Origin of the sequence: [Flexibacter] sp. ATCC 35103, from assembly GCF_001975985.1 — a bacterium.
Classification (GTDB): domain Bacteria; phylum Bacteroidota; class Bacteroidia; order Flavobacteriales; family Flavobacteriaceae; genus Flavobacterium.
Genome location: NZ_MTQF01000003.1, coordinates 165,441 through 259,457, shown reverse-complemented (window position 1 = coordinate 259,457; position 94,017 = coordinate 165,441). Strand labels below are relative to the sequence as shown.

88 protein-coding genes (1 of these 88 cut by a window edge) are annotated in these 94,017 nt (G+C 33.2%); 37 read left to right on the top strand and 51 right to left on the bottom strand.

The features are described from left to right. Positions 1 to 109 precede the first annotated feature (109 nt). Entirely contained in the window at positions 110 to 1,162 is a 1,053-nt protein-coding gene (locus tag BXU01_RS05445) for a ferredoxin--NADP reductase (protein WP_083692071.1), read from the bottom strand. A gap of 128 nt (positions 1,163 to 1,290) precedes the next feature. Here BXU01_RS05445 and BXU01_RS05440 point away from each other — a divergent pair, with 128 nt between their 5' ends. The 22 genes from BXU01_RS05440 to BXU01_RS05335 all read left to right on the top strand — a co-directional run bounded on the left by BXU01_RS05440 (position 1,291) and on the right by BXU01_RS05335 (position 23,642). After that, positions 1,291 to 2,751 (top strand): DUF5687 family protein, encoded by a 1,461-nt coding sequence (locus BXU01_RS05440; RefSeq protein ID WP_083692070.1) that lies wholly within the window; start codon positions 1,291 to 1,293, stop codon positions 2,749 to 2,751. Between the two features lie 89 nt (positions 2,752 to 2,840). After that, positions 2,841 to 3,536, top strand: a complete 696-nt coding sequence (locus BXU01_RS05435) for an ABC transporter ATP-binding protein (protein WP_083692069.1) — start codon at positions 2,841 to 2,843, stop codon at positions 3,534 to 3,536. A gap of 88 nt (positions 3,537 to 3,624) precedes the next feature. Next, a complete protein-coding gene (locus tag BXU01_RS05430) occupies positions 3,625 to 6,243 on the top strand; it encodes a tetratricopeptide repeat protein (RefSeq protein WP_083692068.1) in 2,619 nt (872 codons plus the stop codon). Between the two features lie 2 nt (positions 6,244 to 6,245). After that, complete coding sequence (locus BXU01_RS05425; protein ID WP_056243714.1) at positions 6,246 to 6,656, top strand: polymer-forming cytoskeletal protein; 411 nt, start codon at positions 6,246 to 6,248, stop codon at positions 6,654 to 6,656. Further along, entirely contained in the window at positions 6,622 to 6,849 is a 228-nt protein-coding gene (locus tag BXU01_RS05420; RefSeq protein WP_083692067.1) for an AtpZ/AtpI family protein, read from the top strand. The genes BXU01_RS05425 and BXU01_RS05420 overlap by 35 nt, the downstream gene beginning before the upstream one ends. A 56-nt stretch (positions 6,850 to 6,905) precedes the next feature. Then, positions 6,906 to 7,298 carry a hypothetical protein gene (locus BXU01_RS05415; RefSeq protein WP_083692066.1) on the top strand — a complete coding sequence of 131 codons (393 nt, stop codon included), beginning with the start codon at positions 6,906 to 6,908 and terminating at the stop codon, positions 7,296 to 7,298. Between the two features lie 119 nt (positions 7,299 to 7,417). Beyond that, complete coding sequence (atpB, locus tag BXU01_RS05410) at positions 7,418 to 8,587, top strand: F0F1 ATP synthase subunit A (protein WP_055096817.1); 1,170 nt, start codon at positions 7,418 to 7,420, stop codon at positions 8,585 to 8,587. Between the two features lie 33 nt (positions 8,588 to 8,620). After that, complete coding sequence (gene atpE, locus BXU01_RS05405) at positions 8,621 to 8,818, top strand: ATP synthase F0 subunit C (protein ID WP_008465835.1); 198 nt, start codon at positions 8,621 to 8,623, stop codon at positions 8,816 to 8,818. A gap of 89 nt (positions 8,819 to 8,907) precedes the next feature. After that, positions 8,908 to 9,408, top strand: a complete 501-nt coding sequence (locus BXU01_RS05400) for a F0F1 ATP synthase subunit B (RefSeq protein ID WP_083692065.1) — start codon at positions 8,908 to 8,910, stop codon at positions 9,406 to 9,408. A 4-nt stretch (positions 9,409 to 9,412) separates the two neighbouring features. Further along, positions 9,413 to 9,946 (top strand): ATP synthase F1 subunit delta, encoded by a 534-nt coding sequence (atpH, locus tag BXU01_RS05395; protein ID WP_083692064.1) that lies wholly within the window; start codon positions 9,413 to 9,415, stop codon positions 9,944 to 9,946. 38 nt (positions 9,947 to 9,984) lie between these two features. Continuing rightward, positions 9,985 to 11,562: a F0F1 ATP synthase subunit alpha gene (gene atpA, locus BXU01_RS05390; RefSeq protein WP_053472983.1), complete on the top strand. Its 1,578-nt coding sequence runs from the start codon at positions 9,985 to 9,987 to the stop codon at positions 11,560 to 11,562. Positions 11,563 to 11,652: 90 nt separating this feature from the next. Beyond that, the gene (gene atpG / locus BXU01_RS05385; RefSeq protein ID WP_055096825.1) at positions 11,653 to 12,513 is read left to right on the top strand and encodes an ATP synthase F1 subunit gamma; all 861 of its coding nucleotides are present in this window, start codon (positions 11,653 to 11,655) and stop codon (positions 12,511 to 12,513) included. Between the two features lie 586 nt (positions 12,514 to 13,099). After that, positions 13,100 to 13,546, top strand: coding sequence for a GNAT family N-acetyltransferase (locus BXU01_RS05380; RefSeq protein WP_083692063.1), 447 nt, complete (start codon positions 13,100 to 13,102; stop codon positions 13,544 to 13,546). Positions 13,547 to 13,639: 93 nt separating this feature from the next. Next, on the top strand, positions 13,640 to 15,100 hold the full coding sequence (locus BXU01_RS05375) for a lipopolysaccharide biosynthesis protein (protein WP_083692062.1): 1,461 nt from the start codon (positions 13,640 to 13,642) through the stop codon (positions 15,098 to 15,100). Positions 15,101 to 15,149: 49 nt separating this feature from the next. Beyond that, a complete protein-coding gene (gene dut, locus BXU01_RS05370) occupies positions 15,150 to 15,584 on the top strand; it encodes a dUTP diphosphatase (RefSeq protein ID WP_083692061.1) in 435 nt (144 codons plus the stop codon). A gap of 253 nt (positions 15,585 to 15,837) precedes the next feature. Then, positions 15,838 to 16,854, top strand: a complete 1,017-nt coding sequence (locus BXU01_RS05365; RefSeq protein ID WP_083692060.1) for a sugar phosphate nucleotidyltransferase — start codon at positions 15,838 to 15,840, stop codon at positions 16,852 to 16,854. A 48-nt stretch (positions 16,855 to 16,902) separates the two neighbouring features. Then, positions 16,903 to 18,255 carry a lipopolysaccharide assembly protein LapB gene (locus tag BXU01_RS05360; RefSeq protein WP_083692059.1) on the top strand — a complete coding sequence of 451 codons (1,353 nt, stop codon included), beginning with the start codon at positions 16,903 to 16,905 and terminating at the stop codon, positions 18,253 to 18,255. A 14-nt stretch (positions 18,256 to 18,269) separates the two neighbouring features. Further along, complete coding sequence (locus BXU01_RS05355) at positions 18,270 to 19,049, top strand: DUF4292 domain-containing protein (protein WP_083692058.1); 780 nt, start codon at positions 18,270 to 18,272, stop codon at positions 19,047 to 19,049. 23 nt (positions 19,050 to 19,072) lie between these two features. Continuing rightward, a complete protein-coding gene (locus BXU01_RS05350) occupies positions 19,073 to 20,353 on the top strand; it encodes a murein hydrolase activator EnvC (protein ID WP_083692057.1) in 1,281 nt (426 codons plus the stop codon). Positions 20,354 to 20,449: 96 nt separating this feature from the next. Continuing rightward, a complete protein-coding gene (gene rbfA / locus BXU01_RS05345) occupies positions 20,450 to 20,842 on the top strand; it encodes a 30S ribosome-binding factor RbfA (protein ID WP_055097718.1) in 393 nt (130 codons plus the stop codon). 1 nt (position 20,843) lies between these two features. Next, positions 20,844 to 22,043: an FtsX-like permease family protein gene (locus tag BXU01_RS05340; protein ID WP_083692056.1), complete on the top strand. Its 1,200-nt coding sequence runs from the start codon at positions 20,844 to 20,846 to the stop codon at positions 22,041 to 22,043. Positions 22,044 to 22,214: 171 nt separating this feature from the next. After that, positions 22,215 to 23,642: an MATE family efflux transporter gene (locus tag BXU01_RS05335; protein WP_083692055.1), complete on the top strand. Its 1,428-nt coding sequence runs from the start codon at positions 22,215 to 22,217 to the stop codon at positions 23,640 to 23,642. A 69-nt stretch (positions 23,643 to 23,711) separates the two neighbouring features. On the opposite strand, the gene dusB is transcribed toward BXU01_RS05335, so the two are convergent. From dusB to hutH, 34 genes are all read right to left on the bottom strand, one after another. Next, positions 23,712 to 24,704, bottom strand: a complete 993-nt coding sequence (dusB, locus tag BXU01_RS05330; RefSeq protein WP_056243765.1) for a tRNA dihydrouridine synthase DusB — start codon at positions 24,702 to 24,704, stop codon at positions 23,712 to 23,714. 152 nt (positions 24,705 to 24,856) lie between these two features. After that, positions 24,857 to 26,143, bottom strand: a complete 1,287-nt coding sequence (locus tag BXU01_RS05325) for a phenylacetate--CoA ligase family protein (protein ID WP_083692054.1) — start codon at positions 26,141 to 26,143, stop codon at positions 24,857 to 24,859. Further along, positions 26,140 to 27,807 carry a C45 family peptidase gene (locus BXU01_RS05320; protein ID WP_083692053.1) on the bottom strand — a complete coding sequence of 556 codons (1,668 nt, stop codon included), beginning with the start codon at positions 27,805 to 27,807 and terminating at the stop codon, positions 26,140 to 26,142. The genes BXU01_RS05325 and BXU01_RS05320 overlap by 4 nt, the downstream gene beginning before the upstream one ends. A 10-nt stretch (positions 27,808 to 27,817) precedes the next feature. Beyond that, complete coding sequence (locus BXU01_RS05315; protein WP_083692052.1) at positions 27,818 to 29,335, bottom strand: NAD(P)/FAD-dependent oxidoreductase; 1,518 nt, start codon at positions 29,333 to 29,335, stop codon at positions 27,818 to 27,820. Between the two features lies 1 nt (position 29,336). Then, positions 29,337 to 33,017 carry a 1-acyl-sn-glycerol-3-phosphate acyltransferase gene (locus BXU01_RS05310; protein ID WP_083692051.1) on the bottom strand — a complete coding sequence of 1,227 codons (3,681 nt, stop codon included), beginning with the start codon at positions 33,015 to 33,017 and terminating at the stop codon, positions 29,337 to 29,339. 169 nt (positions 33,018 to 33,186) lie between these two features. Further along, on the bottom strand, positions 33,187 to 34,374 hold the full coding sequence (locus BXU01_RS05305) for a DUF2062 domain-containing protein (RefSeq protein WP_083692050.1): 1,188 nt from the start codon (positions 34,372 to 34,374) through the stop codon (positions 33,187 to 33,189). 19 nt (positions 34,375 to 34,393) lie between these two features. After that, the gene (locus tag BXU01_RS05300) at positions 34,394 to 34,879 is read right to left on the bottom strand and encodes a hypothetical protein (RefSeq protein WP_083692049.1); all 486 of its coding nucleotides are present in this window, start codon (positions 34,877 to 34,879) and stop codon (positions 34,394 to 34,396) included. 2 nt (positions 34,880 to 34,881) lie between these two features. Continuing rightward, positions 34,882 to 35,253, bottom strand: a complete 372-nt coding sequence (locus BXU01_RS05295) for a 3-hydroxyacyl-ACP dehydratase (RefSeq protein ID WP_083692048.1) — start codon at positions 35,251 to 35,253, stop codon at positions 34,882 to 34,884. Positions 35,254 to 35,259: 6 nt separating this feature from the next. Beyond that, positions 35,260 to 35,892, bottom strand: coding sequence for a porin family protein (locus tag BXU01_RS05290; protein ID WP_083692047.1), 633 nt, complete (start codon positions 35,890 to 35,892; stop codon positions 35,260 to 35,262). Between the two features lie 36 nt (positions 35,893 to 35,928). After that, positions 35,929 to 36,564 (bottom strand): hypothetical protein, encoded by a 636-nt coding sequence (locus tag BXU01_RS05285; RefSeq protein WP_083692046.1) that lies wholly within the window; start codon positions 36,562 to 36,564, stop codon positions 35,929 to 35,931. Continuing rightward, complete coding sequence (locus tag BXU01_RS05280) at positions 36,530 to 37,156, bottom strand: outer membrane lipoprotein carrier protein LolA (protein WP_083692045.1); 627 nt, start codon at positions 37,154 to 37,156, stop codon at positions 36,530 to 36,532. Before BXU01_RS05280 ends, BXU01_RS05285 begins: the two co-directional genes overlap by 35 nt. Before the next feature lie 78 nt (positions 37,157 to 37,234). After that, positions 37,235 to 38,017 (bottom strand): polysaccharide deacetylase family protein, encoded by a 783-nt coding sequence (locus tag BXU01_RS05275; RefSeq protein WP_083692044.1) that lies wholly within the window; start codon positions 38,015 to 38,017, stop codon positions 37,235 to 37,237. Beyond that, the gene (locus tag BXU01_RS05270) at positions 38,014 to 39,075 is read right to left on the bottom strand and encodes a beta-ketoacyl synthase N-terminal-like domain-containing protein (protein WP_083692043.1); all 1,062 of its coding nucleotides are present in this window, start codon (positions 39,073 to 39,075) and stop codon (positions 38,014 to 38,016) included. Before BXU01_RS05270 ends, BXU01_RS05275 begins: the two co-directional genes overlap by 4 nt. A gap of 1 nt (position 39,076) precedes the next feature. Beyond that, positions 39,077 to 40,273, bottom strand: coding sequence for a beta-ketoacyl-[acyl-carrier-protein] synthase family protein (locus BXU01_RS05265; protein WP_083692042.1), 1,197 nt, complete (start codon positions 40,271 to 40,273; stop codon positions 39,077 to 39,079). Between the two features lie 128 nt (positions 40,274 to 40,401). Then, complete coding sequence (locus BXU01_RS05260; RefSeq protein ID WP_017496902.1) at positions 40,402 to 40,659, bottom strand: phosphopantetheine-binding protein; 258 nt, start codon at positions 40,657 to 40,659, stop codon at positions 40,402 to 40,404. 2 nt (positions 40,660 to 40,661) lie between these two features. Beyond that, positions 40,662 to 41,279, bottom strand: coding sequence for a 3-oxoacyl-ACP synthase (locus BXU01_RS05255; RefSeq protein ID WP_083692041.1), 618 nt, complete (start codon positions 41,277 to 41,279; stop codon positions 40,662 to 40,664). 7 nt (positions 41,280 to 41,286) lie between these two features. Next, positions 41,287 to 41,823 (bottom strand): hypothetical protein, encoded by a 537-nt coding sequence (locus tag BXU01_RS05250; RefSeq protein ID WP_083692040.1) that lies wholly within the window; start codon positions 41,821 to 41,823, stop codon positions 41,287 to 41,289. Beyond that, complete coding sequence (locus BXU01_RS05245) at positions 41,820 to 42,959, bottom strand: beta-ketoacyl synthase (protein ID WP_083692039.1); 1,140 nt, start codon at positions 42,957 to 42,959, stop codon at positions 41,820 to 41,822. The genes BXU01_RS05250 and BXU01_RS05245 overlap by 4 nt, the downstream gene beginning before the upstream one ends. A 114-nt stretch (positions 42,960 to 43,073) precedes the next feature. Beyond that, entirely contained in the window at positions 43,074 to 43,523 is a 450-nt protein-coding gene (locus BXU01_RS05240; RefSeq protein WP_083692038.1) for a thioesterase family protein, read from the bottom strand. Then, entirely contained in the window at positions 43,498 to 44,787 is a 1,290-nt protein-coding gene (locus BXU01_RS05235) for an ABC transporter permease (protein ID WP_083692037.1), read from the bottom strand. The genes BXU01_RS05240 and BXU01_RS05235 overlap by 26 nt, the downstream gene beginning before the upstream one ends. Beyond that, a complete protein-coding gene (locus BXU01_RS05230) occupies positions 44,777 to 45,529 on the bottom strand; it encodes an ABC transporter ATP-binding protein (RefSeq protein WP_083692036.1) in 753 nt (250 codons plus the stop codon). The genes BXU01_RS05235 and BXU01_RS05230 overlap by 11 nt, the downstream gene beginning before the upstream one ends. 4 nt (positions 45,530 to 45,533) lie before the next feature. Continuing rightward, entirely contained in the window at positions 45,534 to 46,532 is a 999-nt protein-coding gene (locus tag BXU01_RS05225; RefSeq protein ID WP_083692035.1) for a BtrH N-terminal domain-containing protein, read from the bottom strand. Next, positions 46,532 to 46,936: a hypothetical protein gene (locus BXU01_RS05220; RefSeq protein ID WP_083692034.1), complete on the bottom strand. Its 405-nt coding sequence runs from the start codon at positions 46,934 to 46,936 to the stop codon at positions 46,532 to 46,534. Before BXU01_RS05220 ends, BXU01_RS05225 begins: the two co-directional genes overlap by 1 nt. Before the next feature lie 24 nt (positions 46,937 to 46,960). Further along, positions 46,961 to 47,425, bottom strand: coding sequence for an ABC transporter permease (locus tag BXU01_RS05215; RefSeq protein WP_083692697.1), 465 nt, complete (start codon positions 47,423 to 47,425; stop codon positions 46,961 to 46,963). Between the two features lie 8 nt (positions 47,426 to 47,433). After that, entirely contained in the window at positions 47,434 to 47,865 is a 432-nt protein-coding gene (locus tag BXU01_RS05210; RefSeq protein WP_083692033.1) for a hypothetical protein, read from the bottom strand. After that, a complete protein-coding gene (locus BXU01_RS05205; protein ID WP_083692032.1) occupies positions 47,865 to 48,998 on the bottom strand; it encodes a beta-ketoacyl-ACP synthase III in 1,134 nt (377 codons plus the stop codon). Before BXU01_RS05205 ends, BXU01_RS05210 begins: the two co-directional genes overlap by 1 nt. A 17-nt stretch (positions 48,999 to 49,015) precedes the next feature. Then, entirely contained in the window at positions 49,016 to 49,918 is a 903-nt protein-coding gene (locus tag BXU01_RS05200) for a hypothetical protein (protein ID WP_083692031.1), read from the bottom strand. Between the two features lie 44 nt (positions 49,919 to 49,962). Next, positions 49,963 to 51,603 (bottom strand): NAD(P)/FAD-dependent oxidoreductase, encoded by a 1,641-nt coding sequence (locus BXU01_RS05195; protein WP_083692030.1) that lies wholly within the window; start codon positions 51,601 to 51,603, stop codon positions 49,963 to 49,965. A gap of 511 nt (positions 51,604 to 52,114) precedes the next feature. Next, a complete protein-coding gene (locus BXU01_RS05190) occupies positions 52,115 to 52,993 on the bottom strand; it encodes a lipid A biosynthesis acyltransferase (RefSeq protein ID WP_083692029.1) in 879 nt (292 codons plus the stop codon). After that, positions 52,993 to 53,247: an acyl carrier protein gene (locus tag BXU01_RS05185; RefSeq protein WP_055097667.1), complete on the bottom strand. Its 255-nt coding sequence runs from the start codon at positions 53,245 to 53,247 to the stop codon at positions 52,993 to 52,995. The genes BXU01_RS05190 and BXU01_RS05185 overlap by 1 nt, the downstream gene beginning before the upstream one ends. Beyond that, on the bottom strand, positions 53,240 to 54,475 hold the full coding sequence (locus tag BXU01_RS05180) for a beta-ketoacyl synthase (protein WP_083692028.1): 1,236 nt from the start codon (positions 54,473 to 54,475) through the stop codon (positions 53,240 to 53,242). The genes BXU01_RS05185 and BXU01_RS05180 overlap by 8 nt, the downstream gene beginning before the upstream one ends. A gap of 102 nt (positions 54,476 to 54,577) precedes the next feature. After that, positions 54,578 to 55,309, bottom strand: coding sequence for a 3-oxoacyl-ACP reductase FabG (gene fabG, locus BXU01_RS05175; protein ID WP_083692027.1), 732 nt, complete (start codon positions 55,307 to 55,309; stop codon positions 54,578 to 54,580). A gap of 32 nt (positions 55,310 to 55,341) precedes the next feature. Further along, positions 55,342 to 56,589 (bottom strand): WG repeat-containing protein, encoded by a 1,248-nt coding sequence (locus BXU01_RS05170; protein WP_083692026.1) that lies wholly within the window; start codon positions 56,587 to 56,589, stop codon positions 55,342 to 55,344. A 36-nt stretch (positions 56,590 to 56,625) separates the two neighbouring features. Next, on the bottom strand, positions 56,626 to 58,146 hold the full coding sequence (hutH, locus tag BXU01_RS05165; protein ID WP_083692025.1) for a histidine ammonia-lyase: 1,521 nt from the start codon (positions 58,144 to 58,146) through the stop codon (positions 56,626 to 56,628). A gap of 101 nt (positions 58,147 to 58,247) precedes the next feature. Here hutH and BXU01_RS05160 point away from each other — a divergent pair, with 101 nt between their 5' ends. The 5 genes from BXU01_RS05160 to BXU01_RS05140 all read left to right on the top strand — a co-directional run bounded on the left by BXU01_RS05160 (position 58,248) and on the right by BXU01_RS05140 (position 63,625). Next, positions 58,248 to 59,501, top strand: a complete 1,254-nt coding sequence (locus BXU01_RS05160) for an NAD(P)/FAD-dependent oxidoreductase (protein ID WP_083692024.1) — start codon at positions 58,248 to 58,250, stop codon at positions 59,499 to 59,501. Between the two features lie 193 nt (positions 59,502 to 59,694). Further along, positions 59,695 to 61,041 (top strand): hypothetical protein, encoded by a 1,347-nt coding sequence (locus BXU01_RS05155; protein WP_083692023.1) that lies wholly within the window; start codon positions 59,695 to 59,697, stop codon positions 61,039 to 61,041. Positions 61,042 to 61,061: 20 nt separating this feature from the next. Further along, positions 61,062 to 62,126, top strand: coding sequence for a hypothetical protein (locus BXU01_RS05150; protein WP_255373710.1), 1,065 nt, complete (start codon positions 61,062 to 61,064; stop codon positions 62,124 to 62,126). 4 nt (positions 62,127 to 62,130) lie between these two features. Continuing rightward, positions 62,131 to 63,117, top strand: a complete 987-nt coding sequence (locus tag BXU01_RS05145; RefSeq protein ID WP_083692021.1) for an RHS repeat domain-containing protein — start codon at positions 62,131 to 62,133, stop codon at positions 63,115 to 63,117. Further along, positions 63,107 to 63,625, top strand: coding sequence for a toxin-antitoxin system YwqK family antitoxin (locus BXU01_RS05140; protein ID WP_083692020.1), 519 nt, complete (start codon positions 63,107 to 63,109; stop codon positions 63,623 to 63,625). Before BXU01_RS05145 ends, BXU01_RS05140 begins: the two co-directional genes overlap by 11 nt. Before the next feature lie 257 nt (positions 63,626 to 63,882). Here the strand turns inward: BXU01_RS05140 and BXU01_RS05135 are convergent, their stop codons facing one another. The 5 genes from BXU01_RS05135 to BXU01_RS05115 all read right to left on the bottom strand — a co-directional run bounded on the left by BXU01_RS05135 (position 63,883) and on the right by BXU01_RS05115 (position 69,720). Continuing rightward, a complete protein-coding gene (locus tag BXU01_RS05135) occupies positions 63,883 to 64,167 on the bottom strand; it encodes a hypothetical protein (RefSeq protein WP_255373709.1) in 285 nt (94 codons plus the stop codon). A gap of 317 nt (positions 64,168 to 64,484) precedes the next feature. Next, entirely contained in the window at positions 64,485 to 66,170 is a 1,686-nt protein-coding gene (locus tag BXU01_RS05130) for a sodium/sugar symporter (RefSeq protein WP_083692019.1), read from the bottom strand. 225 nt (positions 66,171 to 66,395) lie between these two features. Next, the gene (locus BXU01_RS05125) at positions 66,396 to 67,451 is read right to left on the bottom strand and encodes a UDP-glucose--hexose-1-phosphate uridylyltransferase (protein WP_083692018.1); all 1,056 of its coding nucleotides are present in this window, start codon (positions 67,449 to 67,451) and stop codon (positions 66,396 to 66,398) included. Between the two features lie 15 nt (positions 67,452 to 67,466). Continuing rightward, entirely contained in the window at positions 67,467 to 68,627 is a 1,161-nt protein-coding gene (gene galK, locus BXU01_RS05120; RefSeq protein ID WP_083692017.1) for a galactokinase, read from the bottom strand. 37 nt (positions 68,628 to 68,664) lie between these two features. Beyond that, a complete protein-coding gene (locus BXU01_RS05115; RefSeq protein WP_083692016.1) occupies positions 68,665 to 69,720 on the bottom strand; it encodes an aldose epimerase family protein in 1,056 nt (351 codons plus the stop codon). 101 nt (positions 69,721 to 69,821) lie between these two features. Here BXU01_RS05115 and BXU01_RS05110 point away from each other — a divergent pair, with 101 nt between their 5' ends. Further along, positions 69,822 to 70,820: a GntR family transcriptional regulator gene (locus BXU01_RS05110; protein WP_083692015.1), complete on the top strand. Its 999-nt coding sequence runs from the start codon at positions 69,822 to 69,824 to the stop codon at positions 70,818 to 70,820. Positions 70,821 to 71,033: 213 nt separating this feature from the next. On the opposite strand, the gene BXU01_RS05105 is transcribed toward BXU01_RS05110, so the two are convergent. Continuing rightward, complete coding sequence (locus BXU01_RS05105) at positions 71,034 to 71,723, bottom strand: NUDIX domain-containing protein (RefSeq protein WP_083692014.1); 690 nt, start codon at positions 71,721 to 71,723, stop codon at positions 71,034 to 71,036. A gap of 629 nt (positions 71,724 to 72,352) precedes the next feature. On the opposite strand from BXU01_RS05105, the gene BXU01_RS05100 reads away from it, so the two are divergent. From BXU01_RS05100 to BXU01_RS05070, 7 genes are all read left to right on the top strand, one after another. After that, positions 72,353 to 73,900 carry an alpha-N-arabinofuranosidase gene (locus BXU01_RS05100; protein WP_083692013.1) on the top strand — a complete coding sequence of 516 codons (1,548 nt, stop codon included), beginning with the start codon at positions 72,353 to 72,355 and terminating at the stop codon, positions 73,898 to 73,900. 294 nt (positions 73,901 to 74,194) lie between these two features. Beyond that, positions 74,195 to 75,886, top strand: coding sequence for a ribulokinase (locus tag BXU01_RS05095; RefSeq protein ID WP_083692012.1), 1,692 nt, complete (start codon positions 74,195 to 74,197; stop codon positions 75,884 to 75,886). Continuing rightward, a complete protein-coding gene (locus BXU01_RS05090) occupies positions 75,870 to 76,571 on the top strand; it encodes an L-ribulose-5-phosphate 4-epimerase (RefSeq protein ID WP_083692011.1) in 702 nt (233 codons plus the stop codon). The genes BXU01_RS05095 and BXU01_RS05090 overlap by 17 nt, the downstream gene beginning before the upstream one ends. Before the next feature lie 160 nt (positions 76,572 to 76,731). Next, a complete protein-coding gene (gene araA / locus BXU01_RS05085) occupies positions 76,732 to 78,240 on the top strand; it encodes an L-arabinose isomerase (protein WP_083692696.1) in 1,509 nt (502 codons plus the stop codon). A gap of 273 nt (positions 78,241 to 78,513) precedes the next feature. Then, entirely contained in the window at positions 78,514 to 79,698 is a 1,185-nt protein-coding gene (locus BXU01_RS05080) for an aldose epimerase family protein (protein WP_083692010.1), read from the top strand. A 226-nt stretch (positions 79,699 to 79,924) separates the two neighbouring features. After that, positions 79,925 to 80,383 carry an OsmC family protein gene (locus BXU01_RS05075; protein ID WP_083692009.1) on the top strand — a complete coding sequence of 153 codons (459 nt, stop codon included), beginning with the start codon at positions 79,925 to 79,927 and terminating at the stop codon, positions 80,381 to 80,383. A gap of 217 nt (positions 80,384 to 80,600) precedes the next feature. Next, positions 80,601 to 80,987, top strand: coding sequence for a helix-turn-helix domain-containing protein (locus tag BXU01_RS05070; protein WP_083692008.1), 387 nt, complete (start codon positions 80,601 to 80,603; stop codon positions 80,985 to 80,987). Positions 80,988 to 81,129: 142 nt separating this feature from the next. Here the strand turns inward: BXU01_RS05070 and BXU01_RS05065 are convergent, their stop codons facing one another. The 3 genes from BXU01_RS05065 to BXU01_RS05055 form a co-directional block, all read right to left on the bottom strand. After that, positions 81,130 to 82,230 (bottom strand): hypothetical protein, encoded by a 1,101-nt coding sequence (locus BXU01_RS05065; protein ID WP_083692007.1) that lies wholly within the window; start codon positions 82,228 to 82,230, stop codon positions 81,130 to 81,132. Between the two features lie 506 nt (positions 82,231 to 82,736). Beyond that, positions 82,737 to 83,576, bottom strand: a complete 840-nt coding sequence (gene dinD / locus BXU01_RS05060; protein ID WP_083692006.1) for a DNA damage-inducible protein D — start codon at positions 83,574 to 83,576, stop codon at positions 82,737 to 82,739. A gap of 212 nt (positions 83,577 to 83,788) precedes the next feature. Further along, positions 83,789 to 84,985 carry an aminopeptidase C gene (locus BXU01_RS05055; RefSeq protein ID WP_083692005.1) on the bottom strand — a complete coding sequence of 399 codons (1,197 nt, stop codon included), beginning with the start codon at positions 84,983 to 84,985 and terminating at the stop codon, positions 83,789 to 83,791. A gap of 269 nt (positions 84,986 to 85,254) precedes the next feature. On the opposite strand from BXU01_RS05055, the gene BXU01_RS05050 reads away from it, so the two are divergent. Continuing rightward, positions 85,255 to 86,052: an AraC family transcriptional regulator gene (locus BXU01_RS05050; RefSeq protein WP_083692004.1), complete on the top strand. Its 798-nt coding sequence runs from the start codon at positions 85,255 to 85,257 to the stop codon at positions 86,050 to 86,052. Between the two features lie 78 nt (positions 86,053 to 86,130). After that, the gene (locus BXU01_RS05045; RefSeq protein WP_083692003.1) at positions 86,131 to 86,991 is read left to right on the top strand and encodes a CPBP family intramembrane glutamic endopeptidase; all 861 of its coding nucleotides are present in this window, start codon (positions 86,131 to 86,133) and stop codon (positions 86,989 to 86,991) included. Between the two features lie 143 nt (positions 86,992 to 87,134). Here the strand turns inward: BXU01_RS05045 and BXU01_RS05040 are convergent, their stop codons facing one another. The 7 genes from BXU01_RS05040 to BXU01_RS05010 all read right to left on the bottom strand — a co-directional run. Further along, positions 87,135 to 88,319, bottom strand: coding sequence for a BamA/TamA family outer membrane protein (locus tag BXU01_RS05040; RefSeq protein ID WP_083692002.1), 1,185 nt, complete (start codon positions 88,317 to 88,319; stop codon positions 87,135 to 87,137). Between the two features lie 69 nt (positions 88,320 to 88,388). Further along, the gene (locus tag BXU01_RS05035) at positions 88,389 to 89,360 is read right to left on the bottom strand and encodes a transporter (RefSeq protein WP_083692001.1); all 972 of its coding nucleotides are present in this window, start codon (positions 89,358 to 89,360) and stop codon (positions 88,389 to 88,391) included. A 49-nt stretch (positions 89,361 to 89,409) separates the two neighbouring features. Further along, positions 89,410 to 90,597 (bottom strand): AraC family transcriptional regulator, encoded by a 1,188-nt coding sequence (locus BXU01_RS05030; protein WP_083692000.1) that lies wholly within the window; start codon positions 90,595 to 90,597, stop codon positions 89,410 to 89,412. A 150-nt stretch (positions 90,598 to 90,747) separates the two neighbouring features. Then, complete coding sequence (locus tag BXU01_RS05025; protein ID WP_083691999.1) at positions 90,748 to 91,329, bottom strand: DUF4136 domain-containing protein; 582 nt, start codon at positions 91,327 to 91,329, stop codon at positions 90,748 to 90,750. 254 nt (positions 91,330 to 91,583) lie between these two features. After that, a complete protein-coding gene (locus BXU01_RS05020) occupies positions 91,584 to 92,333 on the bottom strand; it encodes a DUF6515 family protein (protein ID WP_255373708.1) in 750 nt (249 codons plus the stop codon). A gap of 20 nt (positions 92,334 to 92,353) precedes the next feature. Continuing rightward, positions 92,354 to 93,094: a DUF2092 domain-containing protein gene (locus BXU01_RS05015; protein ID WP_083691997.1), complete on the bottom strand. Its 741-nt coding sequence runs from the start codon at positions 93,092 to 93,094 to the stop codon at positions 92,354 to 92,356. A gap of 30 nt (positions 93,095 to 93,124) precedes the next feature. Then, positions 93,125 to 94,017, bottom strand: the 3' portion of a protein-coding gene (locus tag BXU01_RS05010; RefSeq protein ID WP_083691996.1) for a DUF2252 domain-containing protein. 508 nt of this gene lie beyond the right edge of the window; only the last 893 of its 1,401 coding nucleotides appear in the window; its start codon lies beyond the right edge, outside the window; the stop codon is at positions 93,125 to 93,127.

Below are 94,017 nucleotides of genomic sequence, written 5' to 3'. Positions count from 1 at the left end.
GTCGCAGTCGCAGTCGCAGTCGCATTTCTCATAACCGTATATAAAAAAAGGGTTTGCATTGCAAACCCTTTTTTTAAAACTGCGACTGTAAACTGCGACTTAAAACTCTCTACACATCATCATAATCTACATAAATAGACTCAGATGTTGGGTGTGCCTGACAAGTTAATATTAAACCTGCAGCGATTTCTTTATCTGTCAAAATTGAGTTTTTAGTCATTTCGGCAGTTCCGGAAGTTACACGAGCAAGACAGCTGCTGCAAATTCCGCCCTGGCAAGAATATGGAGCGTCGATTCCTTGTTTCAGTGCCGCATCTAGTATGGTTTGTTTTTGAGACATTTCGAATGAAACTTCGTCATCATCTACTAAAACTGTGATTTTTGTATGTCCTTCAAGTGAAGTTTTTATTTCGTTTTCCTGAGATGAAGAAGTAAAAAGCTCAAATTTAATTGCTGATTCTTTTACGTTTTTCTCCTTTAAAATCGCAGATACGGTATTGATCATTTCTTCTGGTCCGCACAAGAAAAACTTATCAAATTGTAATTCTTTGTGTTTGTTATTCAAAACAAAATTAACTGCAGATTTCTCGATTCTTCCAAACAAAGCATTTTCGGCTTTAGCCTGACTAAAGACATAATGCACGAAAAAACGACCTACATATTGCAATTGTAAATCATGTAATTCCTGGTAAAAAATAGTTTCTTCAGGAGTTTTATTTCCGTAAACCAATACAAATGAACTTTTTGGTTCACTTTTTAAAACAGATTTTATGATCGAAAGTACAGGAGTAATTCCGCTTCCGGCAACAAAAGCCGCATAATTTTTTTGTTTTTCAGCGTCTGGTTCAAAAGTAAAAATTCCTTCCGGATGACCTACTTCCAGAACATCGCCTGCTTTAAGTCTTGTATTTGCAAATTGAGAAAATAACCCGTTTTTTACTCCTTTTACAGCAATTCTTAATTCGCCGCTTTCAGGTGCAGAACAAATAGAATAAGCACGACGAATCTCTTGATTATCAAGAGTTAATTTTAAGTTTATGTATTGTCCGGCTATAAATTTATAGTCTGGTTTTAGTTCTTCGGGAACATTAAAAAGTACAGAAACGGCATCAGTAGTTTCACGTTTTACCTCTTTAATTATAAGTTTTAAGAATGAAGGCATGATTGTATATTTTATGCAAAAGTAGCAAACGGAGATTAAATGTCAGGCACGAAATTATTATTTTTAACTTTTTTTGTAACGTTTGGTTACATTTGATCTCTTACTACAAAACTGAAAACCAAATAACCATGATTAAAAAGTTTATTTATTTAGAATGGAAGGCTTTTACAAGATCTGCATCGTTTGGTGCAAATGTGGCCATGAAAATTTTAATTGGTTTTTTGATGGTTTATTTCTCGGTACTTTTTATCGGAATGGGAGTTGGAGCATTTTACGTATTAAGAAAAATGAATCTCGAACCTTTATCAACTATCAATCAATTTCTGATTTATTATTTTTTATTTGATCTCGTAGTTCGCTTATTAATGCAGGCAATTCCGGTATTGAACATTAAACCATTGTTGATTTTACCTTTCAGAAAATCAACAATTGTACATTTTTCGTTAGGCAAAACTGCTTTGTCGTTTTTTAATTGGGTTCATGCTCTTTTTTTTATTCCATTTTCTATTGTATTAGTTCTGGAAGGTTATGATATTTTGGGAGTTGTTTTTTGGCTTTTGGCAGCATTCTCCTTAATATATATCAATAATTTTTTGAATATAATTTTAAGTAATATCGACAAATTATTTGTTGTTTTTATTGGGTTAATTCTTGTATTAGCTGCTGCTCAATATTATAAAGTATTTGATATTACGATATTTACGGCGCCTTTTTTTCTTGGATTTTACGAGATAAAAGGAATGTTTTTAATACCGGTTTTGGTATTAGCCGGATTGTATTTATTTAGTTTTAAATATTTCAAAAATAATTTGTTTTTAGATGCCGGACTTTCTAAGAAAGAGGATATTGCTACAACCGAAAATCTTTCCTGGCTAAATCAATTTGGGACTTTAGGGACTTTTCTTAAAAATGATATCAAATTAATCAAAAGAAACAAACGCTCAAAAACCACTATATTCATGAGTATATTCTTTTTGTTTTACGGATTCATTTTTTTCGGGAACACACATCAGCCAGAAGTGATGCATATTTTTGCAGGAATATTTGTTTCCGGAGGCTTTTTATTTGTGTTTGGTCAATTTGTTCCAAGCTGGGATAGTTCATATTACCAATTAATGATGACACAAAATATTCCGTATCGTGGTTATATTACTTCAAAATGGTGGCTTATTGTTATTGCAACAATTGTTTCAACGATTATAGCTTCGTTCTATCTTTTTTTTGGATGGGAAATCTATCTAACCATTGTAGTTGGTGCCATTTATAACATTGGAGTAAACTCACATTTAGTTCTTTTAGGCGGAGCATTTACAAAAACGCCAATCGATTTAAGTACTGCTGGAGGGGCTTTTGGAGATAAAAAAGCCTTTAATGTTAGTGCGATGTTATTGACATTACCAAAAATATTATTGCCATTAGGACTTTATGCCATTGGACTTTATTTAGGAAATAAAACCATTGGATTATCATTAGTTACAGGTGCTGGAGTTTTAGGTTTTGTTTTTAAGGACAAGGTATTTTCATTAATCGAAAAAAGATATAAAATCGAAAAATACAGTACGATAAGTGCTTATAAACAAAAGAATTAATTAGAGAATGTGTCAATTTGATAATAAGATAATTTTTATCAGATTGAAATCAAATTAACGGTTAACCAAATCAATTAAACGAAAAGATAATGATACAAGTAAATCAACTTTCAAAAATATACAACGGAACCACAGTTTTAAATATTAATAATCTTGAAATTCCAAAAGGACAAAGCTTTGGTTTAGTGGGAAATAATGGTGCAGGAAAAACAACTTTTTTCAGTTTGTTATTAGATTTAATTCAGCCTTCGACAGGAAATATTACAAGCAATACGATTCAGGTAAATACAAGTGAGAACTGGAAATCTTTTACCGGATCTTTTCTTGATGAAAGTTTCCTGATTGGGTATTTGACTCCTGAGGAATACTTTTATTTTATTGGAGATTTAAGACATCAGAACAAAGCAGATATTGATGCTTTGTTAGCGCAGCATGAAGAGTTTTTTAATGGTGAAATCCTGAATAATAAAAAATATTTAAGAGACCTATCAAAAGGAAACCAGAAAAAGGTGGGGATTATTGCCACACTCATAGGAAATCCTGAAGTAGTTATTTTAGATGAACCCTTTGCAAATTTAGATCCGACAACCGTGAGCAGATTAAAAAAAATAATAAAAGATCTGGCTGAAAATCCAAATGTTACCGTACTGGTTTCCAGCCATGATTTACAGCATACGGTAGAGGTTTGCGATCGAATTGTGGCACTTAATAAAGGTGAAGTAGTAAAAGATATTCAAACTTCAGAAGAAACCTTACAAGAACTGGAATCGTTTTTTGCAGTATAAATATTCTATATTTCAAAAAGAAGCGTATTTTTACAAGTCAATATACTAAAAGTCCATTTTAGAAGTTAATTGATTTAAACTCTTTCTATTGAAAAACAATACTCTTAAATATAGTTTTTTTCTTGTCTTTTTGTTTCTTTTGATAGCATGTTCTACCAAGAAAAACACTTTTCTGGCTAGAAATTCGCATGCCTTAAGTACAAAATATAACATTTTGTATAATGGCGGAATTGGTCTTGATAAAGGATTAAAATCTATTCAGGCAAACAATCAGGATAATTTCTGGAAGTTGCTGCCTATAGAAAAAATGCAAATCGACGAAAATTTTTCCGGAGAAGAAAAGGCTAAAAATCCTGATTTTGAAAAGGCTGAAACGAAAGCTACAAAAGCCATTCAGAAGCACTCGATGAATATTGGCGGAAGAGAACGCAATTCACAAATTGATGAAGCATATTTAATGCTCGGAAAGGCCAGATACTATGATCAGCGCTTTATTCCTGCGCTTGAGGCGTTTAATTATATTTTGTACAAATACCCAAACAGCAGTAATATTTATACAGCAAAAATCTGGCGTGAGAAAACCAATATGCGTTTAGGAAATGATGCTATTGCCTTAAAAAACATTAAGCTTTTATTAAAAAACACAGATCTTAATAAACAGACTTTTTCAGACGCAAATGCTTTGTTAGCAGAAGCTTTTTTAAATTTAGAAGAAAAAGACAGTGCTATTGCCAAACTTCGGGTTGCGGAACAATTTACAAGAATAAATGAAGACAGAGCCAGATACCGTTTTATTCTGGGACAGATGTATCAGGAAGCAGGCAAAAAAGACAGTGCAAATTATTTTTATGATGGCGTAATTGATATGAATCGAAAAGCTGATCGTAAATATATGATGCATTCGTATGCTAAAAAGGCTGAGATGTTTGATTATGAAAACGATAATAAACAACTGTTCCTTAAGGCTTTTAATAAATTAGTTACAGACCGCGAAAACAGGCCTTATTATGATATCCTTTTTTATCAAATGGGAGTGTTTTATGATAACTACAAGGTAAGAGACAGCGCTTTAATATTTTATAATAAATCATTGTCAAGACAATCAAAAGATCCTTATTTGGTTGCTTCCAGTTATAGAAATATAGGAAATATGTATTTTAAAGATACTGATTATACAATGGCTGCTAAATATTATGACAGTACATTAGTAAAATTAGATCCTAAAACAAGAGAGTTTGCTTTTATTCAAAAAAACAGAAAAAATTTAGATAACGTAATTAAATACGAAGGTATAGCAAAACGAAATGATAGTATCATTAAGGTATACGGTTTACCAGCACCTGATCGAAAGTTATATTTTGAAAGTTATATTGCGGAACTTAAAAAGAAAGACGAAGCAAAAAGTATTTTAGAAGAAAAAGAAAAGGAAAGATTAGCGAATATTGACCGTAATACAAATACAGGTAATTCACCAACGGCCGTAAATCCTAATGCAATAGGAAAAAGTGATCCTGGAGTAGGAGCATTTAATCCTCCCGCAGGAAACGAGACCGCCGCTGCAAGTACTTTTTATTTTTATAATCCAACAACAGTTGCCTACGGAAAATTACAGTTCAAAAAACTGTGGGGTAATAGAACTGTAGGAGGAAATTGGAGAATGGCAGCAGTAAAATCTGCGAATAATGCAGCACTGAATGATACCATAAATAATGATCAAGATTTAGTAAACACGATAAAAGACTCTGTTATTGTTGAAAAATATACAACAGATTTTTATGAAAAACAGCTTCCAAAAACACAGGCTTCTATAGATAGTATTGGAGTAGAACGTAATTTTGCATACTATCAATTAGGACTGATTTATAAAGAGAAATTTAAGGAGTATAATCTGGCCAGTGAAAAATTAGAGCAATTATTAAGAAATAATCCTGAAGAAAAATTGATTCTTCCTTCGATGTATAATTTGTATAAAATATATCAAATTACAAATCCTGCCAAAGCTGAAGCTGTCAAGTTTGATATTACTACAAAATACCCAAATTCCAGATATGCACAGATCCTAAATAATACCAATTCAGAAGATTTAGCATCGCCGGATAAGGAATATAAAAAATGGTATAAATTATATCAGGAAGAGCATTTTGATACTGTTCTTGATAATATTGATAATTTGATCAATCAATATGCCGGAGATGAAATTGTTTCAAAATATGAATTGCTGAAAGCAAATACTTTAGGAAAAGTAAATGGTTTGGCAGCCTACAAAAAAGCATTAGAATCTGTAGCAGATGATTACCCTAATAGTGATGAAGGTAAAAGTGCCAGGGAAATTCTGGAGAAACAAATACCTGCTTTAGAAAAGCTTGATTTTACTGCTGTTGATGGTAAAAGCTGGAAAATTTTATATTTAGTTCCTAATAACGATTCTAAAACACTTAAAAATATTGAAGAAGCAATCAGAGTATTTTTATTAGTTGAAAATTTCGAAAGATTAACAACTTCTCTTGATAAGTATAATAAAACCGAAAGCTTTGTAGTTATTCATGGTATAAAATCAGAGGCATATGCCAGAGACGTTTCAGGAGTTTTAAGAGATGATAAAAAATATAAAATCTCACATCCGTCTATTATTATATCAAGTGATAATTATAAAGTAATTCAAATCAAAAAAAATCTAGAAGCTTATTTAGCTCCTAAAAATCCATAAGCATGTTTGATAAAGTCAAAAAAAACGGAACAGAACTTCTAGGAAAAACGAATAGAATTGTAGAAGGAACTTCGATAGTAGGAGATATTGTATCAAAGGCAGATTTTAGATTAGATGGAGAGTTAATAGGAAACTTTACTTCTCAGGGAAAACTGGTTATAGGAGTATCCGGAATTGTAAAAGGTGAAATTGTTTGCAACAATGCTGATATAGAAGGAGAGTTTCAGGGTAAAATAAAAGTATTAGAAGTCCTTAATATAAAAGCAACAGCGCGTATTCATGGAGAAGTCGCTGTTGGAAAACTGTCTATAGAACCAGGAGCAGATTTTACAGCTACCTGTACTATGCTTACAAATAATAAAGAAGTAACTGTAAAAGATGGAAAAGGAGCCGAACAAAAACAGAAGGAATAAATGGTTACCATTAATTAATATTCCTGTTCAAATGGGAATAATTATTTTTTTATTCTCTTATTTCGGTAGTTGGCTGGATGAAAATCATCCCAGTCCAAAAGTGTATTACAACCCAATTTTTGTAATGCTTGGTGTTGGGCTTGCCTTATATAATGTAATTCGCCAGGTTAACGATATCAATAAAACAAAGTAATTTATGTTTTAAAGCAACTTTAAATAAATGTTGCATCTTTGCAAAAAATATTTCAAATGCTTTTAAAAAATTACAAACCTATTTTCCATTTATTCATTTTTGCTTTGGCAGCATATATTTTGCACAAAGCAGCTTTTTTAGTTTTAGAGTTAAATACTCAAAACTTTTATTATAGTTTAGAATTTTTGTATTTGATTTTCTTCGGACTTTCGGCTTTATTATACCTTATATTATTGATAGTAAAAAAGAAGAATTTTGAAATTGTCGGAATGGCATTTTTATTCGGGACATTTACACAAATGCTATTAGGATATTTAATTTTAAGACCTATTCTGGAAAACAAATCAGGAGAGGTTATGATTGAAAAAGTGAGTTTTTTTATAACATTTATTTTATTTTTGTTATTTGAGACGCTTTTAACTGTCCGATTATTAAATGAAAAGCGTTAAAATAAGGATTCTGTAAAACAAGGTTCAAAAATAATTTTTCATATCCTTTTGAATATTAATAAAAAATGTACCTTTGCACCAAATTTTAGAAACGTAAAAAAATAAGATTTTTAACAGATATGGTGATTTCCAACAAACCGCTCAAATTTATTCTTGCAGCTTTAGTAGCTTGTTCTCCAGTAATGAGTTTTGCAAATTCAGAGAATGACTCAACGCATGTACAGACAGAGGCTGCTCATGAAGAGAAAGTAATTTCACATAATGCTCCTGTAGAAGGTGAGCATGAAGCTCTTGATCCAAAAGCAAAAGTGGATGCTTTTATTGATCATCACTTACAAGATTCTCATGATTTTGTTTTCTTTTCAGACGAAAAGGAAAATAAACATTATGGTTTTTCATTGCCTGTAATCCTTATTGACGGAGGTTTGAAAATTTTCTCATCTTCAAAATTACACCACGGTGAAGAAGTTGCAGAAGTTGATGGAAACTTCTACAAACTTGTTCATGGTAAAATTTACAAAACAGATGCTGCCGGTACCATTACTTTTAATGAGCACGGACATCCTGAAAACGAAAAACCATTAGATTTTTCTATTACAAAAAATGTAGTGTCAATGCTTTTTGTTGCAGTACTATTATTTATAATGTTTACTGGTTTAGCAAAATCATATAAAAAAGGACCAATCCCAACTGGATTTGGAAGAGTATTAGAACCGCTTATTATTTTCATCAGAGATGAAATCGCTGTTCCAAATATTGGTGAGAAAAAATACAGAAAATATATGGGTTACTTATTAACCGTATTTTTCTTTGTGTGGTTGTTAAACTTATTAGGTATGACTCCACTAGGAATTAATGTTACAGGAAATATTGCAATTACAGTTTGTTTAGCAGCATTTACTTTTATCATTACACAATTCAGTGCAAACAAAGATTATTGGGGACACATTTTCTGGATGCCGGGAGTCCCTGTGCCAATGAAAATTATTTTAGCTCCAATTGAAATCTTAGGAACATTAACAAAACCATTTGCATTATTAATTCGTTTGTATGCAAATATTACTGCAGGTCACGTAGTAATTATGAGTTTGATTGCAATGATCTTTGTAGGTAAAAATTTAGCTGCAGATTTGCCAATCTCTATGGGATTAACATTATTTATTTCGGTTATCGAAGTTTTAGTTGCATTTTTACAGGCGTTCATTTTCACAATGTTATCATCATTGTTTATTGGTATGGCTGTTCAGGAGCATGATCATCACCACGCTGATGAGAATGTAATTATCTAATTTAGAAGTTTAATTTTATATATATAAATAGTTATGGGAACAATTCCAACTTTAGTAGGTGCTGGATTAGTAGTAATCGGAGCAGGTTTAGGTTTAGGTAAAATCGGTGGATCTGCTATGGACGCTATTGCTCGTCAGCCAGAAGCTGCTGGTAAAATTCAAACTGCGATGATTATTATCGCGGCTTTATTAGAAGGTTTAGCATTTGCTGCTTTAATCTTAGGAAAATAATAAAGAAAGAAATAACAACATCTTTAACGGTTGGTTAAAGGTGTTGTTACTTTTAAAAAAAGAAATTAAATATTTAATATAGTTATAAAATGGATAAGTTAATTAACGATTTTTCATTCGGTTTATTCTTTTGGCAAGCTTTAATCTTGTTGGTTTTAATTTTACTTTTAGTAAAATTTGCCTGGAAACCAATTATGGAATCTATTACTGCAAGAGAAGAGGGTATTAAAAATGCATTACTTTCTGCTGAAAACGCAAAGAGAGAAATGGAAAATTTACAAGCTGACAATCAAAGAATTTTGAATGAAGCTCGTGCAGAACGTGACGCGATGCTTAAAGAAGCTCGTGAAATGAAAGAGAAAATGATTGCTGATTCTAAAAACGAAGCACAAGAAGCTGGTCAAAAAATGATCGAGCAAGCGAAAGCTGCTATCGAAAGTGAAAAAAATGCTGCTATGGCTGAATTGAAATTACAAGTTTCAACTTTATCATTAAGCATTGCTGAAAAATTGTTGAAAGAAGAATTATCTAACAAAGAATCTCAGACTAAATTAGTAGAGAAAATGTTAGGTGACGTAAAGTTAAACTAAGATTATGGCAAGTACAAGAGCAGCAATTCGTTATGCAAAAGCAATTCTGGACTTAGCAAACTCTAAAGGTGTTGCCGAAGCAGTTAATAACGATATGAAGTCAATTGCAACAGCAATTGAAACAAATCAAGAATTGAGTACCTTTATTCAAAATCCAACTACAAAAGTTGAAATTAAGGAAAGTGCTCTTTTAGAAGTTTTTGCAGATGTAAATGGCGTAACCAAAGGTTTGTTTCATTTATTATTTGAAAACAAAAGATTCGAAATTTTAGAAGCAATTGCTTTAGAATATAAAAAATTATTTGATGAAAGTAATGGTGTTGAAGTAGCAAAAGTTACAACAGCAATTCCTATGGATGATGCATTAGAAGCTAAAGTTTTAGCTAAAGTTGCAACATTATCAGATAAAAAAATAACAATAGAAAATATCGTAGATCCATCAATCATTGGAGGATTTATTTTAAGAATAGGTGATCAACAATACAATGCATCTGTTGCAAACAGATTGCAGGTATTAAAAAGAGAGTTAAGTAATTAGTTTTATTACACATAAAAGTGTCTAAATTATAAATTAAGATGGCGGAAATCAAACCTGCTGAAATTTCAGCAATATTAAGAAAGCAAGTAGAAGGTTTTGAATCTGGTGCTACGCTAGAAGAAGTAGGAACAGTACTTCAAGTTGGAGACGGTATTGCTCGTATTTACGGGCTATCGAATGTACAATATGGTGAGTTAGTTGAATTTGATAACGGACTTGAAGCTATTGTATTGAACCTTGAAGAAGACAATGTTGGTGTGGTACTTTTAGGACCATCAACTGGAATCAAAGAAGGATCAACAGCAAAAAGAACACAACGTATTGCATCTCTTAAAGTAGGTGAGCAAATGGTAGGACGTGTAGTAAACACTCTTGGTTTTCCAATTGATGGAAAAGGACCAATTGGTGGAGACTTATACGAAATGCCTTTAGAAAGAAAAGCACCTGGTGTTATCTTCCGTCAGCCAGTAACTGAGCCATTACAAACAGGAGTAAAAGCAGTAGATGCTATGATCCCGGTTGGTCGTGGACAACGTGAGCTTGTAATTGGTGACCGTCAAACAGGTAAATCAACTGTTTGTATCGATACAATCTTAAACCAAAAAGAATTTTACGATGCAGGAAAACCTGTATTCTGTATATATGTTGCAATTGGGCAAAAAGCTTCAACTGTAGCAGGAATCGCTAAAATGTTAGAAGAAAAAGGTGCAATGGCTTATACAGTTATTGTTGCAGCTAATGCTTCTGATCCAGCTCCAATGCAAGTTTATGCTCCTTTCGCAGGTGCTGCAATTGGAGAATATTTTAGAGATTCAGGTCGTCCTGCACTTATTGTGTATGATGATTTATCTAAACAAGCTGTTGCTTACCGTGAGGTTTCTCTTTTATTAAGAAGACCACCGGGACGTGAGGCATATCCTGGAGACGTTTTCTACTTACACTCTCGTTTATTAGAGCGTGCTTGTAAAGTAATTGCTGATGACGGAATTGCTAAAAACATGAACGATTTACCAGATTCTATCAAGTCTATCGTAAAAGGTGGTGGTTCATTGACTGCTTTACCAATTATCGAAACTCAGGCTGGTGACGTTTCTGCATATATCCCAACAAACGTAATTTCGATTACAGATGGTCAGATTTTCCTTGATGGAGATTTGTTCAACTCTGGAGTTCGTCCTGCTATTAACGTAGGTATCTCTGTATCTCGTGTTGGAGGTAATGCTCAGATTAAATCAATGAAAAAAGTTTCAGGAACTTTAAAATTAGATCAGGCTCAATTCCGTGAATTAGAAGCTTTTGCTAAATTTGGTTCTGACTTAGATTCAGTTACTTTAAACGTAATTGAAAAAGGTAAAAGAAACGTTGAGATCTTAAAACAAGGTTTGAATGATCCTTATACAGTAGAAAATCAAGTAGCTATTATCTACGCTGGTTCTAAAAACTTATTAAGAAACGTTCCTGTAAATAAAGTAAAAGAATTCGAAGCTGATTTCTTAGCTTACTTAAACAGTAAACATAAAGATACGCTTAACGCGTTGAAAGCTGGTAAATTAGATGATAACATTACTGATGTTATCGAAAAAGCAGCAAAAGAAATTTCAGCAAAATATAACTAATAAGATAATTCGTTAATTAGATAATTAGAAAATGTCTCAACATCATTCTAATTATCTAATTTTCAAATTGTCACATTTTCTAATTAATAGATGGCAAATTTAAAGGAAATCCGTAATAGAATTACTTCCGTTTCATCGACGATGCAAATTACATCGGCAATGAAAATGGTTTCTGCTGCAAAGCTTAAGAAAGCACAAGATGCAATCACTGCAATGCGCCCTTATGCCGAGAAATTAACGGAGTTGTTGCAAAATCTTTCAGCTACACTTGATGGTGAAGTAGGAGGAGATTACACAACACAACGTGAAGTAAAAAAAGTATTGCTTGTTGCTATAACTTCAAACAGAGGTTTGTGTGGTGCATTCAATTCTAATGTAATTAAAGAGATTAAGAATCGTACTGAATTTTATGCAGGTAAACAAGTTGACGTTTTTGCTATTGGTAAAAAAGGAAATGACGTTTTAAGCAAAACTCACAAAGTACACGGTCATCATAATGCAATTTTTGATCATTTAACTTTTGAAAATGTTGCCGGAATTGCTGATAATTTAACGGAGAAGTTCTTGTCAGGAGATTATGACAGAATCGAATTAATCTACAATCAGTTTAAAAATGCTGCGACACAAATCGTTCAAACAGAACAATTTTTGCCTTTAGCTCCAATTAAATCTGATGTACCGGTTTCTGGTGGAGATTATATTTTCGAGCCTTCAAAAGAAGAAATCGTGTTGACTTTGATTCCTAAATCATTAAAAACACAATTATACAAAGGTATTCGTGATTCATTTGCTTCAGAACATGGAGCACGTATGACAGCAATGCACAAAGCAACTGACAACGCAACTGAATTAAGAAACCAATTGAAATTGACTTATAATAAAGCACGTCAGGCATCTATTACTAACGAAATCCTTGAGATCGTTGGTGGAGCAGAAGCTTTGAACGGATAATTTATTCAAGACATACAAAAAAGACCCGATAAGTAATTATCGGGTCTTTTTTTATATAGCAGTTTTAGTTTTTTTGATATTAACTTATAAAATGGTGATTCTCAATTCAATCAAAACTGAGAATCAGTTACCATTTTATAAAATTATTGACAGATTTATCACCTCTGTTGTGCTTTGTCTTTTATGGGAACAAACTAGCTTTATCAGTCCCAATGCTCTGTTTTTTTTAAGGGTTACATATCAGCAGAATCAATCCCTGTGTGCTTTGTCTTTTATGGGAACAAACTAGCTTTATTAGTCCCAAGGCTCTGTTTTTTTGAGGGTTACATTTCAGCAGAATCAATCCCTTTGCTTTGTCTTTTATGGGAACAAACAAGCTTTATTAGTCCCAGGGCTTTGCTTTTTTTTGAAGGGTTGTATTTTAGCTTTGCTCATTCCCTTTGATACAAAGTTAGTACAGAAGTACTTGTGAAAATTTATATAATTTTTAAACTTTATTATAGATTTCACACACAGACTTAAGATTGAATTATATAACCGACAATTAAAAAAAATAAGTATTTTTGAAGTCTATTTTTTTATTGCAATGAAACTACAAGTAAAAGAGCTTATCACTATAGAATCAATGTTGGCTCAGATAGCAACTATGCGATTTCTTTACCCTAATTTGTCGGTAGAGAAATATGAAGCATATCTTTCTGAAATGGTGCCGCACAACTATATACAGATTGGTGTTTTTGAAGAAAATGTTTGTCTTGGAATTACAGGCTGTTGGTCAGCAACTAAATTATGGACAGGAAAATATCTTGAAATAGATAATTTTGTAGTAAATCCGGATCATCGTTCTAAAGGAATAGGGAAATTATTGACAGATTATGTCGAAAAAAAGGCTTTAGACCTGAATTGCAGTTCTATAGTTTTAGATGCTTTTACCGGAAATTTTGCTGCACATCGCTTTTACTACAATCAAGGTTACGGACCAAAGGGTTTTCACTTTGTTAAAATTCTTGACGAAAAAAAACTAACACAATAAAATTCACGCAAGTTTTTTTATTGAACCAACAAAATCAATAATAAACCAAAGAATTGGTTATTTTTGTTTTACAAACTTTATTATAAAATTATTTTGGGATTATATAAAAATCTGTTCAAACAAACTGCTATTTACGGACTAGCAACGGTATTGCCAAGAATGCTAAGTTTTTTATTGGTAAGATTGTATACCGGTATTTTACCAACTGCAGAATATGGCGAGGTTTCGATCGTTTTGTCATGGATGGTTTTCTTTAATGTGGTTCTTTCATACGGAATGGAAACGGCATTTTTTAGATTCTATAGTGCCGAGGATGACAAGAAAAATGTAATAGCAACTTCGACAATATCAATATTCTGGTCCTCAATTATTTTCTTATTTGCTGCTTTAATTTTTAGAAACACATTGGCAACTCTTGCCGAAGTTGATGTACAATATATTACCTATTCAGTTTGGATATTAGTTTTAGATGCTTTGGTATTAGTGCCATTTTCTAAACTAAGAGCCAATCAGAGACCAATGGTTTATGCCGCAATTAAGATTGGAAATGTAGTAATCAATATGTTGCTAAACTTTTTCTTTTTAATATACTTACCAAAACTTGCCGCTTCAAACCCTAATTCGGTTTGGGATAATCTATATGTTGAGAATTTCCAGATTGCTTATATTTTCATAGCAAATCTATTGGCGAGTTTAGCTACGTTTATAGTGCTTTCGCCGAATTATCTTTCCCTTGGAAGAAAATTTGATCCCGTACTTTGGAAGAAAATGATGAAATACGGTTTACCAATTTTGGTGGCAGGATTAGCCTTTGCAGTTAACGAACATTTTGATAAAATCCTTTTGGGATATTTATTACCTGAAAATCTTGCAAAATCTGAAGTTGGAGCCTATTCCGCTTGTTATAAATTAGGACTTTTTATGGTTTTGTTTGCAACAGCTTTTAGATTAGGAATTGAACCTTTCTTTTTTAGTCATGCTAAAAATGCAAATGCACCACAAACTTATGCAGTGATCACAAAATACTTTGTAATTTTTGGTTCATTGATTTTATTGGGAGTTATTGTATTTGCAGATGTTCTAAAATATCTTTTGCTTGACAATAAAGAATATTGGGAAGCCATGAAAGTAGTTCCGCTAATTATATTGGCAAACTTCTTTTTAGGAATTTATAACAACTTATCAGTTTGGTATAAACTGACAGATAAAACAAAAATTGGAGCATATATTTCGATTGTTGGAGCAATTGTAACATTGGTTTTAAACTATTTTTTAATTCCAAAATACAGTTACTACGGTTCAGCAATTGCAACTATTTCTGCTTACGGAAGTATGATGTTAATTTCGTATGTTTTAGGAAATAAATATTATCCAATACCATATGACATGAATAAAATTGGAGCTTATTTGGGAATTTCAATTGGGTTTTCGGCGATTTCCTTTTACGGATTTAGAGAGAATTATTTTGTTGGAATTCCGTTATTATTAGCATTCATGTATTTTGTGTATCACAACGAAAAAACAACAATCAAAGGAATTATGAATAGAAAGTAAAATTGAATTTAACCAAATTCGATTTGATTTTTAATCTTTTAAAATAAAAATGAAAATACAAATTATCAACAAATCACAACACGCATTACCAAACTACGAAACAATTGCTTCGGCAGGAATGGACTTACGTGCCAATTTAACCGAATCTATAACATTAAAGCCATTAGAAAGAACCATTGTAAAAACGGGACTTTTTATTGAATTACCAATAGGTTATGAAGCACAAGTTCGACCAAGGAGCGGTTTAGCTGCTAAAAAAGGAGTTACTGTTTTAAATTCTCCAGGAACTGTTGATGCCGATTATAGAGGTGAAATAGGGGTAATTTTAGTAAATTTATCAAATGAAGAATTTGTAATCGAAAACGGAGAAAGAATTGCACAACTAATTATTGCCCAACACGAAAGAGCCGAATGGATCGAAGTTGCAGAACTTTCTGAAACATCAAGAGGCGAAGGTGGTTTTGGGAGTACAGGTGTGAAGTAGTTTTCAGTCGCAGTTTTCAGTTTACTCACTTTGCGGTTAAATAGTTTTTAGTCGCAGTTACAGTAATCAGTTTACACGCTTTGCGACCTTAAAAATGAAATGAAAAACTTAGTGAACTTTGCGAATAATCCTTTGCGAGCTTTGCGGTAAAAATTTAAGTACAAAGAGAAAATAAATTAGCCTTTGAGGTTAAAAATTAAGAACCAAACTCAGGAGATTTTTTTTAATCTTCGAATAAAAATAAAAAGATAAAATGAAAATAATCGTTCCAATGGCGGGTCGGGGATCAAGACTAAGGCCACATACTTTAACTGTTCCAAAACCATTAATTCCTGTTGCAGGAAAATCTATTGTTCATCGTTTAGTCGAAGATATTGCTAAAATATTAAAAGAACCTATCGAAGAAGTGGCTTTTATTTTAGGAGATCCTGCTTTTTTTGGGGATGATCTTGTTACAAGTTTAGAAGAACTTGCTGGAAGTTTAGGAGCAAAAGCTTCAATATATCGTCAGGATTTACCATTAGGTACAGGTCACGCTATTATGTGTGCCAAGGAATCTTTATCAGGTCCTGCAGTTATTGCGTACGCAGATACTTTAATCAGAGCTGATTTTGAATTAGATCCTGCTGCTGATGCCGTAATTTGGGTAAAACAAGTAGAACAGCCGGAAGCATTTGGTGTAGTAAAATTAAATGCCAATAATGAAATTATAGAACTGGTTGAAAAACCAAAAGAATTCGTAAGCGATTTAGCCGTAATCGGAATCTACTATTTTAAAGAAGTTGGTGATTTGAAAAAAGAACTTCAGGGCGTTTTGGATAATAATATCCAGAATGGAGGAGAATATCAAATCAACGATGGTATCAAAGCAATGATGGCAAACGGTAAAGTTTTTAAAACCGGAAGCGTCGATGAATGGATGGATTGCGGAAACAAAGATGTTACTGTTGAAACGAATTCAAGAATGTTGGGTTTTTTACATAATGACGGAGAACATTTAGTTGATTATGATGTGAAATTAGAAAATTCAACCATTATTCCTCCTTGTTATATTGGCGAAAATGTAGTGCTGAAAAACGCAACAGTTGGACCAAATGTTTCAATAGGAAAAGGGTGTCATGTTATTGATAGTTCAATTAAAAATAGTCTGGTTCAAACCTATTCTCAAATAAAAAATGCTAACTTAGACAATGCCATGATAGGAAATCATGTTGTTTACGATGGTAAATTTACAAGTATCAGCATTGGTGATTATTCGGTTTTAGAATAAATTATAAGTTTAATAAATCCGTTTTTGTTTAAAGATTAAATTTTAGAGATGATACAAAAAGGAGTTATAGTGATTTTGTTTTTCGTTTTGCTTTGCAATCCAATTTCGGTTATGTCTCAAACAGAACCCGAAGATATTGCTATGGCAACGGATGAATATCAAGATGCTTTTTATGAATCTTTAAAACAAAAAGGAATTGAAAATTATGATAAAGCTATCACATCATTAGAAAAATGTGTAAGGCTAAAACCTAATGATGCCGTAGCTTATTTTGAATTAGGAAAAAATTATCTGTCGTTAAAAGACTATCGAAATGCACAGGATTCGTTTGAAAAAGCAACCCAATTAGATCAAAAAAATAAATGGTACTGGTTAGGAATTTACGATGTAAGTTACGAAACCAAGAACTATACTTTGGCAATTGAAACCATTCAGAAAATAATTGCTTTTGATGAAGAATACAAAGATGATTTGATTTCATTGTATATGATTACAAATCAATTTGATAAAGCACTTGTGACGATCAATGAAATGAATGATAAATTTGGAAAATCAGAAGATCGTGATCGATACAAATCACAGATTTTATCTCAGGGAAAATATCAAAATGCCGAAGCTGGAAATCTCATCGATCTGATTAAAAAGAATCCAAAAGAAGAATCAAATTATATCAATCTGATTTTTTTATATTCAAAATCTGAAGAAACAGATAAAGCTCTTGAAGTTGCAAAACAATTGGCAAAAGAAATACCTACATCAGAGTGGGCACAAGTAAGTTTGTTTAAAGTTTATATTGACGCAAACCAGGCAGATAAAGCCATTAAGGCGATGAATGTAATTTTGTCAAGTTCTAAAATTGATTCTAAAATTAAGCATCGTACTTTGAATGAGTTTTTGATTTATGTGAATAAAAATCCACAATATGCTTCTGATCTGGAAAAAGCAATTGCCTATTTTGACAACGATAAAGAGATTGATGTTGCAAAAGAAATAGGAAAATTTTATCACAGTAAAGGTCAGTTTGCCAATGCGATTAAGTATTATGAAAAAGATTTAAAATCAAATTCAGATACAGATCGTGAAACCAATTTGTTGTTACTGGAAGCTTATACGCAAGCAAAACAATTTGAACCAATGACAAAAAGAGCGATGAATATGATTGAAGTTTACCCAAGTCAGCCTCAATTTTATTATTATGCAGGACTAGGAAACAATCAGTTACAACAATTTAAAAACGCAAAAACCGTTTTAGAAATGGGACTCGATTATGTAGTCGATGATAAAACGCTTGAAGCAAATTTTAATATTCAGTTAGGAGAGGCATATAATGGTTTGGGAGATGCTAAGAAAAAAGAGGAATACTTTTTGAAGGCAAGTGAATTATTAAAGAAGAAAAAATAAAAGAGTAAACTCAGATGAAAAAATATATAGCAATAGTATTAGTAACAGCTTTTATGGTTTCTTGTAAATCAAAAGCAGTTGCAGTACAAAATAATGACACTAAAGAAGTTGTTGTAAAAGAAGACAAGAAAGCAATTGACAAACATTATGATAATAAGTTAGATTTTTCGACTTTATACATAAAAGCAAGTGCAAAATATGCGGATGAAAAACAAAGTCAGAATGTTACAGCAGAAATTAAAATAGAGAAAGACAAACAAATTTTAGTAAGTGTTCGTTTCTTGGGTATTACAATGGCAAAAGCCTTGATAACACCAACAGCAGTAAGTTACTACGAAAAAATAAACAGTACCTATTATGAAGGTGATTTTACTAGTTTAAGCAAATGGTTAGGTACTGAATTAGATTATAGCAAGGTTCAGAATTTGTTAGTTGGAGAAGCACTTGACGATTTAAGAAAAGGAAAATATACACAGACAATTGTAGAGAACCTTTTTAAGTTAGAAGATCAAAAAGAGGCAAACATAAAGAAATCTTTTTTTCTGGATGCAGATAAATATTTAGTGCAAAAAGAAGAGATTTCACAACCTTCAGAAAACAGATTGTTAGAAATTTTATATTCAGACAGCAAAGTTTTTAATCAGGGAACGCTTCCAACAAGTATTGAAATTAATGCAATTCAGCCAAAAGGAAAAACCAATATTAATCTGAATTATAATAATATTTCATTTAATGAAGAACTTTCTTTTCCTTATAGCGTACCAAGTGGTTATAAAAAAGTTATAATTAAGTAAATTTGCAAAAAGAAAACACAAACATGCCAAAATTTCTCCTAAGCCTAATTTTTATATGTGCCACTACATTTATGTGGGCGCAAGATTCGCAGCAAGAAAAACTTGAACAGCGTAAAGCTCAGATTCAGCAGGAAATTAGAGATAACGAAAAAATGTTACAGTCTGTAAAGAAAAAAGAAAAATCAGCAGTGAATGTTTTTTTGATTCAGGCCAATAAAATCAAACTAAAAGAGAAACTTATTAATACTACCGCAAAACAAGAAAAGCTTTTAAGCAATGATATGTACATTAACCAAGTGAAGGTTAATAAACTAAAAAAAGAACTTGAAGTATTAAAAGCAGATTATGCAAAGATGATTCTGAAATCCTATAAAAGCAGATCAGAGCAAAGCAGGGCTATGTTTATTTTATCTTCAGAGAGCTTTTTGCAAGCTTATAAAAGAGCTCAGTATCTAAAACAATATACTAATTTTAGAAAAAACCAAGGATTAGAAATTCAGTCTAAAACAGCAGAATTAGTAGATTATAATGCAAAGTTAGACGGTCAAAGACAAGTTAAGAAAAAGATTATTGCTGAAAATCAAAAAGAAAAACAAAGTCTGGAAATCGAAAAACAAGAGCAGCAAAAATTAGTTAATTCGATAAAAAAGGATAAAAATAAAATTATTGCAGATACAAGATCTAAACAACAGGAATCGAGAAGGATCGATGCCAAAATTAAGGACCTTATCCGTGAACAAATTAGATTAGCGAATCAAAGAGCCGAAGAAGAAAGACGTAAAAGAATCGCAGAAGGTAAAGCCAGCGAAGCAGAAAAAGCAGAAGCATCAGCACCCAAAAGTTATTCATCAGATAGGATTACTTTAACACCGGAAGGTAAAATTTTAGCTGCCGACTTTAAAGCAAACAGAGGAAAACTGCCTTGGCCAGTAGAAAAAGGATTTATATCGCTTGGTTATGGAGATCAGCCGCATCCATTATATCCAACACTTACCGTTCATAATTCAGGAGTAGAGATTACTACAGAACAAGGGGCAAGCGCACGTGCCGTATTTGAAGGAGTCGTATCAAAAGTTATAGCCTTGTCTCCCGTAAACAGAGCTGTTTTTATTCAGCATGGAGATTACTTTACCGTATATCAAAACCTAAGTCAGGTATCCGTTGATCAAGGTGACAAAGTAAAAGTGAAACAAGTCATTGGAAAAGTAAGAACAAGTGGAGATACCGGAAAAACAATCATTAAATTTTTGATTCTTCAAAATACAACAAACAACAATCCCGAAGGATGGTTACAAAACAGATAATAAAAGGGAGCTAAATAGCTCCCTTTTTTATGTTACAATTGTAATTGTTCAAGTGAAATTGTTAAGATTGAAATTTAAAAATAGTATTTTTGCACTATGGAAACAAATAGACAGAAAAAAATAGGCGGTGTCATCCAGAAAGACCTGGTTGATATTTTGCAAGGTGAAGTGAGAAAAAACGGAATTAGTAATTTGGTAATTTCGGTATCCAAAGTTAGTGTTACTTCAGATTTATCTGTGGCAACCGTATATTTAAGCATTTTTCCTCAGGATAAAGCCAAAGAAACTTTAGAAGGTATAAAATCAAACAGTACTTTAATTAAACACGATTTATCACAACGTGTACGTTTGCAATTGCGTCGTGTACCAAACCTTGTATTCTTTATCGATGACTCTTTAGACTATATCGAAAAAATTGATAATGCGTTATCAAACAGAGAAAACCCAATTGAAAATCGTGATCTTTTAGAAAAAAGAAGAAAATCATAAATTGAATTTCCCCCTTTACATAGCCAAACGTTATATTTTTAGCAAGAGTAAAAACAATGCTATCAATATTATTAATCGTATTGCCAGCATGGGAATTATTGTTGGTACAATGGCTTTGTTTGTGGTATTATCCGTTTTTAGCGGATTAAAAATTTTTAGTCTTTCGTTTACAAACGAAATAGATCCCGATTTAAAAATTACAAGTACATACGGAAAATCATTTTTGATTACACCAGATCAGGAAAATCAGATTAAAAAGATTGATGGTGTTGTTTCGTACACCAAAATTATTGAAGAAAGGGTTCTGTTTTTGTTTAAAGACAAACAGCAGGTAACCTATCTAAAAGGAGTCGACAAAAACTATCCGGTTGTAAACGATATCAAAAAAAAGCTCTTTAATGGCGAATGGTTTAAGCCAGGTACCTATCAGGTAGTTATTGGCTACGGAATTGCTCAGGATTTTTCGATGGGAATTCTTGATTTCGAAAATCCATTACAAATTTTTGCTCCAAAACCCGGAAAAGGAGCAATTGAAAATCCTGATGAAGCATTTAATAAAACAGATGTCCTGCCAGTTGGAATTTATTCGATCAGTGAAGATTTAGATTCAAAATATGTTTTTGCAGACTTGGGTTTAGCACAGGAATTATTGATGTACAAACCCAATCAAATTTCGGGAATAGAATTTAATCTGAAAGATAATGTCAATGAAAATGCTATTAGTGATCAACTAAAAACAATTTTCAATAATAAAATCACATTAAAAAACAGAGCCCAACTTAATGAGTCTTTGTACAAAATGCTGAATACAGAGAATATTGTTGTTTACCTGATTTTTACTTTAGTAATTATTGTAGCACTTTTTAATTTAGTTGGAGCTTTGATTATGATGATTTTAGAAAAGAAAGGAAACTTAAAAACCCTTTTTAATCTGGGAACAGAAATCAATAGCCTGCGAAAAATATTCCTGCTTCAGGGAACTTTACTCAGCGTTTTTGGAGGTATAATTGGCCTTGTCCTGGGTATTATTTTAGTGCTTTTACAGCAACAATATGAACTAATCATGATTACGCCAACCTTGGCATATCCCGTAGTTTTCAATCTCGAAAACGTAGTTATAGTTATGGGAACGATTGTATCACTAGGTTTTGTAGCTTCTTTAATTGCCAGTAGCAGAGTAAGTAAAAAGTTATTGGATTAATATTTCTTCCTAAAAAATATTACTTATATTTATCCTCTTAAAAAACTACAGTTTATGATTGTTTCTGCCTAATCCTATTTTATTTTTTTGAATAATTAGGATACTTACGTTTATTTTTTCGAGTTCAGATTATTGTATCTGAGCTAATACCATTTTTTATCCTAACACATCATGACAGAAACAACAATAAAGAAAAGTTTATTTTCTAAAATTTTCACCACTTTAAAACAAGCAATCAAAGGAGATGAATCTTTTGATTATACCGCAGGAAGCATAAAAAAAGCCGTTATTCTATTGGCCATCCCGATGGTTTTAGAAATGATGATGGAATCTGTTTTTGCTTTAGTCGATTTATATTTCGTAGGACATTTAGAGCATAGCAGTTTTGCCATTCAAACCGTTGGTTTGACAGAATCTGTCCTTACTATTATATATTCAGTCGCAATTGGTATGAGTATGGCTGCAACAGCAGTTGTAGCAAGACGCATAGGCGAAAAAAATCCTGTTGCTGCAGCAAAAGCCGGAATGCAGGCTATTATAGTTGCATTGATAATTAATACTATCATTAGTATTCTGGGAGTTATGTATGCCAAAGAAATTTTGATTTTGATGGGTGCATCTGCAGAAGCCGCAGAACACGGTTATATCTTTACTCAAATTATGATTGGCGGAAGTTTATGTATTATGCTTTTATTCCTGATCAACGGAATATTTCGTGGAGCCGGAAATGCCGCTATTGCCATGAAAAGTCTTTGGTTAGCGAATATTTGCAATATCATTTTATGTCCAGTATTAATTAATGGTCTTGGGCCAATTCCAGCTTTTGGATTAACAGGTGCAGCTATAGCAACAACATTAGGGAGAACCATTGGGGTGTTGTACCAATTATATCATTTGTTTTGGGGTAATGGAGTTTTAAAAATTAAAATCTCCTATTTCATACCGGATTTTCATCAGATAAAAGCATTAGTCAAAATAGCCGCTCCCGGTGTTTTACAATTTGTTATTGCTTCTTGCAGCTGGATATTTCTGGCGCAATTGGTTGCAACAACAGGAGGCGATCATGGATCAGCAGGGTATCAGACGGCGCTTAGAATCATGATGTTTTTTATTCTTCCGGCTTGGGGATTAAGTAATGCCGCAGCCACGCTAGTTGGACAAAACTTAGGTGCAAAACAAATCGATCGTGCCGAAAAATCAGTTTATACCACAGCCAGATACAATGTCATTTTTATGGCAACAATCATGGTAATTACACTATGTTTTGGAAAGTATATTATTTCTTTTTTTACTAATGATGAATTGGTAAAAACAATAGCTGTTGAAGCTTTACAGATTATGAGTATCGGATTCATCTTTTACGGAATCGGAATGGTTTTAATCAACACGTTCAACGGGGCAGGAGATACCTGGACACCAACCGGAATTAATTTTTTTGGTTTTTGGCTGTTCCAAATTCCGTTAGCCTATATTTTGGCGAAACATTTTGATATGGGACCAAAAGGAGTTTTTATTGCAATTCCGGTTGCAGAAACTGCTATAACATTAGCGGGAATATTTTTCTACAAAAGAGGAAAATGGAAACGTATTCAAGTATAGTTTAAACAAAAAAGACCTTCAAATTTTGAAGATCTTTTTTGTATTAGTATCTTTTATAAAGATTATAATTTAAACAAATTCATATCCGGCATAAACTTGTTCTATCTCTTTCATAATTGCAAACAAATTTTCAGGTTCATCAGTAGTTACCAGTTTTTGCTTGTATTCTTTAAACGAATGAATTCCTTTAAAATAATTGGTATAATGACGGCGCATTTCAACAATTCCTAAGCGTTCGCCTTTCCATTCCATTGACCACATAAGGTGATTTCTGGCGGCTTCTACACGATCAGCAACTGTTGGAGCAGCTAAGTGTTCACCCGTTTTAAAATAATGCTTTATTTCATTAAAAATCCACGGATAACCAATTGCAGCACGACCAATCATGATTCCGTCGATGCCGTATTCATTTTTATATTTTAATGCTTTTTCAGGATTGTCGATATCACCGTTTCCAAAAATGGGCATTGTAATTCTCGGGTTGTTTTTTACTCGGGCAATATGCGACCAGTCAGAATGTCCTTTATACATTTGCGCACGAGTTCTCGCATGAATCGTTAAAGCCTGAACACCAATATCCTGAAGTCTTTCTGCAACTTCATCAATGTTGATAGAATTTTCATCCCAGCCTAAACGCGTTTTTACCGTTACAGGCAAATCTGTACTTCTGATAACTGCTTTTGTCAAACGAACCATCAAATCTACATCTTTTAAAACTCCGGCTCCGGCACCTTTACAAACTACTTTTTTTACCGGACATCCAAAATTAATATCCACCAAATCAGGTTTTACCGTAGAAACAATTTTAGACGAAAGCGCCATTGCTTCTTCATCACCACCAAAAATCTGAATTCCAACCGGACGTTCATAATCAAAAATATCCAGCTTCATTCTACTTTTAATAGCATCACGAATCAATCCTTCTGACGAAATAAATTCAGAATACATCATGTCAGCTCCGTGAGTTTTGCATAATCTGCGAAACGGCGGATCACTAACATCTTCCATTGGTGCGAGTAATAAAGGAAATTCGGGTAATTCTATGTTGCCAATCTTGACCATCTTCAATATTTTGTGCAAAATTACAACTTTTTAGTCGAATTGGCACAATTCGAGGTACAAAGGCTCAAAGTAACAAAGGGACAAAGGTTTTTTTATAACGTTGATTAAGAGCCTTTGTCCCTCTGAACCTTTGCAACTTTGCACCTATAAAGTTACCTATAATCAAAAAAACGAATTGGTTTTCGGCTCATTGGGTTAAAAACTAAAGGATTCAAAGTTTCTTTTGGGGCGAATTCGATTTTTGGTGTAACCCTTAATTTGGCTCTAAAGTGATCTTTTATTTCCTGTAAAAATTCAGCAGATTGATTTTTTACCGCAATTTTTATCAGGATTTCATCCGTTCCTAAATCGTTGGTTGAGATCTCGATAATATGATTTTCGATATTATCAAAACCACTTAAAACATCGTTCATCGCTGGCGGATAAAGTGTTGTGCCTTTGTATTTAATCATTTGTTTTTTACGTCCCACAACTGGTCCAACGCGCAGTGTATTTCTGCCGCAAGCACAAGGACTATTGTGTAACTGAACAATATCTCCGGTTTTAAAACGGAGTAAAGGCATCGCTTCAATCCCTAAAGTAGTAAAAGTCAATTCGCCAATTTCGCCCTCTTTTACAGGAATATTATTTTCGTCGAGAACTTCAACAATAATTAATTCCGGATGATGATGACCACCATTTCCGTGTTCACATTCGGTAAAAGCAGTGCTCATTTCTGTAGAAGCGTAAGTCGAAAACAACTTGATATTCCACTTTTCAGTGATTTTATTCGATAAGATATTCATCGAAAAATCCTGATTTCGTAAAGATTCCCCAATGCAAATTGCACCTTTTATGCTTGAATTATTATAATCAATTCCGTGTGCTTCCGCATATTCAATTAACTTCAATAAAAATGAAGGAACCGTAATTAAATAAGAAGGTTTATATTTTAAAATAGAATCCCATTGCAATTCCGGAATTCCGGCTCCAACCCGAATTACGCCAACTTTTAGTTTTCGTAATCCCAGAAAATAAGCCAGACCAGCCATAAATTTTCTGTCAATTGTCGTCATTAATTGTACCACATCGCCTTCGGCAATTCCCGCGCAGGCAAACGAAATAGCTTCATTATAAGCCAATCTGTCTAAGTCAGAATCTGTTAAACCAAAAGTTACAGGATCTCCTAAAGTTCCTGAAGTCGACGCATAATCAATAATTTTATGTTGCGGAACACACAAAAAATCATCATTGTATTCTTGTAAATCTTCTTTTGTTGTTACAGGCAAATATTGTAAATCTTCGAGGGTTTTAATCTTAGAAACATCAATGTTTTGTCCTGCAAAAAGACGTTTATAAAAAGGAGAATTCTCGCTTATATAGTCTAAAAGTTCCGCTAATTTTTGCTCTTGAAAATTTTTAATTTGTTCTAAAGAATCTTTTTCTATTAATGGAATCATTGTAATTTTCTTTTGATTTTTTTTAAATATTTTTCAATTGCTGTTTTATCAGGAACTGTTGTAATTTCTTTGGTTAATGCTTTTTCAAAATTGACCTGAGAAAGGCGGTATTCTTTTTTTTGATAAAAGTACAACCCTGCTTTGTAATACACAACCCAATAATCAGGGTTTAAAGATTGATAATTCGCGATAAATTCAGGACTTATACTTTCTTTGTTTTTTAGATATAAATCTATTTTATCATCTTCAATTCTAAATTTCTGATAGTTTTTATAGGAAACAGTTTCCAAAAAAGGATCTTTTGGAATGTCTAAATTCACTTCTTGAAAAGAAGTGATCGCATTCATTTTTCTCTCTTTGAAAATAGAATCTAAATTATAGCAAACAAATTCTCCTAACTGATACGGATTTGCAGACACCCAAACCAGTTTTTCTTTAGGTTTGAAAATTACGCCATGATGCGCCATCAATTGATTCAATGCTTTTTCGTTTCCATAACCCAGCGCCACATTTTTAAGACCATTTTTATTTCTTAAAATGTCAGAAGCAATTTTGGGATTTATTTTAGGATTCTCTGCAAAAAGTTCCTGCATTCGTTCAAAGCGATATTCAGAATGACTATTGGCAATTTGCAATTGATTTCTCTTTTCATCCTTTAAACCTTCTCCCTGAAAATGATTCGAACATATTAATTGATTACTATTAGGCACTTCGTAAACGTCCATTTTTTTAGGTGAAACCTCAATTAAAACCGCTTTATTATCGTTTGCACTTCCTACCATAATTGATTCAGAAACAAAAACTTCTGTTTTTTTAGCGATAGCAATTGCTTCTTCAATATTTTTTGCATGCTGCAAAATTTCACGTGTCAAGATAGAAATTGGGGTTTTGGCAATTAAAGGGATTTTAGATTTCGAAGCATTTATCGTAACCGTCAAACCTTGTTCATTCATTCCTGAAACAGCGCCAATCATTCCGGGCCAGGTGACCATCATAAATTGATGTCCTTCTTTGGGATTTATGAACGCTACGATTTTATTTTCTGCGAAAGCGTCACTAACATAAAAATCAAAATTACGTCCCAGTATTAAATTGCCATCTTCAGATTTTTCTCCCCAGGCAGCAAAAGAAGAGCAGCCAACCAAAGCCAAATCTTGCAAAGCATGACCAATATCGTGCGCAGCGTGCAAATACAAACTTCGCTGATATTGCGGTGCAATATTCTCAAAATCATTCGAAGTATATTGCGAAACCCCAAAAATTTCGACTTGATATTCATCAGGAACATTCGAATATAATTTTCTGTTGTACCATTTTAGAAAATTTCGAAGAAGCCGCTGTTGAAATTTAGACGGAACGATATCCTTTATTTTAGAGAAAAAAATATGCTCCTGATTTTTTAAAAGAGAATCAGATAAAGCACCGGTGTTGAGACCAATTTCCAGAGGATCGCCTTCAACATATAATTCCCAAAGACCTTGTTTGTTTTTTAAAAGTGAATTTTTTCCAGAGATAAAAACGCTGTCAGATTGTTTTATTACAACTGGTTTTGTAGCATTGTATTGAGAAATTTCAGGCTGATGACGCATAGATTTTGACGTTCCGCAAGAGGCTAACATCAATAAAAAACCAACGAAAAAAAATAAATTAATTCGGCTTTTCATATCCACACGTTTACTCAGATACTTTATTAATTTTAGTTACTAAATATTCCTTTCCAAGAATTTCTGAACAAGTTACAACAGCGCCAATTGTTACACCTAAAACGCCGTGCATATTGATACTTTGACCTGTAAGATACAAATTATCCAGTTTGGTTTTTGACGGAATCAATGTTTTCATAGGATTATTAGAGTCTTTAACATAACCATACATATTGCCATTGTCGCCCCCAATATAATCCCGGTACGAGAGCGGAGTAGAGGTGTGAACAGATTGAATACAGTCTTTAATTCCGGGAAATTTTATTTCAATTTCATTTAAAAATTTAGCAGCTTTTCGCGTTTTAAATTCTTCATAACTTTCTCCACGATCATTCTCATCAACCGTTGTATTAAAAGTTTCGATCCACGGGGCAACATCATCATATTTCATGTACGTGATAAAAGTCATTCCTTCGGCCCATTCTTCTTGTTTTTTCGATGCATTCATAGAAGCCATAAAAGCTTTTGGCCAGGAATTTTCATCGTAATCATGCGCTGTCCAGACTTCGCTGCTTTTCTTGAAATGATAATGATTGTGATTGATGTATTTGAAAGTTTCAGGTTTAAAAACAATGTATAAGCTAAATGCCGAAATAACGCCTTCCAGACTCTGAACCCTGCTGTAAAATGATTTTCTGAAGTTTTCTTCGCCCGCCAGTTTTAGCGTTGTTTTTGGTTCTATGTTCGAAATAAAATAAGAACCCGAAACCTGAGTTCCGTCTTTCATACTTACCGAAGTAACTTTTTTATTTTCGACATTAAATCGGATAACTTCTTTGTATTTATAAAATTCGCCGCCGTGTTTTTTAAGCTGTTTTAAAAGTTGTTTCGTAATCTGACTTCCGCCATTAATACAGCGCCAGGAACTTTGAATGTAGGAGTTTACAGAAAGGGCATGAACATAAAATGGCGATTTATCCGGAATGCCGGCATACAAAAAATTAGAACCTGCCAAAACAGCTTTTAGTTTTTCATTTTGTGTGCATTCCTCAATTGTTTCTTTGGCATTAAGTGCCAGAATTTCGTTATCATATTTTCCTTCCCATTCTAAATTATAAAGCGGAAAACATTCGCAAATTGATTTTATTTTTTTACAATAATCCTCGATGTTGGCTTTTTCATCGGGGAAAAATTTTACTAATTGATTGGCAAAATTATCATAACCCTGCGCATGGGGATATTCGTTTTTATCATCTTCAAAAGAGATAATGTCAAAACCATTTTCATCTAATTTTTTTAAATTAAGATGATCCATGATTCCTAAATACTTGAAATATTTGTATAGATTTTGATCTTCTCCCAAGCCTCCTATGTAATGGATTCCGGTATCAAAAATGGTTTTATCGCGTACAAAAGTTTGCAGATTTCCGCCATATTGATTGTTTTTTTCAAGCACACAAACGCTATAGCCTTCTTTAGCCAGAATAATTGCCGAAACTAATCCGCCTAAACCGCTGCCTGTAATGATGACATCGTATTGCTCTTTCATGCTAATTTTTCTTTAATACGATTATAGAATTTTCTTCTGAGACAGTTTCAAAACCAAAGTTAATTAAAGTGTTTTTTAAACCCGAAACATTGACTAAAATAACACAAGAAGTTGTAGAAATTATTTTTTCAAGATCATATTTATAATTCTCATCAGAAATTAAAACAGCATCATATTTATTTTCTAAAGCTAATTGAATATCGTCCGGATAAGAGATTTTTCTCTTTTTAAGGAAATAATTGGTTTTGGCAACTAGTAATTTTTCTTCATCAGAAATAAAAGAAAATACTTTTCGCTGCGGTTCCTGCAAAGTCAGTAAAACATCTAATTGGCCATAATCATTGGCTAAATGCAATATTTTGGCTTTCGCCGAAAGGTATTTATTGAGATTATAATAAGTTTCTAAGTTATGTTGCAAATCGCTTTTTACACCATCCGTAATTTCAATTTCTTTATAATCATAACTATGAATAAGCATTTTTTTGAAATATTCCGGCCCCTCTAATTCCTGACGGACTTTATGAAATTCTTCTTTAAAATAAGCACTTAACAGTTTTGTTCTTTCAGCATAATTTTTACCAAAAGAAAGATTATCCGGAGAAATTCTTTCTAAAATTGAAAGGGTCAGATGACTATGATGAATAACAAAATCACCTTTTGGAATTGCTTCTGAAGCACCGTGAATTAAAACAGGAACTATATCCAGATTAAATTCCTCGGCAAGATAAAAGGCACCTTTATGAAAACGATTGATCTGATTGCTTTCTGAGCGTGTTCCTTCCGGAAAAATCATTAATGAATATCCTTCGTTTACTTTTTGTCTCAAGTGTTCAACGCCGCCTTCAATTCCTTCTGAAACCGGATAAAAACCTGCTTTTCTAACCGTACCGCCAAAAATAGGAGAATTGTAAACCCAGTCGTTTACCAGAAAAATAATTTTAGGACTCAACATTCCCATTGCCAGAATATCAATAAACGACGAATGATTGGCAATTATGATGGCCGGTTTTTCAAAATTTTCATTAAATTTATTAATCACTTTTTTATGCAAAAACGGATTCGAATATAAAACCGAATTCATAAATTTTGAAATGAAATATCGGAAACCTTTCATTTTTGATTTTTCATTTATCGGGATAATCGGCATTATAGTGATGCTAAAAAGCGACATCAAAATACCACCAAGTCCATAATACGTAAATGAAATAATACCATGAATAAAAGTTCGCAAGACAAAAGGAGGATTTCCTTTTTTAGAACGATTTGATATAAAAAGTTTAAACAGAATTGGGTAGAAAATAAATGTAATAATCAATGCTGCAAAAACCCCAATTAAGGAAACAGAAGAGATCGATCGCAACGCAGGATGACGTGCAAAAATCATTGCTCCAATTCCTAAAATAGTGGTAATAACTGCCAGGATTATAGAAGTTCTGTAAATTGCAATTTCATTTTTTCCGTTGGTATATTCTTTTTGAAGTGCGCTTGTCATGAAAATACTAAAATCGACACCATGACCAAAAATCAACGTACACACAATCATACTGAAAATGTTCATTTGAATACCAAAAATGCCCATAATTCCTGCCGTGACAATTCCGGTTAAAGCGATTGGAATACAGCTTACAATGACCAATTCCAATCTTCTGAAAAAGAAAAATAAAATCAGTATTACAGCAACAAATGAATAATTAACCAATGAATTAAAATCGGTTTTCAAAGTACTGAAAAACGTTTCATTCATTTGCTGACGATCAATTGCAATCAGATTTTTTTTGGCTGAAGCCGATTTTACAAAAGCATCTCGTTGTTCCGGCGTAACTTTTACTAAAGTCGAAATGGTGAAAAATCCATTTTTTTCGGTTACGAATTCCTTCAATTGCAAAGCCTGAACTTTGAGATATTCTTGTGCCGAAACAGGCTTGAAATTATAATCTAAATGATCATAAAAATTAGAATAAGTGGTAGGTTTAAAACCGAGTTTTGAACCTTCGGCAATTAATTCAGATTGTAGAAGTTGTTTTTTATTGTGGTCCCAAAACGAATTCCACTTAGCGATTTTTTCCTGTTGTGCTGCCTGTGAAAGCATAATCCCGCCAACGGAACTAAAATTTAATATTTTATTCGTTTGTTTTTCTTTTGATAAATCGGCAAAAAGCTGGCTGTTGTTTTGCAAAACTTCCTCCATACTTTTTCCGTATGAAGCCACATAAATTGTTTTTGACGTTAAACTGGTACTTTCTTCCAGATCTTTTTCGGCGGCTTTTATTTCTTTAGGAACAAAATTCAATTGCGATAAATCATTATTAAAGCCAACATTATTGTACGTAAAACAACAAACGATTGTAATTAAAACACAAAATCCAATTAGAAATTTATTGTTATGAAAGGAGAAATGAGCGAGTTTATCAATGACATTTTTCTTGTGATCAAAATTATTTTCTTTTGGTTTATACAAATGCGGCACAATCAAAAGCGAGAAAAATGCTGAAGCCATTACGATTACGGCGGCAAAAATCCCTAAGTCATTTAAGGCGTCAGATTTTACAAAAAGCAAACACAAAAATGCAACTGCCGTTGTTGAGCTGCTCATAATTACCGGCATTGTAATGTCTTTGTACAAAGTTTTTACATCGCTGTTATGTTTGTAATGCGTGAGAATATGTATCGAATAATCGATTGTGATTCCTAATAAGATAGATCCAATTCCCAGAGAAATAGCAGAGATTTGTTCTTTTACAAAATATAAAAAAGCTACGGCAAATAAAGCTCCAAAAACCGTTGGAAGAAAAATAATTAGCGGAATTAATACTTTTCGATAAAACAAAATCAGGATCAGCATTAAGGTGATCATCGCGATTGTTGTCGTTAAAATAATATCGCTTTTAATTTGATTTGCATTCGCAACCGCAATCAAAGCCGAACCAAAATAACGAATCGAAGTTTTGCTTTTGAATTTCTGATTTAGATTTTCCTGAATCGATTTTAGTTTGTTTGCAAAAATGGTATTCTTTTCTGTTTCGCTTGATGGAAGGTTTGAGGTTATAAAAAGCAATAATTTCTTTTTGTCTTTCGTCATTACAAAACCATTGTTGAGCGTAAAATCATCACCAATATTTAATTGTTGTAATTTTTTTAAAGCAATAAACGAAATCCCAAGCGGATCCTGCAAAATAAAATCTTTGGTTACAAATCCTGATGGAGAAATAATCGACTTGTAATTTCCCTGAACGGTTGCCGCAATACTGTCTTTTTGAAGTTTATTCTGAATGGCAGCGTAATCTTTGTTTTCCAGAAAAAGAGGCAGGTTATTGTAAACAAAATCTATGGTTTCCTGAATGTTTTCTTCGTCAATTTTTCCCTGAATTCCCGTTACATATGGTTTACAGGATTTAGCAACACTGTCAGAAAATGCAGTTGCCATTTCTTTCAAGTCTTCTTCAGAACCGTTTTTTTCGAGTTTGAAGATAACAGTGATTTTATCAGCAAAGTTGAGTTGTTTCAAGACCTTGGCCGTAACATCAGACTTATCGTTTGTTGGAATAAGCTTTGTAATATCTTCTTCAAATTTAATTTGAGAAGCAAAAAAGCCAAAAGCGAACAGCATCAAAATGGCCAATACAACCGATAACGTTTTTCGTCGGTTTACAAATAAGTGAATGGCGTAGAAATAGTGATGCATAATTATTTATATTGTTTTCTTTTGCCACAGATTAAAAAGATTAAATTGATTTTAATTTCTGTGTCAGTTCGCCACGAATTTCACGAATTTTCGCGAATTAATTTGTGCTAATTTGTGAAATTTGTGGCGAAAAAAATCAGTGTAAATCTTTTTAATCTGTGGCAAACTTTTACGTAATATTCGTTTTATTCTTCGAACTAAAAGCCGTTAAAAGTAAATAACTTATGAGACCAACTGACAGCGCCAAAACGGATGCTAAAATAAGACTTCCCACGATATATTGTGTAGCATTTTTTTGAATATCATCAAGTGTAACTGAACTATCTAAAATTAATGGTATATCATTCGATACAAAGTAGCTTCCCATTTTTAAGGAACCGTATATTACAAAAGGGATAAAAGGCGGAAAACTCACATTCGAAGCCAGATAAGCAATGACTTTATTGAGCCTGAATAAAGCAGCGAATGTAAAAAGTAAAACGGTTTGAAATCCCCAAAAAGGAGAAATTCCGATAAAAATACCCAAAGAAATTGCAGCTGATTTTTTGAAATTAGAGTCGGAACTTTCTAAAATATCTTCAAGAAAGAATTTTTTAAAGCCTTTTTTTTTTGCTCGTCTGAAGAAATCTCTCGGTTTAATGTACAACAATGCGTTGATAACCAAAATCGTATTTAGAATACTAATTCGGGTAAAATCCTTAAAGGGTCGAAAATGAGAAACACGTTCTGCGGGATCATATAAAATCTGGATCGGAATATTTTTAACCACAATACCTTTCCAGGCAGATCGCACAATTACTTCAATCTCGAACTCAAATTTATTGGTATAAAATTGTTTCGGAATCAGGTTTAAAGGATATAATCGAAATCCGGACTGCGTATCTTCCAATACAATTCCGGTTTCGAACTTAAACCAGAAATTTGAAAATTTATTACCAAAACTGCTTTTCTTCGGCACATTTTCCTGTGTCATATTCCGACTTCCAATCAAAAGAGAATTGGGTTCATTTTGAATTTCTTCAATAAAATTAGGAATATCAGAAGCAAAATGCTGACCATCAGAATCGATTGTAATGGCATATTCAAAATTCATTTCGATTGCTTTTCTAAAACCATTTCGAAGCGCTCTTCCTTTTCCTATATTTCGAGGATGGTGAATTTGAGTAAGCTCCGAATATTGTTTTAAAATTTCGTTCGTTGTATCTGTAGAACCATCATTGACGATGATAATATTTGTGGTAAAATCTAAAATAGAATCCAGCACTTTTTTCAACGTTTTGTGATTGTTGTATGTTGGAACAATAACACAAAAATTGGTCGAATTAAGTAATTCCTGCTGAGATAAAGTTGGTCGCATTTGGGATTTTTTTCTTTACCTACTTTACAAATTGCTTCTCTTTTTCAGAGAAACTCTTTGATTGCAAAACAAATTCTTTTAGATAGTCTTTCAAAGCACCACTTTGTTCTGCATAATGTGTAGTGATGAATTTTTTATCTTCTTTAATATTTTTTTTGTAGCCAGTAATTCCGGGAACATCTTCCTGAATACTTAATCGAATCATCCTGATTTCGATATTGTTTGGATCACTTTTCAAAGTCGCTTCAAGAAGTTTTGCACCTTCTTTAAAACGGGAAATTTTACTTCCTACAATATTTTGAAATTTAGAATCTACTAAAATTGAAGCTGCTTTGTAAGCCACTAATATTTTATCATCGTTGTTTGAAATACCGGAAAGTTTTTCGGTAAAATCTTTGGCATTTGCTTCTGATTTTGCAACATCAGGATAAATTTTTCGGATAGATGCCAAATCAGGGTTTCCGGCAAAGTTTATCCATAGAAGTATTGACAATAGTAATTTCATAGTTATAATTTTTTATACGTATTGCTTAATTTTAAAGCAACCGTATCGTTAAAATATGTGGTGTTTTTCACCTTTACCAAATCATCTTCTGTGGTTGTTATATCAAGTTCGAGACGCAATTCCGGATTTGTTTCCGGATTAATTAGTGCCATGAATTTTACATTGGTCAGTGTTTGTATCATCAACGAACTTTTTGTGATTGATTCTGTAAGTTCTTTAATAATCTGAATCATGCAAACGCCCGGCATAATTGGGTTTCCGGGAAAATGACCTTCAAAAACCTCATGATTGGCATTAACTAATATACGAATATTATATTTAGCATCTCCTGTTTTTTCTTCTGAAAGAACTTTATAAAAGTCTTTTAATACCATATTTTTTTATTTTACTTTAAAAGTATAACTAATACCAATCTGGAAAACCTGATTTAAAATCAGATCATTATAGTAATAGCCATCATCATAATCGATTCCGTCGTAACCATAAATGTCAATCAAACCTTGTTTAAATCGTGCTTCAAAAGTCAATCCATTTGGCAGCGTATATCCTAAACCGGCAACAATAGACAAGTCAACTCCTTCAGGACTAGTTCCAAATTTGTCAAAATTATCATCTGTCTTAAAATCGATTGATGGTCCGGCTAATACGTGAAAACCTTTTCCTTTAAAATGAAATTTACCCACAGCTCCAAGTGTCAGATAATTTATTTCAGCCTTAGTATTTCTGGAGTAAAAATTTGGATCTCCCGGATTTTCAAAAGCCAAAGAAGAGAGACGAAAATCAGTACCTTGTCTGGAATAATTTAATTCAGGTTGAAGCGTAAAATATTTATTGAACTTAATAGCCACTAATCCACCAATATAGAAATCAGATTTCGAACTAGTATTTCCCGGCATATTACTTAAATCAGATATGTTTAAACCTCCACGAAGTCCTGGACTAACAGTTACTTGTGCATTTGATGTTATAAGACCAATAAATAAAACAAAAGCAAATACAGTTAATTTTTTCATTTTGGTTTGATTTAAAGTTTATGATTCGTTTCTGTTTTATTCCGATTTAAAATAATTCAACTCAATTTTCAACTTAATATTCTGATGGACAATCTCAATCTTTTCGGCAAAAATATTGTTTTCTGAACTAAATGTCAGTGTAAATTTTTCTTTTGTTTTAGACGAATGAACAACTTTCTCTAATTTCTGATCCTTTTTCGAAATGAAAAGATAATTATCGTATTTTCCATCTTTCGATTTATAAATGTTATCTAAATCATTTTCAAATTGTTCCTGAATCTGATATTCTTTTTTTAGCAATAAACGAAAATCTTCTTTCAGTGTATTAATCAGGATTTTTCGATCTAATTCTGATACAATCGAGTTGACTTTAAAATCGGTATCCGAAATCTCAAAATCCATTAATTTGTTTCCGAATTCAGTTGTAAAAACAATTCGGTGTGTTGTATCGTTTATTTTCTTGGCGATGAAAATTCCGCTGATTTCATTTCCGTAAACTGTTATATTCGTTTTATAAACATAATCTGTTTTTGAATCTGAAAAATAGGGAACTTCATAAGACGTTTTGTCTAATTCTTTTTGAGTATAATTTTTTGTGACCGAGCCACAAGAAACGAATACTAGCGCCAGAAAGCAATTAATTATTAAAAACTGAATCGTCGATTTTTGCATTGATCACTTTATTTTTAAGTACAATTTTGGTATAATCTTCAGATGATTCTAATAGTTTTACCTGAACCACAGTTGCTTCTTCTTTATCGAAAGTCAATTCGATTTGTTTGATGTATTTCTTCAACGTCGCATCTTTCGGAATAAATTTCGCCAGATTTTGACCTTTCAATTTAAAATAAGATATTGTAAATTCCTTATCGTCAAACATATTTCCGCTTACGCTGCCAACGATTAATTTGTTGATTCGGCCAAAGATTTTGCTGTTGCCAATATCAACCGCACTTTTTTTGCCTTCGTCGTTAATCAGGATTTTTCCATTCTTGAAAACAATACTATAATTGTATGGTTTTTTATATTGCCATTGAAGAAGCGCAGGTTCTTTAAAAACCATTTTCCCCGAAGTTTCAATGTCTTTCGATAAAAAATCCAAATGTTTATACTGAACAAAATCAGTACTTAAAGTTTTGATTTTTTTCGACACGACATTTACATCTTGCTTGAAAGCAACAATTTCTGCATCTGTCATTTTTTGTTCCTGAGCGAACAAACTGCCTGATATAAATAGAATTAGGAGAGCTATTTTAGTTTTCATATTTTGTTAAAAGTTGTTTAGCAAGACCTAACAGGTTTTTAAAACCTGTTAGGTCTAACGGTATGAATCTTTGTTTAATCAGCGTTCAATTTGGTAAGCTTTAAGATTCAAAAGTTCTTCAATCGAAATCACTTTATAATTGTTTTGCTGTAAAAATTGCAAAAACTGTTCCAATACCAAAACCGAGTGTGATGCTGTGTCGTGCAAAAGTACGATTCCGCCGGGAGAAATACGTTTTATAATGCGGTTGAAAATTAATTCCTGATTTTTTGTTCCTCCGTCGAGCGATCGAATATTCCAGCCAATTACTTTATGTTTGGTTATTTCTAAAGCTCTCCTGATCGATGGCGTCGTAACTCCGTAAGGCGGACGAAAAAAGTTTATTTTTTTTGAAGTATATTTTTCCAGAAGTTTATCTGTTTTCTGAATTTCTTTTCTAATTTTTTCAGCATTATAAAAATCAAAAAATTTAGAATGACTGTACGAATGATTCCCAACCAAATGACCGTCTGCAATAATTTGTTTTAGGATTTCAGGATGTGCTTCGATGTTTTTTCCAATGCAAAAGAAAGTGGCTTTTGCATCGTATTTTTTCAGAAGTTCTAAAACATCCAAAGTAAAAATGCTTGGTCCGTCATCAAACGTAATGGCGATTTTTTTCTCTGTTTCTAACGGATTATTACAGAAAGCTTTTATATGATAATTCGAAGAAATTCGGGAAGAACCAAAAGCGTTAATTCCTAACCAAATTAAAATTACAACAACAAACCACCATATGTTTATTGCTGCATAAAAATTCAGAAGAAATAATAAGAGCAATAAAAAAACAAAAAATAGTGATATGTTTTTGTGCGTTATCATTTTGTGATTAACGTAAAACTATGGTTTTTTCCGTTTAACTGATTGTATAATAAAATGGTTTTGTAAACTGGTTTTTCAACTGAATTTACTTTTATGATTTCCGGAACTTCCTGTGTTTTTAAAATTTTAGCCGCCATCCAAAAAGCAAAAGCCGAAGCAGTATCATATTCACCGCTCAAATGTTTGTAATATAAAACAGTTGTTTCTGCAAAAGCATTTTCTGCAAGATTTCTGTAATAATTTTCGAAATTTACGTTTCCGTCGAAACCTAAAACTAAAGCATCAATATCAGAAATTTCTAAATTATTAGATTTTAAAAACAATTTAACTTCAGCTTCAATTTCGTTTTCTTCCAGAGTATTTACAATTGCGATATCCAGAACTTCTGCATACGTATGATCTTTTCGTTCATTTTCTAAAACAAAAAAACTGGCACCTTCACCATAAACGGCTCCGCTTGTTGTAGAAGTCAAAACATCATAAGGTGCTTTGTTGTCTTCTTTTATACGACCGGAAAGTTTAAAAAGGGCAGTAGTATAATCTCCATTTTCATCAACTCCGCCAATTAAAACCGATTGCACTTCGTCTTCTTCGATTTGCATTTTAGCATCTAATAAAGCCGACTCAAAAGAAACGGCACCATTTACATATGTAAAATTATACCCTTTACATTGTTGTAACAAAGCGATTTGCGCACCAACAGTATTATGTGTAGATTGAATAAAAGATGTTGGCGTTAAAAATTCTTCGTTATTATCGAGAATACTTTTCAGGAATTTTTCAGAATCTTCGATACAACCTAAACCGGTTCCGGTAATAATTGCATCTACTTTTTCGACATTGGCATCTTTCATTGCCAGAGCCGAAGCAACGATTCCGTTTTTTACACCTTTTGCCATTCTGCGGCTTGCGGCAGGAGAAATGTATTCTTTGTAAGCCGGTGGAATTATTGCCAATACATTTTGATCATGATTTACAATAGCTTCTTCTAAAAAAACAGTATCAAATGTTTTTTGAGTCGAAATACAACCTACTCCATTTATATATGTTTTCTTCATTTTAGCTTTTTGAAAATATAAGGGTAGAACAATTTCCTCCAAAACCAAAAGAGTTGGATAAAACGTGTTCGATATTTTTATTCTTTGCAGTAGTTTGAGGTTGCAAATCAAATTCTTTCATTGGATTTTCGAAATTCAAATTTGGGTAAACCACATTATTCTGAATCGCCAAAACACTGTAAACCGCTTCGATTGCTGCTGCTGCTGCTAAAGTATGTCCGGTAAAAGGTTTAGTCGAACTAAAATCAGGTACTTTTTCGTCCTGATAAATTCTCAACAATGCTCTTCCTTCAGATAAATCGTTGTTTGGAGTTGCCGTTCCGTGTACGTTGATATAGTCGATTTGAGAAGGTTTTAAACCCGAAACTTCAAAAGCTTTTTTCATCGCTAAATAAGCGCCATCACCATTTTCTGAAGAAGCAGTTTGATGAAAAGCGTCGTTTGCATTTCCGTAACCGGAAACTCTTGCCAGCACTTTTTTATTTTGCTTCTCGACAATTTCATCTGATTCTAAAACCAAATATGCAGCTGCTTCGCCAAGGTTTAATCCTTTGCGTTCGTTGTCAAAAGGTTTGTTGAAATCGTCTGATAAAATCATCAAAGTCTTAAAACCGTTAATCGTAAATTTTGCCAAGCCATCAGCTCCGCCAACAATAACGCGATCTAATTTTCCGGTTTTAATTAGTCTGGCGCCCAACATAATCGAGTTTGCTGCAGACGAACAAGCCGTACTAATTGTGGTAACCATTCCTTTTAAACCCAGTTCTTCGGCAATTTTCTCAGCAACATCGCCACCGTCATGGCAGGCAATATATTTTACCAATTCAGGATGTTTAAAATAATCGTAATAATGTCTTTCAGTCATGTCCATTCCGCCTACACTTGTAGCCGAAATAAGCCCGGTTCTAAATTCGTTTATCGATGTAATTCCTGCATTTTCGACAGCTTGTTTTGCCGCCAAAGTCGCGATCATTGCCGTTCTTGAAAAGTTATTATTTTCAGTAAGATTCAATTCATCAACCAATTCTTCGTTGGTTTTTTTGATTTCACCTACTTTAATAACATCTGCATGAACTGTAGAAATATTTGTGATACGAGAAATACCAATTTTATTTTCGATCAACGAAATATAATTTTCCTCGACTGAATTTCCAATCGAAGAGATAATTCCCATTCCTGTTATTGCAACACCTTTCATTTTAGACTTCTTAGATTTTTAGACTTGCTTAGACTTCTTAGATTTTTGACTGGCTTAGATTTTTGATTTCTGGATTTAGACAGTTTTTAGTCTAAGAAGTCTAAAAATCTAAACCAGTCTAAGAAGTCTTACTTCGTTCTGTTAGCGCTAATATAAGCCGCCATAGTTTCGATCGATTGGAAAATGGTTTTTCCTTCTTTCGGATCTACTAATTTAATTCCGTAATCTTTATCTAAAATCACGATCAATTCAAGTGCATCAATTGAGTCTAAACCTAAACCATCTCCAAACAAAGGATCGTTATCAGCAATGTCTTCGATTGCGATATCTTCAAGATTTAAAGTAGTAATGATTTTGTTTTTTAATTCTTCTTTTAATGCTTCCATGATTATTTATTATATAATGTATTGATATTTTCGTTTTTATATTCTTCGTTTTCTTCTTTACTAATAATGCAAAGAAAAGCTTTATAACTGTCATTAAAAAATTCTACCCAACCACAAAGGACTGCATCAGTTTTATTTGTGTTTAACAGAATATCTGAATAGTTAGACAGAAATTCAGTGTTGAAAGCATCAAATATAAAGAAAGAATTTTCACTTTTCAGCTGATGGCGAATACTTATTTCGCCCAAACAAATATTTGGTAACGTGTAAACAAAAACCGCCGGACTCGGAAAATAGTTTTCTTTGTCTGAAATCGATTCCTGATACTTAACATCAGTATCTAAACTCGACGATTTATTGGCCAAAACCAAAGCAATATTGTTTTCTTGTTCAGTTGAAGTTATCGGACTCAAAAGTAATTCAGATCCTAAAAAAGCCAGTTTGCTCAAAGCATCCATTTTGAAAAACTTCGGGTATTGAATATCAAAATTGCGATACGCTTGTTTCGAGAAATCCCCAAAATCCGTTGGTTCAATTTTGAATATAGAAGTTCCATTCAAAACAATTTCGTTGTTTTGAACGGTGATGTAGGATTGTATGTAGGTTTTGTTTTGAGTCATTTTGTTTTTAAGAACATAATTTTTTAATGTCCGCTTTTAAAAGTAACTGTGAAAAAAGAACAGGAAAATTTGTTTTATAACCTTTTTTAATCATTGTTATATAAATGTTATTTTTGTCTAGAATAAATATTCTGCTTGACTTGTATAAACTACTAATTCCGTAATTGTCTGATTTGTTATAAATTATTATTTCTTTTGAATTTGCAGCTCTCTCAAACCCTAATTTCTTACAATATTCAGTAATAATTGTTCTATTTTTTTCAGCGTTATATTTGCTTACAATTTTCGTAAGATGTTTTTCAGTCGCCTTTCGATAAATTGTATAAGCAAAAAAGAGACTCTCCAAAAACAGAAGATAATATTCGGTTCCCGTTTTTGAATGATCTCGATATGGATCGTAATAAAGTAAAAAAGGACAAATAAATCCAAAGCTAAAAAACACAAAAAGAACTATGGTGTCAAATATATCAAACCAGCTTTCAGAATAGACCAGTTTGCTCTTGGCTATACTTTTCTCGATATCTATGTTTTTTAAACGTCTCATTTCATCTTTTCAAAAACCACAGCCGTATTACAACCTCCAAATCCAGAAGCCGTCTTTAAAAAATAATCAATTCTCGCTTCTTTATTTTTCTCAATAATACTAATAGCTTCACTAACACCAATTTCATCAAAACCTTTCGATTCAAAAAGTATGTTTTGGTTTACTGATTCAATCCCAATTACCGTTTCCAATAATCCCGAAGCGCCTAAGGTATGACCGTAAAATCCTTTTAAACTATTGATGGGAACATTTTGTAAACTTAAACGGTTTAGTGCAATGGCTTCCATCTCGTCGTTAAACGGAGTTGCGGTTCCGTGTGCTGAAATATAATCGATTTTGTCAACTTCTATTTGGGCTTCTTTCAACGCATTTTGTATACTTCTAAACAAACCTTCGCCTGTTCTTGACGGACCCGAAATATGATTGGCATCGTTTATAGAACTGTCTCCAATAACTTTTATTTTAGCGTTTTTGGCTTCCGCCGAAATTAAAACAGCAGCGGTTGCTTCGCCTAAACTTACACCGGTTCTGTTTTTAGAATACGGTTTACAAGGTGAATCGCTCATTGCCTGAAAAGAATTAAATCCAGACAAAACAAATTCTGAAACTTCATCTCCTGCAATAACAAAAACATTATCATACAACTCAGACTGAATCATTCTCTTTGCGACCGAAACTGCTAAAATTCCAGAAACACAAGCATTCGAAACTACGATAGGTTGTGTTTTGAATTGAAAGAAATCGGCAACATTTTGAGCTAAAACATCTAAATGCGCATTATTAAAACTCTCTTCAGAGTCATTTTTTAAAGCCGTAACATTTCCTTTTGTGGTAGAAAGTATAAAAGCAGTTTTTGAATTTAATTCTACTTTCGAACTTTTGATAATTGGCTCTAAAGCCAGAATCATCATTTTCTCTAAACGAGAATATTTTGTTTCAGTACTTATTTTTTCAAAAGCAGTGTTTATTTTTTCATCATTAATGATAGAAGCATAAAATGGTATTGGCATTAAAGAAGCATCTTCATGCAATTGAATTCCAGAATCGCCACGAAGAATCGCTTCAATATTCGATTGAACATCAAATCCTAAAGGCGTGATACAATTCGTTTCATTAATATATACTTCTCTGATCATTTTATCTTTATTTCTTGGCTTCTAAATAGCCCACAGATTTCACGGATTAAACAGATTTACACGGATTTATTAATTTTTAATTCGTGAAAATGGGTGTAATTCGTGTTTGAATTTTTATTTTATCAATCCCACTTTTCGTTTCCATTCTTCATAGAAAGGAGGATTTGTCAACATTAGATTTCCGTCGCTGTCTAAAAATACCTGAACGGTTTCGCCAGTGCAGGCAACTTCGCCTTTGGCATCTATAATTTTAAAACGGTAAATCATTTTTGCTGCCGGTGTGTCTACGACCGTTGTTTCGATTGTCACCACATCGCCGTAACGCAAAGACAATTTGTGTTCGCATTTCGATTTTACAATTGGAGTTGTATAACCCGTATTACCAATATCTAAATAGGTAAGTCCGTGTTGGCGTCCAAAGGCTTCACGTCCGTCTTCAAAATAGGTAATGTAATTGCCGTGCCAAACAATTCCAAGCGGATCAGTTTCGTTAAAACGAATTCTGATTTCGTGAGAAACGGTTAGGGCAGTGGCTTCGTTATACTGTTCTTTTCTTTTTGTCATAAAATAAGGCAATGGATGTTGTGATAATAAAGAACAAAAATAACAAACTTATTTTTGGGATGATTTCCAGGAAAGAAACGTTACGTAATAATACATCGTAGAAAGCTTCCAATCCCCAATTCATTGGTGACGATTTTGCGATATATTGCATAATGGTTGGCATTGCAAAAACAGGAACCCAAACACCGCCAACAGCGGCAAGAATTAGTACACTTGTTGCGCCAAACGGTGCAGATTGTTCTTGTGTACTTGCTACGGTTCCTAATAAAATTCCGAAACCTATGGCGGCAAAACCAGAGAATAAAGCAACGACACTCATTAAAAATAAATGTCCTTCGATATTTAAAGACGGTAAGCCAATATGCGGAAATAAAAATACCGCAACAGCAACCATCATATAAAACTGAATCATGCAAATGACCGAATAGGTAATGGTTTTACCTATAATTACCACAAGATTAGAAACCGGATTGGTCAATAATCGAACGAATGTTCCTTGCGATTTTTCTTTTACAATATTAATAGACAAAGGAATCACGATAAAAAATATCGCAAAAAGTGTCCACGCCGGAACGTTGTGTTGTACCGAGTTTGGACGAACTTCTTTGTTGTTGATTTTAGGAATTATTTCTTTGAAAGTAATGAAACTTTTTTGCTCAAATTCAGCTGTTCCTTCTCCTAATTGATTTTGAAAAGTGGTGTAAATTGATTTAGTTTCGATTTGAGAAATCATTTTATCAATCGAACTCATTACGGCATTTTTGAAACTCATTTGAACCGCCGGATCAAAATACAATTTCACTTCTTTTTCTTTAATTACTTTAGGCTTTTCAGTTTGTGCTGTAGTATCTGTTTCTACTAAGCCCATTTTGCTGATGATGTTCTCAACATTCTGATCGATTTTGGTTTGCAAATCAATGCTTAGATTTTTCGGAATTATAATCGCCAACTGAAATTTTCCTTTGTAAACGGCTTCTTTCGCCACTTCTTCGGTGATAGGTTTATTATCAATTTGAGTAACAACGCTAAACAAATTGCTTTTTTCGAGATTGTCAAAAACCGTTTTAGATACAGAACCCTGATCATTATCGACTAATAAAATCGGAATTTTATTGTCGCTAATCGTTTTAAAAGTACTGTCTTGTATTAAAGTTACCGTAATTACTAAAACCAACGGCATGATAAATAAAATAATTAATCCGCCTAAATCTCGTTTGAGCAGGAGGAATTCTTTTACAACCGACATCCAAATTTTATTGACCATCTCTAAAATCTTTACCGGTTAATGAAATAAAAACTTCTTCAAGGTTTTGTGCTTTTTCTGTCGAAGCAATTAAATTTGATGGTGTTCCTTGTACAAAAATTCTGCCTCGGTCGAGAATGGCAATGTTGGTACAGAAATCTTCGGCTTCAGCCAAATGATGGGAAGTGTATATAATAGTAGTTCCGTTTTTATTTAAAACTTTTAAATAATCGATAATCGCATTTTTAGATTGTACATCGACTCCAACTGTTGGTTCATCTAGAAACAACACTTTTGGATTGTGTAAAATTCCGGCAATCAAATTGACTCTTCGTTTCATTCCGCCCGAAAAAGTTTCGATACGTTTATCTGCGAATTTCAATAATCCCAAAAGATCTAAAGTTTCGATTACTTTATCTTTTAAGTAAGCGCCTTTTAAACCGTACATACTCCCAAAATAATGCAGATTTTCTCTGGCTGTAAGCGTTGGATATAAAGCATATTCCTGGGGAACAACTCCTATAATTTTTTTGATTTTTGATGAATGATGCGTATAGTTTAAATCATCAATTGTAAAATGTCCTGAAGTTGGTTTTATCAATCCGCAAAGCATGGAGATTAAAGTGGTTTTTCCGGCACCATTCGGGCCTAATAATCCAAAAATCTGACCTTCATTTATTTCCAGCGAAACATCATTCAAAGAATACTGGTCAGCATCTTTGTACTTTTTCGATAAGGATTCTATTTTTATGATGGGTTTCAATATATTAGCTAATGGCTTTTTTTAATTTTTTGAAAAAGATTTCTTCTCGATTGGCAATGTCCAAAAGTTCATCGGCAATGGCGTTGTAAGCATCTTCTTTGGCACTTCGGTTTTTGTAAATTCGGGAAGCTTCAACGGCAAAATCGCGCCATGAATCTCCAATTAAGGTCATTTCTTTAGAAAGTACTTTTAGTTCTTCATTACCTAAAATAACCGAAGCTTCTTGTAAAAAAGCCGCATATATAAATCGAAATCCTCCGCCGCCGGTTCCTATTTCTTCCTGCATACGAACCATTTGCGCCAAATAGTGATTGGCTTTTTTGGTGCCGTGTTTTATAGGCCATTTCCTAATTTGTTTCGATACGAATTTAATTCCGCGGACACCAATAATTGGCATTGGCGCCAACATATCGCGACATGTATTTTTAATTCCTTTTATAATGGCACTTTTTAAATCAACAGCTGCTGGAATCTGAATTGGGTAATACATTTGTCCTCTTGGAGCAAAAGCACCTTTGGCAAAACGCACTTTGTCTAATTCGTCGTGTGTCAAAGTTGTCACGGTTTCCATCACAGGATCGCTAACTAAATAATCAGTTTCGGTTTTTCCGTAAACGACTAAATTGTGGGCGTTAAAATGAAAGCGATATTCATCCGGAAAATAACTCAAGTGATAAACTCCAACTTGTAAACCTGTTGGAATATTATTTTTTAAATTTTCGTCTAAAGCTTTATTTGCATTTGCCGGAGAAGAAAACTTTTGTCTTTTTATTTTTAGATTTAAACGATTAGCCAGTTTATTAAAAATTTGTCCAGGCAAAGTTCTGTAGCTAATTGCAGGCGCGTGATTTACTTTTATGAAAGGCAAATACACGAAAAAAAGTCCAGAGCCAATACCAAAAACCATCGGTTCGCTGATGTTCAGTCCGTTGTTTTTTAACAAATTCGAAGCTACTCCATTCTCACAATGGGCAGATTGATGATGTGTAAAATTAATTTGCATTAGTCTGTTTTAATATTTTTTAATTCAGCTATTGAAATCTCAAAAGCATCGGCATATTTTTTTAGGATCGAATCACTTAATTGGGCGAAAACGGCAGGTTTAAAATGTCTTTTTACACGCCATTTCCACATGCCAACATAACTAGATAAAATAGTAAGATCCATTTTGTTGACTTCCATATAATAACAAATTGGGCTTACTTCACCAGTTTCTACTAGTTGTTTAGCTTCGGCAATTCGTTCGTTTATTTCTTCAATAGAATTTGAAAGTGCTATTGTTTTAGGTTCCCAGCCAGTACTTAAGGTTGTAGTATAATCTCCGTTTTCATCTGTAGCATACAAAAGTTCTTTAACATTGTTTTTTGTTAAGTTGCTTTTGTCTTGTGGTACTTTTTCTTTTTCCATGACATTTTTTATTTTCAATTGGAATTATTGTGGAATCGAAATTGTCTTTTGAATGAACAAATTAATTTCGCATTCTAAAAGTAATTTATGTCCCCATAAACTTTCGCACTGCATGGTACACAAAGTATAATCTTCGCCTGAGAATTTTGAAACCAAAGTTGCTTTAGTAATAATCGTATCACCAACTTTTGGCAGTAAATGTATTTTAAGGTTTTTTATCGCACTGATAAAACCAAGAACATTTACGTTTTCATTTTCTGTACCGTCTTCGTCAAAAAAATACTTTTTGCCTACAATAGACGAACAGGTTTGTGCTGTATTTTCGATTAAGCCAGCTTCGATAAAAATATTATTATCGATAAAAATATTATCTTTTTTGATCAGGAAGGTGGTCTCTACAAAATTAGCATCTATGTCCAGAATTAAATCCACCATGAGCATTGGCGCTCGGTGCGGTAAATAATTTTGTATATCAACTCCGGTTTTCATTGTTGCTGTCATTTCGCTAAAACAGTTTTCATTTGTCCGTTAGCAATTTCTTCATTATTTAAATACGTTACAATATCTACCAAAGTAATTCCTGCAAATTCTTGCAAAATAGTTATCGTAGATTGAATTGTATCATCGATTTTTGGCAGTTTTTTAATCTCAATTTCCTTAATAGAACCAATATATCCTGTTGGAGCTGTTTCATTTTTCAGAAAAAACTGATACCCTGTGTGCAAAGCCACAGATTGCGCCATATGTTCGATTAGACCTGCTTCCAGAAAAGTATCATTGTCAAAAAATATATTATCGTTTTTAATTTTAAATCCTGAAACTAATGAGGTTTCAGTATACGAATACATTTTATCGACCATCACAAAAGGAAACTTTTGCGGCAGTAAATTTTCGACAGCTTCTTTTTCTAAAAGTAATGTCGTCTCCATTAGCAAACGGTTAAATAAGCATATGCAAACGAGAATCTTCCGCTTTCAGGAACGGATAAAAGAATACGATGTCCTTTTTTTAAATTTCCTGAATTCATCAATTCTTCCAAGGCCAGATAAATAGAGGCAGAACCTACATTTCCTACTCTTGAAAGGTTCATGAACCATTTTTCGTCCGTCATTCCAATTCCTTTTTCGGCTAATCCTTTTTTTAATCCTTCGACAAAAAAGTTAGAAGAAACGTGTGGAATAAAATAATCGACCTGATCTGAACTAATATTATTTTTAGACATGGCATCACTCATACTTTCAGCTCCTTTAGAAAGTATAAATTCATCCAATAATTTTACGTCTTGTTTAATAGCAAAAACAGATTCGTTTAGCCATTGTTCCGGCGGATAATCGCTCCAGGATTTAATTTCGCCATTTTCTAATTTATCACCTCCGGCATACATGCAGGTTTCTAATTCGTATGCATACGAAAAAGCTTCCATCCATTCGATTTTTAGAGAAATTGGTCCTTTTGGTTTATTTTCTAATAAAAAAGCTCCGGCTCCGTCAGATAACATCCAACGTAAAAAATCTTTTTTGAAGGCAATAATTGGCTGCTCTTCAAGGCTTTTTAGATTTGCTGCTTCATGATTGTACATTTGAGCATTTAGCCAGCTCGAAACTTTTTCTGACCCAGTACAAATGGCATTTTTAGAATTTCCTGATCGTATTGAAAGGAAGCCAAATTTTAATGAGTTCATTCCGGCGCAGCAAACCCCGGTTGATGAATTTAATTCTACCGATTTATTTTTTAATAAACCATGAACCATCGCAGCGTGCGAAGGCAGGAAAACATCAGGTGTTGAGGTTCCGCATGAAAGTACTTCAAGATCTTGTGCCGTAAAATTTTCATCGAACAATTGCACAACTGCATTTCGTGTTAACTCAGCATTATTATGGGTACTTTTTCCTGTTTTATCTATGGCGTAATAACGACTTGTAATTTTATTATTGCGCAAAATAATGCGTCTTGCTTTAGAAGCGGCATCATTAATGAGTCCTAAATAATCTTCCATCTCTTCATTAGAGACAGCTTCATTTGGCAAATACTTTGCGGCCTTGGTAATATATACTTCAAACATAATCTAATTTCGTCTTCTTAAACTCCTTGATAATATTGAGTTTCTTTTTTTATGGTTTTTAACTTAAATGGGTAGGTAATAAGGTGCAATATATATACTATTGGTGAGATTAACCATATTGCGAGGAATAAATAAACATTAAATACTTTAAGAAGCTGTTTTCTGTTTTTTTGATGTTTATAAATCAAATTTGACCATTTATTGAAAATTTTATTTGCGGTTTTATCTACAGTTACTAAATATGGACTAATTTTTACAGCGCCAATTGTAAGTAATTTTGGCTGTAAATCTTCAAAATTATCCTGCTTTAGCGCAGAAACAATGACTTCTCCAAATTTATCTGATTCCTGAATGTCTTTAGCAGAAACTCCCGGTAAAGGAAAAATTCCCAGATATTTTTTCTTGACTCCGGAGAACATCCATTCTACAATCGTGATTACACTAATTAAATTTCCAACTCTGTCTACCAGAGCTACATTACCTACTAATTTTGCATTGGCTTGTTTTAGTAACGTTTTGATTTTTTCCTGTGCCATAATCCACATATTACGGGAACCACTTATGGTAACAACAGGCGTATTATTTAATATTTTTTTAGCATCATCACTTTTCAAAAATGAATTGATTGGAATTGATGGCGATAAATACCAAACCTGATAATGAAATAAAACCAAATCGAATTTTGTATTTAAAATTTCTCCAGGAACAGGTTTTAATTCTCTTGGAATTTGAAGAAAAGATTCAGGAAAGGCATCAAAGAAAGAATCTTTATCCCAAGGAAAAGGAAAAGGTTTTTCTAATTGTATTTCGTGAAACGTTACATTTATTTCTTCTGAATTCAAAAAAGGCTTTGCAATATTGCGTGCAATCTCTTCTAATTGTCCGGATTGTGAATAATAAATAACAAGAACATTTTTCATTTGGGTGGATGGCTTTGGTGGTTGCGCAAAAATAAGTATTTTTTTTAAACGAATTTCCTTATTTTATCTGTTCGTTTCGTGTGTACCCAATCTGGCCATGTAGCGGAATCTTCGGCATCATAAATTCTGATTTTTTGGTTTTCATCTTCAATTAATAAATCATCAGATGTGCAACCCAAAATTGCTGCCGCAGCTGCAACACCAGAATATGTCGCTCCTGCAACGCCATGAGATAAAGTACAAGCGCCACAAAGAAACAGATTTTCGATTTCGGTTTTGTTTTTATACGAGAAAGGTCCAACCTGATTCAATGTTTTTTCGGTTCCGTAAACATTTCCTTTTGTCGAATTAATATAGAATTCATTGGTTTTTGGAGTTCCTAATTCTGCCTGAATAATATATTTTTTCGCATTCGGGATTATTTTCTCCATATTGTTCATCAGTTTATCGATGATTTTTTCTTTGAATATTTTATACTCTTCGTTGTGATAATCTTCTAAACCATTAAAATCTTTAAGATGATCATAATTCACATAGGTTACAATTTCAAAATTATGATAACGTCCGTTAAAACTTGCGGGATCTTTGAGCGTTGTGCAACTGATAAAAACAGAAGGAAATAAATCTCCTGAATCGATGTTACTGCTCATTAAATCTTCGAAATTAGCATCGTCGTTTTCATCTTTCATCATCCAGAAATTTCCGGAATCGATATTATATAAGGTAACATCAATATCGAGTGTCAAAAATAGAATTAAGGAAGTAACAGAATATTTTGTCTTGTCGAGTTTTTTAAGAAGCGATTTGCTGAGGTGTTCTTTATCTATTAAATTTAGATAAGTTATAGAAGGATCAGCATTCGAAACAATATTTTTTGCTCGAATTTCCTCTCCATTTTCAAGCTGAATGCCTATTGCTTTTTTGTTTTCGATAATGATTTTACGAACGTTTTGTTTTACGCGAATTTCTCCGTTATGTCTTTTTACACCATTTGTCATGGCTTTTACGATTCCGCCGCCGCCGCCCATTGGGTAAAAACCGCCATCAAAATAGTGGCTCATTACAGAACAATGAACAGGAAAACAAGCCCGACTTGGTGGAAGTCCGTGATCGCCACACTGAATATTTAATACCGCTTTTAGTTTTGGATCTTTTACATGCCAGCCAATTACTTTTTTTAAAGGGAAAAGGGCAAATTTCCCGAAATGTTTGGTGCGAAAGGGTACGGTGATATTCTGCCAGAATCCTTTTAGTTTCGGAATCAATTGCAGTTCGTAACTCACTTTTTCGATGAGTGAAAGATATTCGTGAATGTTTTTTTCTTCGTGCGGAAAATGGGAGGAAAGTTTTTGCTTGAGATTTTCGACACCAGCCGGAAGATCAAAAGTTTCATCTCCAATCAAACAATGTTCATAGGCATTTTTGTTCATTCGGAAAAAGACCATATCATTGGCAATTCCTAAACCGCGATACAATTCGTTTGTAGATTGTCCTTCTTCAAGTTGTCCAACATAATGAACGCCGGGACTAAAACGCTGTCCTTGCAAAGTAAAACTATGACTCCAGCCTCCGGGAACATAATGTTGTTCGAGTACCAAAACTTTTTGTCCGGCTCTTGCAAGACATATCGCAGTTGATAATCCTCCAACTCCGGAACCAATTATAATCGTGTCAAATTCCTGCATACCGTACTTTAAGAATTGTAAAGTATAAAAGAACGACTTTTAATTAAATGATTTTACTTTTTTGCTACGAATTCACGAATTATTTTTTCACGCAGATTTAAAAAGATTTTAGCTGATAAGCACAGATTAATTTAATGAGAATCTAAAATTAAATTTGCTCTAATCTGTGTGATCTGCGTGAAACAAAATCATTTTAATCTTTTAATCTGTGGTTTTTTTGAAACAGAAATTTTAATATTCATATTTCAATTAGCCTCATCGGGGTGAATATTTAGAGCATCAATAGATATCGCTCCGCTGGAGCTTTAGCATGAACAACGTATATATTATCTATAAATATTATGCTCCTCTGGAGCTTTTCAAAGACATTTCATTTTAAAATATTACCGCATAGCTTGTCGTAAGGCTATGTGATAAAATCTTGATTTTTTAAAACTACCTCAAAACGCAATATAAAATCTATGTTTCTATGTGTTATATATTTTTTCACGCAGATTTTATAGACGAGATTTTATTTCACTTGATTCCAAAAATCAAAGTAGTTAAACCATTGTAGAGGATATTTTGCCAGCATAGATTCTACGCTTTCGATATATGCTTTTAAGAGTCCTTTTTCGTCACGGTGTTTGACTATCGCTTCTCGTGCATAAAGGTGATAATGCAGGTTTGGCTCTTTCATTACATATACAAAAACCACAGGAACTTTTAATCTTGAAGCGATTAAAAACGGGCCAGCAGGAAAGTGTGCTTCCTGTCCAATAATTTTTTCAGAAAGTGATTTGGTTCCTTCAAAATAGCGATCGCCGGTAAAGCAAACCAGTTCATTTTTAGACAAAGCGGCATTAATCTCAAAAATATGAGACAAATCTTCTCTGATAATGATGAACTTAACGGTAGGTTTTTGGGTAACGCTTTCGAGATAATTCTTAATAGCAGAATGTTCGAGATCTGTAGTAACCAGATTAATTTGAAAATCAATATCGATATCACCCAAAAAATGTTCGGCGATTTCAAAATTTCCAATATGAGCACTGATTAAAACGCCGCCTTTTTTTTCTGCCAGAAGGTTTTTCAGGATTTCAATTCCGTCAAATTCATAGGTAAATTTGTTTCGCATTCCTGCCGAAATGGAAATTTTATCAATAATGGTTTGTCCAAAAGTGTAATAACTTCTGAAAACCATTGTTTTAGATTTGAGCCAGGAGTAGTTTAGTCTTTCTTTAAAATAATAAGAAATTGCTTTATTACTTTTCTTTAGAAATAAAAAATAGTATGAAGCAACAAAATAAAGTAAAACATAGGCAGCTTTTACACCCGCTTTTTTTATTAAAAAAACGAATATTCTATACCCTAAAACAGTTCCTTTTGATTTGCCATCCCATTTGCTCATTAAGCAGTTTTGGCTTTTAATTTGTTTTCGATAAGATCATAAAAGCTTTGGAAAGAAGCAATTCCAACAAAATCTACTTCAACCAGTTTTACGCCAAAGTTAGCCTCAATTGAAACTACTAAATCAACATAGTCCAAACTATCTAACCCAAGTGTGTCTTTTAAATTAGCATCTGGTTCAATATCATCATTATCTACTTCAAACTCATCAACTAAAAAACCATTAATTCTTGCTATAATCTCTTCTTTATTCATCGTTCAATTTAAACTTTTTAACCACCAACGCAGAGTTGGTTCCTCCGAACCCGAAGGAATTGGACAAAAATATGTCAAATTTTTTGTTTAAAGTAGTTTTGACCAAATTTAATTTGGCTGCATCTTCATCAGGATTCTCCAAATTAATGTTTGGAGCTATGAAATCGTTCTGCATCATTAAGATAGAGTAGATTACTTCGCTTGCTCCGGCCATCCAACATTCGTGTCCGGTCATTGATTTTGTTGAACTTACGTACGGATTTTTCTCACCAAAGACTTCAAAGATTGCTTTTGCTTCGTTTCCGTCTCCAACCGGAGTTGAGGTAGCATGTGCATTTATATACTCAATATCGGTTGCTTTTAGTTGTGCGTCATCAAGTGCTCGTTGCATGGCTATAGACGGACCTTCAACATTTGGAGTTGAGATATGCCCTCCGTTTGATGAGAACCCGTAACCTACAACTTCGGCAATAATATTTGCTCCTCTTGCAATGGCAGATTCATAACTTTCAAGAATTAAAGTTGCTCCGCCGCCACTAGGGATTAATCCGTCGCGATCAGCATCAAATGGGCGTGAAGCTTTTTCAGGTTCATTTTCCCTGGCAGAAAAAACACCTAAACCATCAAAACTGCTCATGGCAAATTTGTTGATTTCCTGTGCTCCTCCGGTAATAATAATATCCTGAAAACCGCTTTTTATTAAAAAATAAGCCAAACCTATAGAATGTGAACCACTTGCACAAGCTGCACTAATGGTAAGATTGATTCCGCGGAGTTTAAAAATCGTAGATAAATTCATCGTTACCGTAGAATTCATCGATTTAAAAATGGCTCCGGAACCTATTAATGCCGTGTCTTTTTTCTCGCGAACAATATCTGTGGCGTCAATAATAGCTTTTGAGACGCTATCATTGCCGTACATGATTCCTACTTCGCGATTGTCGAAAAAAGTATCATCTATATTAGCATTTTTCAAAGCTTCGATCGTAGCCATATAAGCATATTCGGTTTCTTCACCAATACTCATACGCTGTCTGCGGGTCAATAAGTTTTTTAGATCTGCTTTTGGGACCATTCCCGTAAGGGCAGACTGAAAACCAAATTCTTTTCTTTCAGAATCAAACTGAATACCAGATTTTCCGTTGTATAAAGATTCTTTTACTTCATCTAAAGAAGTTCCGATACAAGAATAAATTCCCATTCCAGTAATTACTACTCTCTTATTCATCGTCTTTCAAAGTATTTTTTATCCTTAAAGTGTAATTTTATTTAATCTCGCAATTTTCGACGTTTTAAAAAACTTAAAATAGTCTCGCAAACATAGGAACTATTAAGAATAAATCCCTCCATTTATATTGATAATTTCTCCTGTAATGTAGCTTGATTTTTTTGAAATCAAAAAGCTTACCAAATCTGCTACTTCTTCGGCTTCACCAAAACGATTTACCGGAATTAGTTTTAATAATTCTTTCTCGTCTAACTGGCTGGTCATATCTGTTCTGATAAAACCTGGTGCTACAGCATTTACAGTAATATTTCGTTTGGCAACTTCTTGCGCTAACGCTTTTGTAGCTGCAACAATTGCACCTTTTGCTGCCGAATAATTGGTTTGTCCGGCCGTTCCTTTAACGCCTGAAACGGATACCATATTTACGATTCGGCCATATTTATTGCGCAACATTTTTTGAATAAAAAATTGCGTAACATTAAAAAAACCGTTTAAGCTTGTGTTCACAACTCCGTTCCAGTCTTCAGGGCTCATCCACATAAAAAGACCATCTTTTGTAATTCCGGCGTTGTTTACAATGGCTTCTACAATTGCTTCCGGATTTGATTCCTGCCATTGTGTTAATGTTTTTTGAACTTCATCATAATTAGAAACATCAAAACCTAAGATTTCTCCGGTTGCACCTAATTTTTGTATTTCCTGAAGTGTTTCTTCGGCAGCAGTTTTGTTCGAGTGATAATTAATCAGAATATGATAACTGGATTCAATAGCTAATTTTTTACAAACAGCACTTCCAATTCCTCTTGAACCGCCTGTTACTAATACACATTTCATATCTGTGGAATTTATTTTTATTGGCTAATATATTATTTCTTCTTTTTAGCTGCTGGTTTTGCAACAGGTTTAGTCGCTGGTTTTGTTTCTGCCTTTGCTGCAGGTTTTGTTTCTGATTTTGGTTTTTCAGCAGCGATTTCAGTTGGACTATTTTTTTCTTTTGTTTGCGAAAAAAGTTCCGCATTTTCAAACCATTGGTTTCCTAATACAGTTCCGTCCGGTTTAAGAAATCCCCATTTTCCTTCATTTTTCACTCTTGCAACACCATTAATAAATCCTTTGTCTTGTTGCACAAAAAGAGCAATTACGAATCCGTTTGCAGTTATGCTGTATTGCGTTGGGATTACCAGTTTACCATCTTCATTGATAAATCCCCAATTTTTTTCTTTTACAGGAGCCAGTCCGTTTGAACTAAAAACTTCTGCATCACTATACGTTGGCGGAATAACAAATTCAGCTTTTGGGTTAATAAATCCCCATTTAGAACCTACACAAACCGGAGCAAGATTTTTAGAGAATGATTTTGCTTTATCATAAATAGGTAAAATAGTCCAGTTTCCTCTTAAGTCAATGAATCCAATTTTTCCGTTCTTTTTAGCATATGTTAAATCCTGAGTATCAAAATCCCAGATTTTTTCGGCACCATCTACCACAATAAAATTTCCGGAACTTACGATTCCAAAAGTTTTATCTTTTCGTGCCCATGTTGTGTTTTTAAAATAATTCCCTATTTCGTCATAAGCAGGTTCTACCACTTCTTTACCGGCAGTATTTATAATTCCCCATTTTTTGTTGTTTTCAACTCTGGCAAAACCATTTTCAAACGGTTTAATCTGATCGTATTTTGGTTCGAGAACAACAGTCATTTTTGAATTGATTAATCCCACTTTGTTTGCTTGTCTAAAAAAAGCAACTCCGTTATTAAAATCAAAAACTTTATCTGTAGCAGGCGATTTTTGAATTTCTCCTTTAGTATCAATATAAACCCAATCCTTATCTTTTTGTACTACTGCGATTCCGCTGTTAAAGTCTTTGGCATCCTTAAAAGCAGCCGGAATAATCCAAGTTCCTTTTGTATCAATAAAACCCCATTTCCCATTGTCTTCTACTGCAGCCAAACCTTCAGAGAAACTTTTTGCTGATTTGTATTGAGGCTCAATTTTAAAGTTTCCATCTTTAGATATATATCCAATTTTAGCGTTCTTTTTAACCAAAGCCAGCTCTTGACTATTAACAAATTGAATAAATAATACGAATAAAAAAATAAGTGGTTTTTTCATGATTTTAAGGTTCAATATTAATAATGTAAATAAAGTTTAACTGTTGATCAGATAATCTTTTACTTTTTGAACAAAAGGATACATAACCTGATCTTCCTTAAATGTAGGAATTATATTTCGAATATCATCATACCATGTTTTAGTAACAGATGAAATTTGATCTTTTTGCTCTAAATAATCAATTGCCTGAACAATTGTGATTAATTCGATCGCTAAAACTTCAAATGAGTTTTCGATAACTTTTGAGGTAATAACTGCAGCATTTGTTCCCATACTTACAATATCCTGATTGTCGTTGTTGTTCGGGATACTATGTACATACATTGGGTTTGATAACATTTGGCTTTCGGCAGTTGTTGAGGTTGCAGTAAACTGAACACCCTGCATTCCGAAATTAAATCCTAATGTTCCTAAGTTGACGAACGGAGGAAGAATTTCGTTGATTTTTGAATTCAATAAATAATTCAACTGACGTTCTGCCAACATGGTTAATTTAGTAATAACAATTTTCAGTTTATCCATTTCAAGCGAAATATAATCGCCATGAAAGTTTCCTCCGTGATAAACGTGCTTGTTTTTTACATCTATAATTGGGTTGTCGTTTGCCGAGTTAAATTCGTCTTCCAGAATAGAAGCCACATTATTGATGGTTTCTAAAACCGGACCTAAAATTTGAGGTACGCAACGCAATGAATAATATTCCTGAACTTTTTCCTTGAAAATCTCCTCAGTATTTTCGCCTGAATATAAATGGTCTTCTCTTTTACGGATCAAAGTACTGTCAGAAAGATTTTGTCTCATTCTTGCCGCCACTTCCTGTTGTCCTTTATGACGTTTGGTTTGGTTTAATTCTTCAGAGAAATGATCGTCATATGCCTGAACCAATTCGTTGATGGCGCAAGAAGCTTTTAATGACCAGTCTAATAATTTATTGGCGTGATGCACATTTACAACACCAATTCCGGTCATTACAGATGTCCCGTTTATTAAAGCCAGACCTTCTCTGATTTCTACCTGAATAGGTTTTAGACCTTCAATTTCAAAAACTTCCTGAGTTGGTCTTCTGTCTCCTTTATAAAAAACTTCGCCTTCGCCTATTAAAACTAAAGCCAAGTGTGATAATTGTACTAAATCTCCGCTGGCACCAACACCGCCATGTTCAAAGATAAGAGGTGTAATATCTCTGTTGATTAATTCTGCCATTAAATGAATTACTGACGGATGTACGCCGGAATTTCCTAATGACAAAGTATTTAATCGTGCCAAAATTGCTGCTTTTGCACAAACTGGGCTTAATGGTTTCCCGGTTCCTGAAGAGTGGCTTCTAATTAAATTGTATTGTAACTGAATTTGGTCAGACTCTTTAATTCTATATTGAGCCATTGGCCCAAAGCCAGTATTTACGCCATATATAACCTTGTTTCCTGAGAATTCTTTCAAGAAATTAAAGCTTTCATTTACTCGGTTTAAAACAGCATCGCTTATGGCAACTTTATTATTTTTAAAGATAATAGATTCGAATTCTGCTAAACTTAAATATTCATTAATTGTATTCATTAAATTGTTTTTGGTTGTGCTAATTTAATTTTATTTATCAAAATAAATGTAGTTATTTTGATGATGGCAAATGTAGGCTAATAATTGATAATATTTTTAATATGATAAAGGAGTTTGTTGATGTTTTAGTGATTGGTGCAGGACCTTCGGGATGTGTATCAGCATCTTATCTTCATAAAAACAATGTTAAGATAAAAGTTGTTGAAAAAACAAAATTTCCAAGGCTTGTTGTTGGCGAAAGTTTAATACCGCGAGTAATGGATCATTTTGCTGAAGCTGAGCTTTTTGAAAGTCTTGACGCAATGAATTTTGAAAAGAAACTGGGTGCTCGTTTTATCAGAGGAGAAGAAATTTGTGTTTTTGATTTCAGTAAAAAATTTGGTGACGGCTGGGATTGGACCTGGCAAGTGCCACGTGCTGATTTTGACAATACTATGGCGCAGGAAATAATTAGAAAGGGTATTGATCTTGAGTTTGAATCAGAAGTATTAGAAGTTTCCTTTGAAGGGAAAAAATCTAAAACAATCGTAAAAGACAAGAACGGTAACCTAAAAGAAATACACGCTAATTTCATTATTGATTCCAGTGGATATGGTCGTGTTTTACCACGTCTTTTAGATCTTGATACCCCATCAAAACTAGATCCGCATTCGTCGATATTTACACACGTAAAAGATATTAACAGAGAAGAAGGTGAGGAAGGAACTCAGATTTCTTTTGATATTCTGGAAACCGAAGTTTGGTTATGGGTAATTCCTTTCTCGAACGGAAACACAAGTTTAGGAGTTGTGGGACCAACAGATTTTATTAATTCATTATCTGAAAATAAAGACAATGCCGAGGCTTTACGAAACGCGATTCAAAAATCTGATTATTATATAAAGAGATTTAAAGGTACAGAGTTTTTATTTGAACCCGTAAAACTCGAAAATTATTCAAGAGCAGTGAAAAGAATGTACGGAGACGGTTTTGCCCTTACGGGGAATAGTTCTGAATTCTTAGATCCTGTATTTTCATCAGGAGTTGCTTTTGCTACCGAATCAGGAATGCTGGCAGCAAAATTATATCTTAAAGAATCGCAAGGAATTGCTGTAGACTGGGAAGTAGAATTTACAGAATATATGAAACGCGGAATCGCTGTTTTTACCACTTACGTGAAAGAATGGTACACCGGAAACCTTCAGACTTTATTTTTTCACCAACCGGAAAATCCCGATGTAAAGGAAAAAATTTGCTCGGTTCTGGCAGGATATGTCTGGAATGAGGAAAATCCTTTTGTTAAAAAACACGATCACGTGATCAAGAATATGGCGTATTTGCTGAATATGCAAAAAGATGAAGCGAAGAAAGGATAAGTTTATAGAATAATTAAATCTATTAATAGATTTAAAATTAAACAAAAAAGAGTGTTCCATTAAATGGAGCACTCTTTTTTTGGTATTTAAACTAAAAAAAAAGAAAGAATAATATTTATTTAAAAATAAATATTATAAGATTTTAACTACTTAATATAGGAATAGTATTTATATTAGTCAAAAGTAATGGCATATGTGGAGTGGAAATAAATTTATATTATTATTAATATTTCTAAATGTTTCAATAGATATAATTGCACAAATCCAGTTTCCATCTGCTCATAATCCCATTATCATAAATCAAAATATTGGTTTACCCACAACTCCTGCTTTAAATGTTTTAAAAGAAGTAGAACAACAAAGAAAGCAAAATCAAAATCAGCAAAATGAACGTTTAATAAAGAAAAGTCAACAAGAAGAAAATCAACATAAAGAAAGGTTGCGTGAAATTTATACAGAGCTAAATGAGACGGAACCAAATATTGATTACAATTTGCCTGATTTATCAAACTTAAAAGGAACAGAATACTATAGGGCTGTTTATGATAAAATGACAAATTTGAACATTGAGGATTATTCTGTAAAGGATGTAAATTTCGAGATCGAGAATGCCTATTTCGAAGAAAAACTCAATAAGGAAGAATTTGACAAAACGATCAAACAAATTGGTGAATTCTTGCGGGCAAAAATGAAAGAATCAAATTATGATTTAAGAAGTAATACTGCTAAAAATTTCATTCTTTTCGAATTTTTCACACAAACACTCGAGGTAAATGGATTTAAGGAAAAACACTTTCCTATAAAATATGATTTTGATGATTATATGGGAAACAATGCCTGGCCTAAAATGTTTGTAACAAAACTTCTTAAAACAGGAAGTGGTCAATGTCATTCTATGCCTCTTCTTTACTTAATTCTTGCCGAAGAAATTCGAGCAGAAGCGTATCTGGCACTTAGTCCAAACCATTCTTATATTAAATTTCAGGATGAAAAAGGCAAATGGTATAATCTGGAACTTACCAACGGAATGTTTACAGTGCCTTCTTTTATTTTAAACTCGGGATTTATAAAGGCGGAAGCTATCCAAAATCATATTTATATGGAGAACCTTTCTAAAAAACAATTGCTTTCTAATTTTTATAACGATTTGGCAGAAGGATATATTCATAAATACGGATACGATCAATTTGTAGAGAAAGTAATAAATAAAGCATTAGAATTATTCCCAAATAATATTAATACTAATGTCCTTTTGTTTAACTATTACATTGTTCGATTTGAGAATGCAGCAAAAAATCTGGGGATTAATCCAGAAAACAATCAGGAGCTTCAAAAAATAAGATATTATCCGGATGTAGCAAAATGGTTGGCCGATATTGATAATCAGAATCAAAAAAACATTGATTTAGGCTATCAGTCAATGCCGGACGAGGAATATGAAAAGTGGCTTAATTCATTGCAGGAAACCAAAAACAAACAAGAAAGTGAAACTTTAAAAAAGCAATTTAAAGGAATAATTCTAAAAAAAGCAAAAGATTAAAACCAACAAAGTAGTGTTTCATGAGATGTAATAAATATAAAGTAATGATTTATAAACAAAAAATATTAGTCCTGATCCTGTTCTTTATTTGTGGTACCTGTACTATAGCACAAAAGCACCAAAAATTATTCGAAGATAGCTACATCTTGCTTGATAACATGATAACAAATCAAAAAAACTATAGTTTCAGGAAAGCTGTTTTCTCTGTAGAGAATGCCTATCTGGATGGAAATTTAGACACTGTTTTTATAAATAAATCGCTCAAAAACTTACATGATTTAAGTTTGGCGCTTACCAAAGAGCGTTTTTTATCTTATCCTGAAAAAGACAAAGATAAAGTTAATAAGTGGGCTGCGGTTTTTCAGGTAATTTGCGATACTATTCCTTTAAATATTAATGATACTATTTATCAATATATACCATTTGGCTATGATTTTAATGATGTTTTTGGTCATGAGTACAGAGAAAATCTTTTTGTGTCTAAACTATTGGAAACCAGAAAAGGTAATTGTCGCTCATTGCCGTATTTGTATAAAATTCTTGCCGAAGAATTAGGTGTTGATGCAAATCTGGCACTTGCACCCAATCATGTCTATATAAAACACCAGAGCTTAAAAGATGGCTGGTATAATACAGAACTTACCAGCGGAATTTTCCCCGTAGATGCCTGGATTATGGCATCAGGATTTGTGCATATTGATGCTATTGCCAATGGAGTTTATATGAAGGCCTTGAATAACAACGAAAGTATTGCACTTATTTTAATTGATCTGGCAGATAATTATAAGGCAATATTTCCTGATAATGATGGCAGTTTTATTTTAAAATGCTGTGAAACCGCTTTAAAACAATATCCAAATTTTGCCACGGCATTAATACTAAAAGCAGAAACACAATACAACTGTATCGAAAAAGAAAAAGACAAAATGAAACAAATCAAACTTTTTAAAAACCTAGAGAAAGAATACGCTTATATACACAAAACAGGTTATCGCAACATGCCTGAAAATATGTATATCGACTGGTTAATGTCTTTGAAAAAAGAAAAAAGTAAATACGAAAATAAAAACTTAAACAAGAAATGATATAATGAGAAAAACACTATTTTTAATTTTATTTCTGTTTTCTATAAGTTTAATACATGCTCAGGAAAAACTCTCGAAAGAAGAAAAAGAGAGAAGAGAAAAAAATGTTCAGGCAGGAAACCCTTTCACAAAATTTGGCTCTAAAGCTCCCGTTGCTACATTAAGCAAGGGCAAATATCTCGAGGTTCATGATCTTGACAGCATTGTAACGATTGGAACAATTCGCTGGCATGTAGAGAACCAGCAAATTGTTGGCAGATTGATTCGCGATATGAATGATCCCGATGCTCAGCCAATAGGTGATGCAACAGGACGCTGGATGTCGCCTGATCCATTGAGTGAAGAGTTTCCTAGTTATTCACCTTATAATTTTGTGATGAATAATCCGTTACGATTGGTTGATCCTGATGGAAGGGCACCTCTTGATCATTGGCAATTGAATAATCAAGGAAACCTCGAGTTAGCTAAAAAAACTAATGATAATTTCAATGTTTTTTTTGATGAAAAAGGAAAAAAAATATTTCAAACAAATGAACAAAGTACTGAAATGGCAAAAAAAGATTGGGCGGGAAAAGGTGATGAGTATATAAATAAATTAAAAACCACTTTCATCAACATCGCAGAACAACCCGAAGTTTATAATACAATGGTTGAACGTGCAAAAGAAACAGGTTTTGATAACAAGCTAGTAAATTTACCAGGAATGAAAGAAATCGGGGAGACATATAAGAAAAATGGAGCAGCAATTGGTGCATTAGAAATGTTAAGAGAAATGCCAAAATTTGCTTCTGGCAATATATTCGCAGGTTCTGGACCTAACGGTTTTCTAACACAATTAGGAAAGACTATTTACACAGGTGTCACAGGAACGGATGTTACGAAAGATGCTAAAGCTTTTTTTCATCAAGCTTTAGAAAATTCAAAACAGTTTATAAAAAACATAGAAGTTGGATACAATCATGGAATTAATCAATTGACAAATGGGAACTAAATTTATAGGACTTTTAGTAATTACAAGTATAATAATTAGCTGTAATACAAATGTCAAAACAAAACAAAATAAAAATTGCAATTTAATAGATTGTGAAGTAGGAGAATATAAAAATAAAAAAAAGGAAGGGATTTGGAAAAAATTTGATAAAAACAATAATTTAATGCAAGTATCGAGTTATTCAGAAGGAAAACTTAATGGACCAAATGTAAGTTTTTATAATAATGGTTCCATTTATTCGACAGGAAATTATATCAATGACAAACCTCATGGAAACCTTACGCTATATTTTGAAGATGGTAAAATAAACTTTTCTGATAATTATTGTAAAGGAGAGAAAGAAGGATTTAGTTATTTATACTATAAAAACGGAAAATTAAAATCTAAATGGTTTTATGTAAAAGGAAAACGAGAAGGGGAACAATATGAATTTAAAGAGAATGAAGATACTATGAAAATTGAATATTATAAGAAAGGTCTTTTAAAAAATGAAAAAATATTTGAATAAAGGGGGAACTTCTATTTTTTAGTCTTTTTATTATTAGAAGATTTAAGTATTCCAATATAAGTTAATATTTCAAGGATTAATTCGATCATAAAATTTTTTATTTTTTTTAAATGTAATTAAAGATATTCGAATAATTCGATTTAGTAATTCTGTTTTAAATATGTTTAGTCTGCCTAAGAAATATAGCAACAAAAAAAGAAACCCTAGTGTAAACTAGGGTTTTTTGTTTTAATCTTATTTGTAAACTTTTTTCAGAATCATTTGCGAAAGTGATTTTGCTGTTTTAGCGTATCCTTCTCCAATTCTTGATTCGTTACTATAATTATTTCCCATTGATCTCCGGGAGCTTCTTCAATTAAGGTATAAGGTGTGTTTAATCCTTCCTGAAAATTTAAATCTTTACGTGCTTTGGTCAACACAATGTTTCCTATTTCGAGAAATTTTGGTCCATATTTGTTCTCTCGCTGAAACCCATTTTTTGTACCAAATATTTCCATTTCCTTTTGCTTTCTTCTCCAGGTAGACTTTATGTTCTTCAACATATTCTGCTTCGGATTTTTTTTCTTTCATCATAGTAAAATCACTATAATCAAACTCGACATTAATTTCAGGCTGATCTTTTATAAAATCAAAGTTTCTTGTACAACACTCATAGCTTGAGAAAATGCGACGCTGGAAATAAAGAATAGGGCAAAAATTATTTTTTTATGTTGTTTAATTTATAAGCAACGCGCAAATGTAGATAAAATTAATAAGAAAAAACATCATTTAATTTATTTGTATAATAATCAGATTTTAAAGGCTAAACAAAAAAAGACTACCAAAAAATGATAGTCTTTAATCTTTAAAAAATAATATACTACCAGAATTTCACATATAATGCTACAATAATCAATAATGTAATTACGATTAAAACTGTAGTTTGTGGTTTTACTTTAAACATTTCAGCGTCTATTTCGAACGCTTTAGGATTTACTTTTGGTCCTGCAAAACTAATTCCAATCATCGCTAACATCGTAAAGAAGAATGATAATCCCATACAAATATGAAACGGAATTTCGAAAGCTCCTTTTCCGTTATTGTAAGCTGTGTATAATAAAGTTTCGTTTCCGAATAATGCCGGTGCGTATTCGTTGAATAATACTGACAATACAAATCCTAAAATTACACCCACGATAGCTGCAGTTCCAGTTGTTCTTTTCCAGAACATACCAAGGAAGAACATGGCAAAAACTCCAGGGCTAATAAATCCGGTATATTTTTGAATATAGGTAAATCCACCAACGCCGCCAATTCCTAAGATATCATTCCATGTGAATAACACGGCTAAAAGCATTGCTGCAAAAACGGCAATTCTACCAATGTTTACCTGTTGTTTTTCACCCGCTTCTTTCTGGATGTATTTTTTATGAATATCTAATGTATAAATAGTGGAGATACTGTTTACTTTTCCAGCTAGCGATGCTACAATTGCAGCTGTTAATGCCGCTACAGAAAGTCCTTTTAACCCTGTTGGCAAGAACGTTAATACAGCTGAGTAAGCTCCGTCTTTTCCTCCAACCAGTTGAGGTAAATGTCCGTTTTCGTATAAAACAAAAGCAGCAATACCCGGTAACATTACGATTAATGGCATTAATAATTTTAGCATACCTGCAAATAAAATACCTGTACGGGCAGTTTGCAAATCAGCACCCAAAGCTCTTTGTGTAATGTATTGGTTACAACCCCAGTAGTTTAAGTTGATAATCCAGATACCGGCAAGGTAAGACATCAAACCCGGGAAAGTTAAATATTTATCGATCTCAAGCTGAGATGATGTAGCAGTAGGTTTTGGGATAATCATTTTGAAATGCTCAGGCGCTTCTCTCATTAAAACTTTAAAACCTGCGATTGCATTTTCTCCTACTCCAAAATATTGTCCAACAGTTGTAAGGGCGATATATGAAGTTACCAAACCTCCAATAATCAAAACCGCAACCTGAATAACATCAGTATAAGCGACAACTTTCATACCTCCCAAAGAGATAAATAAAGCAAATACAGCCAAGCCAATCATGATTACGTGCAGATATTCTCCGCCCGCTAAACCATTGATAGCAACTGCTCCTAAATAAAGGATAGAAGTTAAATTTACAAATACATATAAAAACAACCAGAAAACCGCCATGATTAATGCAGTAGATTCATTATAACGTGTTTTTAAAAATTGAGGCATCGTATAAATCTTATTTTTAAGATATACTGGTATAAACCAAACCGCTACAATAATCAAAGCAACAGCAGCAAGCCATTCGTAAGCAGCAACAGCGATTCCTAAAAAGAAACCCTCACCGCTCATCCCGATGAATTGTTCAGCCGAAATATTTGAGGCGATCAAAGATGCTCCAATAGCCCACCATGTTAAGTTTCCTTCGGCTAAAAAATAGGCTTTAGCATCTTGTTCGTCCTGTTTACGCTTGCGGTAAACAGTATAACCGTAGACAGAAACTACGATGAAATAAATAATAAAAACCGCATAATCTGCGAAAGCGAGGTTCTGGTTCATTGTTAGTAGTATTTTAAATATTAGTATAGGTGATTGTTTGTTTATTTGGGTTTAAAAATATGATATGTGTTTTTATTTTGTTATTTTTTTATGAAAAAAAGCGTTAAAGTCAAAAGTAAAATAAATAATTAAAAACACACTACAAACAAATGTGTTTTTCACATTTATTGACGGATTATTGTGTTAAATTTTAAGTAGTTATTTTACAAAGGCATATCTTTTGGTTTATTTAATATTTAATTTATAATGGACATCTGATTGCTCTCTTAAAATTTCTGCGCTTTTTTCAGGTGTAATATCACGTTGTGATTCTCCTAGCATTTCGTATCCAACCATAAATTTTTTCACAGTTGCTGAACGCAATAATGGCGGATAAAAATGCATATGAAAATGCCATTCAGGATGTTCCAATCCATCAGTTGGCGATTGGTGAATTCCGGATGAATAAGGGAATGATGTACCAAATAAGTTATCGTACTTAATTGTTAACTGTTTTAAGATTTTAGCAAAAGCTGTTGTTTCTTCGGCAGTAAAATCAGTAATTTTATTCAATGTTCTTTTGCTTATAATCATAGTTTCGTAAGGCCACGTTGCCCAGAAAGGAACTAAGGCTACAAAATGATCATTTTCGATAACAACACGATCGCCGGTTCTTAATTCAGCCTGAAGATAATCTTCAAGAAGCGTTCTGTTGTTTTTAACAAAATAAGATTTCAGGCTGTTTTGTGTTTTTTCGACTTGGGTTGGCAATGACGATTGCGCCCAAATTTGTCCATGTGGGTGCGGATTACTGCATCCCATAACACTGCCTTTATTTTCGAAAATCTGAACGTGATTAATATATTTTATATTTCCCAGATCAGTGTATTCTTTTTGCCAGGTCTTAATAATGTTTTCGATTCCGTCAATTTCCATTTCCGGTAAAGTAAGATCGTGTCTTGGCGAAAAACAAACGACTCTAGAGATTCCCTGTTCTGGTTTTGCTTTAAAAAAAGTATGTTTTATATCTTCTTCAAAAATAATTTCGTCTTGCTTCATGGCAGCAAAATCATTTTCAAATACAAAACTGCTTTCATAGTCAGGATTGTTTACTCCGTTTGCACGAACATTTCCGGGACACAAATAACAAGTTGCGTCATATTTTGGTAATGTTTCTTTTGCAATAGTTTCATTTTGTCCTTGCCACGGGCGTTTTGCACGATGAGGTGATACTAAAACCCATTCATTAAGTAAGGGATTAAAACGTCTGTGAGGATCTTCGTTAATGTCAAAATTTTTCATGTAATTGCTTGGGTATTAAAGTAGTGTTGTTCCGTTTGAGATTTTTACATCATAGAATTTTAATTCAATCCCAAATGTATCTAAATAAAGATTTGAAAACTTACGTTTTACCTCATTTTCTTGACCTTTTTTAATCAAATTGATCGTACAGCCACCAAAACCACCTCCCATTAGCCTGGAACCTATAATTGCATCATCGTCTTTTGCGGTATCTACAAGCATATCCAACTCGGCACAACTTACTTCATATTCCTGTGATAAACCATAATGCGTTTCAAAAAGCAATTGCCCTAAAACCGCTATATTTCCTTTGTCTAAAGCCTCACATGCTTTTATGACACGGCTTATTTCTTTTACAACATAATGTACTCTTTTAAAAACGGTCGCATCCATTTTATCCTGAATGCTTAAAAGCTGTTCTTCTGTACAATCCCTGAAACTTTTTATCTCGGGAAAATTAGTTGTAATTATTTTTAATCCTTGCTCACACTCAATTCTTCTCGTATTATATTCTGATGTAAAAAGGGAATGTTTTACATTACTGTCAAACAAAACCAGTGAATAATCTTTAAAATCAGCATTGTGATATTCGAAATCCAGCGTATTACAATCCAGTTTTATTACTTTATTTTCAAGACCATGAACACTCGAAAACTGGTCCATGATACCACAATTGATGCCAACCCAGTGTTCTGCTTTCTGACCTAATAATGAGATGTCCACTTTTTCGATTTTTAAATCAAAAAGTGATTTTATCCCATAAATCATTCCGCATTCTAAAGCTGCCGAAGATGATAATCCTGAACCTACCGGAATGTTACTGCTAAAAACACAATTGAAACCTTCAAATACAAATCCGTTATCTTGCAATTGTTTGATAACGCCTCTAATATAATTTGTCCAGACAACATCACTTAATTTAATTTCCTCTGTAAAATCAGCTTCGAATTCTTCGTTTAGATCGATAGCGATTATTTTAGATTTTGTAGTGTTGCTTTTTTCGAACGCAAAGCAAATTACTTTATCAATCGCTGCTGGCAAAACATAACCGTCATTATAATCAATATGTTCTCCAATAATGTTGATTCTTCCCGGAGAAAGCACCACTTTTTGAGGAGCTGATCCAAAAGATTTCTCAAAAAAAGCAGTAGTGTCTTGTATTAAAATGTCATTCATTATTTTGTAATTGAAATGGTATTATCTCTTTAATTGATTAGTTTATGTTTTCGAATTTATAAACTGTTTTTTGATGGTATGCTGAATCTTTCCTTAAAACCGAATTTGGAAAATGTTCATGATTTGGTGCATCCGGAAAATTCTGAGTTTCAAAACAAATTCCGCTTGACGAATGATAATTTGTATTTTCTTTTCCTTTTAATATGTCAAAACAATTTCCACCTACATATATATGTACGCTTGGCTGATCTGTATAAACGTTCATTTGCAAATTGTTTTTAGAGCTGTATAATCTTGCCACGACATCATTTGTTGGTTCAAGAACAAACGAGTTGTCTATTGATGACGGACATTTTTTTACGGTTCTAAAATCAAAATCATGATTGGTAAGAGCTGTAAAATTTCCGGTTGGAATATGGTCTTCGTTCGTTTCCAGAATCTTGTCAGAGTCAATATACATAGTCTGATCCAGAACGCTGGAATCGTGCCCATCAAGATTAAAATAACTGTGATGCGTTAGATTTATAACCGTATCTTCTGTAGTTGTTGCTTTATACTCCAGTTTTAATTCGTTTTGCTCTGTTAGCGTATAGGTTAAATCTACGTGTAATTCTCCCGGGAAATTTTCGTCTAGATTTTCACTTGAAAGACTGAATGTTATCGACGGATTTTCATTAGAAGTAATATTGGTAACATTCCACGCTTTTTTTCCAAAACCAACATTTCCACCATGTAAAGTATTTCCGTTATTATTAGTATTTAAATGAAATGTTTTATCATTTAATGTAAAAATACCTTTGTTTATTCTTCCTGCATAACGCCCCACAGTTGTACCTAAATAAGGGGAACTTGGTAAATTATACGAAGCTAAATAAGACTCTAATGAATCAAAACCTAAAACCACATCAACGAGATTACCATTTAAAACCGGAATTTTTAATGAAGTTACCGTTGCACCATAATTAATGAACTGAACTTTCATTCCGTTTTTATTTGATAATTCAAAAGAAAGAATTTCTTCGTTTTCAGGTGTCAAACCAAATAATTTAGATATAGATGTATCTTGAAAATGCGATATATGTTTTATTTTCATATTATTTTTACCAATAGTGAAATCCAAAAATAGAAACATTCTTCAGGTTTACATACCAGTACCTACCAGTTTTTTGTATATTGCGCAAAAATCTCTTTTTTATGAATATCATTTCTATTCAAAATAATATTGGTCTTCCAAAATATAAGCAGATAATTCTTTCAATAGAAAAAGCAATTGAGGAAGAAAAATTAGTAAAAGGCGATCGGCTTCCATCTGTCAATAAAGTTTGTCTGGCTTTTTCATTATCCCGGGATACGGTTTTATTAGGGTATGATGAACTTAAAAAAAGAGGTATTATTTATGCCATTCCAGGCAAAGGTTATTATGTTAAAAGCGTTGAAATCACTATAAAACAAAAGATTTTCTTATTGTTTGATGAGTTAAATAGTTTTAAGGAAGATATCTATAATTCGTTTTTGCAGCACATTGGAAAAAATGTTCAGGTCGATATTTTCTTTCATCATTTTAATGCTCCCGTTTTTGAGAAGCTTATAAATGACGCTAACGGAAATTATACAAAATACATCATTATGCCAACCAACTTAAACGATATAGTAAAATCTGTAAAAACCCTACCAGTAGGTGAAGTAATCATACTGGATCAGACAAATCCGGGTTTGAAAATGTATCCCGCGATTTATCAAAATCACGAAAAAGATATTTTTGAAGGTTTGCTTAAAGGGAAAACGAGATTGAATAAATACGAAAAACTAATTTTGATTTTTCCCGGATTCAGGGAACCACTCGGAATGAAAACAGGTTTTGAATCCTTTTGTAGAGAATATGATTTTGAGTATGAAATCATCACTGAATTTACAGATCGGGAAATTACTTCAGGAGATTTATATATTATACCAAATGATCGCGACCTGGTTCGTGTAATCGAAAAAGCAAGAGATCAAAACCTGAAATTAGGACTCAATTTTGGAATTATATCCTATAACGAAACACCATTAAAAAAAATCGTGGCAAGCGGAATCACAACAATTTCGACTCATTTTGAAACCATGGGAAAAATCCTGGCAGATATGGTTCTTAAAGGAAGAAAAGAACAAATAGAAAACAAATCATCTCTCACGATGCGTAATTCGCTATAATCAGCACATTTAAAATAGTTAAAGTGTAATCAAAATTTTTTTGTTTTTGTGAAATTATTTTACTTATATTTGTAAATGTAAATTTTACACTTATTTTTGGTTTAAGTGTAAGTAGCAAAAAATCTTTAAGTTAGATTTATTGTTTAGTTTTTTAATAGTAGTTTTATTGAAGAAAAAACCCTAAAAGTTTGTGGCTTTCAGGGTTTTGTTTTTTTATAGATTCAGAACAAAATCGTTCAGTAATTTTTCTTCGTATTTCTCTTTATTAAAAGTGTAGAGATAAGATCCTTTTCTGGAAGACTGCATATCTTTTTCTTCTAATTTATTTAAAATTTCAAGGGAATTTATTTTGCTGATAAAATTTCGTTTGTCTAATTCCTTGCTTAAAATTGCTTCATACAATTCTAACAATTGACGCATTGTAAATTTTTCCGGCAATAATTCAAAACCAATTGGTTTAATCGAAGTTCTGTAGCGAAGTCTTTTAATCGCATTTTGTACCATTTCGTCATGGTCAAAAATTAAGTTGGGAGCCTCAGAAATACTAAACCATTGCGCATGATAATTTTTGATTAGTTCTGCATTATGATTTTCAATATTGATTAAAGCATAATACGAAACTGATATTGTTCTTTCAACAGGATCACGATCAATATCACTATAAGCATATAATTGCTCCATATAAATATCATGTAAACCGGTATATGTATTTAGAATTCTAATCGCGGCATCATCCAATACTTCGTCACGTTTTAAAAATCCCCCAATCAAAGACCATTTTCCTTTTTCAGGTTCAAAGTCCCTCTTGATCAAAAGTATTTTTAAGCCTTCATTATCAAACCCAAAAATGATACAATCTACTGCTAACAAAACTTTATCTGCAGAGCTATAACTGTTTAGCATATTCAATTTTTTATTGGTAAATATATAAACTTCTTAATTCGTTTCACAACTATTAATGTGATTTTTACACTTAAAAAATGTAGCTATTTACAAAAGTACATCGAGAGTTGCGATTTAAATCCTACTCACAAAAGTAATAGTTTTTTTATGCTAAAATCACTATTAAACAGCTCATTTTTAACTTTTTTAAATATTTATTTCAGTTAAAAACTACTTTAGTGAAATTGTCATTTTAACCATTTCCTCTTTTGTCAAAAAAAATTTTACTAAAATAAAAAGCGTTTTTCTACGATCTCTTCAAAGTTTTATTTTACGATATACGCTGTTTTATTGCCTTATTTATATCATTTTTTGTTTTTGCATATTAATTTTATTTAAATTTACAAATGTGCAATCAACACTTATGATTTTGTATTTTTTATTGAACGAGCTTTAAAATACGAGTATAAAACTTGTTTTTAATTAGGATTAAGGAAGTTGTGTTGAGATTTATCTCTTGAATATTCCATCAGAAATGGCATTAATCCGGAATCTATCTAGAATTATCGTTATAAATTTTTATTAGAATTAACCTAACTATATCCTATCACAATCAGATTTCTGAGTGATACTAAAACCAAACCACACTTATGAAAAAAGCACTTTTCATCACCTTTCTATTTACGATTTGCAATCAGCTGGGTTTTGCTCAAAACCAAAGCATTGTTGTTACTTTAAAAAACACAGCAAACGCACCGATAATAAACAAAAACATCTACGGACATTTTGCAGAGCATTTAGGACGATCTGTTTATGGCGGTTTTTTTGTAGGCGATACATCAAAAATACCCAATACAAAAGGCGTTAGAAATGATATTATAAAAGCATTAAAAGACTTGAAAATCCCTAATTTAAGATGGCCCGGCGGTTGCTTTGCAGATACGTATCACTGGAAAGACGGAATTGGACCTCAGGAACAAAGACCAACGATTGTAAACAAATGGTGGGGCGGCGTAACAGAAGATAATAGTTTTGGTACGCATGATTTCCTGAATATGTGCGAATTGCTTGGCGCAGAACCTTATTTGTCCGGAAATGTAGGCAGCGGAACTGTGCAGGAATTGGCAGACTGGGTTCAGTATACCAATTTTAGCGGTAGAAGTCCAATGAGTGATTTGCGCAAAAAAAATGGCAGAACAGAGCCGTGGAAAGTTAAGTTTTGGGGAATAGGAAATGAAGCCTGGGGATGCGGTGGTAACATGACAGCAGAATATTATGCGGGAGAATACCGCAAGTTTGCCACATTCATGTCTGATTGGGAAAATACAGGTGGTTTTACCAGAATAGCTTCCGGATCGAATAGTGCTGATTATAATTGGACCGAAGTCCTGATGAAAAACATTCCGTTGAATATGCTTGGCGGAGTTGGCGTACATCATTATGCCGTAATAGACTGGGCTAAAAAAGGCGATGCTGTTGATTATACCGAAGATCAATATTTTAAAACCATGAAAGAAGCCCTGAAAATGGAAGAACTTGTTACCAAACACAGTGCGGTAATGGATAAGTACGATCCTGAGAAAAAAGTGGCAATTATGGTCGATGAATGGGGCGCTTGGTATGATGTGGAAAAAGGAACAAATCCCGGGTTTTTATACCAGCAAAATACTATGAGAGATGCAGTTCTGGCCGGCGCAACTTTAAATATATTCAACAATCATGCAGACAGGGTTCGTATGGCAAACCTGGCACAATGCGTGAATGTTTTGCAAGCAGTTATTCTAACAGATAAAGCAAAAATGATTACTACGCCCACTTATCATGTCATGAAAATGTACAATGTGCATCAGGATGCGACATTATTGCCGGTAAGTTTTCAGTCTCCGTTATATACTTTTAAGGGAGAAAATCTTCCGGCAGTTTCTGTTTCGGCTTCTAAAGATAAAACCGGATTGGTTCATATATCACTGGTCAATATTGATGCTAAAAATAAAAACAAACTAGAGATTGATGTAAAAGACCTCGGTGTTAAAAACTTTACCGCTACAGTTCTTACCGCTTCAAAATTGCAGGATTATAATTCATTTGATACGCCTGATAAAATTGTACCAACAGTTTTTAAAGGTTTCGAAAATAAAAAAGGAAAACTGGAAATTACAATTCCGCCTTTTTCAATAGTGGTTTTAGAGGGAAAATAAAATATGGTTTATGTTCTCTCTGCAATTAAAATTGATAAAAAACGCATGTTTGAGTAAATAAAGAAAGCCAAATTGAATATGAACTTACAGTGTATTATATCCAGTTTTGAACATAAAGATGAAATAATCGTAACAGAATAAATGTAAATTAAACGTTTGTTTTTTGTTTTTATGCTAAACTACTGTTTTGATGCATTATCTGTAAAAATTAAGTATACAATTTTTGTTAAGTGTTTTTTATACACTTATAAAATAATTATAATTATATTTGTCGTCATTAAAAATTAATTTCGAATGAAAAATTACGTTATAGGATTGGACTACGGAACAGATTCTGTTCGGGCGATGCTAATAGACACTGAAAATGGGCAAGAGCTGGCATCAAATGTTTCTCATTATAAAAGATGGAAAAACAAACAATATTGTGACGCAGCTGCAAATCAGTTTCGCCAACATCCTTTAGATCATATCGAAGGTTTAGAAATTACGATTCAAACCGTTATAAAAGAGAGTAAAGTAGATCCGTCATTAATAAAAGGAATTTGTATCGATACCACAGGATCTTCTCCTGTTCCGGTAACCAAAGAAGGAATTCCGCTTGCCTTGACAAAAGGTTTTGAGGAAAACCCGAACGCGATGATGGTTTTATGGAAAGATCATACCGCAATAAACGAAGCAAACGAAATCAACGAACTGGCAGTAAGCTGGGGCGGAGAAAACGTAACCAAATATGTAGGCGGAATTTACTCATCTGAATGGTTTTGGGCAAAAATCCTGCACATTGCCAGAGAAGATGAAGCAGTTCGAAATGCAGCACATACCTGGATGGAACATTGCGATTTAATGACGTATTTATTAATTGAAGATAAAGATTTAAAAACGTTTAAAAGAAGCCGTTGCGCCGCGGGACATAAAGCAATGTGGCACGAAGACTGGAACGGTTTACCTCCGGTAGAATTCTTAGAAAAACTACATCCTTATCTGGCAACACTTCGTGGTAATTTATATGATGAAACCTATACATCAGATTTAGTTGCCGGAAATCTAAGCCAGGAATGGGCAACTCGTTTAGGACTTTCTACAGAAACTGTTATAGCGGTAGGAACTTTTGATGCACACTCAGGAGCTGTTGGCGCCAAGATTGGAGAAAATACTTTAGTTCGCGTTATGGGAACTTCGACCTGCGATATTCTGGTAGGTTCAAAAGAAGAAGTAGGAACTAAAACAGTTCGCGGAATCTGTGGGCAAGTTGATGGTTCAGTAATTCCGGGTTATATTGGTTTAGAAGCCGGACAATCTGCTTTTGGAGATTTACTGGCTTGGTACAAAGAATTATTGCTTTGGCCAACAGATCATTTATTAACAGCTTCGACGGTTTTAAATGAAACTCAAAAAGAACAATTACGAGAAGAATTCAGCGATAAACTAATTGTAGAATTAACAAAAGAAGCAGAGAAAATTCCGGTTTCAGACAGTCTTCCAATTGCGTTGGACTGGATTAACGGACGCAGAACTCCGGATGCCAATCAGGAATTAAAAAGTGCTATTTCGAATTTATCATTAGGTACAAAAGCGCCACATATTTTTAAAGCTTTGGTAAACGCAATTTGTTTTGGAGCCAAGAAAATCGTCGATCGTTTTGAAGAAGAAGGCGTAAAAATCGACAGCGTTATAGGTATTGGCGGCGTTGCCCGTAAATCTCCTTTTATCATGCAGACTTTGGCAAACGTCCTGAACAAGCCTATTAAAATTGCAGCTTCAGATCAGACTCCGGCTTTGGGCGCAGCAATTTATGCAGCAGTTGCAGCCGGGATTTATTCTAACGTAATCGAAGCAAGTCAAAAAATAGGAAGCGATTTTGACGGAGAATATTTTCCAGAATTAGATAAAGTAGCAGCATACAACAAATTGCTGATTGCCTATGATCAATTAAGCGCTTACGAAGATCCAACTATTAAAAAAGCACAACATGAGTTCTCTTTATAAAGATTTAAAACAGGAATGTTATGACGCCAACATGCAGTTAAAGGCATTGAATCTGGTCGTATATACTTTTGGGAATGTAAGTGCGGTAGACAGAAAAAATGGTGTTTTTGCCATTAAACCAAGCGGAGTTCCTTATGAAGATTTAAAACCGGAAGATATTGTTATTGTCGATTTTGATAATAATATTATCGAAGGAACAATGCGTCCGTCATCAGACACTAAAACGCATGCTTATTTATATAAAAACTGGCCAAATATTGGAGGTGTTGCACATACACACGCAACATATTCGGTGGCTTGGGCACAATCGCAAAGAGATATTCCAATTTTTGGGACAACACATGCAGATCACTTAACGGCAGATATTCCGTGCGCGCCGCCAATGGCAGATTCGCTTATCGAAGGAAACTATGAACACAATACCGGAATTCAGATTCTGGATTGTTTCAAAGAAAAAAAACTTTCGTATGAAGAAGTAGAAATGGTTCTGATAGGAAATCACGGTCCGTTTGCCTGGGGAAAAAACGCAGCAAAAGCAGTTTACAACAGTAAAGTTCTCGAAGTAGTTGCCGAAATGGCGTGCCTGACTTTGCAAATAAACCCAAACGCACCAAGACTAAAAGATTCCCTGATAAAAAAACATTACAACCGCAAACACGGAAAAGACTCGTATTACGGACAGTAGAGAAGATAAAAGAGTAAAGAACAAAGAGGCAAGATTTTAGACGTTTTCGAAACTTGAAACAAAGAAAACCTGAAACAAAAAAATAAAAATAACAATTTAAGATTTTCAGATTTCAACAACTTGAAACTTGAAACAAAGAAAACCTGAAACAAATAAAAACATGATAGATATATCTCAAAAAGAAGTATGGTTTGTAGTAGGAAGCCAGGAATTATACGGTGAAGAAACACTTAGAAAAGTGGCAGAACACTCGCAAATAATTGCAAAAGGATTAGACGGATCATCAAGCATTCCGGTAAAAGTGGTTTATAAAGATGTGGTAAAATCTCCTGCTCAAATTTTAGAGGTTTGTTTAGCGGCAAACTCTGCTAAAAACTGTATTGGGATTATTGCCTGGATGCATACTTTTTCTCCGGCAAAAATGTGGATTGGCGGTTTGAGTATTCTTAAAAAACCATTATGCCATTTGCATACACAATACAATGCAGAAATTCCGTGGGGAACTATCGACATGGATTTCATGAACCTGAACCAATCGGCACACGGAGATCGTGAGTTTGGTTTTATCATGTCCAGAATGCGCAAAAAACGCAAAGTGGTTGTAGGACATTGGGAGGATCAAAGAGTACAAAACAAATTGGGAATCTGGACAAGAGTTGCTCTTGGCTGGGATGAACTTCAGAACTTAAAAGTTGCCCGTATTGGTGATAATATGCGTGAAGTTGCCGTTACCGAAGGTGATAAAGTTGAGGCTCAGATTCGTTTTGGGGTTTCGGTAAACGGTTACGATTCTTCAGATGTGACCAAACATATTGAAAAAGTTACAGACCAGCAATTGAATGATTTATTGGCGGTTTACGAATCTTCCTATTCTTTAACCGATTCTTTGAAAGAAGGTGGAGCGCAAAGAAGTTCATTAGCCGAAGCTGCAAAAATAGAACTGGGTTTAAGGGCTTTCCTTACCGAAGGTGGTTTTGGCGCGTTTACAGATACTTTTGAAAATCTTGGAGTTTGGAAACAACTTCCCGGAATTGCAACGCAAAGATTAATGGCAGATGGTTACGGTTTTGGTGGCGAAGGCGACTGGAAAACCGCTACAATGGTTCGTGTATTAAAAGTAATGAATACAGGTCTTGAAGGCGGAACATCGTTCATGGAAGATTATACGTATCATTTTACACCACAAAAATCATATGTTTTAGGATCACATATGTTAGAGATTTGTCCGTCTATTGCAGATGCAAAACCTTCTTGCGAAGTGCATCCGTTAGGAATTGGAGGCAAAGAAGATCCTGCACGTTTAGTGTTTAATTCGCCTGCCGGAGCTGCAATCAATGTTTCGTTGGTCGATATGGGCAATCGTTTTAGATTAATCGTGAACGAAGTCGAAGCCATTAAACCATTGGCAGATTTACCAAAATTACCGGTTGCCAGAGTTTTATGGGATTGTAAACCAAATCTGGATATTGCGGCAACTGCCTGGATTCTTGCCGGAGGAGCGCATCATACGGTTTACAGTCAGGCAATCACGACAGAATATATGGAGGATTTTGCAGATATTGCAGGAATCGAATTATTGGTTATCGACGAAAAAACTACCGTAAGAGATTTTAAAGATAAAATAAATGCAAACGAAGCGTATTATCATTTGTTTCAACACGGAATTTAAACTAAGATACTAAGGTTCTAAGTTGCTAAGATTCTAAGTTTTTGTTACTTTTAATTTGTTGAGTAAATTAGATGTAAAAATTACAACGCAGATAAAACGGATTGCTATCGCAAAACGCAGATAAAACAGATTTATAATTTAAAAATCGGTATAAATCCGCGTCTTCGTGATAACGAATCTGTTTTATCTGCGTTAAAATATTGCATTTATTAATTAAGCCAATGGATTATTATTAACATCTAACCTATACAAAAAACTTAAAAAATATCCTTTATGAATGTATTAAAACGTTGTGTTTTTGGAATTAGCCTTTTAAGTCTGGCTGCAATTTCGGTTCAATGCAAAAACGATAAAAAAATGGATGCTACAACAGTTTCTTCAAATGAAAAAGCTACGGTTACAATCGAAAAATCTTCTTATGGAACAACCGCTAAAGGAGAAAAAGTAGACAGCTATAAACTGAAAAACCAAAATGGGATGGAAGTAGACATCATCACTTTTGGCGGAAGAATTACAGATCTAAAAGTACCTAATAAAGAGGGTGTTTCTGAAAATGTGGTTATCGGCTTTAATTCTTTGGCACAATATGAAAAAGAAAATCCGTTTTTTGGAGCTTTGATTGGAAGATACGGAAACCGAATTGCTAAAGGAAAATTTACTCTGGACGAAAAAGAATATACATTAGCGATAAATAACGCACCAAATGCTTTGCACGGCGGACCACAAGGATATTTTAATGTTGTTTGGAAAGCAGATGAGGTAAAATCAGGAAATACGGCTTCTTTAAAATTATCGTATTTAAGCAAAGATTTAGAAGAAGGTTATCCCGGAAATCTTCAGGTTTTTGTAACGTATACTTTGACAAATGATAACCAATTAGAAGTGTTGTATGAAGCAACAACAGATAAAAAAACAGTTGTAAACCTTACGCAGCATTCTTATTTTAATTTATCCGGAGATTTCTCAAAAACAATCCTGGACCATGAACTGACTTTGAATGCAGATAAAATAGTTCCGGTTGATGCAACGCTTATTCCAACAGGAAAATTAGAAGATGTTGCCAATACACCTTTCGATTTTAGAAAACCTAAATTAATTGGAAAAGTCATCGAAGTCAAAAACGAACAATTAGAAAGAGGAAAAGGTTACGATCATTGCTGGGTATTGAACAATCCTGAAAAAGGAAAAACAATTATTGCAAAAGTATATCACGCTGCAAGCGGAAGGGTTCTTGAAATGACGACAGACGAACCTGGAATTCAGTTTTACTCTGGTAATTTCCTTGACGGAACTTTACCAACACGCAACGGCGGAACATATGCGCATAGAACAGGACTTTGTCTGGAAACAGAACATTATCCGGATTCTCCAAACCAGAAAAATTTCCCGACAACGGTTTTAAACCCGGGAGAAAATTATAAAACGAAAACTACTTTTAAATTCTCAGTAAAAAAATAGTTTTACGTTTTGTTTACTAGTTCAATTCTCTAAGAAACCTCGTAAGTCATGCTTGCGAGGTTTTTTATTTGTTACTTCACTGTAATTAAAGTAAGTTTTTTAAATCGCGCAAAGCCGCAAAGTTTTTTGAGCTTTTTTTGTTTTCTTTGCGCCTCTGCGGCTTTGCGCGATTAATTCATTTACAGCTTATAAAATTCTTAATTTAGCAAGAGCAAACGAAAACAAAATGAAACATCTATTCAAAGCAGCAATAAACTGGACTTCAAAACAAAATCCACCAGATTCTACGAAGCGATTTTATAGTAAAAGTCATCAGGTTAAAATAGAAGGAAAACCTGTTTTAGAAGTTTCGGCAGCAAAAGCTTTCAAGGGGGATCCTGAATTATACAATCCCGAAGATTTGCTTTTAAGCAGTTTGGTTTCGTGCCATATGATGTCATATTTATACGTTTGTTCTCAAAACGGAATAGAAGTGCTGGAATATTCAGATAATGCCGAAGCAACGCTGGAAGTTTCCCCAAATGGAAGCGGACGTTTTGTTGCCGCAACATTATATCCTAAAGTAAAAATTTTAAATCCAGACCAGATTCAATTGGCTTTAGAGTTACATCAAAAAGCAAATGAATTGTGTTTTATTGCTAATTCCTGCAATTTTCCTGTCACGCATCATGCAAGTGTAGAATAAGTTTTGGTTGGCGGTTTTTTTTAAATTGAAAATCAAGACTTTGTCAATTGTTTTAATACAGGTTTTGATTGTTTTGTGTACGAAAAATGGTATTTTTGTGTAATTGCTTAAAATAATGAATAGAGCAACATGTATCAATCGTTTTTATCAGTATCGTAACCGACTGAGCTTGTTTTTTACCTATTGCTGTTATACACTTAATTATTATCTTTGAACTATGAGCACACTAACAAAAAATCATATAGGCCGAAAAATCAGCCGTATTCGTGAACTTCGTGATATGAAGCAAGAAGCTTTGGCACAAGCTTTAGGACTAAGTCAACAAACGGTTTCGGCTATTGAAAATAGTGAAACTATAGATGAAGAAAAACTTCAGGCAATTGCCGAAATTCTTGGCGTTTCGGTTGAAGGAATTAAAAATTTCTCTGAAGAAGCAGTTTTAAATATTATCGGAAATACATTAAATGAAGGTAGTGTCATTAATGGAAATGCATATAATTGTAATTTTAATCCGCTTGATAAAGTTATAGAACTTTATGAGCGTTTGGTTTTGGCTGAGAAAGAGAAAGTCGAATATTTGGAGAAGTTGTTGAAAGGGAAGTAAAATTCTTTTTTAATGTTAATATCTCTCATTAGAATAAAAGAAAGACTATCATGAAAATGATAGTCTTTCTTTTATATTAAAAAATCCATATTAAAAAATAGAAAATATAAGCCACACGTGTATTTATAATATATAAAAAAACTTACTTATCATTTGACTTATCAATTAAGACATTTTCTCCTATAGTTAATTTTCCATCAATTTTTTGAAGAAATGGGATTTGATTTATAAGCATTTCAAAATCCGATTGAGCAACAAATCCTTGTCCAATTAATTCTGTAAACAAATCACGACTATCTTTTAAAACTTCCAAACTAAGTTTTAAGTTTTCCAATTGTTTTCTTTTTACATCTTCCTCAGCTTGTTTAATGCTTAAAGCTCTTAAATACACAGAATCTAGATTAACACTCTGATCTAATTCATTCTGCAATATTTTTTTTTCAATATTTATTTTATTTTTTTCTTCTTTTATTTTTTCTTTCTCTTCATATTCTTTTTCTAATTTGCCAGATGCAAATTTCTTTGCTCCCTCTAATAATTCACACGCATCATCTTTTGCTTTTTTAGAATTAAAATAAGCTTTTAATGTAACTACTAATGATCCCTTTTTTATATCTTGTAATTCAATTTTAACTCCCTCTATTTTATTTAAAATTTCAATAAAGTGATAAATAAATTCTAACGGTTTATGACTGTCTGATGATTCAGTTTTAAAATTAAAAAAAATCTCACTTGATTCATAATATTGATCCTCCAATAAATCATTAATATCAGAATAATTAAATTCCAAACTTGTCAAACCTATAAATGCTGTTTTCTTTATGTTTTCTAATGAGGATAAATTTCCATTTAGATTATTACTAATAGACAATCTATTAGTCACATCAATAAGTTTGTTAAAAACATTGTCATGTTGGTAATGATATATACTATTATTGAGTGTTTGAAAAGTATTAAGTGCCAAACCTATCATTTCATTCGAATGATTATTAATTAAAATTGTGTTGTATTCTGATAATATTCTGCCAACATTACTCATAAGTAAAGAGTTAGATTGTAAACTTGACTCTGAAAGATCTTGAACATTTCTTTCAAGTTTTAGAATTAAACTTTCTAATCTTCTAGACTCTTCATTTGAAGTTTGGCCATTAAGATTTAATCTTTCAACTGTTGACATAAAATTGCCAAAAATATTATCATCAAAATTTTCGGATAAATCAAAATCAATTATTGTTTCTGTCATTTTTTTATTTTCTATTTATTATCGTTTTTTATTTACAACTCTAATTAAGGAATATTTTATTTTATAAAAGTAGAAACTAACAAAAATAAACTCGCATATTACAAAAACAGGTATTTATACGTGCTAAAAAACATCTTGTAAAGTAGTTTCTTCACAATAAGAAGCAATATTTCATAGAATTTTGCAATTAAGATTAGATGGAATCAAAAAAAACAACAAGTAAATTTAGATTAGCTAGAAAAAAATCTAACAATTTTGAAAATCATTTAAAAGATGATGAAAAACCTTTTAACATTATATCAAAATATTTAAGATAGTCAGATTCAACATTTATCATGAAATTTAATTATCAGAAACATTAACTTATTTAGAAAATGCCTTATAATGGTAAATAGACTAAAAAGAATATTTTAAAGAAACATTAAATGAATTAAAATTAATGGTTCGTTCACAAATTTCATTTTTGTTTTAAAATCAGAGTAACTTGTTTATATTTCACGAAGTTTTTATTTGTTTTTCTTTTTAGAATCTTTTAATACTTTTTTATCGTCACTATCCAACTTGCGTTGGATTTTTTTTACATCTTCAGCTGGAGGGAGATTTTCAGGAACAATTCCTCTTTGTGTAAGCATGTTTCTTACTGCTTTGTTATTTTCAATATGTTCATTTTCGATCTTGTTTTGGCCTTTTAAATCTTTACTCTGTACATTTAAACCAGTCATTTCTGCGGCTAAATCTTTAGCTTTGATACTTATTGTAGGCAAAAAATCAGCAACTGGTCTATTATCTGGAATTCCCATTTTCTTCTTCAGTTGTAATGTCGATAAACGAAACAATGCCTGATCTCCTTTAGAACGTATTATTCCAAAACCTTTATTATCTACACCTCGTTCAAATAATATTCCTGAAAGCTGTTTTTCAGTTTGAGTAAGTTTTTCTCTCGCTTTTACTCGTTCAAATTCCAACAAACGTTGCTCAATTACTTCTGCTCTTCGTGTTTGAACAGCAAAATAATTTTGAGCAAAAGCAATTTGTTCTTTACGACTGTCACCATTCTGAGCAATTAAATAGCAAGCATAACGAGTAAGAGCAATATCATCAATAAAATGCTGAGCACCTTTTCCTGCTTCTATCACCTTCCCGACCTCAGGAAAGTGATTATTAACATCTTCTCCTGCATTTGTACAAGCGTCTTTTGCTTTTTTAATTACCTTTTCAAAATTTTCCCATTTACTATAACCTAATAATTTTTGCAATTCTCTCGCACTCCAACATTCAACTCCTTCTATATCTGATGCGACTTCTTCAAATTGTCGAAAAAGATCTATAATTTCCTGACTTTTCATGCTTATTTATTTTGTGTATTTATATAATGTAAATTGGTAATCTATAGAATTGATACTATCTAACTTATAATTACTTTAAAAAGATATTTAATATATGTAATGATTTCAAATATACATTTTATCTAACGATTAATCCATTAAAACATTTTAACAAAAAAAACGCCACAATCCAAATTGCAGCGCTTTTTCAATTTTATAAAAACCTATGATAATTAAACCCCTAATTTCTTAGCAATTTCAGTAGGAATTCCACCTTTGTTTACTAGTAAAGCAGTTGTTTTATATTTCACGAAGTTTTTAGTTACAAACAAATAACCTTTATAGTCGTTTGTTGCTCCCCAAGAATTTTTTACGATGTAATATTCTTTTCCGGTTTGATCTTTTGCAAGACCTATAATGTGCATTCCGTGATCGTCTGTTGTGGTGTAATTGTCAAAAGCAGTCTGGCGCATTTCTGGCGTAATTTCCGGTTCCGCTTTTGGTCCGTTAAACATGTCTGCTTTTTCTTCGGCAGTCATATCATCGAATTTTTTTGTTGGTACATACGCAACACCGTTTTTCCAGCTAAAGCTTTTCTCGCTTACATCTGTTGCCCATGCTACAGTGTATCCTTTTTTCAACGCATTGTCGATAACATCTGTCATGTCATTTACTTTCACATTATAAACCTGATCAAATGACCAGTTGTCCGGAACCATCATCGTAGTTTTTTGGTAATACGGAGATGTTGTAAACGACGAAATTTCGACATATTCGTCAGGATTAATCCCTACAACTTCTTTAGCAAAAGTTTGTGGTGTGTAGTTTTTTCCTTTGTAAGTAAAGTTTTCCGGCACCGTTCCTAAATACGAATCGATTACTGCAGCGTATGCTTTTTGCCAGTTTGGTGTTAATTCTCCGTTAGGGTTTTTAACCACAGCCGCAAGAACACCTTCGATAAGGGCAGCCATTTCTCCAAATTTATTTTTGTCAGTTCCGTAGTTCAATCCCGTGTAAACTTCTCTTGGTACGGTTCCGTATTTTTTGTACATATTTATTACATCGTGCAATGCTCCACCGTCGCCAAGTGTAACTGCGCCGTGCATACGAACATAATTAATTCCTTTTTCTACATATACATTTCTTGCAGAGAAAATTTGAGACAATTCTACGGGTTGTTTTCCTAAACGAATCATTTCTGACTCTAAGAAAGAGTTTGTAGAATAACTCCAGCATGTTCCTGAAGATCCTTGTAGTTTTACAGAGGTTGTTCCTAAATTGATTACCTCGGTAAATTTAAAGTTCTCCTTACTTTTTTCGCTTGCATTCAGTTTTAGTGAATTCACTAAAATGTCTTGTGCAAAACAACCTGTTGCCCCAACGAAAAATACCGAAGCCGCAAGCACTGATTTGAATGAAAATGTATTCATAATGTATGTTTAATGATTTGATAAATTAGTAGTTGTAATTTATTTTTTGTTACAAAACAATTAAATTTTATATAAAAAAGCTAACCTTTAAGCGTTAATATTTACAAAATCTTTTTATTAAGCTAATATATCTTACAAAATATGTAAAATTATAATCTTTTAAAAAGTCAAAAAACACGTTAATCCTGATGCAATTATTTTAAACGAATTATTTTTACCAAATATGTAGTAATTTGGTTGCTGAAAATGCCACTCAATAATCCTGGGAAATGTTCGAACTCGAAAAAGAAAAATATTTGGGAAATACCAAAAATAGCTTCAATAACAAGCAAGGCATTGCGGTTGTCGAAACAGAGTATCAGCAAAAGGTTTACGAAGGATGGCATTCGCACAATAACGCACATATTACCCTTTTCCTGAAAGGCGGAACAGCCGAAAAACGAAAAAATTCCAGTACCGTTGTTGGTCCGGGTTCGTTATTGTTTTACCACAGCGACGAATTGCACCTGAATCAGGATACGCTTTTTCCGTCTAAAAACATTAATATTGAAATTGAAGAAAACCTGTTGAAGGAACTTCAAATCTCAGAAGCTATTATCGAAAAATCGATTCAGAATACTGCGCTGACTAAATTTTTGATCCTTAAGATTTTTAAGGAATCTATGGTTGCAGATCCTTTTTCTGGCGATACGATCAATATGTTATTTGCTCAACTATCAAATGCGAATACCCATTTAGAGCGATTCGAAAAAAGTCCGTTTTGGGTCAAAAGCCTAAACGAATTGCTGAACGATTGCTGGAACGAAAACCCTAATTTGCAGGATCTGGCTCAGGTTTTAAACCTGAATCCTATTACGATATCTAAACATTTTCCTAAATATTTTGGCTGTACATTAGGAGAATATATGCGCCGTATTAAAATAAACCGTTCGCTTTCGCTGATAGGATCGAACGAAAGTAATCTGACCGAAATAAGTTTTCAGTGTGGTTTTGCAGATCAGAGCCATTTTATAAGAACGTTTAAAAACCAGACGGGATTTTTACCCAAACAATTTCAGAAATTATAAGGGAGGCAAATTTCATTCTATTTTTTGGTTTTGATGCCGCATACATTTGCTCCATCATTAATCATAAATCACAATCAAATGGAAACGCTTACTTTAAAACAAAGAACTTTTAATTCTCCTCTAACCAAAATTATTCTTGCACTGCTTACTTTTATGGCAGTGGTTATTATTGGTCAGCAAATTGCCGTAAAATTATTATCGTTAACATCTCTCGATAAAGATTATCGAAATCTTTTAAAAGGACTTTTTGTTTCGGCATCCTGTGTTTTTACTTATATACTTTTCTTTAAAAAATATGACAAAAGAGCCGTTACGGAATTTGCTTCAAAAGGACTTGCAAAAAATCTTATTATTGGTACTTCAATTGGTTTCATTTTACAATCGCTGACTATTTTGGTAATTTACCTTAACGGAAGTTACAGTGTTGTAAACATCAACCCAATTTCGTTTATCCTGATTCCGTTTGCTCTTATGTTTACAGTTGCCATTATCGAAGAGGTTTTGGTGCGCGGCATTATATTCAGGATTATGGAAGAAAAATTAGGAACGTATATTTCGTTGACCTTTTCGTCGATATTATTTGGCGCTTTGCATTTGGCAAATCCTAATGGAACTTTGATTTCAGGAATATGCATTACTACAGCCGGGTTTTTAATGGGTGCTGCTTTTATTTACAGCCGTAATTTATGGATGCCTATTGCTTTGCATTTTGCCTGGAATTTTACACAATCAGGGATTTATGGCGCGATCACTTCCGGAAACGAAAAAACAAACAGTTTATTAGAGGCTAAAATACAAGGTGCGGAGTTTATTACCGGAGGCGCATTTGGTCCTGAAGGATCAATACAGGCCATTGTTTTTTGCGCTTTAGGAACCATTTTATTATTGGCTTTAAGCCAAAGAAACAATAAAATAATAAAACCGTATTGGAAGAAATAATTAAGGAAGTCTATTAAAGGGCGGAATTTTTTTTGCCACGAATTTCACGTATTTACACGAATTGAATTTGTGAAGTTTGTGGCTAATATGTACAAACCCGAAAGTCCCGAAGCCTCGCGACTTTCGGGTTTGTAACTTAAAATTTATCTTAGCCAGTTGCTTCCAAACACGACATAATAAGCCCAGTCTTCAGGGCCTTTTGCTACGTCTACACCCATTCTAAGTTTGAATTTTCTGGCTAATAAATATCTAAAACCTGTTCCGTAGCTGTAAACTACAGGTTTTGCAAAGGCTTTGTCCCAGTCGTTAAAAGCGCTTGCCAAACCGCCATAACCCATAAGACTCCATCTTTTGTACAAATCCCATCTAAGCTCACCTTCGGTCACAATACTGGTTTTGCCCTGATATCGCGCAGCGGGAATTCCTCTCAGGTTAATTCCGGGTCTGAGGTAAAAAGGCGGACTTCCAAATGTTTGTTCTCCTTCGAGCCTTAATCCGCCAATTAATTTTTTAGTAATAGGATAATACCCAATGGCTGATAAATTTACGCGCCAGGCATCATAATCACTGCCAATTGCATTATCAGACCAGAAAAAATCTGCCTGAAGGCGCATTCCTTTATCGGGAGTAAAAATATTATCACGTCCGTCAAACTGTATCGCCCCTCCTAACTGACTCACAAGACTCTTGATATCTTTTAGTTTAGCAAAGGATGGAAGATCGTTTAGATCCGGAAAATTAATTTTAGAATCTAACAAAAAATACTGAGGGCCCGCACTCCATTTTGCATTTCGAAACTGCTTCATCACCCGTGTGTAAAAAACAAAGGATTGGAAGTTAAGGTCAATTTCTTTATCATTTCCGCTGGGTAATTTTTCGTAAAACGACATGTTTACATTTCCATAACCTGCTCCTACGCGGTACATTATTTTTGATTTTATAAAACTTCCTGCTCTAAATGCGCCTGCAACCCAGCTTTTATTACCAGTATACATTCCCATTGCTCCTGTAATATCAGGATCTATAAATCTTTTTTTCCCGTTTTCGTCAATAACAGGATCGTGTTTTTTAAGAAAAATAGGTACAAGTGCACCTCCAATACCTCCTAAAGCGGGCTCAGTAATTAGCGTAGGAACAACAATAAAACCGTGTGCATAAATAATATAATCGCTTAAATCGATTGCACCATCTATAGAATCCCTAATGCTTATATGTTGTTTTTGTGCTGTAATTGAAGTAACTGACAAAACAAAAAATACATTTATAAGAAACAATTTTCTGAAGAGTTTTGTATTTATGGTATTAGAACCGGAATGTTTATTTCTCATTTAAACTCATTTAAATTACGTTTCCTTAAAACATCTATTCTTCTAAATAGCCTTATTACTATTTTTGAATTATTCTTTTTTGAAACTAAATACATGTGCCAGTGTTAGAAAAAAGGTGTTTCCCTGAAATCTGTTTACTGCATTAACTTCAGCAATCCAGCGGAATCCAGCAGAAGTACTGCAGCCAATATGAAAATAATTGACCTCAGCGCCTAATCCGCCAACGTGATCTTTATCACCTTCGACAACACCTATTACGGGCAATGGTATTTTGTCGTTTGTCATTTTATATTGCAAATAATAAATTAAACCGGCATTTAAGATTGATTTTGGAACTGTTTTTTCACCATTTAAAAAATAAAACGTTTTGCCCAAACCTCCTTCGATACTTAGGATATCTCCGGTTTTAATATTGGTATCTTTCTTTTCGCCGTTTATTTCATAAGAGGCCAATGCCGAAAAATGAAAGGTCTTTTTATCATTAAAATACAAAGTTGTTCCTGCGGCAAACTCATTCATAAACATTCCTAAGCCACTATTATCTGATGCTCCGGCCGTAAATTTTCCAGTAGGTAAATAAAGCTGATAACTAAAAATAAAGTCGGCTCTTTTATTGTGCCAGCCCAATTGCACAGGCTGTACATACATATCTGTAAATGCCAGGGAGTTTTTTGCGTTTAGATTATTACCCTGAATTGTATTTGCAGCAAAAGCAACCAGAATACTTGCGCCGTAATTTGCGCCTAAAATTTTAAATTTGCTTACATATGATGCTCCAGCTCCTGTAATGGTCATATCTATATCAGGATTTGCAATAGACTTATCTCCATCTGCGTTTCGTAAAGATGAGGCTGTATAAAAATAGCCAGGAACATAAACACTCAATGTATTTTCTGGAGTCTGGGTTCCGGATTGTAATCCCATGGCGCCAAGAATGTGGCCGCCTTTAAGTTGTGCATGGCTATAAAAACAAACCATTATAAGTAAAATGGTATAAGTGGGGAATATGGTTTGTCTATGTTTATTAAATTTTGTTTTCATAATTGATTTTTTAAAAATTAATGAGACACCATAACTTTTTACAAACTATTTAGCTCGAAGCTTGCTTAAAATAATATTCACTGGTTTTCTCAGGATTAATTCTAATTACTTTAAAATATTCTGAAGGTGATTTTCCGGTATGTTTTATAAAAGCCCTGAAACATGTAGTTCTGGATTTAAAACCGGAGCCCCAGGCCATTCCTTCCAGCGATAAATCTTTCCATTCCGGATCATTGATTTTATCTCTAAAATACTCGATCCTTTTTAGGTTTACATAATCCTGAAAATGAAGATTAAATTCTGAATTAATTAAATTTGAAATATGATGTACTGATATTCCGGTTTCATCAGCTATATCGCGTATTACTAAATCCTTTTTCAAAAAGAGTTCTTTTGATGTAAATATGTTCTCTAATTTATTGAGATAGAGTAATTTTTTTTCCGGGGTTAATTCTTTCACAAGCGGTAAAGTAGTTTTACTTTCGCTCATTTTTATTATGGTTAACCGATCATTTACAAACTCAGAAGTTTCATTTGTATCATAAAATATTTGTGGCTTGAAGTACAGCCAGCCTACTGTAAAAACTAAAACTGATGATATTAAAATGTAACAGGAGAAATCAATACTGTCAACTCTTGTGATTAAAAAATAATGCACAAAAAGGGTCGAAAACAAAAACAATACCATCAAATTATATACTCTGATCCATCCTAAAATCTTTAACCTGTTAAAATGATTTTCTTTGAATTTTTTCAGGTCATAATTCAGGATCATCATTGTTTGACAAAAAGCATAACACAGCCAAACAGTTAAACTTAACATCGAAAAAGGACTGTTTATTTTGACAGAAACATATTCGACTACGTGAAGATTCATATAATTTCCTATCCATACAAAAATGGTCAGGCTAAAATAAATCAGGAAAGGCAAAAAGTGCAGCCAATCATATTTTCTAAATACCCTGTCTGAAAATAAAATACTTCTTACATATAAAAAGGCACAAGGAGACACCAGAAAAATAAATGATTTTGTAATCATAAATAAATCAGGAAAATCTTTTAAACCATTTGCTGATAAATAAAAATTATAGATACTGACAACGGCAAGACTGAACAAAAACAGTCCCAGAAAAAAACTTTTTGAGTAATTTTTTTTTGAAAAAAGAACCATAAAGGATGTCGCAAAACCAACTATTGTAGCTATAAAAAAGAAAAGCGAAAGTACGATATCGACCATGAGATTTAAGCTTAATTTATTTTTACGTATACCTTATTCTTTTCAAAATTGTTTTAAAATTTAAAAAAAGAAAAAATTCTATTATTGGTCATAAGACTATACTAATCTGCAAAGAGATTAGTATAGCTGTCTTATAACAATATTCATAAGCTATTTTTTTGCTAATCCGGGAGGAAAACCCGCCAGGATTTTTTTGATAGAGTTTGATATAAATTCTTCAGGATTATCCGGTTTGCTGTCTATTTCGGCATTACCGATTCCTTGCCAGATCAGTTTTTGAGTTTTTGATGATACAACGTCAATTATAAGTGAACCATCAACATAATCATAAGTATTAAATGTAGTATTGGCACCGCCCATCATTGCACCGCCGCCCCAATATCCGTAAGGACGATACATGCCGCCGTAACCGTAGAAATCAGTATTTGCAGATACAGATGTTTTATTTTTTAAGATTGTTACCGCATTTACTTTTAAATCCGGACTATTTGTAGTTTCCGTAAAACCTTTACTGATTAGTTCAGCACGAATAGCTTTTGTTATACGATCAACATTTAATTGATTTATTTGACCGTCCTGCGCTTTTAAATCATAAAATGCAAAAGTTTTATATTCGCTAAAATTAGCAGAATGATCATAATCAGTTGTAACTTTTACAGTTGGAGAGCAGCTGTAAATTAAACCCAAAAATAATATTGGGATTATACGAAGATTCTTTCTTTTAATATTCATTTTGTGGTATTTAAATTAATGATTAAATTAGTCTAACTGGGAAATCTTAAATCTGGCTTAAATCCTGAATATACGGGAAGTCGTGTTAAATATTTGTTTAAGGAATTTGTAAACAACTATTATACAATATCTTAGTTTATACTCAAAGGTAAATTATTTTCTTTAATTGACGAACACCAAATACAAAAATTCTTACTTATTTACTCAGAACAGTTTATTTTTGTTAAAATACACTGTTCTGAGTCTTGTAGGTACTATTTACCTTGCACAACAACATAACTGTCCTGACCGTCTTTTGATATGGGCTGATAATACACATTATTATAAATCATGTATTTTTGACCGTCTATCGTTTTTTCTTCTGCGCCTTCCGGAAGATGTGAAACAATTGCTCCAACCGGTGCATTTACGACTTTATACTTACTAGAATCCTTAGAATAGTAAGTTCCGCCGTAATAGTAATAATCTGTTCCGGAAACATTGATTGTAACATATCCTTTTGGCAATTCAGCAATTGTTGCTCCCAGAGGTGCAGGTACAACCTTATAACCATTAGATTCTTTTACGTAATAAACTCCGTCATCATAGTTGTATTGATTATTTTCGACACTAATAATAATTGCGGCAGTTGTTAATGTAGCGGCAAAAAAACCGATAGGATACCATGTTGGTCCCCAATAATAGGGTACAAAAGGATGATAGATATAAGGATATGGCACCGGATAAGGATGAAATGGCGGTGGCAAAGGTCTTGGATATGGATACGGATGCGGGTAAGGATGCGGTGGTGGCGGTAATGGCCTTGGCGGAATTGGTCGCGGTCCGGGAGGAATTGGTCTTGGCGCCGGCATTGGGCGAGGCATAGGCATAGGGCGGGGCATGGGCCTCGGCGGAGCAAAATGACCAAATCGCTGTGCGGAAACCTGCTCCGGAATCATAATTAATAAGGCAAAGAATGCTATAATTATAATTGCCATTTTATTTTTAGGTTGATATGATTTCATAATGATGGAGTTTTATATAATTATTTAGTGTTTTCTCTGGGCGCTAACTTTACTTTTGTTGCTTTTGGAGGCGTTGTAAATTCGAACATAGAATCCGGATAATCACTATTTGTAGTCCAGTCTTTATAAAGTGCTTCATATTGGGGTTTGTCTTTATCAGAAGTATAAATGATCACTAATTTTACAGGCAGGAACAAATCGTCATTGCCTATCCAGAACTGAAAACTTTTTGTTTTATCACTTCCTGCAATATGAAAACATTCACGCCCGTCGACTATGGTTTTTCCTAAAAAAATTAAATTTCCCTGTTCTGACAGGAGATCCTGCAAAAAGGTGGGATAGAAAAAATCAGCGCCAGGAAATTCAATCCCGAATTTTTTACTGACTTCATCAATGGTCTCAATGACAGATCCCGGAGCAGTTGTAAAACCATATGTATTATTATCAAATGAATAATAATTGAGTTTTTTGCCATTGTACCATAAACTACGATTCCCTTTATCTCCTGATGAGGTAACTTTCATCTTATCCGGAAATTTTATAGAGACTTTATCATTTATGGTATGTTTAATAAGTCCTAAAATTTCGTTTGGAACATCATACGTTGTTATCGCTGTAAAACTGCATGACTTTATATCCTGCAAGGTTTCGCCAGTTCGATGTAAGAGAAAAACAGCCGTAGAATCTATACGCTGTGTCTGGCCGTTTGCTGTGATTGTTAAAACCACAAAGCCCATCAAAAACAAAATTTTTTTACCCATATATTCTATTTTTATTTATTTAATGAAAATTTAGACTTCTGCTGAAATTGGTAATCTTCCTTCTTTTATCGCGTCTAACATTTTGTTATAATCCAAATCATTTTGATCTGCATACAAAACAGAGAATCTCGAAATTGCATTGGCAAACTCATCACTTTTTCCTATGTAGCCAGACAATACTGATGGATCTCCTGTGCGGGCATGCGCTCTCGCAAGTGCCCAGCCACAAGCTTTTGCATAATCATTCATGTTTTTAGCTTTCATAATTTCGAGAATTGGTTTTACCTTGGCATCCCGAAGCTGACGGATATAAAAAAACTTGTTCTTATCATCATTTGTCCATCCTAAAAACATATCCGAAGCTGATTGCATTAATTTTTGTCCTCTTACAATTCTTTCACCCTGATGTGTGTATTTACTTTTTGCCTTTACATTATTTTCCAGAACGCTTTTTCTGGCTTCTTTAAATTGTAAAAAAATGGGTTCTCCCGTTGCCGACATCAATAAACTAATACCGCAAAGTGTTCCCACACTTCCTACGCCTACAACCTTTATAGCAATGTCATGCAAAGTATATCTCCCTAACAACACTTTCTTTTCATCAGACAATGTTTCCAGATATCGATTGTGTATGATTTCGGCCTCTTTCAAAATTTGCCTTCCTTCATCTCCTGACGGATGATAAATTAATGGAGGATCATCTTTTATTTTTGCTCTTGGTCCTTCGTGATAGGTCATTTTTGCAAATTCTTTTTCGTGTGCCGTATATTCTGCTGCTTTTTTAATTCGTTTTTGCTGAAAAGATTTTATCTCTTCGTCTTCTCCTCTTTCAATAAGTTCAGCGAGATCTATTTGTGCATACCAAATTTGCAGAGCTGATAATTTACTGTATTCCAACATATGTCTTTTGTAACTATCAGCTA

Excerpts from the sequence above, each read along its gene's own strand:
- BXU01_RS05445 (WP_083692071.1), bottom strand. The coding sequence starts at position 1,162 with ATGCCTTCATTCTTAAAACTTATAATTAAAGAGGTAAAACGTGAAACT.
- BXU01_RS05440 (WP_083692070.1), top strand. The coding sequence starts at position 1,291 with ATGATTAAAAAGTTTATTTATTTAGAATGGAAGGCTTTTACAAGATCT.
- BXU01_RS05435 (WP_083692069.1), top strand. The coding sequence starts at position 2,841 with ATGATACAAGTAAATCAACTTTCAAAAATATACAACGGAACCACAGTT.
- BXU01_RS05425 (WP_056243714.1), top strand. The coding sequence starts at position 6,246 with ATGTTTGATAAAGTCAAAAAAAACGGAACAGAACTTCTAGGAAAAACG.
- BXU01_RS05420 (WP_083692067.1), top strand. The coding sequence starts at position 6,622 with ATGGAAAAGGAGCCGAACAAAAACAGAAGGAATAAATGGTTACCATTA.
- BXU01_RS05415 (WP_083692066.1), top strand. The coding sequence starts at position 6,906 with ATGCTTTTAAAAAATTACAAACCTATTTTCCATTTATTCATTTTTGCT.
- atpB (WP_055096817.1), top strand. The coding sequence starts at position 7,418 with ATGGTGATTTCCAACAAACCGCTCAAATTTATTCTTGCAGCTTTAGTA.
- atpE (WP_008465835.1), top strand. The coding sequence starts at position 8,621 with ATGGGAACAATTCCAACTTTAGTAGGTGCTGGATTAGTAGTAATCGGA.
- BXU01_RS05400 (WP_083692065.1), top strand. The coding sequence starts at position 8,908 with ATGGATAAGTTAATTAACGATTTTTCATTCGGTTTATTCTTTTGGCAA.
- atpH (WP_083692064.1), top strand. The coding sequence starts at position 9,413 with ATGGCAAGTACAAGAGCAGCAATTCGTTATGCAAAAGCAATTCTGGAC.
- atpA (WP_053472983.1), top strand. The coding sequence starts at position 9,985 with ATGGCGGAAATCAAACCTGCTGAAATTTCAGCAATATTAAGAAAGCAA.
- atpG (WP_055096825.1), top strand. The coding sequence starts at position 11,653 with ATGGCAAATTTAAAGGAAATCCGTAATAGAATTACTTCCGTTTCATCG.
- BXU01_RS05380 (WP_083692063.1), top strand. The coding sequence starts at position 13,100 with ATGAAACTACAAGTAAAAGAGCTTATCACTATAGAATCAATGTTGGCT.
- dut (WP_083692061.1), top strand. The coding sequence starts at position 15,150 with ATGAAAATACAAATTATCAACAAATCACAACACGCATTACCAAACTAC.
- BXU01_RS05365 (WP_083692060.1), top strand. The coding sequence starts at position 15,838 with ATGAAAATAATCGTTCCAATGGCGGGTCGGGGATCAAGACTAAGGCCA.
- BXU01_RS05360 (WP_083692059.1), top strand. The coding sequence starts at position 16,903 with ATGATACAAAAAGGAGTTATAGTGATTTTGTTTTTCGTTTTGCTTTGC.
- BXU01_RS05355 (WP_083692058.1), top strand. The coding sequence starts at position 18,270 with ATGAAAAAATATATAGCAATAGTATTAGTAACAGCTTTTATGGTTTCT.
- BXU01_RS05350 (WP_083692057.1), top strand. The coding sequence starts at position 19,073 with ATGCCAAAATTTCTCCTAAGCCTAATTTTTATATGTGCCACTACATTT.
- rbfA (WP_055097718.1), top strand. The coding sequence starts at position 20,450 with ATGGAAACAAATAGACAGAAAAAAATAGGCGGTGTCATCCAGAAAGAC.
- BXU01_RS05335 (WP_083692055.1), top strand. The coding sequence starts at position 22,215 with ATGACAGAAACAACAATAAAGAAAAGTTTATTTTCTAAAATTTTCACC.
- dusB (WP_056243765.1), bottom strand. The coding sequence starts at position 24,704 with ATGGTCAAGATTGGCAACATAGAATTACCCGAATTTCCTTTATTACTC.
- BXU01_RS05325 (WP_083692054.1), bottom strand. The coding sequence starts at position 26,143 with ATGATTCCATTAATAGAAAAAGATTCTTTAGAACAAATTAAAAATTTT.
- BXU01_RS05320 (WP_083692053.1), bottom strand. The coding sequence starts at position 27,807 with ATGAAAAGCCGAATTAATTTATTTTTTTTCGTTGGTTTTTTATTGATG.
- BXU01_RS05315 (WP_083692052.1), bottom strand. The coding sequence starts at position 29,335 with ATGAAAGAGCAATACGATGTCATCATTACAGGCAGCGGTTTAGGCGGA.
- BXU01_RS05310 (WP_083692051.1), bottom strand. The coding sequence starts at position 33,017 with ATGCATCACTATTTCTACGCCATTCACTTATTTGTAAACCGACGAAAA.
- BXU01_RS05305 (WP_083692050.1), bottom strand. The coding sequence starts at position 34,374 with ATGCGACCAACTTTATCTCAGCAGGAATTACTTAATTCGACCAATTTT.
- BXU01_RS05300 (WP_083692049.1), bottom strand. The coding sequence starts at position 34,879 with ATGAAATTACTATTGTCAATACTTCTATGGATAAACTTTGCCGGAAAC.
- BXU01_RS05295 (WP_083692048.1), bottom strand. The coding sequence starts at position 35,253 with ATGGTATTAAAAGACTTTTATAAAGTTCTTTCAGAAGAAAAAACAGGA.
- BXU01_RS05290 (WP_083692047.1), bottom strand. The coding sequence starts at position 35,892 with ATGAAAAAATTAACTGTATTTGCTTTTGTTTTATTTATTGGTCTTATA.
- BXU01_RS05285 (WP_083692046.1), bottom strand. The coding sequence starts at position 36,564 with ATGCAAAAATCGACGATTCAGTTTTTAATAATTAATTGCTTTCTGGCG.
- BXU01_RS05280 (WP_083692045.1), bottom strand. The coding sequence starts at position 37,156 with ATGAAAACTAAAATAGCTCTCCTAATTCTATTTATATCAGGCAGTTTG.
- BXU01_RS05275 (WP_083692044.1), bottom strand. The coding sequence starts at position 38,017 with ATGATAACGCACAAAAACATATCACTATTTTTTGTTTTTTTATTGCTC.
- BXU01_RS05270 (WP_083692043.1), bottom strand. The coding sequence starts at position 39,075 with ATGAAGAAAACATATATAAATGGAGTAGGTTGTATTTCGACTCAAAAA.
- BXU01_RS05265 (WP_083692042.1), bottom strand. The coding sequence starts at position 40,273 with ATGAAAGGTGTTGCAATAACAGGAATGGGAATTATCTCTTCGATTGGA.
- BXU01_RS05260 (WP_017496902.1), bottom strand. The coding sequence starts at position 40,659 with ATGGAAGCATTAAAAGAAGAATTAAAAAACAAAATCATTACTACTTTA.
- BXU01_RS05255 (WP_083692041.1), bottom strand. The coding sequence starts at position 41,279 with ATGACTCAAAACAAAACCTACATACAATCCTACATCACCGTTCAAAAC.
- BXU01_RS05250 (WP_083692040.1), bottom strand. The coding sequence starts at position 41,823 with ATGAGACGTTTAAAAAACATAGATATCGAGAAAAGTATAGCCAAGAGC.
- BXU01_RS05245 (WP_083692039.1), bottom strand. The coding sequence starts at position 42,959 with ATGATCAGAGAAGTATATATTAATGAAACGAATTGTATCACGCCTTTA.
- BXU01_RS05240 (WP_083692038.1), bottom strand. The coding sequence starts at position 43,523 with ATGACAAAAAGAAAAGAACAGTATAACGAAGCCACTGCCCTAACCGTT.
- BXU01_RS05235 (WP_083692037.1), bottom strand. The coding sequence starts at position 44,787 with ATGGTCAATAAAATTTGGATGTCGGTTGTAAAAGAATTCCTCCTGCTC.
- BXU01_RS05225 (WP_083692035.1), bottom strand. The coding sequence starts at position 46,532 with ATGCAAATTAATTTTACACATCATCAATCTGCCCATTGTGAGAATGGA.
- BXU01_RS05220 (WP_083692034.1), bottom strand. The coding sequence starts at position 46,936 with ATGGAAAAAGAAAAAGTACCACAAGACAAAAGCAACTTAACAAAAAAC.
- BXU01_RS05215 (WP_083692697.1), bottom strand. The coding sequence starts at position 47,425 with ATGAAAACCGGAGTTGATATACAAAATTATTTACCGCACCGAGCGCCA.
- BXU01_RS05210 (WP_083692033.1), bottom strand. The coding sequence starts at position 47,865 with ATGGAGACGACATTACTTTTAGAAAAAGAAGCTGTCGAAAATTTACTG.
- BXU01_RS05205 (WP_083692032.1), bottom strand. The coding sequence starts at position 48,998 with ATGTTTGAAGTATATATTACCAAGGCCGCAAAGTATTTGCCAAATGAA.
- BXU01_RS05200 (WP_083692031.1), bottom strand. The coding sequence starts at position 49,918 with ATGAAAAATGTTCTTGTTATTTATTATTCACAATCCGGACAATTAGAA.
- BXU01_RS05195 (WP_083692030.1), bottom strand. The coding sequence starts at position 51,603 with ATGCAGGAATTTGACACGATTATAATTGGTTCCGGAGTTGGAGGATTA.
- BXU01_RS05190 (WP_083692029.1), bottom strand. The coding sequence starts at position 52,993 with ATGAGCAAATGGGATGGCAAATCAAAAGGAACTGTTTTAGGGTATAGA.
- BXU01_RS05185 (WP_055097667.1), bottom strand. The coding sequence starts at position 53,247 with ATGAATAAAGAAGAGATTATAGCAAGAATTAATGGTTTTTTAGTTGAT.
- BXU01_RS05180 (WP_083692028.1), bottom strand. The coding sequence starts at position 54,475 with ATGAATAAGAGAGTAGTAATTACTGGAATGGGAATTTATTCTTGTATC.
- fabG (WP_083692027.1), bottom strand. The coding sequence starts at position 55,309 with ATGAAATGTGTATTAGTAACAGGCGGTTCAAGAGGAATTGGAAGTGCT.
- BXU01_RS05170 (WP_083692026.1), bottom strand. The coding sequence starts at position 56,589 with ATGAAAAAACCACTTATTTTTTTATTCGTATTATTTATTCAATTTGTT.
- hutH (WP_083692025.1), bottom strand. The coding sequence starts at position 58,146 with ATGAATACAATTAATGAATATTTAAGTTTAGCAGAATTCGAATCTATT.
- BXU01_RS05160 (WP_083692024.1), top strand. The coding sequence starts at position 58,248 with ATGATAAAGGAGTTTGTTGATGTTTTAGTGATTGGTGCAGGACCTTCG.
- BXU01_RS05155 (WP_083692023.1), top strand. The coding sequence starts at position 59,695 with ATGTGGAGTGGAAATAAATTTATATTATTATTAATATTTCTAAATGTT.
- BXU01_RS05150 (WP_255373710.1), top strand. The coding sequence starts at position 61,062 with ATGAGATGTAATAAATATAAAGTAATGATTTATAAACAAAAAATATTA.
- BXU01_RS05145 (WP_083692021.1), top strand. The coding sequence starts at position 62,131 with ATGAGAAAAACACTATTTTTAATTTTATTTCTGTTTTCTATAAGTTTA.
- BXU01_RS05140 (WP_083692020.1), top strand. The coding sequence starts at position 63,107 with ATGGGAACTAAATTTATAGGACTTTTAGTAATTACAAGTATAATAATT.
- BXU01_RS05135 (WP_255373709.1), bottom strand. The coding sequence starts at position 64,167 with ATGTTGAAGAACATAAAGTCTACCTGGAGAAGAAAGCAAAAGGAAATG.
- BXU01_RS05130 (WP_083692019.1), bottom strand. The coding sequence starts at position 66,170 with ATGAACCAGAACCTCGCTTTCGCAGATTATGCGGTTTTTATTATTTAT.
- BXU01_RS05125 (WP_083692018.1), bottom strand. The coding sequence starts at position 67,451 with ATGAAAAATTTTGACATTAACGAAGATCCTCACAGACGTTTTAATCCC.
- galK (WP_083692017.1), bottom strand. The coding sequence starts at position 68,627 with ATGAATGACATTTTAATACAAGACACTACTGCTTTTTTTGAGAAATCT.
- BXU01_RS05115 (WP_083692016.1), bottom strand. The coding sequence starts at position 69,720 with ATGAAAATAAAACATATATCGCATTTTCAAGATACATCTATATCTAAA.
- BXU01_RS05110 (WP_083692015.1), top strand. The coding sequence starts at position 69,822 with ATGAATATCATTTCTATTCAAAATAATATTGGTCTTCCAAAATATAAG.
- BXU01_RS05105 (WP_083692014.1), bottom strand. The coding sequence starts at position 71,723 with ATGCTAAACAGTTATAGCTCTGCAGATAAAGTTTTGTTAGCAGTAGAT.
- BXU01_RS05100 (WP_083692013.1), top strand. The coding sequence starts at position 72,353 with ATGAAAAAAGCACTTTTCATCACCTTTCTATTTACGATTTGCAATCAG.
- BXU01_RS05095 (WP_083692012.1), top strand. The coding sequence starts at position 74,195 with ATGAAAAATTACGTTATAGGATTGGACTACGGAACAGATTCTGTTCGG.
- BXU01_RS05090 (WP_083692011.1), top strand. The coding sequence starts at position 75,870 with ATGAGTTCTCTTTATAAAGATTTAAAACAGGAATGTTATGACGCCAAC.
- araA (WP_083692696.1), top strand. The coding sequence starts at position 76,732 with ATGATAGATATATCTCAAAAAGAAGTATGGTTTGTAGTAGGAAGCCAG.
- BXU01_RS05080 (WP_083692010.1), top strand. The coding sequence starts at position 78,514 with ATGAATGTATTAAAACGTTGTGTTTTTGGAATTAGCCTTTTAAGTCTG.
- BXU01_RS05075 (WP_083692009.1), top strand. The coding sequence starts at position 79,925 with ATGAAACATCTATTCAAAGCAGCAATAAACTGGACTTCAAAACAAAAT.
- BXU01_RS05070 (WP_083692008.1), top strand. The coding sequence starts at position 80,601 with ATGAGCACACTAACAAAAAATCATATAGGCCGAAAAATCAGCCGTATT.
- BXU01_RS05065 (WP_083692007.1), bottom strand. The coding sequence starts at position 82,230 with ATGACAGAAACAATAATTGATTTTGATTTATCCGAAAATTTTGATGAT.
- dinD (WP_083692006.1), bottom strand. The coding sequence starts at position 83,576 with ATGAAAAGTCAGGAAATTATAGATCTTTTTCGACAATTTGAAGAAGTC.
- BXU01_RS05055 (WP_083692005.1), bottom strand. The coding sequence starts at position 84,985 with ATGAATACATTTTCATTCAAATCAGTGCTTGCGGCTTCGGTATTTTTC.
- BXU01_RS05050 (WP_083692004.1), top strand. The coding sequence starts at position 85,255 with ATGTTCGAACTCGAAAAAGAAAAATATTTGGGAAATACCAAAAATAGC.
- BXU01_RS05045 (WP_083692003.1), top strand. The coding sequence starts at position 86,131 with ATGGAAACGCTTACTTTAAAACAAAGAACTTTTAATTCTCCTCTAACC.
- BXU01_RS05040 (WP_083692002.1), bottom strand. The coding sequence starts at position 88,319 with ATGAGAAATAAACATTCCGGTTCTAATACCATAAATACAAAACTCTTC.
- BXU01_RS05035 (WP_083692001.1), bottom strand. The coding sequence starts at position 89,360 with ATGAAAACAAAATTTAATAAACATAGACAAACCATATTCCCCACTTAT.
- BXU01_RS05030 (WP_083692000.1), bottom strand. The coding sequence starts at position 90,597 with ATGGTCGATATCGTACTTTCGCTTTTCTTTTTTATAGCTACAATAGTT.
- BXU01_RS05025 (WP_083691999.1), bottom strand. The coding sequence starts at position 91,329 with ATGAATATTAAAAGAAAGAATCTTCGTATAATCCCAATATTATTTTTG.
- BXU01_RS05020 (WP_255373708.1), bottom strand. The coding sequence starts at position 92,333 with ATGAAATCATATCAACCTAAAAATAAAATGGCAATTATAATTATAGCA.
- BXU01_RS05015 (WP_083691997.1), bottom strand. The coding sequence starts at position 93,094 with ATGGGTAAAAAAATTTTGTTTTTGATGGGCTTTGTGGTTTTAACAATC.